The organism is Silvimonas sp. JCM 19000 (assembly GCF_054652575.1).
This window is the reverse complement of sequence record NZ_BAAIHC010000014.1, coordinates 1-110,970: the sequence shown is the minus strand read 5'-3', so window position 1 is coordinate 110,970 and position 110,970 is coordinate 1. Positions and strand designations below refer to the sequence as shown.

At 62.4% G+C, this 110,970-nt stretch carries 107 protein-coding genes and 1 pseudogene (1 of these 108 only partly in view); 64 read left to right on the top strand and 44 right to left on the bottom strand.

Annotation, left to right across the window (positions count from 1 at the left end; genetic code table 11):
• From ACYQ1A_RS13835 to ACYQ1A_RS13825, 3 genes are all read right to left on the bottom strand, one after another.
• Positions 1-852, bottom strand: the 5' portion of a protein-coding gene (locus ACYQ1A_RS13835) for a phosphoserine transaminase (protein ID WP_499362874.1). It extends 264 nt beyond the left edge of the window; only the first 852 of its 1,116 coding nucleotides appear in the window; it begins with the start codon at positions 850-852; its stop codon lies off the left edge, out of view.
• Positions 849-2,069 carry an ATP-grasp domain-containing protein gene (locus ACYQ1A_RS13830; protein ID WP_499362872.1) on the bottom strand — a complete coding sequence of 407 codons (1,221 nt, stop codon included), beginning with the start codon at positions 2,067-2,069 and terminating at the stop codon, positions 849-851. Before ACYQ1A_RS13830 ends, ACYQ1A_RS13835 begins: the two co-directional genes overlap by 4 nt.
• Positions 2,070-2,264: 195 nt before the next feature.
• Positions 2,265-4,277, bottom strand: a complete 2,013-nt coding sequence (locus ACYQ1A_RS13825) for a tannase/feruloyl esterase family alpha/beta hydrolase (protein WP_499362870.1) — start codon at positions 4,275-4,277, stop codon at positions 2,265-2,267.
• 254 nt (positions 4,278-4,531) lie between these two features.
• Between ACYQ1A_RS13825 and ACYQ1A_RS13820 the strand changes: the two genes are divergently transcribed.
• The 3 genes from ACYQ1A_RS13820 to ACYQ1A_RS13810 are packed head-to-tail and all read left to right on the top strand — an operon-like array spanning position 4,532 to position 5,572.
• Complete coding sequence (locus ACYQ1A_RS13820) at positions 4,532-4,858, top strand: ArsR/SmtB family transcription factor (RefSeq protein ID WP_062225185.1); 327 nt, start codon at positions 4,532-4,534, stop codon at positions 4,856-4,858.
• A 13-nt stretch (positions 4,859-4,871) separates the two neighbouring features.
• Positions 4,872-5,129, top strand: coding sequence for a hypothetical protein (locus ACYQ1A_RS13815; RefSeq protein ID WP_499362868.1), 258 nt, complete (start codon positions 4,872-4,874; stop codon positions 5,127-5,129).
• Positions 5,126-5,572: a hypothetical protein gene (locus ACYQ1A_RS13810; protein WP_499362866.1), complete on the top strand. Its 447-nt coding sequence runs from the start codon at positions 5,126-5,128 to the stop codon at positions 5,570-5,572. The genes ACYQ1A_RS13815 and ACYQ1A_RS13810 overlap by 4 nt, the downstream gene beginning before the upstream one ends.
• Positions 5,573-5,652: 80 nt before the next feature.
• Here the strand turns inward: ACYQ1A_RS13810 and ACYQ1A_RS13805 are convergent, their stop codons facing one another.
• A complete protein-coding gene (locus ACYQ1A_RS13805; RefSeq protein WP_062225184.1) occupies positions 5,653-6,714 on the bottom strand; it encodes an NAD(P)-dependent alcohol dehydrogenase in 1,062 nt (353 codons plus the stop codon).
• Between the two features lie 218 nt (positions 6,715-6,932).
• Between ACYQ1A_RS13805 and ACYQ1A_RS13800 the strand changes: the two genes are divergently transcribed.
• From ACYQ1A_RS13800 to ACYQ1A_RS13780, 5 genes are all read left to right on the top strand, one after another.
• Positions 6,933-7,910, top strand: coding sequence for a LysR family transcriptional regulator (locus ACYQ1A_RS13800; RefSeq protein ID WP_499362864.1), 978 nt, complete (start codon positions 6,933-6,935; stop codon positions 7,908-7,910).
• Between the two features lie 189 nt (positions 7,911-8,099).
• The gene (locus ACYQ1A_RS13795) at positions 8,100-8,606 is read left to right on the top strand and encodes a 2Fe-2S iron-sulfur cluster-binding protein (protein ID WP_499362862.1); all 507 of its coding nucleotides are present in this window, start codon (positions 8,100-8,102) and stop codon (positions 8,604-8,606) included.
• Positions 8,603-9,592 carry an FAD binding domain-containing protein gene (locus ACYQ1A_RS13790; protein WP_499362861.1) on the top strand — a complete coding sequence of 330 codons (990 nt, stop codon included), beginning with the start codon at positions 8,603-8,605 and terminating at the stop codon, positions 9,590-9,592. The genes ACYQ1A_RS13795 and ACYQ1A_RS13790 overlap by 4 nt, the downstream gene beginning before the upstream one ends.
• Positions 9,589-11,865: a xanthine dehydrogenase family protein molybdopterin-binding subunit gene (locus tag ACYQ1A_RS13785; protein WP_499362859.1), complete on the top strand. Its 2,277-nt coding sequence runs from the start codon at positions 9,589-9,591 to the stop codon at positions 11,863-11,865. The genes ACYQ1A_RS13790 and ACYQ1A_RS13785 overlap by 4 nt, the downstream gene beginning before the upstream one ends.
• Positions 11,866-11,966: 101 nt before the next feature.
• Entirely contained in the window at positions 11,967-13,784 is a 1,818-nt protein-coding gene (locus ACYQ1A_RS13780) for a DUF4153 domain-containing protein (RefSeq protein WP_499362857.1), read from the top strand.
• A 90-nt stretch (positions 13,785-13,874) separates the two neighbouring features.
• On the opposite strand, the gene ACYQ1A_RS13775 is transcribed toward ACYQ1A_RS13780, so the two are convergent.
• Entirely contained in the window at positions 13,875-14,654 is a 780-nt protein-coding gene (locus ACYQ1A_RS13775) for an NAD(P)H-dependent oxidoreductase (RefSeq protein WP_499362855.1), read from the bottom strand.
• An 86-nt stretch (positions 14,655-14,740) separates the two neighbouring features.
• Here ACYQ1A_RS13775 and ACYQ1A_RS13770 point away from each other — a divergent pair, with 86 nt between their 5' ends.
• The 3 genes from ACYQ1A_RS13770 to ACYQ1A_RS13760 all read left to right on the top strand — a co-directional run bounded on the left by ACYQ1A_RS13770 (position 14,741) and on the right by ACYQ1A_RS13760 (position 21,033).
• Positions 14,741-15,634 carry a LysR family transcriptional regulator gene (locus tag ACYQ1A_RS13770; RefSeq protein WP_499362853.1) on the top strand — a complete coding sequence of 298 codons (894 nt, stop codon included), beginning with the start codon at positions 14,741-14,743 and terminating at the stop codon, positions 15,632-15,634.
• Between the two features lie 250 nt (positions 15,635-15,884).
• Positions 15,885-18,074 (top strand): EAL domain-containing protein, encoded by a 2,190-nt coding sequence (locus tag ACYQ1A_RS13765; protein WP_499362851.1) that lies wholly within the window; start codon positions 15,885-15,887, stop codon positions 18,072-18,074.
• The gene (locus ACYQ1A_RS13760) at positions 18,064-21,033 is read left to right on the top strand and encodes a PAS domain S-box protein (RefSeq protein WP_499362849.1); all 2,970 of its coding nucleotides are present in this window, start codon (positions 18,064-18,066) and stop codon (positions 21,031-21,033) included. Before ACYQ1A_RS13765 ends, ACYQ1A_RS13760 begins: the two co-directional genes overlap by 11 nt.
• 26 nt (positions 21,034-21,059) lie before the next feature.
• Here the strand turns inward: ACYQ1A_RS13760 and ACYQ1A_RS13755 are convergent, their stop codons facing one another.
• Both ACYQ1A_RS13755 and ACYQ1A_RS13750 read right to left on the bottom strand, forming a co-directional pair.
• Positions 21,060-21,887 (bottom strand): universal stress protein, encoded by an 828-nt coding sequence (locus tag ACYQ1A_RS13755; RefSeq protein ID WP_499362847.1) that lies wholly within the window; start codon positions 21,885-21,887, stop codon positions 21,060-21,062.
• A 14-nt stretch (positions 21,888-21,901) separates the two neighbouring features.
• A complete protein-coding gene (locus tag ACYQ1A_RS13750; protein WP_499362845.1) occupies positions 21,902-22,729 on the bottom strand; it encodes a universal stress protein in 828 nt (275 codons plus the stop codon).
• Positions 22,730-23,088: 359 nt separating this feature from the next.
• Between ACYQ1A_RS13750 and ACYQ1A_RS13745 the strand changes: the two genes are divergently transcribed.
• From ACYQ1A_RS13745 to ACYQ1A_RS13715, 7 genes are all read left to right on the top strand, one after another.
• A complete protein-coding gene (locus tag ACYQ1A_RS13745; protein ID WP_499362843.1) occupies positions 23,089-24,645 on the top strand; it encodes a PTS transporter subunit EIIC in 1,557 nt (518 codons plus the stop codon).
• A gap of 69 nt (positions 24,646-24,714) precedes the next feature.
• Positions 24,715-24,999, top strand: coding sequence for a hypothetical protein (locus tag ACYQ1A_RS13740; RefSeq protein WP_499362842.1), 285 nt, complete (start codon positions 24,715-24,717; stop codon positions 24,997-24,999).
• Between the two features lie 238 nt (positions 25,000-25,237).
• A complete protein-coding gene (locus ACYQ1A_RS13735) occupies positions 25,238-26,305 on the top strand; it encodes a mannonate dehydratase (RefSeq protein WP_499362840.1) in 1,068 nt (355 codons plus the stop codon).
• A 20-nt stretch (positions 26,306-26,325) separates the two neighbouring features.
• The gene (locus tag ACYQ1A_RS13730) at positions 26,326-27,168 is read left to right on the top strand and encodes an SDR family oxidoreductase (protein WP_499362838.1); all 843 of its coding nucleotides are present in this window, start codon (positions 26,326-26,328) and stop codon (positions 27,166-27,168) included.
• 76 nt (positions 27,169-27,244) lie between these two features.
• The gene (locus ACYQ1A_RS13725; protein ID WP_062225139.1) at positions 27,245-27,568 is read left to right on the top strand and encodes an ArsR/SmtB family transcription factor; all 324 of its coding nucleotides are present in this window, start codon (positions 27,245-27,247) and stop codon (positions 27,566-27,568) included.
• Complete coding sequence (locus tag ACYQ1A_RS13720) at positions 27,561-28,013, top strand: SRPBCC family protein (protein WP_499362836.1); 453 nt, start codon at positions 27,561-27,563, stop codon at positions 28,011-28,013. Before ACYQ1A_RS13725 ends, ACYQ1A_RS13720 begins: the two co-directional genes overlap by 8 nt.
• Before the next feature lie 202 nt (positions 28,014-28,215).
• Positions 28,216-30,429, top strand: a complete 2,214-nt coding sequence (locus tag ACYQ1A_RS13715; RefSeq protein WP_499362834.1) for a TonB-dependent siderophore receptor — start codon at positions 28,216-28,218, stop codon at positions 30,427-30,429.
• 47 nt (positions 30,430-30,476) lie between these two features.
• On the opposite strand, the gene ACYQ1A_RS13710 is transcribed toward ACYQ1A_RS13715, so the two are convergent.
• Positions 30,477-33,506, bottom strand: coding sequence for a sensor histidine kinase (locus tag ACYQ1A_RS13710; protein ID WP_499362832.1), 3,030 nt, complete (start codon positions 33,504-33,506; stop codon positions 30,477-30,479).
• A 178-nt stretch (positions 33,507-33,684) separates the two neighbouring features.
• Complete coding sequence (locus tag ACYQ1A_RS13705; RefSeq protein WP_499362830.1) at positions 33,685-34,203, bottom strand: Dps family protein; 519 nt, start codon at positions 34,201-34,203, stop codon at positions 33,685-33,687.
• Between the two features lie 218 nt (positions 34,204-34,421).
• Between ACYQ1A_RS13705 and ACYQ1A_RS13700 the strand changes: the two genes are divergently transcribed.
• Both ACYQ1A_RS13700 and ACYQ1A_RS13695 read left to right on the top strand, forming a co-directional pair.
• The gene (locus tag ACYQ1A_RS13700) at positions 34,422-35,414 is read left to right on the top strand and encodes an MBL fold metallo-hydrolase (protein ID WP_499362829.1); all 993 of its coding nucleotides are present in this window, start codon (positions 34,422-34,424) and stop codon (positions 35,412-35,414) included.
• A gap of 131 nt (positions 35,415-35,545) precedes the next feature.
• Complete coding sequence (locus ACYQ1A_RS13695; protein WP_499362827.1) at positions 35,546-36,535, top strand: alpha/beta fold hydrolase; 990 nt, start codon at positions 35,546-35,548, stop codon at positions 36,533-36,535.
• 69 nt (positions 36,536-36,604) lie between these two features.
• Here ACYQ1A_RS13695 and ACYQ1A_RS13690 read toward each other — a convergent pair whose 3' ends face one another.
• Positions 36,605-37,411 (bottom strand): PEP-CTERM sorting domain-containing protein, encoded by an 807-nt coding sequence (locus ACYQ1A_RS13690; protein ID WP_499362825.1) that lies wholly within the window; start codon positions 37,409-37,411, stop codon positions 36,605-36,607.
• 301 nt (positions 37,412-37,712) lie between these two features.
• Between ACYQ1A_RS13690 and ACYQ1A_RS13685 the strand changes: the two genes are divergently transcribed.
• The 5 genes from ACYQ1A_RS13685 (at position 37,713) to ACYQ1A_RS13665 (ending at position 40,452) form a co-directional block, all read left to right on the top strand.
• Positions 37,713-38,141 (top strand): YybH family protein, encoded by a 429-nt coding sequence (locus ACYQ1A_RS13685; RefSeq protein ID WP_499362823.1) that lies wholly within the window; start codon positions 37,713-37,715, stop codon positions 38,139-38,141.
• A gap of 14 nt (positions 38,142-38,155) precedes the next feature.
• Positions 38,156-38,989 carry an EamA family transporter gene (locus ACYQ1A_RS13680; RefSeq protein ID WP_499362821.1) on the top strand — a complete coding sequence of 278 codons (834 nt, stop codon included), beginning with the start codon at positions 38,156-38,158 and terminating at the stop codon, positions 38,987-38,989.
• 228 nt (positions 38,990-39,217) lie between these two features.
• The gene (locus ACYQ1A_RS13675) at positions 39,218-39,424 is read left to right on the top strand and encodes a hypothetical protein (protein ID WP_499362819.1); all 207 of its coding nucleotides are present in this window, start codon (positions 39,218-39,220) and stop codon (positions 39,422-39,424) included.
• Positions 39,425-39,546: 122 nt separating this feature from the next.
• Positions 39,547-40,041 carry a YbhB/YbcL family Raf kinase inhibitor-like protein gene (locus ACYQ1A_RS13670; RefSeq protein ID WP_499362817.1) on the top strand — a complete coding sequence of 165 codons (495 nt, stop codon included), beginning with the start codon at positions 39,547-39,549 and terminating at the stop codon, positions 40,039-40,041.
• 75 nt (positions 40,042-40,116) lie between these two features.
• A complete protein-coding gene (locus ACYQ1A_RS13665; protein WP_499362815.1) occupies positions 40,117-40,452 on the top strand; it encodes a DMT family transporter in 336 nt (111 codons plus the stop codon).
• A gap of 69 nt (positions 40,453-40,521) precedes the next feature.
• On the opposite strand, the gene ACYQ1A_RS13660 is transcribed toward ACYQ1A_RS13665, so the two are convergent.
• The 4 genes from ACYQ1A_RS13660 to ACYQ1A_RS13645 all read right to left on the bottom strand — a co-directional run bounded on the left by ACYQ1A_RS13660 (position 40,522) and on the right by ACYQ1A_RS13645 (position 44,274).
• Entirely contained in the window at positions 40,522-40,908 is a 387-nt protein-coding gene (locus ACYQ1A_RS13660) for a lysozyme inhibitor LprI family protein (RefSeq protein ID WP_499362813.1), read from the bottom strand.
• A gap of 160 nt (positions 40,909-41,068) precedes the next feature.
• Entirely contained in the window at positions 41,069-41,833 is a 765-nt protein-coding gene (locus tag ACYQ1A_RS13655; protein ID WP_499362812.1) for a hypothetical protein, read from the bottom strand.
• 93 nt (positions 41,834-41,926) lie between these two features.
• Positions 41,927-43,819 carry an AI-2E family transporter gene (locus tag ACYQ1A_RS13650; protein ID WP_499362811.1) on the bottom strand — a complete coding sequence of 631 codons (1,893 nt, stop codon included), beginning with the start codon at positions 43,817-43,819 and terminating at the stop codon, positions 41,927-41,929.
• A 26-nt stretch (positions 43,820-43,845) separates the two neighbouring features.
• Positions 43,846-44,274 (bottom strand): hypothetical protein, encoded by a 429-nt coding sequence (locus tag ACYQ1A_RS13645; protein WP_499362810.1) that lies wholly within the window; start codon positions 44,272-44,274, stop codon positions 43,846-43,848.
• A 152-nt stretch (positions 44,275-44,426) separates the two neighbouring features.
• Between ACYQ1A_RS13645 and ACYQ1A_RS13640 the strand changes: the two genes are divergently transcribed.
• The 5 genes from ACYQ1A_RS13640 to ACYQ1A_RS13620 all read left to right on the top strand — a co-directional run bounded on the left by ACYQ1A_RS13640 (position 44,427) and on the right by ACYQ1A_RS13620 (position 49,535).
• A complete protein-coding gene (locus tag ACYQ1A_RS13640) occupies positions 44,427-46,364 on the top strand; it encodes a methyl-accepting chemotaxis protein (RefSeq protein WP_499362809.1) in 1,938 nt (645 codons plus the stop codon).
• A gap of 135 nt (positions 46,365-46,499) precedes the next feature.
• Positions 46,500-47,681, top strand: a complete 1,182-nt coding sequence (locus ACYQ1A_RS13635; RefSeq protein WP_499362808.1) for an MFS transporter — start codon at positions 46,500-46,502, stop codon at positions 47,679-47,681.
• Between the two features lie 12 nt (positions 47,682-47,693).
• A complete protein-coding gene (locus tag ACYQ1A_RS13630) occupies positions 47,694-48,707 on the top strand; it encodes a GlxA family transcriptional regulator (RefSeq protein WP_499362807.1) in 1,014 nt (337 codons plus the stop codon).
• Positions 48,708-48,750: 43 nt separating this feature from the next.
• A complete protein-coding gene (locus ACYQ1A_RS13625; RefSeq protein ID WP_062225419.1) occupies positions 48,751-49,098 on the top strand; it encodes an FKBP-type peptidyl-prolyl cis-trans isomerase in 348 nt (115 codons plus the stop codon).
• A 134-nt stretch (positions 49,099-49,232) separates the two neighbouring features.
• Positions 49,233-49,535: an STAS domain-containing protein gene (locus ACYQ1A_RS13620; RefSeq protein WP_499362806.1), complete on the top strand. Its 303-nt coding sequence runs from the start codon at positions 49,233-49,235 to the stop codon at positions 49,533-49,535.
• 37 nt (positions 49,536-49,572) lie between these two features.
• Here the strand turns inward: ACYQ1A_RS13620 and ACYQ1A_RS13615 are convergent, their stop codons facing one another.
• On the bottom strand, positions 49,573-51,324 hold the full coding sequence (locus ACYQ1A_RS13615) for a pyruvate kinase (protein WP_499362805.1): 1,752 nt from the start codon (positions 51,322-51,324) through the stop codon (positions 49,573-49,575).
• A gap of 180 nt (positions 51,325-51,504) precedes the next feature.
• Here ACYQ1A_RS13615 and ACYQ1A_RS13610 point away from each other — a divergent pair, with 180 nt between their 5' ends.
• The 3 genes from ACYQ1A_RS13610 to ACYQ1A_RS13600 all read left to right on the top strand — a co-directional run bounded on the left by ACYQ1A_RS13610 (position 51,505) and on the right by ACYQ1A_RS13600 (position 53,101).
• Positions 51,505-51,894: a DUF2946 family protein gene (locus ACYQ1A_RS13610; protein ID WP_499362803.1), complete on the top strand. Its 390-nt coding sequence runs from the start codon at positions 51,505-51,507 to the stop codon at positions 51,892-51,894.
• A gap of 93 nt (positions 51,895-51,987) precedes the next feature.
• Complete coding sequence (locus tag ACYQ1A_RS13605; protein WP_499362801.1) at positions 51,988-52,455, top strand: copper chaperone PCu(A)C; 468 nt, start codon at positions 51,988-51,990, stop codon at positions 52,453-52,455.
• A gap of 187 nt (positions 52,456-52,642) precedes the next feature.
• Positions 52,643-53,101 (top strand): hypothetical protein, encoded by a 459-nt coding sequence (locus tag ACYQ1A_RS13600; RefSeq protein ID WP_499362799.1) that lies wholly within the window; start codon positions 52,643-52,645, stop codon positions 53,099-53,101.
• Between the two features lie 80 nt (positions 53,102-53,181).
• Here the strand turns inward: ACYQ1A_RS13600 and modA are convergent, their stop codons facing one another.
• Positions 53,182-53,928, bottom strand: coding sequence for a molybdate ABC transporter substrate-binding protein (modA, locus tag ACYQ1A_RS13595; protein ID WP_499362797.1), 747 nt, complete (start codon positions 53,926-53,928; stop codon positions 53,182-53,184).
• A 211-nt stretch (positions 53,929-54,139) separates the two neighbouring features.
• Between modA and ACYQ1A_RS13590 the strand changes: the two genes are divergently transcribed.
• Positions 54,140-54,823 (top strand): YebB family permuted papain-like enzyme, encoded by a 684-nt coding sequence (locus ACYQ1A_RS13590; RefSeq protein ID WP_499362795.1) that lies wholly within the window; start codon positions 54,140-54,142, stop codon positions 54,821-54,823.
• 72 nt (positions 54,824-54,895) lie between these two features.
• Here the strand turns inward: ACYQ1A_RS13590 and ACYQ1A_RS13585 are convergent, their stop codons facing one another.
• Positions 54,896-55,108, bottom strand: coding sequence for a hypothetical protein (locus ACYQ1A_RS13585; RefSeq protein WP_499362793.1), 213 nt, complete (start codon positions 55,106-55,108; stop codon positions 54,896-54,898).
• Here ACYQ1A_RS13585 and ACYQ1A_RS13580 point away from each other — a divergent pair.
• The 10 genes and pseudogenes from ACYQ1A_RS13580 to ACYQ1A_RS13535 all read left to right on the top strand — a co-directional run bounded on the left by ACYQ1A_RS13580 (position 55,089) and on the right by ACYQ1A_RS13535 (position 65,807).
• Complete coding sequence (locus ACYQ1A_RS13580) at positions 55,089-55,535, top strand: hypothetical protein (protein ID WP_499362791.1); 447 nt, start codon at positions 55,089-55,091, stop codon at positions 55,533-55,535. The genes ACYQ1A_RS13585 and ACYQ1A_RS13580 overlap by 20 nt on opposite strands.
• A gap of 417 nt (positions 55,536-55,952) precedes the next feature.
• On the top strand, positions 55,953-58,316 hold the full coding sequence (locus ACYQ1A_RS13575; protein ID WP_499362788.1) for a HAMP domain-containing protein: 2,364 nt from the start codon (positions 55,953-55,955) through the stop codon (positions 58,314-58,316).
• A gap of 45 nt (positions 58,317-58,361) precedes the next feature.
• Positions 58,362-58,727, top strand: a complete 366-nt coding sequence (locus ACYQ1A_RS13570; RefSeq protein WP_499362786.1) for a response regulator — start codon at positions 58,362-58,364, stop codon at positions 58,725-58,727.
• A 535-nt stretch (positions 58,728-59,262) separates the two neighbouring features.
• A pseudogene (locus ACYQ1A_RS13565) lies at positions 59,263-59,535 on the top strand (methyl-accepting chemotaxis protein); the annotation flags it as partial.
• Between the two features lie 4 nt (positions 59,536-59,539).
• The gene (locus ACYQ1A_RS13560) at positions 59,540-60,103 is read left to right on the top strand and encodes a hypothetical protein (RefSeq protein ID WP_499362784.1); all 564 of its coding nucleotides are present in this window, start codon (positions 59,540-59,542) and stop codon (positions 60,101-60,103) included.
• Between the two features lie 75 nt (positions 60,104-60,178).
• Positions 60,179-61,090, top strand: a complete 912-nt coding sequence (locus ACYQ1A_RS13555; protein ID WP_499362782.1) for a LysR family transcriptional regulator — start codon at positions 60,179-60,181, stop codon at positions 61,088-61,090.
• A gap of 110 nt (positions 61,091-61,200) precedes the next feature.
• Entirely contained in the window at positions 61,201-62,796 is a 1,596-nt protein-coding gene (locus tag ACYQ1A_RS13550) for an MFS transporter (RefSeq protein ID WP_499362779.1), read from the top strand.
• Positions 62,797-62,808: 12 nt separating this feature from the next.
• Positions 62,809-63,876: an HlyD family secretion protein gene (locus tag ACYQ1A_RS13545; RefSeq protein ID WP_499362777.1), complete on the top strand. Its 1,068-nt coding sequence runs from the start codon at positions 62,809-62,811 to the stop codon at positions 63,874-63,876.
• The gene (locus tag ACYQ1A_RS13540; protein ID WP_499362775.1) at positions 63,873-65,363 is read left to right on the top strand and encodes an efflux transporter outer membrane subunit; all 1,491 of its coding nucleotides are present in this window, start codon (positions 63,873-63,875) and stop codon (positions 65,361-65,363) included. The genes ACYQ1A_RS13545 and ACYQ1A_RS13540 overlap by 4 nt, the downstream gene beginning before the upstream one ends.
• 39 nt (positions 65,364-65,402) lie before the next feature.
• Positions 65,403-65,807 carry a hypothetical protein gene (locus ACYQ1A_RS13535; protein ID WP_062225861.1) on the top strand — a complete coding sequence of 135 codons (405 nt, stop codon included), beginning with the start codon at positions 65,403-65,405 and terminating at the stop codon, positions 65,805-65,807.
• Between the two features lie 21 nt (positions 65,808-65,828).
• On the opposite strand, the gene ACYQ1A_RS13530 is transcribed toward ACYQ1A_RS13535, so the two are convergent.
• On the bottom strand, positions 65,829-67,565 hold the full coding sequence (locus tag ACYQ1A_RS13530) for a phospholipid carrier-dependent glycosyltransferase (RefSeq protein WP_499362773.1): 1,737 nt from the start codon (positions 67,563-67,565) through the stop codon (positions 65,829-65,831).
• 254 nt (positions 67,566-67,819) lie between these two features.
• On the opposite strand from ACYQ1A_RS13530, the gene ACYQ1A_RS13525 reads away from it, so the two are divergent.
• Positions 67,820-68,719: a sensor histidine kinase gene (locus ACYQ1A_RS13525; RefSeq protein ID WP_499362771.1), complete on the top strand. Its 900-nt coding sequence runs from the start codon at positions 67,820-67,822 to the stop codon at positions 68,717-68,719.
• Positions 68,720-68,738: 19 nt separating this feature from the next.
• Here ACYQ1A_RS13525 and ACYQ1A_RS13520 read toward each other — a convergent pair whose 3' ends face one another.
• Together ACYQ1A_RS13520 and ACYQ1A_RS13515 are read right to left on the bottom strand one after the other, a co-directional pair.
• Positions 68,739-69,047 (bottom strand): putative quinol monooxygenase, encoded by a 309-nt coding sequence (locus ACYQ1A_RS13520; protein ID WP_062223900.1) that lies wholly within the window; start codon positions 69,045-69,047, stop codon positions 68,739-68,741.
• Complete coding sequence (locus tag ACYQ1A_RS13515) at positions 69,044-69,640, bottom strand: NAD(P)H-dependent oxidoreductase (RefSeq protein ID WP_499362769.1); 597 nt, start codon at positions 69,638-69,640, stop codon at positions 69,044-69,046. Before ACYQ1A_RS13515 ends, ACYQ1A_RS13520 begins: the two co-directional genes overlap by 4 nt.
• Before the next feature lie 232 nt (positions 69,641-69,872).
• Here ACYQ1A_RS13515 and ACYQ1A_RS13510 point away from each other — a divergent pair, with 232 nt between their 5' ends.
• Positions 69,873-70,208 carry a hypothetical protein gene (locus ACYQ1A_RS13510; RefSeq protein WP_499362767.1) on the top strand — a complete coding sequence of 112 codons (336 nt, stop codon included), beginning with the start codon at positions 69,873-69,875 and terminating at the stop codon, positions 70,206-70,208.
• A gap of 194 nt (positions 70,209-70,402) precedes the next feature.
• Here ACYQ1A_RS13510 and ACYQ1A_RS13505 read toward each other — a convergent pair whose 3' ends face one another.
• The 3 genes from ACYQ1A_RS13505 to ACYQ1A_RS13495 form a co-directional block, all read right to left on the bottom strand.
• On the bottom strand, positions 70,403-70,714 hold the full coding sequence (locus ACYQ1A_RS13505) for a hypothetical protein (protein WP_499362765.1): 312 nt from the start codon (positions 70,712-70,714) through the stop codon (positions 70,403-70,405).
• A 135-nt stretch (positions 70,715-70,849) separates the two neighbouring features.
• On the bottom strand, positions 70,850-71,299 hold the full coding sequence (locus tag ACYQ1A_RS13500) for a hypothetical protein (protein ID WP_499362763.1): 450 nt from the start codon (positions 71,297-71,299) through the stop codon (positions 70,850-70,852).
• A 90-nt stretch (positions 71,300-71,389) separates the two neighbouring features.
• The gene (locus ACYQ1A_RS13495; protein WP_062223905.1) at positions 71,390-72,175 is read right to left on the bottom strand and encodes a COG4705 family protein; all 786 of its coding nucleotides are present in this window, start codon (positions 72,173-72,175) and stop codon (positions 71,390-71,392) included.
• Between the two features lie 191 nt (positions 72,176-72,366).
• Here ACYQ1A_RS13495 and ACYQ1A_RS13490 point away from each other — a divergent pair, with 191 nt between their 5' ends.
• From ACYQ1A_RS13490 to ACYQ1A_RS13475, 4 genes are all read left to right on the top strand, one after another.
• Positions 72,367-72,969, top strand: a complete 603-nt coding sequence (locus ACYQ1A_RS13490; RefSeq protein ID WP_499362761.1) for a phosphatase PAP2 family protein — start codon at positions 72,367-72,369, stop codon at positions 72,967-72,969.
• A gap of 171 nt (positions 72,970-73,140) precedes the next feature.
• Positions 73,141-73,917: a COG4705 family protein gene (locus tag ACYQ1A_RS13485; protein WP_499362759.1), complete on the top strand. Its 777-nt coding sequence runs from the start codon at positions 73,141-73,143 to the stop codon at positions 73,915-73,917.
• Positions 73,914-74,318, top strand: coding sequence for a hypothetical protein (locus tag ACYQ1A_RS13480; RefSeq protein ID WP_499362757.1), 405 nt, complete (start codon positions 73,914-73,916; stop codon positions 74,316-74,318). Before ACYQ1A_RS13485 ends, ACYQ1A_RS13480 begins: the two co-directional genes overlap by 4 nt.
• Positions 74,319-74,540: 222 nt before the next feature.
• The gene (locus ACYQ1A_RS13475) at positions 74,541-74,960 is read left to right on the top strand and encodes a VOC family protein (RefSeq protein WP_499362755.1); all 420 of its coding nucleotides are present in this window, start codon (positions 74,541-74,543) and stop codon (positions 74,958-74,960) included.
• 683 nt (positions 74,961-75,643) lie between these two features.
• Here ACYQ1A_RS13475 and ACYQ1A_RS13470 read toward each other — a convergent pair.
• From ACYQ1A_RS13470 to ACYQ1A_RS13460, 3 genes are read right to left on the bottom strand one after another with little or no spacing between them, the layout of a single operon-like run.
• The gene (locus ACYQ1A_RS13470) at positions 75,644-76,087 is read right to left on the bottom strand and encodes a PPC domain-containing DNA-binding protein (protein WP_053936974.1); all 444 of its coding nucleotides are present in this window, start codon (positions 76,085-76,087) and stop codon (positions 75,644-75,646) included.
• A gap of 17 nt (positions 76,088-76,104) precedes the next feature.
• Positions 76,105-78,471: an FdhF/YdeP family oxidoreductase gene (locus tag ACYQ1A_RS13465; RefSeq protein ID WP_499362753.1), complete on the bottom strand. Its 2,367-nt coding sequence runs from the start codon at positions 78,469-78,471 to the stop codon at positions 76,105-76,107.
• Positions 78,468-78,680, bottom strand: coding sequence for a hypothetical protein (locus tag ACYQ1A_RS13460; protein WP_499362751.1), 213 nt, complete (start codon positions 78,678-78,680; stop codon positions 78,468-78,470). The genes ACYQ1A_RS13465 and ACYQ1A_RS13460 overlap by 4 nt, the downstream gene beginning before the upstream one ends.
• 226 nt (positions 78,681-78,906) lie before the next feature.
• Here ACYQ1A_RS13460 and ACYQ1A_RS13455 point away from each other — a divergent pair, with 226 nt between their 5' ends.
• The 7 genes from ACYQ1A_RS13455 to ACYQ1A_RS13425 all read left to right on the top strand — a co-directional run bounded on the left by ACYQ1A_RS13455 (position 78,907) and on the right by ACYQ1A_RS13425 (position 87,473).
• Positions 78,907-79,452 (top strand): RNA polymerase sigma factor, encoded by a 546-nt coding sequence (locus ACYQ1A_RS13455; protein WP_499362750.1) that lies wholly within the window; start codon positions 78,907-78,909, stop codon positions 79,450-79,452.
• A complete protein-coding gene (locus tag ACYQ1A_RS13450) occupies positions 79,449-80,132 on the top strand; it encodes an anti-sigma factor (RefSeq protein WP_499362748.1) in 684 nt (227 codons plus the stop codon). Before ACYQ1A_RS13455 ends, ACYQ1A_RS13450 begins: the two co-directional genes overlap by 4 nt.
• A gap of 441 nt (positions 80,133-80,573) precedes the next feature.
• Positions 80,574-81,965 carry an adenosylmethionine--8-amino-7-oxononanoate transaminase gene (gene bioA / locus ACYQ1A_RS13445; protein ID WP_499362746.1) on the top strand — a complete coding sequence of 464 codons (1,392 nt, stop codon included), beginning with the start codon at positions 80,574-80,576 and terminating at the stop codon, positions 81,963-81,965.
• Positions 81,949-83,538: a cyclic-di-GMP receptor FimW-related protein gene (locus tag ACYQ1A_RS13440; RefSeq protein WP_499362745.1), complete on the top strand. Its 1,590-nt coding sequence runs from the start codon at positions 81,949-81,951 to the stop codon at positions 83,536-83,538. The genes bioA and ACYQ1A_RS13440 overlap by 17 nt, the downstream gene beginning before the upstream one ends.
• A gap of 200 nt (positions 83,539-83,738) precedes the next feature.
• A complete protein-coding gene (locus tag ACYQ1A_RS13435) occupies positions 83,739-84,740 on the top strand; it encodes a rhodanese-like domain-containing protein (RefSeq protein ID WP_499362743.1) in 1,002 nt (333 codons plus the stop codon).
• A gap of 94 nt (positions 84,741-84,834) precedes the next feature.
• Positions 84,835-85,419, top strand: a complete 585-nt coding sequence (locus tag ACYQ1A_RS13430; protein WP_499362741.1) for an NUDIX domain-containing protein — start codon at positions 84,835-84,837, stop codon at positions 85,417-85,419.
• Positions 85,420-85,577: 158 nt separating this feature from the next.
• Entirely contained in the window at positions 85,578-87,473 is a 1,896-nt protein-coding gene (locus tag ACYQ1A_RS13425; protein WP_499362739.1) for a methyl-accepting chemotaxis protein, read from the top strand.
• Between the two features lie 108 nt (positions 87,474-87,581).
• Here the strand turns inward: ACYQ1A_RS13425 and ACYQ1A_RS13420 are convergent, their stop codons facing one another.
• Positions 87,582-88,412: a ferritin-like domain-containing protein gene (locus tag ACYQ1A_RS13420; RefSeq protein WP_499362737.1), complete on the bottom strand. Its 831-nt coding sequence runs from the start codon at positions 88,410-88,412 to the stop codon at positions 87,582-87,584.
• A 224-nt stretch (positions 88,413-88,636) separates the two neighbouring features.
• Entirely contained in the window at positions 88,637-89,560 is a 924-nt protein-coding gene (locus tag ACYQ1A_RS13415) for a LysR family transcriptional regulator (RefSeq protein ID WP_499362735.1), read from the bottom strand.
• A gap of 313 nt (positions 89,561-89,873) precedes the next feature.
• On the opposite strand from ACYQ1A_RS13415, the gene ACYQ1A_RS13410 reads away from it, so the two are divergent.
• Positions 89,874-90,371, top strand: coding sequence for a GAF domain-containing protein (locus tag ACYQ1A_RS13410; RefSeq protein ID WP_499362733.1), 498 nt, complete (start codon positions 89,874-89,876; stop codon positions 90,369-90,371).
• Between the two features lie 41 nt (positions 90,372-90,412).
• Here ACYQ1A_RS13410 and ACYQ1A_RS13405 read toward each other — a convergent pair whose 3' ends face one another.
• Entirely contained in the window at positions 90,413-91,591 is a 1,179-nt protein-coding gene (locus ACYQ1A_RS13405; protein ID WP_499362731.1) for an FAD-dependent monooxygenase, read from the bottom strand.
• Positions 91,592-91,611: 20 nt separating this feature from the next.
• Entirely contained in the window at positions 91,612-92,907 is a 1,296-nt protein-coding gene (gene pepP / locus ACYQ1A_RS13400) for a Xaa-Pro aminopeptidase (RefSeq protein ID WP_499362729.1), read from the bottom strand.
• 190 nt (positions 92,908-93,097) lie between these two features.
• Between pepP and ACYQ1A_RS13395 the strand changes: the two genes are divergently transcribed.
• Positions 93,098-93,907 carry a hypothetical protein gene (locus ACYQ1A_RS13395; RefSeq protein ID WP_499362727.1) on the top strand — a complete coding sequence of 270 codons (810 nt, stop codon included), beginning with the start codon at positions 93,098-93,100 and terminating at the stop codon, positions 93,905-93,907.
• A 36-nt stretch (positions 93,908-93,943) separates the two neighbouring features.
• Here the strand turns inward: ACYQ1A_RS13395 and ACYQ1A_RS13390 are convergent, their stop codons facing one another.
• The 8 genes from ACYQ1A_RS13390 to ubiA form a co-directional block, all read right to left on the bottom strand.
• Positions 93,944-94,861 (bottom strand): M48 family metalloprotease, encoded by a 918-nt coding sequence (locus ACYQ1A_RS13390; RefSeq protein ID WP_499362725.1) that lies wholly within the window; start codon positions 94,859-94,861, stop codon positions 93,944-93,946.
• A gap of 1 nt (position 94,862) precedes the next feature.
• Positions 94,863-95,375, bottom strand: coding sequence for an SH3 domain-containing protein (locus ACYQ1A_RS13385; RefSeq protein ID WP_499362723.1), 513 nt, complete (start codon positions 95,373-95,375; stop codon positions 94,863-94,865).
• On the bottom strand, positions 95,372-97,231 hold the full coding sequence (locus tag ACYQ1A_RS13380) for a CHASE2 domain-containing protein (protein ID WP_499362721.1): 1,860 nt from the start codon (positions 97,229-97,231) through the stop codon (positions 95,372-95,374). Before ACYQ1A_RS13380 ends, ACYQ1A_RS13385 begins: the two co-directional genes overlap by 4 nt.
• Before the next feature lie 117 nt (positions 97,232-97,348).
• Positions 97,349-98,176 (bottom strand): helix-turn-helix transcriptional regulator, encoded by an 828-nt coding sequence (locus ACYQ1A_RS13375; RefSeq protein WP_499362719.1) that lies wholly within the window; start codon positions 98,174-98,176, stop codon positions 97,349-97,351.
• 3 nt (positions 98,177-98,179) lie between these two features.
• The gene (locus ACYQ1A_RS13370; RefSeq protein WP_499362717.1) at positions 98,180-98,719 is read right to left on the bottom strand and encodes a YbhB/YbcL family Raf kinase inhibitor-like protein; all 540 of its coding nucleotides are present in this window, start codon (positions 98,717-98,719) and stop codon (positions 98,180-98,182) included.
• Between the two features lie 118 nt (positions 98,720-98,837).
• The gene (locus ACYQ1A_RS13365) at positions 98,838-99,566 is read right to left on the bottom strand and encodes a YebC/PmpR family DNA-binding transcriptional regulator (protein ID WP_499362716.1); all 729 of its coding nucleotides are present in this window, start codon (positions 99,564-99,566) and stop codon (positions 98,838-98,840) included.
• Positions 99,567-99,630: 64 nt separating this feature from the next.
• Complete coding sequence (locus tag ACYQ1A_RS13360; protein ID WP_499362714.1) at positions 99,631-100,476, bottom strand: hypothetical protein; 846 nt, start codon at positions 100,474-100,476, stop codon at positions 99,631-99,633.
• A gap of 8 nt (positions 100,477-100,484) precedes the next feature.
• Complete coding sequence (gene ubiA, locus ACYQ1A_RS13355) at positions 100,485-101,363, bottom strand: 4-hydroxybenzoate octaprenyltransferase (protein WP_499362712.1); 879 nt, start codon at positions 101,361-101,363, stop codon at positions 100,485-100,487.
• 255 nt (positions 101,364-101,618) lie between these two features.
• Between ubiA and ACYQ1A_RS13350 the strand changes: the two genes are divergently transcribed.
• Entirely contained in the window at positions 101,619-102,830 is a 1,212-nt protein-coding gene (locus ACYQ1A_RS13350) for a WD40/YVTN/BNR-like repeat-containing protein (protein ID WP_499362710.1), read from the top strand.
• Positions 102,831-102,907: 77 nt separating this feature from the next.
• On the opposite strand, the gene ACYQ1A_RS13345 is transcribed toward ACYQ1A_RS13350, so the two are convergent.
• A complete protein-coding gene (locus ACYQ1A_RS13345) occupies positions 102,908-103,432 on the bottom strand; it encodes a chorismate--pyruvate lyase family protein (protein ID WP_499362706.1) in 525 nt (174 codons plus the stop codon).
• 109 nt (positions 103,433-103,541) lie between these two features.
• Between ACYQ1A_RS13345 and ACYQ1A_RS13340 the strand changes: the two genes are divergently transcribed.
• Genes ACYQ1A_RS13340 through bioH form a run of 4 tightly spaced genes read left to right on the top strand, consistent with a single transcriptional unit; the run spans position 103,542 to position 106,583 of the window.
• Complete coding sequence (locus ACYQ1A_RS13340) at positions 103,542-104,276, top strand: AzlC family ABC transporter permease (RefSeq protein ID WP_499362704.1); 735 nt, start codon at positions 103,542-103,544, stop codon at positions 104,274-104,276.
• Entirely contained in the window at positions 104,273-104,584 is a 312-nt protein-coding gene (locus ACYQ1A_RS13335; protein ID WP_499362702.1) for an AzlD domain-containing protein, read from the top strand. Before ACYQ1A_RS13340 ends, ACYQ1A_RS13335 begins: the two co-directional genes overlap by 4 nt.
• Before the next feature lie 26 nt (positions 104,585-104,610).
• A complete protein-coding gene (gene bioF, locus ACYQ1A_RS13330; protein ID WP_499362700.1) occupies positions 104,611-105,816 on the top strand; it encodes an 8-amino-7-oxononanoate synthase in 1,206 nt (401 codons plus the stop codon).
• Positions 105,813-106,583, top strand: coding sequence for a pimeloyl-ACP methyl ester esterase BioH (gene bioH, locus ACYQ1A_RS13325; RefSeq protein WP_499362698.1), 771 nt, complete (start codon positions 105,813-105,815; stop codon positions 106,581-106,583). Before bioF ends, bioH begins: the two co-directional genes overlap by 4 nt.
• A 50-nt stretch (positions 106,584-106,633) precedes the next feature.
• On the opposite strand, the gene ACYQ1A_RS13320 is transcribed toward bioH, so the two are convergent.
• The 5 genes from ACYQ1A_RS13320 to grxC form a co-directional block, all read right to left on the bottom strand.
• Positions 106,634-108,247: an inorganic phosphate transporter gene (locus ACYQ1A_RS13320; protein WP_499362696.1), complete on the bottom strand. Its 1,614-nt coding sequence runs from the start codon at positions 108,245-108,247 to the stop codon at positions 106,634-106,636.
• 172 nt (positions 108,248-108,419) lie between these two features.
• Positions 108,420-109,409 (bottom strand): NAD(P)H-dependent glycerol-3-phosphate dehydrogenase, encoded by a 990-nt coding sequence (locus ACYQ1A_RS13315; protein ID WP_499362694.1) that lies wholly within the window; start codon positions 109,407-109,409, stop codon positions 108,420-108,422.
• Positions 109,406-109,846, bottom strand: a complete 441-nt coding sequence (locus ACYQ1A_RS13310; RefSeq protein ID WP_499362692.1) for an SH3 domain-containing protein — start codon at positions 109,844-109,846, stop codon at positions 109,406-109,408. Before ACYQ1A_RS13310 ends, ACYQ1A_RS13315 begins: the two co-directional genes overlap by 4 nt.
• Entirely contained in the window at positions 109,830-110,303 is a 474-nt protein-coding gene (gene secB / locus ACYQ1A_RS13305) for a protein-export chaperone SecB (RefSeq protein ID WP_062224634.1), read from the bottom strand. Before secB ends, ACYQ1A_RS13310 begins: the two co-directional genes overlap by 17 nt.
• Before the next feature lie 163 nt (positions 110,304-110,466).
• On the bottom strand, positions 110,467-110,727 hold the full coding sequence (gene grxC / locus ACYQ1A_RS13300) for a glutaredoxin 3 (RefSeq protein WP_062224635.1): 261 nt from the start codon (positions 110,725-110,727) through the stop codon (positions 110,467-110,469).
• Between the last annotated feature and the right edge of the window lie 243 nt (positions 110,728-110,970).

The window sequence follows — 110,970 nt, the reverse complement described above, 5'->3', positions numbered from 1 at the left end:
GTCCAGTTGCGCATACACGCGCGCGGCCTTTTGCCGATTGAGCTGATCCATGGCGCTCAGACTGCCGATGTCCTGCTTTAGCCAGCGCGTCACCAGCAGCATGGTGTAGATGGCGAACACCGGCGGCGTGTTGAAGTTGGAACGCGCATGGGCCTGGGCGCGGTAATCGAGAAACCCGGGCAAATCCGCCGGCACGCGCTCGATGATTTCGTCGCGCAGCAAGACCACGGTCACCCCGGCCGGGCCGATGTTTTTCTGGGCGTGCGCGTAGATCAGCGCATAGCGCTCCGCGTCGCATGGGCGCGACAGAAAATCCGACGACATATCGCAAATACGCGGCACGCGATCAAGGCCCGGCACGTACTGAAACTGCATGCCCTCCACCGTCTCATTCGAGGCGTAATGCAGATAGGGGGCGTCGGCGTGGCAATCCAGTTCTTGCGCGGCGGGCAGGCGCTGGTATTGCTCGGGCTGGCCATTCCATAACACGCGCACCGGCCCTTCGCGCTGCGCTTCCGGTATGGCTTTCTGGCTCCAGTAACCGGTTTGCAGATATTCGGCCGGGCGGGTGGCGCCGCGCAGCAAGGTCATCGGAATCATGGAAAACTGCTGCGTGGCACCGCCTTGCAGAAACAGCACCTTGTAGCCACGGGCAATGCCAAGCAGGCCGAGGATATTGGCTTCCAGCTCATCCACCACGTCGGCAAACCATTTCGAGCGATGGCTGATGCCCAGCACTGACAAACCGGTCACCGGCTCGGTAATCAGCGCTTGCGCCAGTTGCTGCAGCACGGTCTCGGGCAAGGCGCCGGGGCCGCCAGAAAAATTAAGGGCGTTGCGTGGATTCATCATTGCGCCTTGCCGCTCAGTTGCAGCAAATAACGTCGTACCGCCTCTCGCGCCAGCGCGATGCAGTCTTGCTTGTGCGGGAACATGCTTTCGCTATCCATGGCGTGGATGACCATGGCGTGGTCGATCTCGAAAATCAGCAAATCGCCGTTGGGCATTTCGGCGCAATCGATGGCCAGATAATCAAGGCCAGCGCGTTGAAACAGTTCGGGCCAGACGCGGCTGTGGCGGGCGGCGAACGGGGCGAAATCACGCATCCATTGCGCTTCTTCGGCGCGTTTGGCCGCTTCTTCATACATGCCGGCGTTAACGTAATGAATCATCCAGTCGCTGGAAATTGCCATATGGCAAGCAAACGGCTCGCCGCGCAGCAATAGCACGCGATATTTGCGGAACTGCCCGTCGGCGCTGCGATAGTCCATAAACGGGGCGATATAGAACTCGGCTTGCGGCGCTTGCGCCAGATAAGCCGCCAGCCCGGCGTCATCCGTAATGCGCGCCAGGCCATGGCCACCGTGCGAATCCAGCGGTCGCACGATCAGCGGGTAATGCAGATCCGGGCAAACCGAATGCACGCCCGAGGCATACAGCTGCACATCGGTACGCGCCAGTTGCCAGCACGGCGGCATGACCAGACCGGGCAAATCCTGCAGCAGGGCGCTGGCGGTATCGCGCGCGATATTGGGGATGTTTTGCGGCGGATTGATCACCGGCCGCGGCCAGCCCGCCAGTTCGATCGACAAACGGGCCAGGGTATCGCGGGTTTCGACCGATTCACCAATCGCCACAAACACCACATCGTGATCAGGCACGCTGGTGGGCATAGGCGCATCCGGGCGCAAATAACAGAACAGCAATTCGACGTCGGTAAATTCCAGCAGGCAGTCGAGCGGCGTATTGACGCTGAGCGGGCCGGGTGCGGCAAAGATCAGCACGGTAACGCGGGCCGGCTGGATGGCGGCGGCGCGGCGGAACAGCGTTTGCGCAGCCAGGCCTTCGGACTGGATCGACAAGCCCAGGTCTTCGCGGCCAGCGGCCATCATGGCGGTGGACAGATTCAGCCAACGCTCGGCTTGCTCGGGCGCGCGGTGCACCGCCTGCAGCGCCACTTCGGCCAGCGCGTTCATATCTGCGCCAGCGATGCTGGCGCGCAAAAACGGCGCGAGCGCCACAAAGCCTTCTTCGCCGGTAAACGGCGTAATGGGCTCAAGGTGGGACATAGCCTGTTTCCCCTGTTGTTGGTCTTGTCGTTGCTGTGCGGAGCTGGGGCCGCCAAGCGTCATCTGCCTTGCAGTATAACGTTGCTGCCGCAGGCCCCGCCGACACAGCCAGTCGGACCAGTATCAGGAAAACAGGCGCAAGCGAGGTGATGCCCCAGCCGCTACTGCTTGTGGCAGTCGCGGCGGGGCGCAGCCTTATTGCGCGGTCGGCGCGTACGGCTTGAAGAAGTCGCTGCCCGCCCATGGCTGCAGCGCCGCTTTGATGACGGCCGGGTCGATGGCGGGGCCGCGTTGATAACTGCTGGCCTGGTCGACGTAGCCATTGCCTTTGTAGACGGTGGTGTACGGCCACGGATAGATCGGGCGCGCGCTCAGCACATGCTCGAATTTGCCACCGGCTTTGGCGTCGCCATCGGGCGGCCCACCTGCGCCATCTTGCGGCGGCTTACCGCCCATGGGCGGCTGCCCACCACCCATACCGCCGCCCATATCACCACCACCACCGCCCATGCCACCGCCCATGCCACCGCCCATGCCACCGCCCATGCCACCGCCCATGCCACCGCCCATGCCACCGCCGCCCGGAGGACCGCGATGGCCGCCTTTGCCGCCTTTGCCTTCACCGCCGGGGCTGCCGCCGCCCATGCCAAAGCCGTTTTGCTCGGTATGGCTGGCAATCACCGCATCGGGCGCGATGCCGGCTTCTACCCAGTTCAGCATCGGCGTCAGCAGATCGACCTGATTCGGGCCTTCGCCATTGCCGCAGTGATACATGCCGGGGAAAAGATAAAAACGCGAAAACTCGTCCGTGGTCGCCTTGCCCAGTTGCTGCTGCAGCGCCGTGTAATACGCAATGCTGTTCAGCGGCGAGATATGCGGATCGGCCCAGCCATGCCACAAGATCAAACGGCCGCCGGCTTTGACAAAGGCGGACAGATCGGGATTGGTGGCGTCATACAACGGATGGCGCGCGCGCAGGCGATCAAACGTTGCCTGGGTAAATTGCAGATCGGCCAGCTGCTTGAGCGGCTGATCGGTAAACGCCAGATGCTGCAGCACTTGCATCGACACCATTGCACTCATGGTGCCTTCATCCTGCGACTGCGGCACATACACGCCAGCCCAGGCCAGCTCCGAGCCGAAGGTGGGCTGGCCCGCCGTCAAACGCACGCCAGTTTTGGCATCACGCGGACCCGCGTAGAACTTGCGCACCACGCCGACTTCTGCGGCGGTTAGACACGCGCTTTTGTCGGTCGCGGCGACCGGGCACTGTATGGTGGCCGGGTCAAAGTGGCAGGCCAGCGGATTGCTGATCAGGCCATCGGCCTGGCCATCCAGCTTGTCGCAGGCCTTGAGTACGGCCTGATGCAGGATGGGCAAACGCGCAGCAATCAAAATGGATTTACCGTCAGCGTCGGTATTGGCGCGCGCCTGCCACGCGTGATAAATCGCGTTTTGCGTCAGAAAGTTGAGCGCGGGCGCACCGGCCAGAATGCCGTTGAAATCGTCGGGATAACGCTGCGCTTCCATCAAGGCTTCGCGGCCGCCATCAGAACAACCGTCAAAATAGGCATAGGCCTCTTGCTGGCCATAAAAGCGGCGCAACAGCGCCTTGCCGGTGAGCGCGGTCAAATGCTGCGCCCGATAGGCAAAGTCAGCGCGCTTTTGCGGGTCATCGCCAAAGCTGGCGTCGTTGCCGCTGTGGCCCATATCCGTGGATGCCGTAACAAAACCACCGGTCTGAAACGGCACGCAACCCTGCGCCACACTGGCCGGGCCGCCGATATTGCCGCACAAGCCGCCACAACCCAGTTGCAGATAACGCTGGGTCCAGCTTTGCGTGGGCAGATCAATCTCAAACTTGATCGAGGGCGCCAGGACGCCTTCGACCTTGCATACCTGCACGTTCTGGCGTGAGGTTTGCGTGCTGGCTGCGGTGATGCGACTACCGGCACCGCCGATGGTGGTCAGATCAAATGCGGCCAGATCGGAACAACTGCGCTGCGCTTTGACCGTGCGCAAAACCGGCGCAGCAGGCGCGGTGTTGGCCGGGCCGGGGCCATTGGGGCCAGCACCGTCTGCCGTGGGCGGCAAGGGCGGCGGGGCGGAAGGTTCAGCGTGCGCGCTGAATGCGCCGCACAAAGTAAGCGCCAGCGCCTGGCTGCACACAGCAAGCCAGCGCCGCAGGGTAGGCCGGTTAACGGTCATGACGGTTCTTCTTCGGGTATGGAGGACGTGATGCGTTCAGCATAGCGGGCGGCGGCAATGCCGGTCTTGCCGCAAGTGAAACGCCACGTAGCGGTATACCCCAGCGGCGACCGGGCTGATACACGGCGTGACAAGCGCGCGGAGCGAGCTCATCCCGGGGGCACGGCGTCAGTGGCCCGGCCTTGCCCCCGCACCTTGAAAAAAATCTGGCATATGAACTTGACTTCATGTCACGTGTAAAATATTGTTTACATATGACAAGCGAAACCCAAGCCCTTTCTGGCGATGCCTTGCTGGCCCAGGTGGCCGCGCTCGATAACCCGCATCGGCTGCGCATCGTGGCCATGCTGGCGAGCGGCGGCCGCAATTACGTCAGCCAGCTGGCCAGAGAACTCGGCATCAGCCGGCCCCTGCTGCATCTGCATTTGCAGAAGCTGGAGGCCGCCGGGCTTGTCAGCAGCCAGCTTGAGCTTTCGCAAGATGGCAAAGCGCTCAATTACTTTGCAGTGACTGATTTCAAGCTTGAGCTGAGCCCGGCGCTGATCGTCGCGGCAGTCCAGACGCTCTCAACCCCTGATTGACCTGAGGCCCCCGATGTCCGAGAACATGATCTTCGCCGCGTTTTTCTTTCCGGCCCTGGCGTTTGTACTGATTTTTGCGATGCGCTATCTCAGCGCCATCATCCAGACCCGCTTGCGCGCTCGGCATGACGAGGCCTACCGCGAGTTGGCCCATAGCGCCACCGCCGCCCAGGCCGAGGCCAGCCGCCAGATCGCCGCTTTGCACAGCACACTCAGCCGCATTGAAACGCGGCTGGGCTCGGTCGAAAAAATCCTGAAAGAGGTGGAATGATGAGCACGCTGACCCGCATTGAAGCAAGCGCTCTCGCTGGCCCGGCTGAGGTCTCGCTATTACGTCTGTACGCCCTGCGTGCTATGTATTTGTTTATTACGCTGGGCCTGGGCGCGGTGGTCTGGCCCGGCGTCTTGCGCGCTGGCCAACACTGGGAATTGATGGAAGGCACGGTGGCGTGCATGTTGGCGGCGTTTTCGCTGCTGTGCCTGCTGGGCTTGCGCTATCCGCTGCAAATGCTGCCGGTATTGCTGTGGGAAGTGCTCTGGAAAACCCTGTGGCTGGCACGCGTGCCCTTGCCGCAATGGCTGGCTGGCCAGCTTGATCCCGGCATCGTGGCATCGGTGTTTGCCTGCTCGATGGTGCTGCTGGTTTACCTGGCCGTGCCTTGGGGCTATGTCTATCAGGCCTTTGTGCGGACGCCGGGTGCACGCTGGCGCTAAGGCGAACGCGGCGCCCAAAAACAAAGCGGCGAGCTTTACCGGCTCGCCGCTTTGCTTTTTACCAGACCGGCTGCGTTTGATCAGGCGGCTTCTTTCAAAGACGCCATATCAATCACAAAACGGTATTTGACGTCGCTCTTGAGCATGCGCTCGTAGGCATCGTTAATGTCTTGCATCCGGATCATTTCGATATCCGAAGTAATGCCGTGTTCGCCGCAGAAATCGAGCATCTCTTGCGTGGCTTTGATGCCGCCAATCAAGGAACCCGCCAGCGCCTTGCGCCCCATCACCATCGGCATGGTATTGAGCGGCGGCTCCAGATCGCCAAGGAAACCGACCAGCGCAATGGTGCCGCCTGCGGCCAGCGTCGGCACATAGGGGTTCAGATCGTGGGCATAGGGCACGGTGTCGACGATCAACTCGAAGCTGCTGGCAACCGCGGCCATCTGTTTTTCGTCGGTCGAAACCACCACATGCGCCGCGCCCAGGCGTTGCGCATCGGCCTCTTTGCCGGGCGAACGGGTAAACAACGTCACTTCGGCGCCCATGGCTTTGGCCAGCTTGATCGCCATATGGCCCAGGCCGCCCAGGCCAACCACGGCCACTTTGCTACCGGCCTTGACGCCCCAGTTTTTCAGCGGCGACCAGGTGGTGATGCCCGCACACAGCAGCGGCGCAGCGCCTTTGAGGTCGAGGCCGTCCGGCATACGCAACACAAAGTGTTCTTTCACCACCACGTTGTCGGAGTACCCACCCTGGGTCATGCTGCCGTCGATGCGATCGGGGGCGCCATAAGTCATGGTGAACATCTCGGCGCAATGCTGTTCTTCGCCGCTGTTGCAAGACGCGCAATGGCCGCAGGAATCAACCATGCAACCGACGCCCACATGGTCGCCCACCTTGAAGTTTTTAACGTCCGAACCGACGGCGGTCACGCGGCCGACGATTTCGTGGCCCGGCACCACCGGATAGCTGCTCCAGCCCCAGTCATTGCGGGCGGTGTGCAAATCGGAATGGCAGACGCCGCAATACAGGATCTCGATCGAGACATCGTCATTGCGCGGCGTGCGGCGGTTAAAGCGGAAAGGGCCCAGCGGCGTGGTGGCCGAGGTGGCGGCGTAGGCGCGTGTGTTGGTGGTCATGATATTTGCTCCGGGTAAACCTGCTGAATGGAGAAAAGCACAGATAAAACGGGGATGCGGCGAACGACGCTTGTGGCTTTTGCTTTGCTGCGCGCCGCGGCATCCGGTGCTGACCCGCACTTTAGGCATATCGCTATCACGCGGCTAGCGCATTTGGCCTTGAATCAGTAGCAAGTATTTATTGATAATGGCCGCTTGCCCTTTATGCCGGAGCCAATATGGCGATCAACGAAATGCGCGCCATCGCCACCTTTGCCAAAGCGGTGGAACTGGGCAGCTTGCGTAAAGCCGCCGTGGCCCAAGGCATGACGCCGCAAGCCGCCAGCCAGGCGTTGGCGCAACTGGAACAGCATCTGGGCGTGCGCTTGCTCCACCGCACCACACGCCAGATCGCGCTCACGGACGAAGGCCAGCAATTTCTGGAAGCCGCGCAGCCGGCGCTGGCGGCGTTGGACCGGGCGCTGGAACGCGTGCGCGCCGCCAAGGGCGATATCGCCGGCCCCTTGCGCATCGTGGGTCCACGCTCGACTTTTGCGCCGATTTTGTGGCCGGTGCTGGACGAATTCTGCAATCGCCATCCCGACGTGCAACCCGATGTGCAACTGGACGACAGCATCGGCAACTGGGTCGAAGACCGTGTCGACGTCGGCTTCCGCATCGGCGGCCCGCCAGCAGACGGCTTGATTGCGCGCCGCCTGTTTCCGCTACAACTGGTCATCTGCGCCACGCCCGCTTATCTCGCCCGCCACGGCGCGCCGCAGACGCTGGAAGAATTGTCGATGCATCGCTGCAATGCGTTTCGTCATCCCGGCACGGGCCAACTGATGCCGTGGTATCTGCGCGTCGGCTCCGCCATCGTGCAGCGCAGTTTGCCGATGACGATGTCGACCAACGATGGCGAACTGGAAATGCACGCCGTGCTCTCAGGCCAGGTTCTGGCGCAACTCCCGGGCTGCGCCGTCGCCGAGCATTTGCGCAGCGGCCGCCTGGTGACCGTGCTGGGCGAGCACATGACCGACCACATGGGCGTGTATGTCTATTACGGCAGCCGCGCCGCCCAGCCCGCGCGCGTGCGCGCGTTTATCGATCTGGTGATCGAGCGGCTGGGGCCGGACAGCCCTTTTATGCTAAGCCCCAAGGAACTGGCCGCAGCCGATGCCGCTGGGCGCAAGGCCGCGCTGTATCGTCGTAGCTGAGTGCATGGCCGGAGCGGGCTGCGGCCGCCGCGCTGTGGTCACTCGGCACCTCGCAGTTTCCGCTCGGCAGGAACATTCCGGCCGCCCTCCCTGTCTGCATCAAGAATAAATCCAGGCACCTATAGTAAGAATTCTGCCTCGTTGGGCCAAAGCCGCCGCTGTTGCTGGCATCGCCATGGAGTATCCAACATGCAATTCACTATCAATGGGCACGCGGTTGAGGTTGTAGCCGATGTGCGCACGTCTTTGCTTGATTTGTTGCGCGAGCATCTGGGATTAAGCGGCACCAAAAAAGGCTGCGACCAGGGCGCATGTGGCGCCTGTACCGTGCTGGTGGACGGCGAGCGCATCAACGCCTGTCTGGCCCTGGCGGTGCAATATCAGGGCCGCGCCATTACCACCATCGAAGGGCTGGCCGATGAGCACGCCTTGCACCCGCTGCAGGCCGCGTTTGTCGAGCACGATGGCTTTCAGTGCGGCTACTGCACGCCGGGCCAGATTTGTTCGGCCATCGGCATGGCGCACGAGCTGGAACGCAATGTGCCCAGCGTGGTAACGGCCGATCTGACCGCGCAACGCATTGCGTTTGATCATGACGAAGTGCGCGAGCGTATGAGCGGCAATCTGTGCCGCTGCGGCGCCTACAACGGCATCGTCGACGCAATCAACGCCACCTTCGGGAGCGCCAACGCATGAATCCATTCAGCTATGAGCGCGCCACCGATGCGGCCAGCGCCATCCGCCTGGCCAACGCCACGGCCGCCACGCGTTACCTGGGCGGTGGCACCAATCTGGTTGATCTGATGCGCGAACACATCGAACAGCCCGAGGTGCTGGTGGATGTGACGCCGCTCGCGCAAAGCATCGAAGTGCGCGCCGACGGCAGCATGCTGATTGGCGCAGCGGTCAAGAACACCGCGCTCGCGTCCGATGCGCATGTGCGCCAGGCATTTCCGCTGCTGTCGCGCGCGATACTGGCCGGGGCCAGCGCGCAGATCCGCAATATGGCCACCGTGGCCGGCAATATTCTGCAACGCACACGCTGCACCTATTTTTATGACGAGGCCGCGCGCTGCAACAAGCGCAAGCCCGGCTGTGGCTGCGATGCGCTGCAGGGGTTTAATCGCTATCACGCCATCCTGGGCGCGTCGGATGACTGCGTGGCCACGCATCCGTCGGACGTGTGCGTGGCTCTGGCGGCGCTGGATGCCATCGTGCATCTGCAAGGCGCTGCGGGCAGCCGCAGCTTGCCGTTGACCGAACTGCATCGCTTGCCCGGCGCGCACCCCGAGCACGAAACCGAATTGCAGCCGCATGAGTTGATCACCGCCATCGAGATTCCAGCCCTGACGTTTGCCGCCCATTCGGCCTATCGCAAAGTGCGGGATCGTTCCAGCTATGCGTTTGCGCTGGTGTCGGTGGCGGCGGCGCTGGATGTGGACGCCCAAGGCCGGGTGCGCGATGTGCGGCTGGCGCTGGGCGGGGTGGCGCACAAGCCGTGGCGCGCCAGCAAGGCCGAGGCCGTGTTGCGCGGGCAGGTGGCCACAGAAGCGACATTTCTGGCGGCAGCCGATGCCGAACTGGCGGCAGCGCGTGGCCTGCGTGACAACGGCTTCAAGATCGAACTGGCGCGCCGCACGATCGTCGCGGTGCTGCAGCAACTGACGGAGGCACGCGCATGAACGCCGAACAGCAACCCGCACCATCGCCATGGCAACCGGGCGTAACGCCGGATGAGGTCATGCATCGGCACGGCATGATCGGCAAACCGGTGTCACGGCTGGATGGCCCGCTCAAGGTGGCGGGCAAGGCGCGCTTTGCCGCCGAAGTGCCGTATGAACATCTGGCCCATGCCGCGCTGGTGCACAGCTCGATTGCGCGTGGCCGCATCAGCGAGCTCAAAACCGAAGCCGCACGCGCTGCGCCGGGCGTGATTCTGGTGCTGACCTACCAGAACATGCCGCGCCTGCACAACCCACCGTTGTTTGGCACAGCGCCCAAAGCAGTAGGCGCCAGTACCTTGCCGGTGATGCAGAACGAACACATCAACTGGAACGGCCAGCCGGTGGCGCTGGTGCTGGCCGAAACGCACGAGCAAGCCGAATACGCCGCCAGCCTGATCGAAGTGCGCTACGACGTACTGCCGGCCAAAACCGATTTTGACGCGGCCAAGCGCCAGGCGCGCGCGCCCGACACCATCCTCGGCGAACCGCCTGCCATCGAAATCGGCGATGCCGAGGCCAATCTGAAAACCGCCGCATTCAAAGTCGATGCCACCTATCGCACGCCGCGCTACAACCACAACGCGATCGAACTGCACGCCGCCACCGTAGCGTGGCAAGGCGATGAACTGACCGTGCACGACGCCACGCAGATGCTCAACGGCACCGCGTGGACCATCGCGCAACTGTTCGGCATTGATGAGAAAAACGTGCGTGTGTTGTCGCCGTATGTGGGTGGCGGCTTTGGCGGCAAGGCGCTGTGGGATCATCAGATTCTGGCGATCGCGGCAGCCAGACTGGCGCAACGACCGGTGCGCATTGTGCTGAGCCGCGCCAGCGTGTTTCGCATTGTGGGCGGCCGCACCACCACCGAACAGCGCGTGGCGCTGGGTGCCACGCAAGACGGCCAGTTAACCGCGCTGATTCACACCGGCGTGGCCGCGATGACGCCGTATAACGCTTGCCCGGAGCAATTCAGCTTTCCCGCGCGCCATCTGTATGCCACGCAGGCGCTGAAGGTGGCGCAGCAAGTGGCCGACATGGACATGATGGTCAACACCTTTATGCGCGCCCCCGGCGAATCGATCGGCACCTTTGCGCTGGAGTCCGCCATCGACGAGCTGGCCGACCAGATGCAGCTGTGCCCGATTGAACTGCGCCGCCGCATTGAACCGAGCAAAGACCCGGTGTCAGGCCTGCCGTTTTCTTCGCGCCATTTGCTGGAAGCCTATCAACGCGGGGCCGAGCGCTTTGGTTGGGACCAGCGCAATCCAGTGCCACGCAGCCGTCGCGACGGTGAATGGTTGATTGGCATGGGCGTGGCCACCGCCACCTATCCCTACTACCGCATGCCCGGCGCGGCCGCGCGCATCAGGCTGACGGATGATGGTCATTTAACGGTGTCGATTGCCGCGCACGAAATGGGCATGGGCACGGCCACCGCGCAAAGCCAGCACATCGCCGAACGCTTTGGCTTGCCGCTGGAACAGGTGACGTTTGAACTGGGCGATACCACGCTGGCGGCGGGTTCGCTGGCGGGGGGCTCTTCGCAAACGGCGTCGATTGCCGCTGCGGTGATTGCGGCGGGCGAGCAATTGATCGACCAGCTATTGATGCTGGCCACCGGCGATTCGCCACTGGCGGGTTTCCAGCGCGATCAGGTGGAAGCCATTAACGGCGGCCTGGCCGTGCGCGGCGACGCCACGCGCGGCGCAAGCTATGCCGCCATCCTGCAGCACGCCGGACACACCGCCTTGCAATGCGAAGCGCCCGCGCCCGAACCGGCCGAACTGCAGCATTACTCGATGCATTCCTTTGGCGCGCAGTTTTGCGAGGTGAAGGTCAGCAGCATTACCGGCGAAGTGCGCGTGACGCGCTTTCTCGGCTCGTTTGATACCGGCCGTATTCTTAACCCCAAAACGGCGGCCAGCCAGTTTCGCGGTGGCATCGTGATGGGCATCGGGCTGGCGCTGACCGAGGCCACCGAGTTTGATCCGCGCAGTGGCCGCATCATGAATCCGTCGCTGGCCGAATACCACGTGCCAGTGCATCTGGACGTACCGGAAATCGACGTGATGTGGACCGATATCGCCGACCCGCACAGCCCGATCGGCGCGCGTGGCATAGGCGAAATCGGCATTACCGGCGTGGGCGCGGCGATTGCCAATGCGGTGTACAACGCCACCGGCAAACGCATCCGCGATCTGCCAATTACGCTGGACAAGCTGCTCTGAGCTGCGGCTGTGGCTGGCGGGAGACACGCTCCCGCTGGCCCGTTAGCCAACGTTGCGCGCATCCGTATACTTGCGGCCACGCCAACAAACGCAGCGCCGCGATGCTCAATACGGATGTGACTTTCGATGGCCCCTTGGCCGATGCCGGCACCAGCCGACGCAATGCCGTGATCCGCCTGCAGCTGGGCGGCCTGCAGGGCATTTTGCTGTATGTCTTGTTCCAGGCGTCCCCCGCGCAGGCCTGGCCCGCCACCGCGGAATATCTGTTTTCGCCGCTGTTGTTACTGGCGTTTTTCATTCCACTGCAACTGATCTCCAGCGTGGGCCATTTGCCGCGTCGGGTGCTGGCGCCGTGGGTAGGCATCACTGCGCTGATTCTGATCGGCGCGGGGTGTTACGCCGTGTGGCGCAGTCCGTGTGCGCTGGAAGTGACCATGGGCTGCAGCCTACACACGCATTACCCCACGCCGTGGTTGGTGGGCTTGCTGATCGGCGTGTTTTACGTGGGCCACAGCATGGTACTGGCGGGGGCGCGCGATCAGCGCTGGGTGGCGGCGTATCCCACTTATTTTGAGATGGCCTGGAAACTGGCCATCCAGATCCTGTTTTCCGCCGCGTTTACGTTGGTGCTCTGGGGCACGTTGTGGCTTGGGGCGGCGTTGTTTGCGCTGGTAGGCAGCACTTTGCTGCAGCAAGTGCTGAGCAAAGGCTGGGTGATTCTTCCGCTGACGGCGGCGGCGTTTGCCTGCGGTATGGAATTGACCGATGTGCGCCCCGGCATTATTCGCGGCATCCGCACGCTGGGGCTGAGCTTGCTGTCGTGGTTGCTGCCGGTGGCCACGGTGCTGATTGCCGCGTTTTTGCTCTGCCTGCCCGCGTTTGGCGTCGATGCGTTATGGTACACACGGCATGCCACGCAATTGTTAGTGGTGGCTGCGCTCTTGTTGATCGTCTTGCTCAATGCCGCATTCCAGAATGGGGTGGTCTACGCCGAGCTGCCGCGCATCGTACGCAACAGTGCGCGGCTGGCGGCGGGCTTGCTGGCACCAGTGATTGCACTGGCGCTTTACGCACTGAATTTGCGTGTTGACCAATACGGCTGGAGCGTCGATCGCGTGGGCGTGGCCGCTGCTTTGCTGGTGCTCAGTAGCTATGCCGCCGGCTATCTGTGGGCGACGGCGCAGCGTGGCCCATGGCAATCGCGACTGGCGCGCGTGAACATCGTGTGTGCGCTGCTCACCGTCGCCACCTTGCTGGCTTTGCTGTCGCCGCTGGTCGACCCGGCACGCATCGAGGTGGATAGCCAGATGGCGCGGCTGGCCGCAGGCCAGGTGCCGGCAGAAGTATTCGATGTAGACAGTCTGCGCCATGAGGGCGGCCGCTTTGGCGACGCCGCTTTGCGCCAGCTGGTTAGCACCGCCCCGGACCCCGATTTGCGTCGTCGTGCCAGCCTGGCGCTGCAACTGCATAGCCGCTCTGGCGATACCTCTGCCCCTGCCAACGACGCGGTGAACTGGCAGGCCAATGTAACGGTATGGCCGCGTGGGCAGCACCTGCCCGCCAGCTTCAGCACCATGGACTGGCGCAAAAGCAGCGGCGCGCTGCCCATGTGTCTGCGCCTGAAAGACCAACCCTGCGAAGTGTTCATGCTGGATATGGATGGCCAGGGCCATCCCGATATGCTGATTGGCGGCCGGTTTGAGTCCTTGTCTTTGCTGCGCGAAAACACCGCCGGCCTATGGACCGTGGTGGGGCGCTTGCCGTACCAGACAGTCGGCTGCGCCACGTGGCGGCAAGCACTCCGCGATGGTCAGTATCAGGTGGCCACCTTGCCGCAGCGCGTGTTGCGCATCGGCGCGGCGCAACTGCCGCTGCCAGACGACGCGCCCACGCCGGAATGCCCAGCCAATAAGAAGTGAAGAGCGGTGGCCTCGTTATTGGACGCGGCAGCCCGGCATGCGGGCGCAGCGTGGCAAACCGAGTGCGCGCGCCGGTTTGCTGTGTGGTGATCAGGCCGCGACGTGCGCGGCAAAGCCGCTGGTGTCCGGGGCGATTTCGGGTCGCAACGTCAGCGCCGGAATCACATAATCGCCCGCGTTCTGTTGGCGAAACGCAATCGGCGTGGTGCTGAACAACTGGTCCATGCGCTGGCCCAGTTGCGCTTCGATGCTGGCAAAACGATCGGCGTCCATGCGGCTGCTGCGGTACACCAGAAACGGCGGCAGCACGGCAAAGCCGGGGTAATGCAGCACGCCATGATGTATCGGGAACAGCAGATCATCGATCGGGCCGTTGATGCCGCGCGCGCCGTAGTGGCTTTCCCAACCGCCGGTGGTGACGATCAGCATGGCGCGTTTGCCCGCCATATTGCCTTCGCCATAACGGTCGCCCCAATGCCGATCCGAATGCTCGCCCACGCCATAGGCAAAGCCGTAGGCATACACGCGTTCCACCCAGCCTTTAAGGATGGCGGGCATGGAAAACCACCACAGCGGAAACTGCAGAATCACCGCATCGGCCCAGCGCAGTTTGTCTTGTTCGGCGGCGATATCGGCGCTTTGCTGGCCGTTGGCATAAGCCGTTTGTGAATCGGCCGATGCGTTAAACGGCTGGCTGGCGTCGCGCTGCGGTGCGTCGGCGGCGTCGATTTGCGCTTTCCAGTTCATGGCATATAAATCCGACACTTGCACCTGATGGCCTTGGGCTTGCAGCCGTTGCACCACAAAGTTTTTGATCGAACCATTGAGCGAGCGCGGTTCGGGATGGGCGTAGACCAACAAGACATTCATTGCGATAACTCCTGCGTTTTGATGAAGCAAGCCTAAGCGCGCCGCAGGTATAGTTGAAATGAATTTACAGAATTGCAGGTATAGCCATGCTTAATTTGCGCCAGCTGGATCTCAACTTGTTGCTCACGCTGGATGTGCTGCTGGCGGAGCACAATGTCACGCGCGCGGCCGAACGGCTGCATCTGTCGCAGCCCTCGGTCAGCGTGCATCTGGCGCGTCTGCGTGAGTACTTTGCCGACCCCTTGCTGCTGCCCGGCCCGCGCGGCATGCGGCCGACCGCGCGCGCCAATGCGTTGCGTGAGCCTTTACGTGCGGCGCTGCAGGCGCTGGGGCATGCGGTGGCGGCGGTGGATGAATTTGATCCCGCCCAGGCGCAACACGTATGGCGCGTGGCCGCCACCGATTACGGCGGCAGCACCATCGTCTTGCCCGCGCTGGCCGCGTTGCGCGCGCAGGCGCCGGGCACGCGGCTGGCGGTGGTGGAAATGGTGCCATCCCGCATTGCGCGTCAGGCGGAGCAGGGCGATATCGATCTGGCATTTCATACCCGCGACGGTGCGCCACCCGGTTTGCATGCGCGGGTTTTGTTTGATGAGCGCTATGTACTGGTCGGCCGCGCCGGGCATCCGGCCTTGCAGCAGCCGCCCACGCGCAAACAGTTTTGCGCGCTGGAACATGTGATGGTCTCGCCCGACGGCGCAGGCTTTTTTGGCATCACCGATGAGGCGCTGGCGCAACTGGGTCTGAGCCGCAAGGTGGTGCTGTCGGTGCCGCATTTTCTGATCGTCAAAGCGGTAGTGGCGCAGACCGATCTGGTGGCGATGCTGCCCGAGCGGCTGGTGCGCAACGCGCCCGAACTGACAGTCACCGAAGCGCCCGTCGAAGTGCCCGGCTATGCCATGACCATGTTGTGGCACGAGCGAGTACACCGCGACCCGGCGCAGCAATGGTTACGCGAGCAGATCGCCGCGGCGCTTTAAAGAGCGCGGGTTCTGGCGGGGGGCAGTTGCCCTTCTGGCGGATTGTTCAGCAGTTTGTCTATGGCTGCGCTGCCGCCGTTGCCGCTTGCCAGAATGTCGCTAGCGGAACGCTGCAGGCGCAACTATGTTGAGCAACAGTGCTGGCTAATACACTGCTTGTGCCAGCCTCCCCCAAGGACGCCTTAATCCGGCAGGAGCGTGAATGTCGGCGTTTATTCGTAAGCTTTCCGGGCCGTTACGGAGCCTGCTGGTGCGTCCGCCTTTGCAAACCGTTGCCCCCGGCCAACCGGAGCAGCCCTTGGTGTGGGCGGCCCAGCCGCCGACCGGCATCAGCGCGCCTGCACCGCCGCAATCCGACAGCGCTGCCACCCAGTTGCCGGCCTATCTCGATTTGTTTAACCGCAGCCGCGACGCCATGGTGATTGCCGATGAGCAGTGCAAAGTGCTGGAGGTCAATCCGGCCTGGCTCAGACTGACCGGCAGGAGCCGGGCGGAGACGCTGGGTACGCCGTTGCTCTGGCAGGCGCTCCCCCCGGTAACGGCACCGGCGGCGGATGACTGGCAACGCGTGCTGATGCGCGATGGCGTCTGGCAGGGCGAACTACTGGTACGGCATCAGCGCGGCGGGGCCGCACCCTGCCTGATTGATATCCGCGCGTTGCGATCCGCGGCGCCAGACCCGGCACGCTTTGTGGCGGTGTGCAGCGATGTTAGCGAGCTGCGCGAATCGCGCGCCATGCTCGAATACCAGAATGCGCATGATCTGCTGACCGGCTTGCCCAACCGTTCGCTGTTGCAAGAACGCATGGCGTGGTCTTTGAGCCGCTCCCAGCGCGAGGCGCGGCGCATGGCGGTCATTTACATCGATCTCGACCATTTCAAATTGCTGAACGACGGCCTGGGCCGGGCCGTGGGCGACGCGGTATTGCAGGAAAGCGGCCGCCGGATCGTCGATTGCGTGCGGCTGTGCGATACCACGGCGCGCGCGGGCGCGGATGAATTTGCGTTGCTGATCGAAGACGTGGTCAACGAAAACGATCTGTTGCGGCTGACCGAGCGCATCGTGGCGGCACTGGCCACGCCGGTCGAGGTGGACACGGAGACACATCGCATCACCGCGTCGCTGGGCATCAGTCTGTACCCGGAAGACGGCACCGAACCCGCACAACTGCTGCGCAACGCCGAGTTGGCCATGCGTCGCGCCAAAGAGGCGGGCAAGGGCTGTTATGAGTTCTACAAGCCCGAAATGCAGGCACGCGTGCGCCAGCGCGCCGACCTGGACCGGCAACTGCATTACGCGCTGGATCGCGGCGAATTTGTGTTGCACTACCAGCCGCAACTGGATTTGCGCACTGGCCAGATCGCCGGGTTTGAAGCGTTGATCCGCTGGCAGACGCCCGAGGGCCCGCTGCTGGGGCCGGGCCGCTTTATCCCGGTGGCCGAAGAAAGCAATCTGATCCACGCCATCGGGGAATGGGTCTTGCAGCAGGCCTGCCAGACGCTGCAGCGCTGGCAAGCGTGCGGCCTGCGCCGGGTGCCGATCGCGATTAACCTGGCCGCATCGCAATTCGCCCGCCAACGCATCGACGTATTGGTAGAACGGGTGCTGGCGCAGACCGGCGTGGCGCCGGAATGGCTGGAACTGGAATTGACCGAAAGCGTGTCGATGCAAGACCCGGTGGCGTCCATCGAGTTGATGCACAAGCTCAAAGCCATGGGCCTGAGCCTGTCGATCGATGATTTTGGCACCGGCTATTCCAATATGGCGTATCTGAGCCGCTTTCCGGTGGACAAGCTCAAGATCGACCAGTCGTTTGTGCGCGGTCTGGCCACAGGCGCGGAAGAAAAAGAAATTGCGGCTGCGGTGGTGCAACTGGCGCACGCGCTGGGCATGCAGGTGATTGCCGAAGGGGTGGAACAACGCAGCCAGTTGCAGGTGCTGGCGGCCATGGGCTGCGATGTGATGCAGGGTTTTTATTTCAGTGCGGCGGTGGAAGAAGCCCAGGCGGCCAGCATGCTGGCCGAAGAACGCATGCTGGATCTGCACGCACTCAGCCGCGCGCCGTATCGTCGCACGATTTTGCTGGTGGATGACAACACCGCACTGCGCGACGCGATGGCCGCCATGCTGGATGGAGAAGCGTTTGAACTGCTGCAGGCCGCTGACCCGCAGGCGGCGTATGAGCTGCTGGCAGGGCATGAGGTGGGCGTGGTCATTACCGATTATCAAATGCCGCAGGAAGACGGCATCACCTTTCTGGCCAAGGTCAAACAGATGTATCCACACACCTTGCGGGTGCTGCTGACCGGTTATGGCAGCACCGAGCTGATTGCGACGGCGGTGCAGCGCGGCGAGATCTTTCGCTATATCGCCAAGCCCTTGATGCGCCATGAGGTGATGGAGACCTTGCGCGCCGCGTTCCAGCGTTATGAACACTAGCCCCGCCTTGCCGCGCCCGCGCTTCTGGTCCGCCGGCATGCTGCTGGTGCTGCTGGCCAGCAGCGCGTGTGCCGCAGCGCTGTGGTCCACCCGCCCGTGGCGCGATTCCGGCCTGCACACGATGCTCGATAGCAGCATGTTTTTGCTGTCGCTGGTGTTGGCGCTGCTGTTTGGTGATCGCGGGCGCTACCTGGCCCGACCGTTCCTGCGCCGGATGGGATTGGCGTTTGGCATAACCGCCGCGTTTGAGGCCATCCACCTGCTGACGGCCTTGCCCTTGCCACTCCCCACGCAATGGGCAGGCCTGCTGACTGAGGCATGGCGTCCGGTCAGCTGGCCCGCCCCGGCTTATCTGCTGCCCGCCGCGCTACTGGTGGCCATTTACGAGTACGAAACGCCGGGCCGTACCCGTACCGTACTTTTTGCGCTGGGCGGGGTGCTGATCGGCGGCTTGCTCTCACTGGAGTTCAGCCTGTTGCCGCGTTATACCGCGCCGGGCTGGTTGGGCATCACGCGACCGGCGCTGAGCGGGGTCAGCGTGCTGTGGGCCGCCACGCTGGCGGTTTGCCTGCTATGGCAACAGCGTGACCGCATCATGCCCTTGCTGACGCTGGGGGCTTTGCTCCAGTTACTGGGCAGCATCGCCATGTTGTACTCCACCGCGCCGCACGATACCTGCGCCATGCTGGCCCACATTGCGCGCGTCACCGCGGAGCTGGTCTTGCTGATCGGGCTGATCCAGTTGTCGTCTTACGATGTGCTGATCCGGCGGCATGCCGAAGCCGAGCTGGCCGGCCTGAACCAGCAACTCGAAGCCCGCGTGCTGGAGCGCACGCGCGCGCTGCAGGACCACATAGACGAGCGCGCCAGGGTGCAGCAGACGCTGCAGCGCATGGTCAACATCATTGATTCATCCGACGACGCCATCATCGGCAAAACACTGGATGGGGTGATCACCTCGTGGAACCAGGGGGCACGCAAGATCTTTGGTTACACCGCCGAGGAGGCCATCGGCCAACCGATGCTGATGTTGATTCCGGACGACCGCAAGTTTGAAGAGGCCAATATCCTCGCCCGTATTGCCGCGGGTGAAAGCGTGGAGCATTTCGAAACCCTGCGGCAGTGCAAAAATGGTCGGCTGATCCATGTCTCCGCCACCATTTCGCCGATCCGGGATGCGCAGGGCGCGATCGTCGGCGCTTCCAAGATTGCGCGCGATATCAGCGAGCGCGTGCGCGTGCGGGCAGCGCTGCAAGAGCAATTGGGGCGCATCAACCTGCTGAACCAGGTCACGCGCGCCACCGATGAACGCCAGGATATGCAGAGCATTTTTCAGGTGGTGGTGCGCACGGTCGAAAAAGACTTGCCACTCGATTTTTGTGCCATCGGCCTGTATGACCCCGTCAACGGTCATTTGCGCATTGATCACGTCGGCATCCAGTCCGAGGCATTGGGACGTTGGTTAAGCACGCGTGAACGGCTGTTGCTGGATGACGCCACCCTGGACCGCTGCCGCATGGGACACCTGGTGCAGTTGTCCGGGCTGGCGCGGCATGGTCTGCCACTGACTGACAGGCTGGCGGAGGCCCAGCTCCAGGCCGCCATCCTGGTGCCGATGCGGGTGGAGCAGAGCTTGTTCGGGCTGATCCTGGCCGCGCGGCGCGAGCGGGATTTCAGCGTGGCTGATACCGAATTCCTGCGCCAGTTGAGCGAGCATGTGGCGATGGCGGCGCACCAGGCGCAACTGCATGCCGACTTGCAACAAGCCTATGACGAGCTCCGCCAGACGCAAGAAGCGGCACTGCAAAAAGAACGCCTGAGTGCGCTGGGGCAAATGGCCAGCGGCATCGCGCACGACATCAATAACGCGATTTCGCCGGTCTCGCTTTACACCGAGACCTTGTTGCTGCAGGAAACGACATTGAGCCCGCGTGGACGGGGTCAGCTGGAAATCATCCAGCGCGCCATCACCGACGTGGCGCAGACGGTGGCCCGCATGAAAGAGTTTTACCGGCCGCAAACCTTGCCCGCCGGCATGCAGGCGCTGGACCTTAACCAACTGGTGCCGCAGGTGCTGGAACTGACCCGCGCGCGCTGGACGGCGCTGGACCAGAGCCACGGCGGCACCATCAGCGAGCGCCGCTTGCTGGCAGCGGACTTGCCCGCCATCCTCGGCGTAGCCAGCGAAATCCGCGAGGCACTGACCAACCTGGTGCTGAATGCGGCGGATGCGATGCCGCACGGTGGCACCCTCACCGTGCAGACGCGCGCGGCGCTCCTTAACGCCGCCTCTGTCGTGATTCTGGAGGTGAGCGACACCGGCATGGGCATGGACGAAGACACCCGCAAACGCTGTCTGGAACCGTTTTTTACCACCAAGGGCGAACGTGGCACCGGCCTCGGTCTGGCCATGGTTTATGGAACCTGCCAGCGGCATGGCGCCGATGTGCAGATTCGCAGCGCACCGGGCGCGGGCACTACCGTGCAGCTGACCTTTGCCGCGTCGACGCAGCCCGCAAGCAGCGATGCGGCGGAGGTGCCCAGCGTGGTGCCGCCGCCCCGGCGCATTCTGGTGGTCGACGATGATCCGCAACTGCTGGGCGCGCTGCTGGAAACGCTGCGCGCCGACGGTCATACGGTGACGGCGGCGCATGGCGGGGAGGCCGGCATCCAGACCTACCGGCAGGCCCTGGTCGAGGGCACGCCCTTCGACGTGGTGATGACGGATTGGGGCATGCCCGACGTCGACGGCGGCATGGTCGCCAGTGCCGTCAAGGCCAGCCGGCAGGATGCCCCGATTATCCTGTTGACCGGCTGGGGTCAGCATTTGCGCTCCAGCGGCGATATTCCGCCCGACGTCGATCTGGTGCTGTCCAAGCCGCCCCGGCTGCGCGAATTGCGCGATGCGCTGCTGTATTTTCCGGGGCCGCCTGCGCCGGACCAGCGCGAGCAGGCCTGAGCGTGACGGCGGCCGGGCGCGGGCGCTTAGTGCGATAGCAAAACGCAGTACTCGCCGCTGAGCAAAAAGTCGCGACTGACACCGCCGGCAATCCATTGCTGCGCGCGGCTGTGGCCGTATAAACCGGCAACCACCAGGTCAGCCTGCAAAGCCTGCACGACGGCGCGCAAGGCGCCGGCACGCGGGGCGCTGCTGACGTCAATGCGGTAATCGGCCCGCACGCCATGGTCGCGCAGCCATTGCACCACGCCGCGTAGACGCCAGCGGCATTCTTCTTCTGCGCCTTCGTTGACCACCTCGACCACGGTGACTTTGTCGGACTGCAACAGGATAGGCATTGCGTCGGCCACGGCCCGCCGGGCTTCGGCGGTTTCGCTCCAGCACACCGCCACGTGTTCCAGCCAGATATGCTCGATGCCGCCGGGTACCACCAGCACCGGGCGGCCGGTGTGCATCACCAGTTCGCCCAGATGCACATCCGAGGCCCCTGACATAGCGGTGCGGGCACGTGCCGCGCACACCAGCAAATCGGCACCGCGGGTGCTGTTGCATAACCAGTTGAGCGTCGGCTCGCCGCCGCTGTTGCAGCGCCAGCCCTGGCGGTCGGCGCTGAGACCGGTAATGTCGTACATCTCGGCTTCCAGCCGGGCATAGGCTTCGCGCAGGGCCAGGCTATCCGGGCCGTAGTGGCCGGCGTCGACGCACCATTCGCCGCAGATCACCATCGGCGTGCTGCCGCTGGCCAGGCCGGTCAACCGCGCGGGAAAACGCTGGGTCAGGCTGTGCGCGGCGCGCAACAAGGCGGTGTTCGACTGGCCAGCGGTCAGGTGCACCATGATCGAGGTATAAGTCATGATCGTCTCCCGGCTCAGTGCGACAGCAGCGCGCAGTACTGGCCGCGTAGCAACATATCGTGGGTGAATCCGCCCAATATCCATTCGCGCATGCGGTGATGGCCATAGGCGCCGCCGACGATCAGGGTGGCGCCGATTTCGGCGGCCAGGCCCTCGAAGGCCCGCAGCGGCTGGTCCTCGGCGGCGACCAGGCGGTAGCGCGCCTGCACCCCATGCGGCCGCAACCAGGCTGCAACATCGATCACCCGGCTGCGCGCGGCGGGCACCTCGCGTTCGGGCACCACTTCGCACAGCGTGACGCGCTCGGCCAGGCGCAATAGCGGCAGCGCGTCGGCGATGGCCCGGCGGGTTTCGCGGGTGTCTTTCCAGCCGATCAGGATGTGTTCCAGCGACACCGGGGCGAGTTCCAGCGGCAGCACCAGCACCGGCCGCCCGGCCAGCATGACCACCGCGCCCAGGTCGACCTGGCTGCCATCTTCGATCCAGCTGGGGCTATTGGCTTGTACCACCAGCAAATCGGCGGTACTGGCGTGGTGGATTAAAAAATCCGCCATCGAGCGCACTTCCAGCGCGCAATGCCAGCGGCGGCGCGGCACCCGCGTTTCGAGCACCTGATGGAATTCGAGTTCGGCGTCGGTGGCCTCGCGTTCCAGCGCGTCTTTGTTCAGCACTGCGGGGTCGATATAGCCAAAGCCGTCGGCATACACCGTTTGGGTGACCTGGCTGCTGAGCACGCCGGTGACGCTGGCGCTGAGCGTCTCGGCCAGTGTGCCCACGATTTCAAGCAAGGCGCGGTTGGATTGTCCCGTGCGCAGCAGCACGGTGATGGCGTTGTAAGACATGACGATGGCCCTCCAGATCTGGCTGCCACGCCAGCCCTGGCGTGGCTCTGGCCTCGCTCATCCGCACGGGTGCCAGCCAGAAAAAACCAGGCGGTGCAGGGCGCATGATGCCGGGGTTGATCGTCAGCATACGCAGGCTATTTGTCTGCATTTACAAGAATTAAATGCATGTTTGATCTGGAGCAAATGTGTAGCAGATGCGGATGTCATTACAGAATTATCCGGGATTATGCTTCGTCCGTCGTGCAAACAAGGAGGAATGACAGGGCGCTCCAACAGGCGTCAGTTATTCCCCGAAGGCCCGCCGGGCCGCGTGCTGTCTGTGCATTTGCAGGCGTTCTGAAGAAGGAAAATCGATCATGTTCAGCCAGGCATTCGCCGTTCTGCAAAAGATCGGCAAGGCGTTGATGCTACCGGTGGCGGTGTTGCCGGTAGCAGGTTTACTACTTGGTATCGGCAGTTCTAACTTCGGCTTTATTCCAGCCGTGGTTAACCAGATCATGGCCGCCGGTGGGGGCGCTATTTTCGGTAATCTCCCCATTATTTTTGCGGTGGGCGTGGCGCTGGGCCTGGCCAATAACGATGGCGTCGCTGCCGTCGCTGCCGTGGTTGGTTTTGTGGTGATGGTGGCCACCATGGGTGTAATGGCCGGTGTGTTCGGCATTACCCCGGCCATGGTGCTGGGCATGAAATCAATGGAGACCGGCGTGTTTGGCGGCATCATCATTGGTGCCGTGGCCGCGTCGCTGTTCAACCGCTTTTACCGCATCGAATTGCCGCCCTACCTGGGTTTCTTTTCCGGCAAACGCTTTGTGCCTATCGTCACCGGTATCTCGGCCATTTTTGTGGGCGTGATTCTGTCGGTGATCTGGCCGCCGGTGCAGCACGGTATTGATGTGTTCTCGCATTGGGCCGCGGCCAGCGATCCGCGTACTGCTGCAACGGTTTATGGCTTTATCGAACGTCTGCTGATTCCGTTTGGCCTGCATCACATCTGGAACGTGCCGTTCTTCTTTGAAATCGGCTCCTTCCCGCACGATGGTCAACTGATCCATGGCGATATCAACCGCTTCTTTGCGGGCGATGCCACCGCCGGCATTTTGTCGGGTGCCTTCCTGTTCAAGATGTTTGGTCTGCCGGCTGCTGCCATCGCCATGTGGCATACCGCTGCGCCGGAAAAACGCGTGATGGTGGGCGGTATCATGATCTCCGCCGCGCTCACTTCCTTCCTGACCGGGATTACCGAGCCGATCGAATTCTCCTTCATCTTTGTGGCACCGGTGCTGTATGCCATCCACGCGGTGCTGGCGGCTTCGACCCAGTTTGTCGCCAACACGCTCGATATGCATATGGGCTTTACCTTCTCGCAAGGCGGCATCGACTTCTTGCTGTTCAACGCCTTTGGCAAGAACGCGCATAACTGGGCCTATACGCTCATCCTTGGCCCGATCTATGCCGTGGTTTATTACAGCGTGTTCCGCTTTGTCATCGTCAAGTTCAACCTCAAGACACCGGGTCGGGAAGACGACGAAGTGCCCGCAACGGTAGTGGCTGCACCGGCTCCGGTGACTGCGCCGGTGGTGGGTGGGGCTGCGCCGGTGATGGCTGCCACGGCTGCGCCGGTGGCCGAAGCTGCCGCGCCGGTTAATCCGCTGCTGAGTGACCCGCGCTTCCAACGTGCTTCCAGCCTGGTCAGTGCCTTCGGTGGCCCGGCCAATATCAAGGGTCTGGATGCGTGTATCACCCGTTTGCGGATTTCGGTGGCTGACCCGGCCCGGGTGGATCAGGGCCGTCTTAAAGCCCTGGGTGCATCCGGTGTACTGGTGCTGGGCAACGGGATACAAGCCGTGTTTGGCACACGCTCGGACAACTACAAAACCGATATGGATGAGTATTTGAAGCTGGGTGGGACTTGAGCGCCGCGTAGGCCTGCAAGTCTGGAAACACAAGGTTTTACCCCGGTTGTTGCGCTAAGGAGCATTGCCATGGGCAACATGAAAATCAAGGTGTACCGAGTACACAGTTATGAAGGTTGGGCTGATCAGGATGGCCCGTCCCCGACGTGGCGCACGCGCGAAGAAAGCCGTGCCCACGGGCTGGCCGTCGATGAAAGCCGATGGCTGCTGGTAAACGCCAGCGAAGTGCGCAGCGGCCGTTATGTCGAGCCCGCCACCACGCCGCTACGACGGACGTGGCGCCGCTGGCTGCAGGCGCTGCGGCACTGGACTGACAGCAGCATCGACCAGGGGGCAGTGCAACGGATGCGTTAAGGCGCAGCCGTCAGAAGAGAGAGAGCGATTGTGGCCGCATCCGGATCAAGGATGCGGCCATTTTTTTTGCACGGGTGCCGGAGGTGGAACACGGCTGTCGCCCGCGTCGCGCAACTTTGGCGGCGTTTGATCCAGCGCAATCTCTGCGGCGGTCTCCGGGGTAATAGTGAAGGCAATCAGATCAATCTTAATTTGCCTTGTACGCGGCGCCACGCCGCAAGCCCCAAGGAGTCGCGTAATGAAGATGACGTTTCCGTGGCAGGGCCAGGCCGATCCGGTCTCGCTCAGCCAGATCAGCCAGATTCCCGGCGTACAAGGCATTGCGGCCAGTTTGTCGCATATTGCGGTGGGCCAGGTATGGCCTACCGCCGACATCCTCGATCTGCAAGCACGGGCGGGCAGCCATGGCTTGTCCTTGCATGTGATCGAAAACCTGCCGGTGCACGAAGACATCAAGCTGGGCCGCTATAGCCGCCAGGGCCTGATCGACCAGTTCATCACCACGCTGACGCATCTGGCGCAATGCGGCATTGAAGTAGTGACCTACAACTTCACGCCGATGTCGGAATGGTCCACCAGCGTGCAACGCCGCCTGCAACCGCAACACGCCACCGAGGCCGCGTGCGAGGCCACCCGCGCCACCTGCCCCTTGACCGAACAAGGTGTGCCGGCGGGCTGCGTCGCCAGCCAGTTACCGGCGCAGATCGAGGCGCTGCAAAACGCCTGGTATGCAATCAGCCCGACCGGCTTGTGGCGCAATCTGCTGTTCTTTCTGCAGCGCGTGGTACCGGCCGCCGAGGCCTTGGGAATCAAGCTGGCGCTGCATGCTGACGCTGCCGAATACATCCGCCCCGCAGTGCCGCTGGCGCTGTCCAGCCCGGAAGAACTGCTGCGCGCCATCACTGCCGTCAACAGTCCGGCCAACGGCCTGGCATTGCGCTGCGGCGGACCCGCCGCACCGCGTGTACACGATTTGCTGGAACTGGTGCGTGAGTTTGGTCCGCGCCAGCGCATCCATTATCTGCATCTGGGCGCCCCCGCTGACGCGATGGCGGCGTGCGCCGATGCCCCCGAATCTGCCCGGTCTTTGCGCGCACGCTGGTCTGCGCTGGGCAAGGTATTACAAGCTTGCCGCGCAGTCGGTTATCAAGGGTTTGTCCGGCCAGGCTACGGCTTGGTCAGTCAGCAGGCGGTGGACGAATTCCGCCTGGGCATGAGCGAGCGCGCGCTTGGCGCCGCTTATTTTGAAGGCTTGTGGGATGGCATTTATCAACAGGCCGCAACCGACGGGAAATTGCATCCATGATCTATCCAGAACTCCCTTTCATGCCTACCGACCTTGATGGCAAAGTGGTTGTCATCACCGGCGGCGGAGGCACGCTCTGCGCCGAACTGGGCGGCGCGCTGGCCCGTTGCGGTGCCAAAGTGGCCTTGCTTGATCTTGATCTGCAAGCCGCCGAAACCGCTGCGGCCAATATCTGCGGCGAAAACTGCGACGTGATCGGCCTGTTTGCCGACGTACTCGACGAGAAATCGCTGACCGCTGCGGCCACCCGCATCAAGAACGAATTCGGCCCCTGCGATCTGTTGATCAATGGCGTGGGCGGTAACCATCCGCGCGGCACCACCACGCATGATTTTCTGGAAAAAGCCGATCTGGGCGATCCCGAAATCACCACCTTTTTTGATCTGGACACCGGCGGCATTGATTACGTGTTCAAGCTCAACTTCCTGGGCGTGTTGATGCCGACGCAGATTTTTGCGCGCCAGATGATGGGCCGCGAAGGTTGCTCGGTGATCAATATTTCGTCGATGAACGCCACCCGGCCGTATACGCGGATTCCGGCGTATAGCGCCGCCAAAGCCGCCGTGAGCAATCTGACGCAATGGCTGGCGGTGCATTTTTCGCGCACCGGTATTCGGGTGAATGCCTTGGCGCCGGGCTTTTTGCTGACTTCGCAAAACTTCAATCTGATGATCGACCAGGCTTCGGGCCACACCACCGAACGCGCGGCGCGCATTCTCACCCAGACGCCGATGCAGCGCTTTGGTGAACCCAAAGAACTGATCGGACCTTTGCTCTGGCTGGCCAGCGCCGCGGCATCGGGTTATGTGAATGGCGCGGTCATCCCGGTTGATGGGGGCTTCCAGGCCTACGCCGGCGTGTGAGGAGGAGGGTGACGGTTTAACAATGACGTGCTGAACGGCGGTTGACATGCAACCAAATGGTTGCATAATCCAAAGCATGGACGACGATGCCGTATTCAAAGCGCTGGCCGACCCACATCGCCGGCAATTACTGGACCGACTGTTTGACCGCAATGGTCAGACCCTCGGGGAGCTCTGCCACGGCCTGGAGATTTCGCGCCAGGCTGTGGCCAAGCATCTCGCCCTGCTGGAAGCAGCCAATCTGCTGTCGTGCCAATGGCAAGGCCGCGAAAAGCTGCACTACCTCAACCCGGTGCCCATCAATGAGATCGCTGAGCGCTGGATCGGCAAGTTTGACCAGCACCGGCTGCGCGCGCTGTCTGCGCTGAAGCAGGCGCTGGAAGGAGATCCACATGGCTAGTGCAAGCACGTTTGTTTATGTCACTTTTATCCGTACCACGCCGCAAAAACTGTGGCAGGCGCTCACCACGCCTGAATTCAGCCGCCAGTACTGGTTTGGCGTCAGCACGGTGTCGAGTTGGGAAACCGGCGCCCCGTGGGCGCTCAAGTTTGACGATGGCCGGGTGCCGGATAGCGGCATCGTCACCGAGAGCGATCCACCGCGGCGGCTGGAACTGACCTGGCGACATGAACTGGTGGCGGACGAAGGCTATACCCGGTGCGTGTTTGATCTGGTGCCGGAAGGCGACAGCGTCAAACTGACCATTACGCATACCTCGGAACTGGAGCAATCCAGAGTTATCCAGCACATCAGCAATGGCTGGCCCAAGATTATTTCTAATCTCAAATCATTGCTGGAGACCGGTACGGTGCTGTTTGCCGAACGCATCCAGAGCTGCAGTTGATACCGGCACGACCGTGATCAACCGCATGCAAGAGGGCGCTTCTGCGGCAGAGGCGCTCTTTTTTTGCCTGTGGCCAGGCAAACTGCGGCAGGCCTAAGTCAAGGCTAAGTGTGCTTGTGTATCGAAATGGTGTGGACGGATACATGACGTGGGCATTTTATGTTAAAAATGCGAACCATTCTCATTACGAAACACGTCAACCATGTCTCTGCATTCTGCCAAATCGGCGCGCCGCATCGCGCTGCATCCTGTCTCCGGCGCGCTGGCGTTGGCTTTTGCCACGCAACTGACCTTCGCCGCCGATGCCCCGGCCGCCAGCACCAACGCCCCGAGCGACGCCCCGCTGCTGCAAACCACCGTCGTCAAAGCGACGACCGATGCCGAAAGCCCCACCGGCCCCATCAACGGTTATCACGCCACGCGCAGCAGCTCTGCCACGCGGACGGATACCCCGTTGAATGAAGTGCCCCAGTCCATTACCGTCATCGGCGCCCAGCAAATCCGCGACCAGAACGCGCAAACCATGCAGGAAACCTTGCGCTACACCGCAGGCGTTAATGCCGATGCCTACGGTCTGGATAACCGTGGCGACTGGTTTGATCTGCGCGGCGGCAGCGAAGGCTCGGCCTTGCTCGATGGCATGCGTTTGATGCTGGCTGGCAACTATGGCGATGTGCGCAACGAGCCGTATTCGTTTGAACGCGTCGAGGTATTGCGCGGCCCGTCGTCGGTCATGAGTGGCCAGAACGGCCCCGGCGGCGTGGTGAATATGGTGTCCAAGCGCCCGCAGGCAGAGGCGCAGCATGAGATTTCGCTGCAGTACGGCAACAACGACCACAAGCAACTGGCCATCGACAGTACGGGGCCGCTGACGCAAGACGGCAGCGTGTTGTATCGCGTGGTCGGCCTGTTGCGCGATGCCGGTACCCAGGTGAATTACGCCAATGAGGAGCGCGAATTCATTGCGCCATCGCTTACCTTCAAGCCGAACGAACGCACCAGCTTTACCGCTTATGCCGAGTACCAGAACGACCGCAGCGGCAACACCAATGGTTTTTTCCCCATTGCCGGCACGCTCAACGAAGCACCCAACGGCCGCATCCCGGAAGACACTTTTGTGGGCGAACCCGCGTTTGACCAATACGGCGGCGCGCGTACGCGGCTGGGCTATGAGTTCAAATACGAGTTCAACGACAGCTGGAGCTTTAGCCAGAACACGCGGCATGACGCGGTCAACGGCAAGATGCGCAGCATGTATGCCAACTTCTGGGAAGTCGATCTGCAAGGCAATGGCTACGGTAGCGACGCCCTCGGCGCCAATCGCACCCTGGGCCGCACCTGGTATGCCGCCGATGACAATAGCGGCGTGACTACCGCCAACGCCGTGGCGGTAGGCAAGTTCAGCTGGGGCGCAACGCAACACACGCTGATGCTGGGCGCGGACGCCATGCGCTCCAACAACACTTCAACTTCATGGAGCGGCGACGCCACCGCGCTCGACGTTTACGCCCCGGTCTATGGCACGTTTGATCTGCCTGATCTCAGCAGCGTTGCCGGTTACACCGCCACCACGCACGTCAACGACTACGGCGTGTTTGCGCAAGACCAGATCAAGTTCCAGCAATGGGTGGCCACCGTCGGCGTCCGCCACGACAAGGCCACTACCACGGTGGATACCAGCAGCGGTGGCAATTCGGCCGATGGGGCGTGGACTAAAAGCGTGGGCGTGGTGTATCTGGCCCCGGCTGGCGTATCACCGTATCTGAGCTATTCCGAATCATTTGAGCCCGTCACCGGCACCGACGCGCAGGGCGCCGCCTTTGTGCCCAAGCGTGGCAAGCAGCTGGAAGCCGGCGTCAAATGGGTGGTCAGCCCGGCCTTTGGCGTATCGGCGGCGGTTTACAAAATGAAGGAAAAGAATCGCCTGACCACAGACCCCGACAATATCAATTACTCAATCCAGTCCGGCGAAATCACCACCTCGGGCGTCGAGCTCGAAGCAACGGGTGCCATCGGCCGGTGGGATCTGGTCGGCAGCTACACCTTTACCCGCGCCCGCACCACCGCCAGCAGCGATCCCACCGATGCCACCCTGGGCAAGCATGTGGCCAACGTGCCGGAAAACATGGTCAAGCTGTGGTCGACGTATCGCTTTACCGACTTCGGGCTGCCGCAATTGAGCGCGGGCGCTGGGGTGCGCTTTAACGGCGTCACTTACGACGGCACCGACACGCTCAAGATTCCGTCGTACACCTTGTTTGATGCGATGGCGGCGTTTACCGCGGGCAATTGGCGCTATGCCTTGAATGCGACCAATCTGTTTGATCGCAGCTGGATAGCCAGTTGCGGCACCCGTGGTGATTGCTGGTACGGCACTCGCCGCAAGGTGATCGGCACCGCAAGCTACAACTGGTAAATCGATGCCCGGTGCGCGGCGCTGCGTGGCGCCCGCACTACCGGGGGTCACGCATCCTGCCGCCAGCGCTGCCAGGGGCGCCACCACGGGCCGCGGCGCTGGGTGTAGGCCGTGCGCGCGGGCACGCTCAGTTCGATTTCAGTGCCTTCGCCGCTGCGCGACCATACCGTTAAATGCGCATCCAGTTGCCGCGCGCGTTCGCGCATGCCCGCCAGGCCAAAGTGACCCGGGCGGCCATGTTCAATCAGCGCTTCAGGCATGCCTATACCGTCGTCGCGCACGTGCAGCACAAACTGGCGATCGCCAAATATCAGTTCAATTTCCAGATGCTGCGCCTGTGCATGGTTCAGCGCATTGATGACGGCTTCCCGCGCGATGGCATAGGCTTCGGCGCGCAATGGCGCTTGCAGGGTGCGGCGGCTGCGGCCAGCCACGTGCAGGGCAAATTCAATCTCGTGGGTATGGCCCAGCGCGCTGCCCATGCGGCTGAGTGCCTGGATCAGATCGTCCGGGACGGGGGCAGCCTCGCGCAGGTTCATCACCTGATCGCGACCTTCGCTGACCGCCGCATCGGCCTGGTCGAGGGCCGCATCAAACTCGGCGCTCAGTTGCGGATCTACCCGCTTGCCGATGGCCTGAAAGCGCAGGATGGTGCCCTGCATGCTTTGCAGCAGGGTGTCGTGCAAATTGCGCGCGATACGCTGGCGCTCCGCGATGCGCACTTCGGTGCGTTCACGCACGCGTTCGGAAATCTGGCGCACGCGTAGCAAATACAGACCATACAGCGCAGCCAGGGCCAACAGCAGACACAGCACCCGAAAAACCCGCGTCTGCGTCAGCGTGGGCGGCACTTCAAACTGCAGCGCCGTGCCTTGTTTATTCCACAGCCCGTCTTCGTTGGCGGCAATCACCTGAAAGCGATAGTGCCCCGGTCCCAGATTGGTATAGAACGCCTCGCGCCGGCCCCCCGCGTCGACCCAGTTCTGGTCTACCCCATCCAGCCGGTATTTAAAGTGCATGCGTGCCGGAATACGTTGGCTTAGCGCGGTGTAACTGATCTGCAGATTGCGCGGATTGTGCGGCAGCGCCGGCAGATGCGTGCCGGGGCCGCTTTCCCAGTGCAGCTCGTCGGCGCGTAGCGCAGTGATTTCCAGCGGCGGCACCAGACCATTGCGCGGGATATGGGCGGGGTCGAGCCAGCCTACGGCCGAATCCGTGGCGTACCAGAGCTGCCCATTACTGGCTTCCAGCAAAGAGGGCCGCGCTTCCAGCACCGACGGCGTGCCTTCCATGCCTTGCTCGAAATCGAAGCGCTCATTGTCCACCCGGCCATTGCCCGCCAGCGCCCGCGCCAGGTCGGCTGCGGCTATGCGGGTAAGGCCATCGCGTTCCATCATCCACAGCTCGCCGTCGGCGCGCTGCACGATGCCGGTTACTTGCTGAAACGAGCGGCCGTCGCTGCCAAGCAAATGATGCAACCGACCGTTTTCAAAATACAGCAGGCCGCTTTCGCCGCCGATCCATAGCCGTTGCGGCGTGGCATAAAAACTCAGCGTCGCACCCAGATCCACGCCCTCGGCCGCGCCGAATTCACGGTAATGTTCGCCGTCGACCAGGCCCAGATGGTTGCCCGGATAACCGATCCACAGGCGTTGCCGGGTATCGAGCTGGATCGACAACGGCGTCGGCCCGACGATATCGCTGCGGCCGCCTTTTTTAAGCCACTGGCCATCCTTGAACAAATACAGCCCGCGCTGGATAAACGACATCCAGACCCCGCCGCCCGCCGCTGGCGTCATCACCAGGATATTGCGGCCGATGCACTCGGTGGGCACATCCCACGCTTCGCGCTGCGCACCGTGGATATGCCAGATTTTTTTGCGCCCGCCCAGCCACACGCTGCCATCGGCTGCGCGGGTGCCTGCGGTGGCATCGATGGCGGCCTCTTGCTGATACTGGCCGTCGGCACGAACCACAAAAGTATTCATATTCATGCTGGGCACCCAGCGGCGACCATCGTCGCCCAGCACCACGCCGTTGTGCTGCATCTGGCTGGGCATGGCCAGTTGGGTCAGCGTGTTGGCACGGATGCGCTCCACCCCGCTGCGCGCGCCGATCCAGATATTTTTTTCGCGGTCTTCAAACAGGCTGATGTCATCTTCAATGGCGCCGCCACGCTGGATGCTGATCGGCAGCGGCTGCCCGCCCTGCATATTGCTGTCGTACTGATGCATCACGCCGTCATACAACACCATCGGCCGGCCGTCGTTCACCAGCCAGACCCCATCCACATGATCGGGATCGCCGGTGCGGTTAAAGCTGATGATCTGCTGCTGCGCGCTGTCGTAGCGCGCGGCATAGCGGTGGTTGCGCAGCAGCCAGATATCACCGCGCGGATTGCTGCTGAGCGCGCTCAATGTGGGGTCGAGCGGGGCAAAATGCGCTTGGCCCGGATGGCGCACCGTGACGCCGCCATCGCTCTGGATCCACACGCCGCCTTCGCGATCGGTTTCGGCCACCAACGCGCGGGCGTCTTCGGCGCCGGGCTCGGGCCAGCGCTTGATCCAGCGTTCATTGATCAGCTCGTACAGCCCGAGCGTGGTGGCGGCATAGGTCTGGCCCTGCCGCGTCCGGATCACGTGTGATGCCGTGGCCACCGGCAAGCCATCTGCCTTGCCGTAATCGCGCGAGCCATGCGGGCTGAAGCGACTGATGCCGCCATACATATAACCCAGCCACAAGGTGTCGCCGATAACCTGAATGCCGTGGATGGCATCAGACGGCAGCGCGTGGCCGTACACCGCATTGACGCGCTCAAAATGCACGCCATCAAAGCGATACAGGCCGCTGCCGGCAAACCACATCCAGCCATCCGGCGTTTGCGCTATCGGCGGGCTGCCATTGGGCGCGCCGTCGCGCGTGCGCCAGACTGCGCTTTGCTGGGTGACCACATTAAAGCGGCCCACAGCAGGGAAATCAGCTTCATTGGCATGCGCCCATGGCGCACCGGCCAGCAAGGCGCTGGACAAGACAGCGCAAACCACGCGCAGGTAGAGGGCAGACGACAAAAACGACATGGGGGTCCGGGCAGCGCTTGCGCAGGTCAATTTATATTGTACGCAATGATCTTATCGGGAGCTGCGCCCAGGCTCATTCCCTCTTTTGGGGGATACCGCGGCGATACAAACGCCAACGGCCGTAGCGCAGTCCGCCAACAGCGCGGACCGGCTACGGCCGGGTCAGGGTGCGCGGCGCTTAGCTGCGGCGGCCCGATTCAAACAAGAACCACGTGCGGCGCTCGGCCTCGTCGATCCATTGTTCCAGCAGGCTGGCGGTGGCGACGTCGTTGTACTCATCGCACAGGGCGTGCGTGGCGCGCATATGGTTGGCAAAGGTCAGATTGTCTTCGCGCAGCTCGGCCAGCATGTCGTCGGGGGTGACGAATTCGGCGTCGTTATCCAGCAAGCGTTGCAGGCGCACGATATGCCCAGTGGAACGCAAGGTGGTGCCCCCCAGCTTGCGTACGCGTTCGGCCACCGGATCGGTCATGGCAAAAATCTGATCGGCTTGCTCATCCAGCAGCAAGTGGTAATCACGGAAATACGGGCCAGACATATGCCAGTGGTAGTTCTTGGTTTTGAGATAGAGCGCAAAGGTATCGGCCAGCAGCGCGTTCAGTTCGGCGCTGAGATTGGCGATGGCTTCTTTGCTGAGCGGGGACGGGGTTTTGAGTTGGGCGGCGCGGTGCGTGGCCAGTTTGGTGGCATCGGTCATAACGTACTCCTGAGAATGACGGGTCAACGAGCCACTGTAGCGGGCCATAGCGCAAGGGTATTCGGCCATCAGCGCAGTCTCATACTCAGCCGTTTGGCAGGGGCGCCGTGCATGGGCCACGCGGCGGGCGATTTGTTGCGCCTACCAAATCTGGCCGACGTCAGCGCCGGGTCAGCCCGGCATGATCGTCCGCATCGTGTCTGCCGGAACGCTGTGGAATGATTGCCCTGATCTTGAAACCGAGCGCGCGTTGCGGCGCGCTGGTGGCGCTATTGGCCTGCGCCAGCCTGCTGTTTGCGCCCGTCGCCCAAGCCGCCGCGCCGCAAGTGCATACGCAGGCGCCGGGCTACTACCGCATGATGCTCGGTGATTTTGAAATCACTGCCTTGTCCGACGGCACGCATGCGTTTCCGATCGATACAGTGCTGCAAAACACCAGTGCCAGTGAAGTCGCGCGCGATCTGGCTCAGGCCGAGCTGACGCAGCCGGTGCAAGGCTCGATCAACGCGTTTTTGATCAACACCGGCAGCAAACTGATCTTGATCGATACCGGCGCCGGCAGCCTGTACGGCCCGTGCTGCGGCCGCTTGCTCAGCAATCTGCGCGCCGCAGGCTATCAGCCGGAGCAGGTCGACGAAATCTTGCTGACCCATCTGCACAAAGACCATGTCGGCGGCGTGCTGGCGCAGGGCGTGGCGGCGTTTCCGCATGCCATCCTGCGCGTGTCTGTGCCTGAGGCCGATTACTGGCTGAACGCCAGCCACAAAACCAGTGCGCCGGATTTCTTGAGCAGCTTTTTTGACAGTGCCATCGCCGCCGTCGCGCCGTACAAGGCGGCCGGGCATTACCAGCCCATCAGCGGCAATGGGGTGCTGGAACCCGGTATCAGCGTCCTGCTCGAACCCGGCCACACGCCGGGCCACGCCACCTATCGCATCGAGAGCCGGGGCCAGGTGTTGCTGGTGTGGGGCGACGTCATACACGTGGCCGCCATCCAGTTGCAGAACCCGCAAATCTCGGTCGAATACGATAACGATGCCGTCGCCGCGCGCGCGGCACGCGTCAAGCTGTTACAGCAGACCGCCAGCCAGCACGTGCTGGTGGCGGCGGCACATATTGCGTTTCCCGGCCTCGGCCATGTGCAGGCCCTGCCCGACGGCACCTGGCGCTGGATTCCGGTCAATTACATGGGGGACCCGTTAGCCCACTGAGGTCACGCCCGGCTACCTCGGCCGGGTTAGCTGCAGCACGGTCGCATCGGCGATTTGCCAGCGCGCCGGGCTGCGTATCGTAGCGAGGTGACATTCAGCCCAAACCACTACGCATTCCACGGAGAACCCTCATGACTCAAGACCTGGCCCCCGAGCAAGGCATGGACCGCCGCACGTTGCTCAAGACTGGCGCAGGTGCTGCAGGCGCAGCGCTGGCTGCCGCCGCAATGGCCCCGGCCGCTGCGCTGGCCGCTGGCACTGCGGCTTCTTCCCACGCATCACACCACGGAAAACACAGCATGGACTTCGTAACAGTTAAAGACGGCACCAATATCTATTTCAAAGACTGGGGCACCGGCCAACCGGTGGTGTTCTCGCACGGCTGGCCGCTGAGCAGCGATGCGTGGGAACCGCAAATGCTGTTCCTGGTGCAGAAAGGCTATCGCGTGATTGCGCATGACCGGCGCGGCCACGGCCGGTCCAGCCAGTCGGCCCACGGCAACGATATGGATACCTACGCCGACGATCTGGCCGCAGTGATCGAAGCGCTGGATCTGAAAGGCGTGACCCTGATCGGCCATTCCACCGGTGGTGGCGAAGTTGCCCATTACATTGGCCGCCATGGCAACCAGCGCGTGGCCAAGGCCGTGCTGATCGGCGCCGTACCGCCGCTGATGCTGAAGACCCCCAACAACCCGGAAGGCACCGATATCTCGGTGTTCGACGGCATCCGTGCTGGCGTCATCGGCAACCGCTCGCAACTGTTCAAAGACCTGGCCGTGCCGTTCTTTGGTTTTAACCGCCCCAACGCCAAAGTGTCGCAAGGCACCATCGATGAATTCTGGCGCGAAGGCATGGCGGGCTCGGCGCTGGGCCACTATCTGTGCGTCAAACAATTCTCTGAAGTCGATTACACCGAAGATCTGAAGAAGATCGAAGTGCCGACCCTGGTGCTGCATGGCGACGATGACCAGATCGTACCGATCGACGCGGCCGGCAAAAAATCGGTGAAGCTGCTCAAGCACGGCACGCTCAAGATCATCGAAGGCGGCGCGCACGGTATGTGCGTGACCTCGGCCGACAAGATCAACGCCGAACTGCTGGCGTTTCTGCAGGCCTGATGCATATGCCTGAGTAAAACGGCCACGCAGATTGCGTGGCCGTTTTTGCTGGCAGGCTACGTTTCGCGATCAGGCCAGCGCGCCGCTGCGTTTACCGCGAAAACGCCAACCCATACTCATGACGCCTGCGCCCAATAACAGCCAGGTCTCGGGTTCGGGCACCGGCGTCAGGATATTGTCGGCCCAGGCGGTCGCCTCGAAGCTGAAGCGGGTGGTCTGGGTTTGGGCAAAATCCAGCGGTGAGAAATAAAGCCGCCACGTGAGCGTATCGCTAATGAACTGCTGGTCGCCAGCGCTCGAGGATTCCAGCTGCAGTGACTGCACCGACGGCAGCGTTTCCCCGAACAGATCGGTCGAGTGCGTCAGGCTCAAGCGGGTGTACGCATGGCTGGCCACGCCAGCGGCGGCATCCGCCAACTGGATACCCAGCGTATACGGCACCGTAATGGTCAGCACGCCGGGGCCAGGTACGGTCAACGAGTCACTGAACGAGGTTTGGGCCAGAAACGCGCCAGCGCTCGACTGCGCATTAATCACAAATGTTTCGGGCGAGCCCACGGTCGACAACACCAGCGCCGTGCCACTGTCATTCGGGCCCTGAATCACATCAAATGGCTGGGTATTGGGTGTGATGGGGATGTCGGCGGCTGCTGCCACCGCGGTGGGGCTGTAACCCAGTTGCGTGTTGAGTGACCACGCGCCGGGTGTCTGGATTACCGAAGCGGGGTCACCCCAGCTGAAAGGCGCAAAGCTGACATTGATCGACGCCCATTCCACATTGACGCTGGCGCTGGTTTGCGTGATCTGTGCCTGGGCTGCGCCGGTTAAGGCCATGAATGCAGCGGCCAGCGCAATCTTGATTGCAATTTTGCTCATGATTAAATCCTTGGCAGTTGGATTGACAACGTGATGAGCGGGCGATGCAGCGGGGTGTCCACCGTCTTTGCGGGGCACAAGGCTGTTCCGGCATGCGGATAAATAGGGCGCGATGGTGTAGCCATCACTGGGGCGAGTTTTGTTAATCTGGCTGGCGCATGGGCAGAAGTCATCCCCGCCTTGGGCGTGGGCATGATCAAAGGCGATTTGCCGCATTCCGGCCAGCCCGCTTTGCGCCAGCAAAGCGCCCAGCCACTCGCTAATCTGTACGATGCCCTGCGGCCACCTTTCGGAGAACGTCATGCCTGATCTTGATCCTGCCATCCAGCACGTTTTTGATAGCTACAGCAGCAGCGTCTACGCCAAAGACGAGGCGGCGTTTCTGGCTTTGTATGCGCCCGACGTGCATGTGTTTGACATGTGGGGCCAGTGGGAATACCGCGGCCTGGAGGCCTGGCGCGGCATGGTCAGCAACTGGTTTGGCGGCGTGGGTGAGGTCAGGGTGGTGGCGGAATTTGCTGAGATCGAGGTCAGCGTGCATGGCGATTTTGCGCTGGCACACGCCATTCTCACTTTTAAAGGCGTGGGCCCGGATGGCACCGAACTGCGGCAAATGAACAACCGAATGACATTGGCATTGCAACGCACGGACAGTGTCTGGAAAATTACGCATGAACACACATCGGCCCCGGCGGATTTTGAAACCGGCAAGCTGATCCTGAATCGCTGACCAGCCGGGGTTGCATGTCGCTTGCCGTTTTTTGCGTGGTCTTGTTTGCGGCGTTAATGCATGCCAGCTGGAATGCGGTGGTCAAAAGCGGCCCGGACAAAATGATGAGTGCGGTCTTGGTCACCGCCAGCGCGGGTGCCATTGCCGCGCTGGTCTTGCCCGTGCTGCCGCAGCCTGCCCGGGTGAGCCTGCCGTATATTGCGGCCTCAAGCATGGTGCAGGTGGCGTATATCTACCTGGTTGCGCGCGCCTACAGCCTGGCTGATATGAGCCAGGCCTATCCGGTCATGCGCGGCAGCGCGCCGTTGCTGGTGGCTGCGGTCAGTTATCTCTGGCTGGGCGAACGCCTGCATCCGGCGGCATGGCTGGGTATAGGCTTGATCAGCGCCGGAGTGTTGGCGATGGCGGCAGTGGGCCGGGCCGGGCGGCGTGACGGGATCGGGGTAGCGCTGTGCAATGCCGGTTTCATTGCGGCGTACACCTTGATTGATGGTCACGGGGTGCGCCTGTCAGGCGCTGCAGCGGCCTATACCTTGTGGATGTTTGTGCTGACCGGCAGCGTGTTGGCCGCTGCAATGTTGCTGACGCGGCCGACGGACACATGGCAGTATGCGCGGCGCCATTGGCGCTTCGGTTTGATTGGCGGCATCGGTACGCTGTGCTCTTATGGCCTGTCGCTGTGGGCCATGACCGTCGCGCCAGTGGCAGTTATCGCGGCCTTGCGGGAAACATCCATCCTGTTTGGCACGGCCATTTCGCTATGGGTACTCAAGGAACAGATCAGTCGCCGCCGTCTGCTGGCGATTGGAATCATCGCCCTGGGTGCGGTGACTTTGCGGCTGGCCTGAGCACGCAGGTTTTGGCCGACAGGCTTATCAGTTGCGCGCCCGTATGCAGGCTGGCGCGGCCAGGCGATAAGTAAGCAGCACGCGTCGAGTGCCTGGAACAGGGCCGACAGAGATTTGTATCAGCCCGGTTGAAGCGGATGAATTGTGCAAGAATATTGCATCGTCATAAGCCGTGACGTTTCGATACGTTGCGATTCAACCGATCCCCTATAACAACGGAGCCCGCAGATGAGCCCGATCGCACGAGGATTACTGACTGCCTACGCGCCCGCAGCGGCCCTGGGCGTCGCTACGCTGCCGGTTACGGTGGTTGCCGCGACAGCGGGTGCGGCGGCAACCGTGGTGGGCGGTGCGATTGCCGCGGTGGGCAGTGGCGTGTCCGCCATCGGTAACGGCATCAGCCATCTGGGCAGCACTATCAACACCTACGTGTGATGGCGGCGGGCCCGGTCAGGCAATCACTGCGTGGCGCAATGCCAGGCGGTCGGCGCGGGCGCTGTCCCGCGTGCTAAAACGAAAGCACCGCGCGCTGGCGCATTCCCCTCTAAGGCCCCGCAATGGCACTGCGTATCTGGAGCGATGAATTCCAGGAAGGCGGTTTTCTCTCCACCGCCCATGAAGCCGATTCGCATGGCGGCACCGGTCAGAACCAATCGCCCGCCTTGTTCTGGGACGGCATTCCGGCTGGCACAAAAAGCCTGGCGCTGACCGTCTATGACCCCGACGCGCCTACGGGCAGCGGCTTCTGGCATTGGGTGGTCATCAATCTGCCGCCCACGTTGATGTCATTGCCACACAACGCCGGCGCGGCGCAGGGCGGTGCATTGCCGCCGGGCGCCGTGCAAATGCATAACGATTACGGCCCGCAAGGCTTTGGCGGTACGGCCCCGCCCAAGGGCGACGATCCGCATCGCTATATTTTCAGCATCCACGCGTTGAGTACCGACGCCTTGCCGCTGCAGGCCTCGGCCACCAACGCCGTGGCACGCTTTATGGCGTTTGCGCATTTGATCGAATCCGCCTCGATCACGGGCTATTACCAGATCAAATAAGCCTTGCGCCAGGATGGCGGCGCGGGCGCGGCTCTGCCAGGATGGAGCGCTCCGCATCCGCAGCGAGCTGTATCCATGAACATCAGTTGGCTCTACCTGGCCGTTGCCATCGTGGCCGAAGTGACCGCCACCTCCGCGCTCAAGGCCTCGGCCGGTTTCAGCCGCTTGTTGCCTTCGCTGGTGGTGGTCATCGGTTATGCGCTGGCGATCTTTTTGCTGTCGCAAACGCTCAAGACCATCCCGGTGGGCATTGCCTATGCCATCTGGTGTGGCGTCGGCATCGTGCTGGTGGCGCTGGTGGGCGCGCTGGTTTACCAGCAGCGGCTGGACTGGCCGGCCCTGTTGGGCATGGCGCTGATTATTGCCGGCGTGCTGGTCATGCAATTGTTTTCGCGCAGCACCTTGCATTAGCGCTTCATCCCGGCGGCACAAAAAAAGCGCCATGACGGGGCATGGCGCTTCGGCGTGGGGGCGGGCGGCTTATTGCGCCAGCTTGCTGCTTTCGCAACCGGTGCTGCTGCATTCGCGTGAACGTTCTTTCAGAAAATCGACGCGTTCCTGCGTCATGGTTACAGCGCAGTCCAGGTTTACAAAATAGCCGCTGCTGTCCTCGCGGCTGCATTTGGCATCGCGGTCTTTAATCCACGCCAGTTGCGAGGTTTTGAGCGTGGCTTGTTGCTCGGCAGTCAGCTGTTTACGCAGATCGCCAAACGCCTGGTTGAGCGTCTTGTCGGTTTGCGAGAACAAGTTGCCCGCACAGTAAACCTGGTCGAAGGCATTACGCGGTTTGGCGCAGCCAGCGGCCTGGGCGCCCGCAGCCAGCGCGAAGGTAGCGACGGCCAGCGTCAGCAGAGTTTTTTTGATCATGAACGCACCTGAAATAAGTTGAACACTGTCGGCCTTCAAACAGTGGGCCACAGCTTAACCCGACCCGTGCGCCCCCACCGTTGGCGGCCGATCAGAGCGCGGCTTTTGATGCCAAATGCATACAGTGCCGGTGAGGGCCGCATCGGGGTCTTGACCCAGCCTATGCCGCCAGCTCGCGGATGGTTTGCGCCATCAGCGCATTGACCGCAAAGTGGCGTTCCAGCCATGCCAGCGTGGCCAGTGCGCTGGCGGGCGTGGCGTTGTAGCCTTGCATCAGCGGTGGCAGTTCGGCTTCGATGGCGGGGTAGCGCGCTTCAAAGCGGCGTTCATGCGCGTAGATATCGCGCAAGGCGGCGCTGGCGGTGTTGCGCCGCGCGGCCAGTTGCATGACGCGATTAACCGCATCCACCTGAACAAAGCGAAAGCCCGACATTTTTTCGCCGCGTCGATAGCGGCACAGCCCCACATACAGATTGCCCAGCGCCTCACTGACCAGCCAGGCGTCGTCGCGCGGCACTTCGGGCTCGGGCAAGCGGGTGGGGTTGACGATGGCCGGGTCGATCTCGGGCACAGCCCACACCATGCGGCCGGGCGAGTAATAAATCTGCGGCAGTTCTTCCAGTTCAAACACGGCAAATTCGCAAAAGATGCCGTCGTCGAACATCGCCTTATGCCCATCCACCGTGTTCTGAAACTGAAACGCCAAGGGGCGGATCTGGCTCAGCCAATCCAGATTGGCGATCAGCTCGGCTTTGCGGCCCGGTTGCGAAATCACAAAAAAATCCAGATCGGACCATTGATCGATGCGGCTGGTTTCCACGCCCACCGAGCCCAGCCCGAACAGCGCGCGCGCTTTAGCGCTGGCGGCCAGCGACTGGCCAATCTCTTCTAATCGTTGCAGGAGTTGTTCTGCTGTTTTACCCACTGTGTCGTCCCCTCGAAATCCATTCATCCAAAGCGGTTTGAATGGCGTGCTTGCTAGCATAGACGAGGTTGGTAAAAATGCAATTCGGGCGGTTTAAACCAAGCCGGTGACGTCACCTTTGCGCGTCAGTACCAGGGCTTTGGCGACGACGGATTCATAGGTGGTCAGCATTTGATCGGCGCCGATGGGGGCGGTCTGGGGTTGCGGTATGGATTCGAATGGATTGGGGATAAACACCGCCCACAGTTCGGCATCGGGCCATTGCCGCGCCGCATGGGCCATCAACGCTTCGAGCTTGTCGCGATGCAGTTCGGGCTGCATGGTCACAAAACATAGCAAGCCGACCTGGCCTGGTGCCAGCTCGTGCGCCAGATCCAGTTCATCCAGCGCCAGATGACGGCTGTCCATGTTCTGCATGCGCATGATGCGGACCAGGATTTCGGTGGCGATTTCGTCGACCACGCTGCCCAGGCCCACCGCCAGGATCAGTTTGTCGCCGGCCAGCAATTGCCCGCGCTGCGCCAGCTTGCGGCTTTCGCGCTCGCGTTGTTCGCGCAACTGGCGGCCGACGTTTACACCTTCGATCACCGAATAGCCCGCCACCTTGTGCCAGAATTTGGGCGTCTCGGTCAGTGCCTGTACCACCGCGCTCATGGCCGAGCCGACCTTGATCTGTTCGGTGCGGGTAATGGCGCGATCCGCAAAATCCATGCGCGCCAGATGCAGCGCCGGCAGCAACACCGCATCGCAATACGCAGCCGGCGACTTGCGTTTTACATAGCTGCGCGCGCCCTGGATGATTTCTTGCGAATCGCCCGAGAGCGAACGCTGATAGAAGTTCTCCGGCAAGGTCAGCGCCGGCACTTCACCGAGCAAGACCTCCAGGATATGCAGCGGCTGGATATAACGGCCCGCCACTACCAGGCACAAGGTGAGCGGGGTGGACAACACCAGACCAACCGGCCCCCAGATCCAGCCCCAGAAGATGGCGGCGATGACCACGGCCAGCGGCGACAGGCCGGTGGTATGGCCATACAGCTTGGGCTCAACCAGTTGCGACACCACCACTTCGATTGCGCCAAACAGGATCACGGTCATGATGGCCATGGTCCAGGTCGGGCTAATGGCGGCGGCCAGCAAGGTGGCAAACAGCGCGGCGATCCACAGCCCGACATAGGGCACAAAGCGCATGATCGCGGCCATCGATCCCCACAAAAATGCATGCGGCAAGCCGATCAAGGCCAGGCCCAGCCCGGCCAGTACGCCCACGCCGCCATTGACGGCAAACTGCGACAAAAAGAAACGCGACAAGCGCTCGCCCGCGTCATTGACCGCCAGCGTGGTGGCGCGTAAATCATTGCGCCCGATCACCGAGATCAGGCGGTCGCGCAGGGCTTCGTGTTCCAGCAGCACAAAGATCAGCACCACAAACACGATGCCCATGGTGCCGAGCGGCCCGCCTATGCCGCTGGCAAAGCGGCTCAGTATCTGGATCGGGCGGGCAGGCGGTTGATGCACTTCTACCTGCAAGCGGCCGTTGCCCGGTGTCACGATACTCGTGCTGGGTGAGGGCGCGCTGGACGGCTCATCGCTGAGCCAGCGGAACACCCGGTTGGCGGGCCCGGCCACACTGTCGAGCTTACCCACGGTTAACTGATCCAGCGCGGCCAGTTTGTCGCGCACCGTGGCTTCATATTGCGGCAGGCTGCTGCCCATCCTTACCACCTGGGCGCCGATCACCAGCCCGACCACGCCAACGCCCAGCATCAGCACCAGCACCGCCGCCACCACCGATGAGGTATGCCCAAAGCCGACGCGGCGGTTGGCGCGCACCAGCGGTGCAATCAGCAGGCTGAGCATGATGGCCAGCGTGATCGGAATCAGCACTTCGCGGCCAAAATACAGCAGCGCCAACATCGCGGCGGCGCCGGTCATATTGGACAGTTGCAGCGCGGTTTCGGGGGGAACAAGTCTGGATTTGAGCACGGCGGGTTCCGGTAGCGACGGGCGAGTCAGGGGGCGCGGGCCTCTAGCCCCAGCCCGCTGCGAGCCGTGGCCGAGACGCCGCGGGTACGTCGCCAGAAGGTGTCTTTACGAAAGCTGAGAGTATTCATGTCCGGGTTGTAGATCGCAATGCCGTTGGCGACGACATTGCCACCTTCCATGATGGCCAGTTGCAGCGTGTGCGACGCGGGGTCGTAGCCGGTGACCTCAAGGCGGATGCCATCAACGCGTTTGCCGTCCGCGCCCAGGGCAGCGCCGACGCCATCGCGATCCAGCACCAGCGCCCGCCCCGACGCCAGCGCTTCGCCGCGCAGGACAGAATCGCGCGTGGTCCAGATGCCGGTCAGTTCGACCGGTATTTCGATGGCCGCCTGCGCGCTATGCCAGCACAACAGCGCCAGCACGCCGACGGCGGCCCGAGCATACAGCGACTTCATGGCCTGATCCCGCTAATGACAACGTCCTCATCATAGTCGGCCCCCGTCGGCGCCAGAATACTGCGAACGCCCAGGAGGCCGCGCTGCGGCAGCAAGCTGGCGGCGCCCCCGCTAAGATTAGCCTTAACGCTCGCCAATAAGGACACACCGCCGTGCTGCATAACTGGTCCATCCGCAAAAAGCTGTTGGTCAGCGTCACGCTGATTCTGTTGGCCTCGCAACTGATTGCCGCGCTGGTGCTAGGCACGCTGTTTCGCAACGCCATGATCGAACGCGTGGAGAACGGCGAGCTCAAGCAGGGCGTGCTGGCCATCCGCAATGATCTGGATCGTTCTTTGTCGCTGCCGGTGCAGGTGGCGGCCGATATCAGCAGCAACGCCTATTTGCTGGATTGGCTGAGCGCCGGTGAACCGGAAGCGGGCATTGCCACCTGGCAACGCTATGCCAGCAAGGTCAAGGCCAGCACGGGCTACCCCATCATCTCGCTGGTGTCCGAATCCACGCGCAAGTATTACGACGACGAACACGGCCTGCTGCGCATGCTCGATCCGGCGCATGACGGCTGGTTTGATGACTTTATGAAAAGCGGGCAAAAGTTCGGCTTTAACCTGGGCGTGGAGCCGGGTAAGCCGATCATGATGTTTATCAACTACGTGGCCGACGACGGGCACGGCCATCGCGCCAATACCAGCGTGGGGCTGGATGTGACCGCAATGGCCAACCGCATCCGCAATTCGGCCATTGCCGGTTCGGGCCAGGTCTATGTGGTCGATGCCGCTGGCAAAATCCAGATTCACCGTGATCCCGCCATGGTCAAGGTGGACAACAAGGTGGATTTTCGCAGCTTGCCCGGCATGAGCGAGGTGGCCGACGGCCTGCTGCGCCAGGGCGAATTCAACCTGGTCCGTTTCCACGGCGCGCAAGGCGCGATGGTGGCGGTATCGAGTTATGTGCCGGTGGCAAAGTGGTTTGTGATTGTCGAAATGCCCGAGGCCGAAATCAGCGCCGTGGTCAATCGCACCATGTTGTGGCTGGTACTGGTGGACGGGCTGGCGCTAGCGCTGTCGATCATCCTGGTCATTGCCCTGGTCGGCAGCATTACCCGGCCGTTGGCGCGGTTGAGTGAGGCAATGCAAGCGCTGGCCAGCGGGCGCGGCGACCTGACGGTGCGGCTGGATGCGCGCAGCGGCGACGAGATTGGCCAGATTGCCAGCAGCTTCAATCTGTTTATGGGCCAGTTGCGCGACATGATGCTGCGCGTGCGCGACGGCACCAGCCAGCTGACACACAGCGTGGCCAGCATTAACAGCATGACGCAACGGCTGGCCAGCGATTCGCAACATAACGCCGAGATGGCCGGGGCGACCGCCGCCACCATCGAGCAGATTACCGTCTCGATCAGCGTCATTGCCGACAACACGCAAAACGCCACCGCCACGGTTGACCAGGCGGGGCGGATGTCGGCCAGCAGCGCGCAATCGATCGCTCACGTCGCCACCGAGATCAATGCGGTGTCTGATGCCATGCTGCGGCTGCGCGCGGTGATGGACAGCCTGGCCAGCAATAGCGAAAAAATTGCCGCAATCGCCACCGTGATCAAGGACATCGCGGGCCAGACCAATTTGCTGGCGCTCAACGCCGCCATCGAAGCCGCGCGCGCGGGCGAACAGGGCCGTGGCTTTGCCGTGGTGGCGGACGAGGTGCGCAAACTGGCCGAACGCACCGGTCAGGCCACCATCGAGATCGCCGGCATGGTGCAAAGCATGCAAAGCGAATCCAGCGGCGCGATCGCGCATACGCAAGAGACGCAAAGTGCGGTACGCAACGGCGTAGAACTGGTGCAAACCGCCCTCCGTGATATCGAAGCGATCGAGGGCCTGATGCAATCGGTGGTGCGTACCACCACCGACATCCGCGATGCCGCCGTCGAGCAATCGCGCGCCACCGAGCAAATGGCGCAAAGCGCAGAACGCCTGTCGAGCCGTGCACAAGAAGAAGACGAGGAAATCCGCAAAACCTCGGACGTCGCCGCCGCAATGGGGCAACTCTCCGCCGAACTCGCCGCGCTGGTGGCACGCTTCAAGCTTTGAAGTCGCTTCAAGCCAGGGGGTGGGACTAGGCGTCCCCAGCCAGAACCACCCCATGGCAGAATTTGAAGGTTGTATGGCATTTCTGCCAGAATGCCGCGTGCGACAGTGCAGTTTTCCTGCAGACGGGAGACTGCAATGTCCTTACGCAATGTGCGTATCCTGGCCGTGTGCCAGGCGCTGTACACCAGCGCGCTGGCGGCTGATTTAACCTTGACCGGCCTCGTTGGCTATCAGTTGGCACCCAGCAAAGCCATGGCCACGGTGCCGTTTTCCATCATCACGCTGGCCGCCGCGCTCACCACGATTTTTGCGTCCTTATGGATGCAACGCGTCGGGCGGCGGCGGGGCTTTATGCTGGGCGCGCTGGTGGGCGCAGCGGGCGGAGCGGTTTCGGTGTACGCCATTTTGCATGCTGATTTCTGGCTGTTCTGCGTCGGTACCGCCTCGGTCGGCATCTACCAGGCGTTTGCCCAGTATTACCGCCTGGCCGCCGCCGATGGTGTGGCGCAGCCCGATAAGGGGCGTGCCATCGCGACCGTGTTAACCGGCGGTGTGATTGCTGCGGTGTGCGGCCCAGCGCTGGCCAACTGGAGTAAAGGCTTGCTGCCCGGTTCGGCTTATGCGGGCGCCTACGCCGTGGTCGCGCTGCTCGGCCTGATCGCCACTGCGGTGCTGGGCCTCGGCTATCGCAACGAGGCTCCGCCCGGCGTCGCTCACCTCGCAGCGGAACCCGCCCGGCCATTGCGCGAGATCGTGCGCCAGCCGCGCTACCAGGCGGCGTTGGCCACCAATGTGATTGGCTACGCGGTGATGATGTTTTTGATGACGGCCACACCGTTGGCCATGATGTGCGCGCACCGCACGGTGGATGAAGGCGCGGGGGTGATCCAGTGGCATCTGGTCGGCATGTATGCACCGGCACTGGTATCGGGCTGGCTGATCCGCAAACTGGGCGTCACGCCGGTGGTTATGAGCGGAATCGCTTTGTCGGCCTGCACCGGTGTACTGGCGATTTATGGCGACGGTCTGGTCAGCTGGTATCTGGCGCTGCTCTGCCTGGGCGTCGGCTGGAACTTCATGTTTGTCGGTGGCAGTACCTGGCTGACGCAAAGTTATCGCCCGGCAGAACGCGGCCGGGCGCAGGCCTTGAGCGAATTCAGCACCTTTGCGGCCACCGCGCTGGCGTCCTTGCTGTCTGGCCAGTTGCTGGCGCACAGCAGCTGGATCACCCTCAATGTGCTGACCTGGCCGCTGCTGGGCGTGGCGCTGCTGTTCAATCTGAGGCTGTTGTCGCAGCGTGCGCTGCAGCCCGCGTAAAGAGAGGTATTGATGCAAGCGCGGCTGGTGGTTCTGGTGGTGTATCACAACGTCAACGTACTCGATGTGGCCGGGCCGCTGGAGGCGTTTTCGCAAAGCGTCCGTATGCGGCCCGATCTGCCGCCGTTCTATCGCCTGGTGGTGGCGTCGCCACAAGGCGGCGCGGTGCTGACCTCGGCCGGTCTGCCCTTGCACACCAGCGCGCTGGCCGAGCTGGACCCCGGCGCCATCGATACGGTGCTGTTACCCGGCGGCGCCATCGGTACGCACGTGCCGGATGACGCCGCCATCGTGGCCTGGGTGCGCCAGCATCACGCGCACTGGCGCCGCCTGTGCTCGGTGTGTACCGGCTGCTTTTTGCTTGCTGCCGCCGACGTGCTGGGCGGTGTCGCGGTCACCACGCATTGGGATCATCTGGCGCAACTGCGTGCCCTGTATCCGCACCTGGATGTGCGCGATGAGCCGATCTTTTTACGGCAAGGCCGCATCTGGACCTCGGCCGGAATCAGCGCCGGCATCGACCTGGCCTTGGCGTTGATAGAAGAAGATCGCGGCCACGCCATTGCCATGGAAGTGGCGCAGCGGCTGGTGGTGTTTCTCAAGCGCCCCGGCAACCAGGCGCAATTCAGCGCGCCCTTGTTGGCGCAACAACGCAGCCGCGCCGGTTTTGCCGAATTACACGGCTGGATCAGCGCCCATCTGACCGCTGATTTGCGGGTCGAACAACTGGCGGCGCGGGCGGGCATGAGCGTGCGCAGTTTCTGCCGTGCCTATCAGGAGCAACAAGGCACCACCCCCGCGCGCATGGTCGAAACCCTCAGGCTGGAAGCCGCTTGCCGCGCGCTGCAACAAGCGCGCGCTTCGATCAAACGCGTGGCTGCCGACTGCGGATTTGGCGACGAACAAAACTTGCGCCGCGCCTTTTTGCGCCGCCTCGGCGTACTGCCGCAGGATTATCGCGAGCGCTTCGCTCCGGTCGCGCCAGCCGGGCAGGGCGATGCCGCGCTTGCCAAGGCCGCCGTTTGATGCGACAACGCTGCCTTTTGTGAGCAAGCAAGGCGGCCCCAGCATGACTGAGCAATCCCAGGATCTGCAGATTGTTGATATCGAAACCGGCAGCGGCAAAGAAATCGCCAAAGGCGCGCTGATTACGGCGCACTACAACGGTTTTCTGGAAGACGGCACGGTGTTTGATTCGTCGTACACCCGCGGCAAACCGTTTCAGTGTGTCATTGGCACCGGCCGCGTGATCAAAGGGTGGGACCAGGGTTTGATGGGCATGCGCGAAGGCGGCAAACGCAAGTTGTGGGTGCCCGCGCATCTGGCCTATGGCGAGCGCCAGATTGGCGCGCATATCAAGCCGAACTCGAATCTGATCTTTGAAATCGAGCTGATCGAAGTGCTCACGCGCGATTAATCAGCGTCATTCGCGTCCCCAGGCCGCGCAAAAACGTGTCGGAACCCGGCGCAAACGCCCGTGCTGGCTTGCCTGCTGGCTTGGGGCGACTAGACTGGGTGAACAACCTCGATCACAACAGCCGGAGGAAGATCATGGCGATATCGTGGCGGCAACAAGGTGGCGTGGCGATCATTGCGATCGGCGGCCAGCTCAGTTTTGAGATGCATCGCGAGTTCAAGGAAGTGGCCTCCGCCGCAATCCAGAGCCCGCTGGTAGATGAACTGCATCTGGATTTCAGTGGCGTCACTTATCTGGACTCGGCCGCGCTGGGCATGCTGTTATTGCTGCGCCAGCGCGTCGAAGGCTATCGCATCGTATTGCTCAATTGCGGGCCGGGCGTGCGCTCCGTGCTGGACATCGCCAACTTCAACAAGATCTTTGAAATGCGCGACTGAAATCGCGACCGCCCCGCCGCACGCCAGCGAACCAGGCTCAGATGGCTTGCGTGGCGTGCACATTGCGCGCCAGCAAGTCGTCGAGAAACTGCAGCGTCTCCACGATATACGGGCCTTTGTTCAACATCACGCAATCGGCCTCCCCGGCCAGCACCACATCGCTGACTTCGGCCCGGGTGGGTACGCCTTTTTTCGCCATCGATTCCAGTACCTGCGTGGCCCAGATCACCGGCAAGTGCGCCACTTCGCACCATTGCAAAATGCTGTGCTGGGTGGCCGCCAGCGCGGCAAAGCCCATCTCGGCGGCCAGGTCGCCGCGCGCAATCATCACCGCCACATGCGGATGCCGCAGTGCCGCCAGCAACACTTGCGGCAACTGGCGTACCACGCTGGCGGTTTCCAGTTTCAGGATCAGGCCGACGTGGTTGGCCTGGTGCTGTGCCAGCAGTTCCACCACTTGCTCCACGTCGGCCGGGGTTTGTACAAACGAGATCGCCACCAGATCAGCATCGGGCAATACCTCGGCCAGCGCGACGCTGTCGGCCTCGGTCAAGGCCGTCAGCGGTAGCTGTGTATCCGGCAGATTGATGCCGCGTCCGCCCTTGAGCTTGACGCGCCCGCCTTCGGCCTGGGTGATGCGGATATCCAGCCGATGCGCATCAACCTGCTCGATCACGCCTTCAACCTTGCCATCATCAAAGCGGATGCGCTGGCCGCGTTGTACCTGCACGAATACATCGGCCAGCGCGCAGCTCAGGATGGCGGCCGCCATGCTGCCATCGGGGCGCCGCACCGCGGGCTGCCCACGCGTGGAACCATGCATCAGCACCAGCGTATCGCCCGGCGCCAGCGCCACATAGCCGGGCCGCTGCGGCAAATCGCCCACATGGCCGCGGCACACCACATGTGCGCCGCGCCGCAATTGCACGGGCGTGCCGGGCGAGACGTAGGCAGTGTCTTCGGCCTCGCAGAACAGCACGCGCTCACGCAAGGCGGCAATGTGCAAATCGCGCCGTTTGCCGCGCACATCCTTGACCCGCAAGGTGTCGCCGGGCTGGGCCTCACGCAGGATGGCCTCGTCGATGGGCACGGCGTAGGCGGCTTTGCCCGGCGCGGTTTCGCCGGTGACATAGAACTGCACTTGCACCGGGTTGAGAATCAAGCCGGCATCGTTGCGCTCGGGCTTCCACTTGACCACCGCAGCGCGCGGCGTGATTTCGCCGATGCGCAACTTGGGCCCGGCCAGCTCAAATGAACGCTTGCAGGGCTTGCCGGTACGTTCGCTGGCTTGTTGCACGGCCAGCGCGCTGTCGTGCCATTGCGCGGCATGGCCCTTGGCGCAGTTGATGCGCGCCACCGCCATATCCTGCAGTAACAAGGCATCGAGCAAATCGGCGTTGCGCGCGGCGTTATCGGGCAGCGTCACCATGGTGCGGGCGCAGCCGCGGCGAGTGCCAAACAGATGCTCTGCCCGGCGTAAACGCAAGCCCGCGTGGTCATCCAGCGGATCAGGATCAAACTGCGGAGTGCTCAGCCAGTCGATGGCGCGTGCCACGCTGGCGGCGATATTGCCCGGCACCACCCCGCGCAAGCCCAGCGTGTGCAGGACGGGCTGCAGATCGGCCGGTGCATGTTGTTGCAGCGCCAGAAAATGCAGCAGATTACGGCCGCTCACGCGGTTGGCTTCGGCCAGCGTGGATAACAGCGCCGGATCTTCGGCTTCGCGCAGGGCGCGTTGCAGGTAGGCAAGTTGCTCTAGCGCTTGATGGACAGCGTGATGGCGCGACATGGCGGTCCTCCAGGACAGGGATAGCGGCCAGTCTAGTCCCGCATTGTTGCAGTCCCTGGTCACCCGGCTGACTAGCCCGGCCTGATCGGTACGCCCTGATACGGCGGCACCCGCGCGCAAATCGCGCTTCGGACTAGTCCTGGTTGGGAGGCAGCCGCGCGGTGTGCTACCTTGCGCGCTATGACTCGACGGCACTTCCACCTTGCGACCCGCTTTGCGCTTTTGTTGGCGCTGCTGCAGTTCGCCTTGCCGTCGCTGCATATGGCCGCCGCCAGCGCCGCACAGCATGCGCTGGTGCTGTGCACGGGTAGCGGCGCGCAACTGGTCTTTGCCCCCGCCGTAAGCAGCCGTGACGCCGGGCCGCACGGCGCGCCGCACGATGGCGTCAGCCTGCAACCCTGCCCACTGTGTGCGCATCTGGCTGCCGCCTTGCCGCCCACGCCCACGCCCGCCAACGGCTGGCTGCTGCGCTATGTGCCGGTCGCGGCCGCGCAGCTGCCTGCTTTACCCGCACGGCGTTATGCCTTTGAATACCGGCGCGGCCAGGCGCCGCCGTTGACGCAGGTTTGACCAAACCTCCCGCGCTGCTGCGCTCCTGGCCGGTGTCCATTACCGCGCCGCCACGCAGCCCGCCATTCAATGTGCATTTGAAGGACCTTATTCATGACCCGTTACGCAATCGCCGCTGCCGTCCTGCTGCTGACTTCTACGCTGGCACTGGCGCACGAATACACGTTTAAAGATCTGTTTATCTTCCATCCCTACACCCGCGCCACGCCGCCCGGTGCGCAAACTGCGGGCGTGTATTTCAGCGTCAAGAACAACGGCAGCACGCCCGATGCCCTGGTCGGCGCAGACACGTCCGCCGCCGCCTCGGCCAGCGTTCATAGCATGAGCATGCAAGGCAATATGATGAAAATGCGCGAGGTGCCCGCGCTTGATATTCCCCCGCACGGCGAAGTCAAACTGGCCCCCGGTGCCTACCACATCATGCTGGAAGGGCTTAAGCAGCCGCTCAAGCCCAAGGACAGTTTCATGATGACGCTGCACTTCAAGCAGGCCGGTGATGTGCAGGTCAAAGTGGTGGTGCAGGACATGGCGGGCGACGACATGAAAGACATGAAGATGTGAACCGCGGCGTGAACCGCCAATAACGCCCGTGTCAGCCGATGCCGCAAGTCGGTGTCGGCTGCCACCGCGATACTGTGGCTGCGGCCACTTTTGATAAAGAGCGATACAAATTTCGCCAGATGACGTGGAACCGGTCTCCGTTGGTCAGCCCTAACCGGGGCAACCATAACAAACAGGAGAACCTGCCATGCGTTTGACCCAACTCTCTGCCGTTCTTGCCGGCGCCACCCTGGCGCTGGCCAGCCTTGCTGCCCACGCCGATGATCGCGACCATGATCACGGTGGCGACCGCGGCGGTGATCACGGCCAGCAACAAGGCCATCAAAACCCGCCCAACCATGCCAATCGCCCGCCGCAGCAAGACCATCGTGCGCCGCAAGCGCATCGCCCGGCACCGCAACGTTATCCCGCTGACTACCAATGGCGTAACCGCGATGAATGGCGCCGCGCCCATGCCCAGGCCCTGAACGGCCGCTATCTGGATGACTGGCATCGCGGCTATTACTACAAGCCGGGCCAGTACGTCTGGTACAACGGCCGCGCGTGGCAACCGGCACGGCCGCTGACGCAAGCCGAATTGTCGCTGAATCCGGGCCAGGCGCCGGGTTTGTGGCTGGATATTACGGCGTCGATTCCGCTGAATTGATCGCCTGGCGGTCTACGCGCCAACAAAAGCCCGGGTCGCTCACGCGTACCCGGGCTTTTGTTTGAGCGAGCTAGCGCCCCTTACAGCGTGTAGCCATACGATTTGATCACCTCGGCCGCCTTCGGGCCTTTGAGATACTCGACAAACGCTTTTGCCGCAGCGTTGTCTTTGCCCTTGTTCAAGATCACCGCGTCCTGGCGGATCGGCTGGTACAGCCCCGGCGGAACGATCCAGGCCGACCCGCTGCTGATCTTGCCGTCCTTGTAGATTTGCGACAGCGCCACAAAGCCGATCTCGGCATTGCCGGTGGCGACAAACTGGTAGGCCTGGGTGATGTTCTGGCCTTCCACAATCTTTGGCTGCAGCGTGCTGGTCAGGCCCAGCTTGTCCAGCGTTTGCGTGGCGGCCAGACCATAGGGCGCGGCCTTGGGGTTGGCGATGGACAGATGCTGGAAATCGCCTTTCTTCAGGGTATCGCGATCCACCGTATAGCCGGGCCGGGCCGACCACAGCGCCAGGCTGCCGATGGCATAAGTAAAGCGCGAGCCGGCAACGATCTCGTTTTCTTTTTCCAGTTTGAGCGGGGTTTCATCATCGGCCGCCAGAAAAACCTGGAACGGCGCGCCGTTTTTGATCTGGGTATAGAACTGGCCGGTGGCGCCAAACGACGCCACCACTTTATGCCCGGTGGCGGCCTCGAAATCTTTGGCAATGGCCTGCACCGGCGCGGTGAAATTGGCCGCCACGGCGACCTGGACTTCATCGGCCGAGGCAACAGTGGCCAACAGGGTTAACGAGACAGCGAGTGCAATCGAACGACGTTTCATGGGGTATCCGGAAAGTTGAACTGCGGTTTCAGGCGCGGGGTTGCCGCAGATTTAGCCCAGGCGCGCAGGGCCGCGTCAAGCCGCTCGACGCCACCCGGGGTCGGAAAGCGATACCGGAACGCCCGTTTGGCGAGCCCTGTAACGGCCGCCGCCGTAGTGCGTACGGCCTGCTGATAATGGCCGCCGTCATTACAAACAACGGAGCTCCGCTATGGTCTGGTTTGCCGAAAACGCACTGCTTGCCCACACTCGCCCGGCGCCGTGGGCATCGGGCGCGCTGCAGCATACAGCCAGCTCGCCCGACGCCGCGCTGACCCGCATCAGCGCGGCCTCGCTGACGGCCTGCCTGAATGTGGGGGATGTGGTGTTTATCCGCATTCCGATCAAGCCGTTTCTTCAGGTTGCAAGCGCCACGCGCAGCTGGACCAACCATGTCGGCATCGTGATGGATATTGATGGGGCCGAGCCGATGATTGCGGAGAGCGCGTTTCCGCTTACCCGCGTTACGCCGTTCTCCAGATTTTTGCGCCGCTCGGACCACGGCCGCGTCGCCATCAGCCGGCCTGCTATCCCCATCGGCCCGCTCGAACAGGCCCGCATTCGCCGCGCCGTGCGCCAACGTGCGCGGCTGCTGTACGACACCGGCTTTAATCTGCACTCGCGCCGCCAGTTTTGTTCGCGCTATGTGCGCGAAGTATTGCTGGATGCGACGGGGCTATGCGTGGGCAAGGAGCAGAGCTTTGCGGAGTTGTATGCGGAACAACCGGCGGCGGCATTGCGCTTCTGGAAGCTGTGGTACCTGGGACGGATTCCGTGGAGCCGCGTCACGGTCACGCCAGCCAGCTTGCTACGCTGTGGCAAGTTGGAACTGCTGTTTGATGGGCACGTCGGCTAGGCGGGCGCCGGTTTTGCCGCGCATGCAAAAAAGCCCGGCTGCAATGGCCGGGCTGTTTGCCGATGCACGCCTTTACTTGGCGGGGCGACCGGTTTTGACGCGTTCCACGCCGCCGAGGACCGCGCTCAATCTGGCGTCGCTGAGTTCGCTCAGCAGTTGCAGGCCAGCGCGCAGGATTTCGCTTTTCTTGGCCTCGGTGCCCTGGCTGAGCAGGCGCAGTTTAAGGCTGGCGATCTTGTCGTGATCTGCTTGCGGAAAGGTGAAGGTGTCGCGCACCAGTTTCACTTTTTTGGCCGTGCCGTTTTTCTTGCTGCTGGCCTTGGCCGCGCTGTCGATGCCCGGCTTGGCGGCGGCTTTGGGCGCAGCGGTTTTAGCGGACGCTTTGGCGGTGGATTTGCCAGCGCTGCTTTTGGCACTGGCCGGCTTGGCGGCAACGGCCTTGGTGGTGGCGGCCGTGGCAGCGGGTTTCGCGCTTGCTGGTTTCGTTGTCGCAGCAGCTTGGGCGGCGGGTTTGCGGGTGGCGGCGGGTTTGGTCACCGCAGCTTTGGTCGCCGCAGCTTTGGTCGCCGCAGCTTTGGCCGTCGCGGATTTGGTCACAGGGGTTTTGCTGGCCGGGGCTGGTGCAGCAGCGGCGGCGCTCACGCTGCTTTCATTCCTGGCGGGGATAGCGGTCTTCGGTTTTGCAGTCGTCGTAGCGGGTTTTTTGCTTTGAGCCATCATGCTTCCTTCGGGTTTTGCCACCCTTGGTTAAACGGTATGAACGGTTTACACCGATCCCGTGATGCTGTCTTGCGCGAAAAAATATTTCTTTTTTATTACGGATGCATAGAAGAGACAGCTACTGAAAGCAAGTTTGCTGGCGTAAACACACCGCCGCCGCGCAATGATTTGCGGCATAGCGTCCGCACGCCGCGCCAGATATCGCGATGCGGCCGGACGCCGGGTTCCCCCATGTGATAGCAGGGTAGTAAGCAAAAAGTCAGTATTTTGATTACGCGTCTTAAATAAAAACTTAATAAGTAATCCTTAATATGCAGCGCTTATCGGTGCCAGACGGCCGAGCCGCAGCGGCCATCCCCCGCTCGGGTCCCGAATTTTCCGTAAGCCTATGCAGAAGGATTACTCGATCATGACAATCCGCCAGCGCATTATCTTGCTGACGTTGCTCACCTTTGCCGCGATCGCCGCCATTGGGGGCTACGCCATGCTGCAAGCGCAGCGCAATGCGGCCGACGTGAAACGCGTTACAGAAGGCGTGGTGCCCAGCACCCTGGCTTCGGCCGATCTGGTGGCTGGCCTTAAGGACGTGCAACTGGCGACCATGGCGCTGGTGTTTGCGCCCGATGCCAACACCTTGACGCAGGCCGCCGACAAACTGGCGCTGCAGCAAAACCGGCTGCGCCAGGCGCTGAGCTTGCAGTTGCAACAGGCCAGCAACCCGACGCAAAAAGGGCTGGTGCAGCAAGCGCAACAAAGCGTGGCCAGCTACTTTGGCGCCATCGATGACACGGTCAAGTTCAAACGCGCGGCCCAGCAAGACATCGCCGAAGCCAATCTGTTTGCCAGTGTGGCGCAATACCAGGGCGAACTGGAGCAAGAAATAGAAACGCTGCGCGTAGAAAAAAACCGCAGCAAGGATGACGCCATCAATGCGCTCAATCACAGCCTGGCCAACACGGCCACCACCTTATCGGGCGTGACGGCGGTGGCGGTGCTGCTGCTGAGCGGCATTGGTTTGATGCTGTATCGCCAGATCGTGCGCCCGATCGGCCAGATGCAAACCATGATGAGCAATGTTGCCACCAGCCAGGACTTTACCCAGCGCCTGCCGGTGCTGCGCCAGGATGAAATTGGCCGCTCGATGCTGGCGTTCAACACCATGATCGAGCAGATCCAGCTCAGCTCGTCGCAGCTCAAGCAAAAGACCACCGACATCCAGTCGATGTTGCAGAACATGCCGCAGGGCATATTGACGGTGCAGGCAGGCAAGATCGTGCATCCGGAATATTCGGCCTGGCTGGCCACCATCCTGGAGACCGACGATATTGCCGGCCGCGACGTGATGGCGCTGTTGTTCAGCAACACCCAGCTGGGCGCCGATACGCTGGCGCAAATCGATGCGGTCTGGGGCGCGTGCATAGACGAAGACGCCATGAACTTTGAGTTCAACCAGCATTTGATGGTGGGCGAAATCGAAAAAACCATGCGCGATGGCCGCGTCAAAATTCTCGATCTGAACTGGTCGCCCATCCTCGACGACCATGGCAATACCTGCCGCGTGATGTTGTGCGTGCGCGATGTCACCGAATTACGCCAACTGGCGGCTGAAGCCAGCGAGCAACGGCAAGAGCTGGAAATCATTGGCGAAGTGCTGGCGGTCAGTCAGGACAAATTCCACGATTTCATCATCAGCGCGCTGCGCTTTATTGAAGACAACCAGGCACTGATCCGCTTGCACCCCAAGGGCGACAGCGAGGCGATTGCGCAGTTGTTCCGCAATATGCACACCATCAAGGGCAATGCCCGTACCTACGGCTTGCAGCATCTGACCCACATCGTGCATCAGGCGGAACACAGCTACGAAGCGCTGCGCCAGCCGCGCCCGGATCTGCCATGGGATCAACGCATGTTGCTGGATGAACTGGCGCAAGTCCGTGCGGGTGTGGAGCGCTATGCCCGCATCAATGAGGTCAGCCTCGGCCGCAAAGGCCCGGGGCGCGGCCAGGGCGAGCAATATCTGCTGGTCGATCGCGCCCAGGTGCATGACGCCTTGCATCGGCTGGAAACCGTCAATACCAACAATCTGATCGAACTGGTGGCCGCGCGCGATGCCGTGCGCAAGGCGCTGCGTTTGCTCGGCACTGAACCCTTGTCGCAAACGCTGGATAGCGTCATCGAATCGCTACCGCGGCTGGCCGCCGAGCTGGGCAAACTGGCGCCGCGTGTGGTGCTGGCTGATCACGGTTATGTGGTGCGGCATCAGGCCTCGGCGCTGCTCAAGAACGTGTTTATGCATCTGATGCGCAACGCGCTCGACCATGGCATTGAAGACGCCGATACCCGCATGGGCCACGGCAAGAGCATGGCGGGCACGCTCAAATTGCACGCCGCAGCGCATGGCGGCATGGTGCATCTGACCCTGCATGACGACGGCCGGGGTCTGGCCCTGCATCGCATCCGCGATATCGCACGGGCCAGACAATTGTTGCCGGCCGACGCGCAGCCAACCGATGAACAGATCGCGCGCCTGGTGTTTCTGCCTGGCTTCTCGACTGCCGCGGTGGTAACCGAGATTTCCGGGCGCGGCGTGGGCATGGATGCGGTGCAGGAGTTTGTCCGGCGCGAGCGTGGCGATATCGCTATCCGCTTTGAAGACCAACGCGTTGGCGCGGCCTTCCGCGCTTTCAGCACCGTGGTCAGCTTGCCGGAAGCGCTGTTTGAACATATCGAAACGCCGGTGATTCATGGCGTTTCGACTGCGGCGACGATCTAGTCGCGCGCACTAAATTTTGTAGCTAATCAAATAAGGAAGTAGGCAATGGCCCAGATTCTGGTGGTTGATGATTCCAGCACGGTACGCACCGAAGTCAGCGAGTTTCTCAAGAGCGCTGGCCTGAGCGTCACCGTGGCGGTGGATGGCAAGGATGGCCTCGACAAACTGCGCGCCGACAGCGGCATCAAGCTCGTGGTGAGCGACGTCAACATGCCCAATATGGACGGCCTGACCATGGCCGAAAAAATCCGCGGCGAGCTGCGCAACAGCGCCGTCAACATCGTGATGCTGACCACCGAGAACAGCCCGGCCATGAAAGAACGCGGCAAGGCGGCCGGTATCAAGGGCTGGATCGTCAAGCCGTTTAATGGCGATGCCGTGGTCGCTACGTTCAAGAAACTGGTTAACTGATCACGGGGTTTCGGTACTGATCATGATGAACACCCTGTGGAGTGCGCTGGCCGGTCTGAGCGCAGGCTTGTTGTTGGCCGTGGCCTGGGCGTGGCATGCGCACGGCCAGCGCCGTGTGTTGCAACAACGTTTGCGTGAGCGCGATCAACGTCTGGCCGGGCTGATGCAACATCTGGCGCCCGAAGACGTGGCCCGCCAGCTGCAACCGCTACAGGCTGAAGTGGCCGCGCTGCAACAGCATCTGAACGTGCAACAGCAGGCGCATCAGGCCGAACTGGGCGCGCAGCAAGAACGCGCGGCCAGCGAGCGCCAGCGCTGGCACGAGCAACAGGCCGCAGAACATCGCAACCAGTTGGGGCGCTTGCGCAGCGAGTTTGCCGCTGAACACGCCACGCTGAAACAGGACATCGAATCGTTGCTCGGCATCGTGCGCATCGTTGAGCGCTGGCACGATGAACTGCAGGGCATCCTGGCCAATAACCGCCATCTGAAGGCGCAAAACGAAGAGTTTGCCCGCATCGTAAAAAACGTGGTGATGCTGGCGCTGAACGCCGCCATCGAGGCCGCCCGCGCCGGTGAACATGGGCGTGGCTTTGCCGTGGTGGCCGATGGCGTGCGCGCGCTGGCGCTCAACTCGGCCGAAGTGGCGCGGCAATACCAGCAGAACCTGGACAAGAACGATCTGATCACCACCACCACCTTCCAGGACATGCAGGCCAGCGGCAATCTGATCCGCACCGCGGTCTTCGGCCTGCGCACCACCGCCGACAAGATCCAGGCCACCATGGCCCAGGCCGAGCAGGATTGATCGCATGTTCAGCCAGAGCGCGCTTGAGAATATCTACACGCTGTTCGAGCAATCCATCCACGACAACGCCATCGCCAGCGCCGACGACGTCTGCGTGGTCGAACGCACGGCCTGGCCCGACACCAGCGGGCGGCCCGGGCATGCGGTGGTGCTGAATATTTCTTCTTATCTGTTCCGCATCATCGCCTTGTTCGACTTTGAAGCCGACCGCGCCACCGGCACGCATCTGGCCTTGCGCGGCCGTTCTGCCAACGCGCTGGAAGGCCAGGCGCTGGTGGATGTGTTGGGTGAGCTGGTCAATATGATTTGCGGTTCGGTGAATCGCAGCCTGTGCGTGGCGTTCCGCCATGCCGCCATGTCGACACCGTTTGTGCTGGAACGCCATTGCGCGCGTTACATCAACGAAATCGCCCCGACCGCGCAGCAGACTTTTGCGATTACGCTGAATGACGCGGTGCGCTTTGGCTTGACGCTCAGCCTGTGCGCCGCGCCCGACAGCGACATCGATTTCCGCCTGGCGCCCGCGCCGGTGGAAGAAGCGGTGGCGGGCGAGCTGGAATTTTTTTAGCCGTGGTCGCTGCAGGCCCACCGCGCATACATGAGTGCGTGCGGCGGCAGCGTTGCGCTCCTATAATTGCGGCCCATGCAATCACCCGATCTTAATCTGCTCTTTGCGCTGGATGTGCTGCTGGAAGAAGGCTCCGTAGTCGGCGCCGCGCGGCGCATGAATCTGAGCGCGCCGGCCATGAGCCGCACCCTGGCGCGCATCCGCAACGCCATCGGCGATCCTGTGTTTGTAAAAGTCGGCCGCAAAATGGTGCCGACGCCCTACGCGCTGTCCTTGCGCGAGCGCGTGCACAGTTCGGTTGAAGGCGCGCGCCAGTTGTTGCAGCCCGAGCGCGCGGTCGATCTGGCCAGCCTGAAGCGGCATTTCAACCTGCATGCCAACGATGTATTCCTCAGCGCGTTTGGCCAGACCGTGCTGGGCCGGGTACGTAGCGAAGCGCCGCAGGTGGTGCTGCGTTTTGCGCCCGAGAGCGAATCTGAGGATTCAGTGTTACGCGACGGCAAGGTCGATCTGTATATCAGCGCCATGCGGCCCATGGGCCCGGACGTGCATATACAGACGCTGTTTACCACCCGGTTTGTCGGGCTGGCGCGCGCCGATCACCCCATCTTTGATGCGGAAATTACGCCGCAGCGCTTTGCCAGCTATGGCCAGATCAGCGTGTCGCGCCGGGGCCGCGCCAGCGGGCCGATCGACACGGCTTTGCAGGCGCTGGGTCTGGCGCGCCAGGTGTCGCTGGTGGTGCCGACGTTTCATTCCGGCGTGTTCATGCTGGAAGCCTCCGACCTGATCTTGCCCCTGAGCGAACATGTGGCCGCCGCCGTGCAGCGCATGGGTATCCGGGCACGCGCCTTTGCCTTGCCGCTGCCGCTGGAAACCGTGGTGATGGTGCAGGGTTGGCATCCGCGTTATCAGAACGACGGGGCGCATCAATGGCTGCGGCGGATTATCCGCGAGGTCTGCACGGCCGATGCCGCCGCGTTCTGACCGCATTGATGCGTGCGCCAGACGCACGCGAGTAATGCAAACGTTGCAGTTTTCGCGGTGATGCGCGCTCCCTAGACTTCCGTCATTCATTCTGAAGACGGAAGCCCGCCGTGAATTCTGTTGCATCTCCTGCGCACCTGCAGCCCGTGGCCGCTACGCCGCATCCGCCTCGCTTCGGCGGCCGCATCCTGACTGGCCTGGCGGGGGTTCTGCTGGCGGTGGTCATGGCGCAACTCAACGACCACGTCACCGAAGTAGCCATGCCCGACTTGCGCGGCGCGCTGGGCCTGAGCGCCGATGCGGGCAGCTGGATGCGCACGCTGTATCAGGTGACGCAGGTGGCGGCAATGATGTTTGCGCCGTGGTTTGCCGGCACCTTTACGCTACGGCGTTTCACCATTGCGGCTGTCTGCGTCTTTGCGCTGTTGGGGCTGGCTTTGCCGTTTGCACGCGCAGAAGGTTTGCTGTTGACGCTGCGCGCGTTACAAGGCCTGGCGGGCGGCTGCCTGCCGCCGATGTTGATGACGGTGGCGCTGCGTTTTCTACCTGCCGGCATCAAGCTGTACGGCCTGGCCGCCTATGCCCTCACCGCCACTTTTGCGCCCAACCTGGGCACGCCGCTGGCGGCGTTGTGGTCCGACTATGTGGGCTGGCGTTGGCTGTTCTGGCAAATCGTGCCGCTGGCCGCCTTGTCGGTGGCCATGATGGCGTGGGGGCTGCCGCAAGACCCGCTGCGGCTGGAACGTTTCCGTCAGTTTGATACGCGCGGCGTGCTGTTGGGTTTTCCCGCCATCGCCATGCTGGTGACGGCCTTTGAACAGGGCACGCGGCTGGGGTGGAGCGATTCACCGTTGATTTGCCTGTTGTTGATTGCGGGTTCGCTGCTCCTGCTGCTGTTTCTGCTTAACGAATGGTTCCACCCGCTGCCGTTTTTTAAACTCCAGTTGTTGGCCCGACGTAACCTCAGCCACGCGTTGATTACCCTCGGCGGCGTGTTGCTGGTGCTGGTTGCCGTGCCCGCCATCCCGGCGGGATATCTGAGCGAAGTGCAAGGCTATCGCCCGCTGCAACTGGCCCCCTTGGCTTTGTGGGTGGCGCTGCCGCAACTGCTGGCGCTGCCCGCCGTGGCTGCACTTTGCAATCTGCGGCAAGTGGATTGCCGCTGGGTGCTGGCCACCGGCCTTGCCTTGATCGGACTGTCTTGCCTGCTTGGCGGCAGCATGAGCTCGGCCTGGATACGCCCGCATTTTTATGCGGTGCAGCTGATCCAGATTGTGGCGCAACCGATGGCGGTGCTGCCGTTGCTGATGCTGGCCACCAACGGCATGACGCCGCAGGAGGGCCCGTTCGCTTCCGCCTGGTTTAACACCGTCAAAGGGTTCGCCGTGGTGGTGGGCACCGGCTTGACCGAAGGCGTGTCCACGCTGCGCGAACGCTTTCATTCCAATGTGCTGGTCGATCAGTTGGGCAACCGTCCCTATGTGCCGGGTCTGCTGCAAAACAAGCTGGCCAGCCTGCCAGGTCTGGATCATCCCTCGTTGCTGGCGCTGATGGATGCGCATATCCGGCAGCAGGCGTTGGTGCTGGCCTCCGCCGATGTATTGCGCCTGATGGCGCTGGTGGCTGTGGCGTTGCTGCTACTCATCCCCTTTCTGCCTACCCGTATCTATCCACCCGGTGCGCTGGTGCATCCTGTTTCCCCTTAAAGGTTGTTTCTTATGTCTGTATCTCCAAAGCAAAAAAAGCGCTATATCGCGGCCGCCCTTGGTGTGCTGCTGCTGGGCGCGGCGGCCGTGCTGGCGCTGGCCTGCCACGCATCCGGCGGGCAAAGCACCGACGACGCCTATGTCAGCGCTGATTTCACCCTGGTGTCCCCGCGCGTGGCGGGCCAGATCAGCACGTTGGCGGTCGAAGACAATCAGCCCGTGCGCAAAGGCCAACTGTTGGCGCGCATTGATGACCGCGACTATGTCAATGCCGTGACTTCCGCCGCGGCCAATGTCGCCATCGCGCGCGCTGCCACTGATCATGTGCTGGCCAGCCTCACGCAGCAGCAGTCCGTCATCGAGCAAGCGCGCGCAACGCTAGCGGCGGCCCAGGCGGCCTCTGCTTTTGCCCAAGCCGATTTCGAGCGCTATGCCGACCTGGCCCGGCAAGGTGCGGGCAGTCTGCAGAATGCGCAGCAAGCGCGTTCACGAATTGATAGCGCCCGGGCGGACGTGGCGCGCGCCAGCGCCAGTCTGCAAGCGGCCCGGCAGCAAGTGGCCGTGCTGCAAGCGCAACGCGCCAGTGCGGGCGCAACGCTGCTGCATGATCAGGCCCTGTTGGAAAGCGCCCGGCTCAGCCTGTCGTGGACGCGCATCGAAGCTCCCATTGACGGCATGGTGGGGCAACGCGCGGTGCGGGTTGGCGCTTATGTGACACCGGGCGCGCCCTTGCTGGCGCTGGTGCCGTTACGGCAGGTGTATGTGATCGCCAATTTTCAGGAGACCCAGTTGACCCGGGTGCGACCGGGCCAATCCGCCGAGATCCGCGTCGATGCCTGGCCCGACCAGGTGTTGCACGGCACGGTTGACAGTTTTGCCCCGGCCACGGGCGTGACCTTTGCCGCCATCGCGCCTGATAACGCCACCGGCAATTTCACCAAAGTGGTTCAGCGCATCCCGGTAAAGATTGCGTTGCAGCCAGGCCAGGCGCTGTTGGGCGATCTACGCGCCGGCATGTCGGTGCAAGCGACGGTGGATACGGCCAACGCCGCAGCAAGCAGCAAGGTGGCGGCGCGATGAGGTCGAAGCTTGCTCGATTTGGCCTGGTGATGGCTGGGCTGACGCTGGCCGGGTGCGCCACGGTGGGCCCGGATTTTCAACGCCCGACGGCCAGTTTGCCTGCCCGTTGGCAGACCGAGGCGCAACCCGCCGCGGATGCCGCGCTGGAGATAAGCCGCGATGTGCGCTGGTGGCAGACGTTCAACGATGCCGAGTTGTCCGCTTTGCTGGAGCGGGTGACGGCCGCCAACTTCGACGTGCGCCTGGCCAGCAGCCGCTGGCTGCAGGCGCGTGCGGCGCGGCGGATTCGTGGCGCAGACGCGCAGCCCGAGGTAACTGCCGCAGCCTCTTACCAGCGGGCGCGTTCCAGCCAGAATGGCTTGCTGGATAGCGCGGGGCTGGACGGCAAGCAGGCGTTCAACCTCTGGCAAACCGGCGTGGATGCAACGTGGGAGCTGGACTTATGGGGCCGCGTGCGGCGTGAAATCGAGTCGGCCGATGCCTCGGTCGAAGTCAGCGCGGACCTGCGGCGCGGCGTGTTGCTGGCGGTGTACGCAGAAACCGCCCGCGACTATCTGCAATTGCGTGGCGTGCAGGTGCAGCAAACCATCGTGCGGCAGAACCTGGATATCGCCCGCCAAAACCTGCAATTGACGCAGATCCGTCTGGCCGCCGGCGTTGCTACGCGGCTGGAAACTGCGGAGGCCAGCGCCCGGATCAGCGCCATCGAGGCCCGGTTGCCGGTGCTGGAAAACGAGCGCAGGCGGCTGGTTAACGCGCTCAGTTTTTTGCTGGGCGCGGCGCCGCACGCACTGGAGCCGGAGTTGCAGACCGGCCCGGCCACACTCGCCGCGCTGCCGCTGTCTGTGCCGCTGGGACTGCCGTCCGAACTGGCCGAGCGCCGACCGGATATACGCGCCGCCGAGGCCCGGCTGCATGCGGCGACCGCTGATATCGGCGTGGCAGTGGGTGATTTCTATCCCCGCATTACGCTGTCGGCCGACCTTGGCTTGCAGGCGCTGCGCTTTGCCGATCTGGATCAATGGGGGTCGCGCACTTTCGGGGTGGGTCCGGCGCTGAGCGTGCCGATCTTTGAAGGCGGACGTTTGAAAGGACAGGTGGCGTTACGCCAGGCGCAACAGCAAGCCGCGCTGATCGAGTTTCAGCGCACGGTGCTAACGGCATGGCATGAAGTGGATGACGCGCTGGGCGACTACGCGGCCCGTCAGCAAGCGCATGCGAGGCTGGCGGCCACGGTGCAGCAAGACCAGATTGCGCTGGATAACGCGCAGCGGCAGTACGTGGCGGGCGCGACCGACTTTCTGCAAGTGCTGACCGTGCAGCGCGATCTGCTGGCCGCGCAACTAGCGCTGGCCGACAGCGCGACCGCGGTGTCCATGGCGCTGGTGAGTTTGTACACGGCGCTAGGCGGTGGCTGGGAGACCACGTTTCCACTGGCGAGCGCCGGGCCGGTGGCCAGCGCGATTACCGGTCCGGCTGTCCCATGATTTTGTCTGGTGTTTATACCTACTCTGGAGTGAGTACTCATGCCTATCGAGCAACACGCATTCAGCATTCATGATGTCAGCGCGTTTCCGTACGTGCGGTTCAATCAAGACGCGGCACAGCCGGGTTACGCCACGCAGTGGCAGCAAGAGATGATTACGCTGATGCAGCACGGCCAGCCGTTTGTGGTGGTTTACGACGCCTTGCGGACCGAAGAAAGCCATGAAGACCGCAAGCAACGAGGCATCTGGCTTAAGCACAACAAGACTGATTTAGGCCACGTATGCAAAGCGCTGATCAGCATCGAGCCCGATGTCGAGCGGCGTGCGCAGCTGCAAGCAATGGCGCAGATAGCGGTCAAGGCATTCGGCATCATGCACTTGGTGGTGGCGACAGCCGATGCGGCGTGGGCCCAGACGCATCGTTTGCTGGCTGATGCGCCTTGAGCCTGCCACGCGTGGTGGTGATTACGGCCGCGCAATCACCATGCGCTTGCGGTCGCGGTACACCACCTGCATCGGCAGATTGTGCTTTTCCAGCAATTGCCAGGTATCCGGCTGTACCAGCGCCAGCGGGGCGGGGTCGCTGCGCCAGTGTTGCTCGAACTGCTCCAGCGCCATTTGTTTGTCGGGTTCGCTGGTCTGGCCCAGTTTGAATTCATCCACGTATTCGACCAGTTGCACGTTCTGCTTCAGATAAAACGGCAAGGTCTGATCCCATGTGCGCACGCTGTACAGGGTGCTGTCGGCGCGCAGATGCGGTCGCAGCACTTGCACCATGGCGCGGCTGGAGGTGTGGCCCGCATAGGCGTCATAGCCCAGCAGCGGCAGTTGTCCGCTGACCAGACCCGCCAACGCCAGGGTCGCCAGCATTGCGGTCGGCAGCTGGCGCCGCAGCAGCCATGCCGCCACCGCCGCGCTCAGCAAGGCCACGGCAGCGGTGGCGTACAGCCACCAGGCGTATTGCGCATCGCTGGTGACCGTTTGCGGATCGCTGGAATGCGCGGCGAGGATGGGCGCCCCAATCAACGCGATCAGCCCGACCAGCGCTTGCGTGATGACCAACGCCCAGCCGGTGCGACGGCCGATGCGGCTGAGCGTGGGCGCCATCAACATCACCACCGACGGAAACATCGGCAGGATGTAGGCGGGCAGTTTTGAACCCGAGATCGAAAAAAAAACAAAGACAAACGCGCTCCACACCAGCAAAAAGCGCGAGGTATTGAAGGCGGGTGTGCCATTGCTCAGGCGCGTGCTGTTGCTGAGACCTTCGCGCCAGGCTGCGGGCAGCAAGGCCGTCCACGGCAGCATGCCGCCCACCAGCACAGGGATAAAGAAAAACCACGGCTGCACCCGCGAGGCTTCATGCGTGGCATAGCGCTGCAGATGTTCATGCACAAAAAAGAACTGGGCGAATTCAGGGTTGCGTTGCGACACCAGCACAAACCACGGTGCGGCAATGGCGGTAAACAGGATCAGACCTTTGACCAGATGCAGGCGCTGCCACAAGTGCCAGTCGCGCATCACCACCGAATAAATAACGAGCGCGGCGCCCGGAATCAGCGGGCCGATCAGCCCCTTGGACAACATGGCCAGCGCCATTGCTATCCACGCAACCAGCATGCCGTTGCTGTTTTCCCGCGCGCTTGCATCATCTTGTTGCGCCCACAAAAAGCCGCACAGGGCCAGCGTCAGAAACGCGGTGACGCCCATATCCAGCGTCAGAAAGTGCCCGCTGCCCACCCACCAGGCACAGCTGGCCAATACAGCCGCGCCGGCCCAGGCTTGCGTTTCGCCATGGGGATCGTGCCGCAACAAGCGCCGCAGCGTGGCCCAGACCATAACGACGGCGGCAAAGCCGGTTAGCGCGGGCCAGAAACGTGCGGCGAATTCGTTTTCGCCAAAGATGCGAAAGCTGCCTGCCGTCATCCAGTACTGCAAGGGCGGCTTTTCGAAGTACTTGATGCCGTTCAGACGCGGGGTGATCCAGTCGCCACTATTAAGCATTTCACGCGCGATTTCGGCGTAGCGGCCTTCATCGGGCGAGATCAGTGTGCGGAAACCCGGCGTGCTGAACCAGCACACGGCAAAGGCATACAGCGCCAGCCAGCGCACACGCAGCGCGGCCAGCAAGGAGGGCCAGCCGGTGCTACTGGGGCGCGGCAGCGCGGCGGGTAAATGAGCGGTAAATGCGGATGGTTTCACGATGACGGACTGCTCTGAACTTATACCGGCCGCAGCTTGCGCGCGCTTTCTTAGCCAACACATAGCGATACGCAAGCGCAGGCGGCGGCCCAGGTCAGGCGCGGCAAAACGGGCTGGCCGGTCAGCCGGGGCAGACGGCGCCAGGTGCAGCCAACCCGGGCGGCGGGGGAGCGGCTACCCCGAAAGGGGGCTGGCAGCACGGGGCGGCAACCGTAGCATGGCGCCTATAAATCCAGTTCAAGGCGCCCGTTGTCATGTCCGTTTTGCCGTTACGCCGGCCCGTCTGGTTGCTGGCCTGCGCCGCCTTGCTGCTGCCCACGGCCGCGTGGCCCGCACTGGCCAGCGCACCGCTGGTGCTGGCCAGCCAGGCCGGGGCCAACCTGCCAAGCGCAATGCCGGGGGGCTGGGCCTTGCTGCCTTTGTTGTTGCTGTTATATCTGTTACACCGCTGGCGGGTGCGCCAGCTGATCCTGCGCACGGAGCAACAGCTGGCCGAACGCGAACGGCACGCCTGGGCGCTGCATGACACGTTGCGGCAAAGCATGCAGGGGCTGACCTTGCGCATGCAGGCGCTGGTGGATCAGATCAAGGACGATCCGGTCTTGACACAGCGTTTTCTTGGCACGCTGGACCAGGCCGATGTGGTGCTGGCCGATGGGCGCGAGCCCGATCTGGACTTGCCCTATCCCGGCCCCAGCGACGATGATCTGGGCGCGGCGCTGGAACATGTGGCCACGGCAATGCGCGCCATCCATGCGGTGCCGTTTACCTTGACCGTGGCCGGGCATCGCAGCCTGCAGTTACAGAGCGCGGCGCGCGACGAAGCGTTTGCCATCGCGCGGGAGGCCCTGCTCAATGCTTATCGCCACGCTTCGGCGCAGTGTGTGGAAATCGAGATCATTTATGGCGCCGATGCCTTCCGCCTGTTTGTGCGCGATGACGGCGATGGCCTGAGCGCCAACGCCACGCCGCCGCCGCCGTTGCGCCGTGATCCGCAAGGCGGCATCGAAACCATGCGCGCGCGGGCACAACGCATCGAGGCGGTGCTGCAGCTATGGAGTGGGGTGGGGCGCGGCACGGAAGTCTCGTTGAGCATTCCATGCCGCCGCGCCTATCGCCAGCCGTGGCGTCGCTGGCACGGCCGTACCGATTGAATCGGCGGGCCGTGGGCGCTTACAGCGCGGCATCCAGAATGCGGATTTTGACTTCCGCGATCAGATCTTGTGTCGCGGCTTTATGCGCGGCCATATGCGGCATCTGCATATGAGCTTCGAGCGCGGCCATGTCCTGCCATTGTTCCAGCATGAAAATGGTGTCCGGCTCCAGCGCCTGCCACGGCACCTGGCCGTCAATATCAATCAGCGGTTTATAGCCGCCGCATCCTGGCTCGGCCAGCACGCTGGGCAGCAGACGTTCAAACGCTTGCAGCACGGCGGCGCGTTGACCGGGATGGGCTTTGATTTCGGCAAATACGGTAATCATGCGGCAGTCGCCTCGGTAAAGACGTCTTCCAGATGCGCACGCAAGGCGGCGATATAGCTGGGGACGTCGGGGTCTTTGATCACGTCATTACACATGAAAGTCGGCAGCGCGGTCATGCCCAGAAACTGGTTGGCCTTGTGGAAAGGCAAATACACGCCGTCAACGCCCACGCCTTCAAAAAACTGTTTCGGGTCTTCAAACGCTTCGACCGGTGCGTTCCAGGTCACCGACAACATATATTGCTTGCCCTGGATCAAACCACCCGAACCGTATTTTTTGCTGGCGTCGCTGCGGCTGCGGCCATCGCTGGCGTACAGCTTGCCATGGCCAAAGGTGAAGACTTCGTCGATGTATTTTTTGAGGATCCACGGCGCGCCCATCCACCAGCCCGGCATTTGATAAATCACTACATCAGCCCACAGGTACTTTTCAATTTCGGCGTCGATGTCGTAACCGTCATCCACGGTAGTCATTTTGACGGCATGGCCGGCTGCACGCAGCACGGCTTCGGTCTCATGCGCCAGCGTGTCATTCAGCTGGCCGGCCGAGTGCCCGAAATGTTTTTTGGCATTGATGATCAGAATCTGGCTCATGGCAGCAGTCCGGTATGTGAAAGAAGGACCGCAGCTTACTGCCCGCAGGCTGATCGAAAAACCCGCTGCACTGCACAACACCCTTGCTTGTCAGTCAACAAAGCCCACGTCGCGCCGCTGGCGCGTGCAACAATGCCTGTAAGCGATGTTGCATCGATGCGGCGCGTACTTACGCGTCATCGGCAGGGCAGGGGCATGCCGGTATACTTGCCGACACATCCGGGGGCACGTAGTGAACAAGCAAGGCGCAGGCAATATGCAGGGCAAAAACAATAACGGTCATTCCACCGTACGCTTTAACGAACGTACCGCAGACAGCAACGACACCGAAGTCAGCTACAAACCCATTCCATCCGAACTGCGCCGCGTGATCAGCGGCAGCCTGCCCATCCTGCGCGCCAATGTGATGCTGGAAGGCGAAAAGGTGGAAGTGCTGGAAATCGTCGAGCGCTATCGCAGCTGGAAGCTGATCGGCATCGTCGGCGTGGTTGCCTCCATCCTGCTCGGCCTGGCCACCGTCGGTGCTTTGGGCTTGCTGATGCTGCTGGTGCTGCAACAGCAGGTCTGATCCGGGCCGGTTAATCCCATCCAGCAAAACTGCCGTAAAAGCGGTATTCCGGCGCATGCAGTTACACATCCGTCCGCTGCGGCCACTTCACGGGCGCGCAATACAAAAACACCGTCGTGCGCGCACAGACGGTGTTTATTGCACTGGCCGCAGGGCCGACGCGCAGTTGGCTAAGTTGCGCTGGCCCGAACCCCTTAGGTGGGCGACTTCATGCAGTAGGTGTTGTAGGCCTCATTCAAGCCTTTCTTGCCCGCCTTGATCTGGGAAGACAAATCCTTGCAGGCAGCCGGGTATTCGCTCTTCGGCAGCGTCGAGAACTTGTCCATGACTTCCTTGCTGTTGGCCTTGGCTTCTTTGCGGGCGGCGGCCTTGGCTTCGCTGGATTTGTGCTTGGAAGCCTTGGGCGCCGGGGTGGTGGCGTCGGCGGCGTCGTCGGCATAGGCCATGCCGCTGCCGATCAGCAGGCTGGCGGACAACAGACAAAGCAGAGAGGTAACTTTTTTCATTATGCGAACTCCATGGGCTGGGTATGGGCGGCGGACACAATGCCGCGGCTGGTTTTAGCCCGCTGCGCACTTGCCGCACGCGGGCATCGTATTTACGTTAGCAATAGCACATCGGGAATGCCAGTTTCGCAAACCCTACTGCAATCTGACACAGCTAGTCGGTGGGCGAGCTGCTCCGCCATCTGGACTAAGGCATGCGCTGTATGCCAGAAACGCCCGCTGGCCGCTGATGCGCAGAAATACGAGGGCACGCCAAAAAATGCCGCAGTGCAGCATGAAGCAAGGCCTGGCAGAAAGCGCTAATTTGCTGATCTGTAACGAATAGTACGGATCAGCACAGCACGCTGCAAAAACTGAGGCAGGCAGCTGCATGTGGAGTTTGAAATCGATGCCATCTAAGCAGTCCTTTCCCGCTGCGCACGCGGGCCGGCAGCGCAGGCGAATTGTCAGCCCGTAAGCCGCTTTTATGATCGCCAGTCCATTGGCATAGTGCGCGACCATACCACTGTCTAAATCCGCGAACGCTGTCGCGCCCTGCAGCGCCTGGCCGATTGGCCGCACTTTGCAATGCAGCCAGCGGGCCATTGCGACACCGGGCAAGCTGCACGCCCATCCCGCTTGCTCTCACTGCTGCCTGCCCCGGTGGCTAGTAACGCGCCTGCGGTGTCCGCCAGCTCATGCCCGCCGCCGCTGACGATATTCCATCGTGATGATCAGCACGATCATCACCGCCAGGATGGTGAGCGATGAGCCGATCCGGCTTAGCCCGATGCCGCCCTGGTCGGGTGCTTTGGTCAGCGTGTCGCCCACCGTGGCCCCCAACGGCCGGGTCAGGATATACGCGGCCCAGAACAGTGCCGCCGCCGGAATCCGCTTGAAGAGGTAATGCGCCAGCACTACCCCTGCAATCAGCGCGCCAAACAACACCGCGCCCCATTGAAAGCCCAGGTTGAGCCCGGTGTCGTCCGCAGCAAAGTCGCCCAGCGCGGTGCCCAGCGTGTTGGAGACCAGAATGGTGACCCAGTAAAACAACTCCTCGCGCCGCGATTCGATGCCCTCAAAGCGCACCTGGCCCACGCTGCGTTTCCACAGCCATAGCATCAACAACACCGCCATAAACAAGGCGATGGACGATTTCACATAACCCAGCTTGAGGCTGCGATCGAGAAAATCCGACATGGTGGTGCCGACGGTGGTGGTAGCCACCACCACGGCCCAATAGGCAAACGGGTGGTAGGCGCGGCTGCGAATCTGGATGGTGAGCGTGATTGCGAAGACGGCCATAAAAATCAGGCTGCTGACGGCGTAGCCAAGATTGAGTTGCATCGATAACGCGTCGCCACCGGTTTCTCCGACCGTTGTGGCAAGGATTTTGATGACCCAGAACAGCAGAATAACTTGCGGCACTTTGTCCACCACTGCGGCCGGGCGCAGCAGGACGACATTTTCAGAGCGTGACATGGTGTGTTCTCCGTGGGATGACCGCGGAAGAGGCTGCAAAGCGCCGCTTATTTGAGGCTTAGACGACAGCACAATGCGGCAGACACTGACACGGCCAGCATCCCGCCGCGCGGCAGCGCCCCTCTGCGGCTAAGGTCGAACTAAGTGCCACGTCGCAACCTGCGGGCCATCGCACCTTGCAGGACGACATCGTGAGCGCACTCGAACTTTTGAATCGCCAGTGGTTTATGGCCATCAATGCCCCGGCCGATACGCCGTTGTGGCTGATCCATTGCGCTGGCGCGCTCGCCGAAGATGTCATTTTTCTGGTGCCTGTCTTGCTGGCTGCATTGTGGCTATGGGGCGGCGTGACTCAACGCAGCATGGCGCTCAAGGCGGTGCTGGTGGTGTTTGTGGCGCTGGGCATCAATCAATTGATTGCGCTGGGCTGGCCACATCCGCGCCCGGATGCGGCGGGGCTAGGCAAAACATGGATTGCGCACGCCAACGACGCTTCATTTCCCAGTGATCACATGACGGTGTTGGCCGGACTGGGGCTGACCTTGTTGCTGGACGGTGGGCGTCGCTTTGGCGGACTTACCTTGCTGGCCGCTGCTCTGGTGGGGTGGGCGCGTATCTATCTGGGTGTGCATTTTCCGCTGGATATGCTGGGCGCCGTCGCAGTGGTGGCGCTGTGCTGGCTGGCGCTGACGCCATTGTGGTGGCTGGCCGGACGCGCGCTGACGCGGCGTATCGAGACGCTTTATCGCACGGTGTTTGCGTGGCCTATCTTGCGCGGTTGGGTGCATCGCTAGATCGCGAGGATGGAACCGGGAAAAGGCCGCTGCGTGCGGCCTTTTTTTACGCCCGGATCAGGTAAAACCTAAGTTAAATCAAAGTCTTCGATAAGGGCGCGCTAAGTGGCGGCCTGCACGCTGCGGTGCATATCAAGTTGTCGACACGCACCCACCGCAGGAGCAAAAACCATGGATTCATCCGCCACGCCTTGGCGCAACAAAGTACCTGAAGTCACCTTGACCTTCTGGATCATCAAGATCATGTCGACCACGGTCGGCGAGACCGGGGCTGATTACCTGGCAGTTAACGTCGGGCTGGGCGCGGCGGTGACCACCGGTTTCATGCTGGCGCTGCTGGCGGCGGCTTTGATCATGCAACTGCGCGCGCCGCGTTATGTGCCGTGGAAATACTGGCTGACCGTGGTGCTGGTGAGCGTGGTGGGCACGCAGATTACCGATGCGCTGACCGATGGCCTGGGTCTCAGCCTGTATATCAGCACTGCTGCGTTCTCCGTGGCGCTGGCAGCGGCATTCGGGCTCTGGTATCGCAGCGAACGCACCTTGTCGATCCACTCGATCGATACCTTTAAACGCGAGGCGTTTTACTGGCTGGTGATCCTGCTGACGTTTGCGCTGGGCACCGCCGCGGGTGACCTGGCCACCGAGGCGCTGGGCATGGGCTTTACCTTGGGCGCGCTGGCGTTTGGCGGGCTGATTGCCCTGATCTTCGTCGGCTTTTACCTGGGCATGAACGCCGTGCTGGCGTTCTGGGTGGCCTACATCCTGACCCGTCCACTGGGGGCATCGCTGGGCGATCTGATGTCGCAGTCCACCGAATACGGTGGCTGGGGCCTGGGTACCGTCACCACCAGCATTGGTTTTCTGGTGGTCATCACTTTTCTGGTGGCGTGGTTCACCGTGCAACAACGCCGCGCACTGACTCAACCGCAAGGAGAACTGCAATGAATAAAACCAACCGTACTCATCCGCGCGCACCCGCCTGGTGGCTGGCCGCGTTGCTCGGCATCAGCCCGCTGCTGACGCCCGCTTTGATGACCACGCCCGCCTACGCGGCCGAGGCCTCAAAGCTGGGTGACCTGAGCAAGTTCCGTACGATAGCCAGCGATACGCTGGCGTTGATCAACAAGAATAACCGCGCCGATGCCAAGGCCCGCATCAAGGATCTGGAGACCTCGTGGGATAACGCCGAAGCCGGTCTCAAGCCACGGGCGGCCAAAGATTGGCACCATGTCGACAAGGCTATTGACGGCGCATTGACGGCGGTGCGCAACGATAAATCCAGCCAGGCCGAATGCCAGAAAGCGCTGAATGATTTGCTGGTGGCCATGGACCATCCGGCCGCTTGACGCGCGCCCACCATCAACGCCCTGCGCGCATTCGAGGTAGCGCGGGGCGTTGTCTGCTGCGCTTGCCCCGCTGGCATGGCGCGGGGCCCTGCCACGCCGTATATCGCGCCGCCGGCGCAAGTCTCCACGACGTCGTGCGTTTGTCACCAGCTTGTTTGACAATGGCAAGCACTCGCCAGCATCCCCAGGCGTGATATGTCGCATTCCCCGAGGAGTTTCATCATGCAAGTACAGCCGTATTTGATGTTTGAAGGGCGCTGTGAAGAAGCCATCACGTTTTACACCCAGGCCATCGGTGCGCAATTGCAGTACCAGATGCGCTATAGCGATAACCCGGAGCCGATGCCGGAGGGGCAGCTCAAACCGGGCATGCAGGACAAGATCATGCATGCGGCCATCCAGATCGGCGATAGCGTGGTGTTGGCGTCGGATGGTCACTGTGCGGGCTCCACCACCTTTGGTGGGGTGCTGCTCACGCTGAATGTGGCAGACCAGCAAGAGGCTGAACAAAAATTCGCGGCACTAAGCGCGGGCGGGCAAGTGACCATGCCGCTGACGCAGACTTTCTTTTCGCCTGCCTTTGGCATGTTGACCGACCGGTTTGGCCTGGGCTGGATGGTGATCGTGCCGCAAGCCATGTAGTCGCTGCGCTTGCTGTCAGCCTGGCCGCACGTTCGTTTTGGTGCGGCCTTTTTGTTGCCCCAGACTGACGGCGGCCGTCCCGGCACGCGCAAATGCCGCTTGTGACGTCATGCATGGCGGCGGCGCATTGCGCTGTGGCCGCCCGGCGGCAGCGCGCCAGACAATAAAAAAGGCGCCGTGGAGAAAGCACGGCGCCTATTCACCCTTCCGACTTGCCAGTGAGAAGAAAGCGAACTGACGCAATGTACGCGTCTTTGTAATGCGGTTCAACTGGCTACTTACATACAAGACCATGCCGCTCAAACACGCAACCTGTCTTGCACCAAAGCGGAACTGCCGCAAAAAATGCCGCAATGCAGCATTCATGCGCTTTGCCAGTGATTGGTGCAGATTCTACCCGAGCCAAACTTAAAATCTGCTGAAACAGCCGCAGCTTGCAGCCTGTAAGCGAACAATTTCCTGCATTGTTGCGCTACGCCGAATTGTCGCGCCGCAGCAGGTGAGTGGATGACCCAGCCGAAGGGGGCGCGAACCAATCGATGAACGGTCGATCGGGGCAAAAAGCAGTGCGCGCCGGGTCATCAAAGCGAAATACTGACATCTGGCTTAATCGGCGTGGGCGCAGGGCAAGAAAAAGCCCGGCTCGCAATGCGTCAGCCGGGCTGCCTGGGCGCGTTATACGCTCAGTTTTCGATATCGATCAGTGCGATGCCCAGATTGGGGCGCGCGTGGCGTCGCAGATGCGCGGGCGTCTCGGTGATCTTTACTTCCAGCGTCGGTCGCACGATCGCGTTTTTGAGATGGCCGCCCTTGGCGCTGCCGTCACGGCGGCCGAGCATGGCATGCGCATGCAGGCTGGGGCGCTCATCGTCGCCCTTGGCGATATCGCCCATCAGCGACACCACTTCCACTTGTTCTTCCACCGCGATGGGCAGGTATTTCTTTTGTTCCCAATCAAAGTAAGCCAGCGTGGCGCGCTGGAAAGCGCCGAGCGCAATAAACGACGCCGCCAGCACGTTTTCGTGGTTGGCAAAGTACTGCAGGCCTTCCATGACCTCGTCGCCGGAATCAAAAATCAGCACCCAGACGCGAGAGCCCGGTGTGGTGTCGACCAGTTTGTAGCGCATGCATTACTCCTTGAGACTCAGTGGATCGGGGCATGGGCTGGCGTGCACGCCGCCAGCCGCACAGGGATGGATTTGGCCGCGGGCACTTTGCTGACTTCAGCGTGATGCCACAACGGAATCAAGGGATTGCATTCAGGATAGTAGCCAGCCACCGAGCCGCGCGGCACGTCAAAGGTTTTGATGCGCAGGCCGCTGACGCAACGGCGCTGACCGACGGTGACCACGGTGGTGGCGTCGACCAGATCACCGTCCTTGAAGCCCAGCCGCTCGATGTCGTCCGCATGCATCAAGAGCACGCGGCGCGTGTCGACCACATTCCGGAAGCGATCCTCGATGGTGTAGATGGTGGTATTGAACTGCCCGTCACTGCGCACGGTAAACAGCCGCAGGATATCGGGGCCGTAGGCGGGGGTATCCGGGTCCACGGTCAAGGATTTGGGGATCAGGAAATTGGCTTTGCCGCTGCGGGTTTTCCAGACCCGCTCCGCCACCGGCATGGGTCGGCGGAAGCCGCCCGGCTGCCACATGCGTTCGCTCAGATCATGAAAGATCTCGGGCAGCGATACGCTGATGGCGGCACGGATGTTTGAGTAATCCGCCACCCACGCATCCCAGTCGAGCTTGGGATTGCGCGGCAGCAGTGCTTTGGCGATACCCGCGATAATGGCGGGTTCAGAGCGTAGCGTGGGCGCGGCCGGGGCCACCTGGCCCCAGGAACCATGCATGCAACCGGTGCTGTCTTCCATGGCCACGCATTGCGGGCCGCTGGCTTGCACGTCTTTTTCGATACGGCCGATGCAGGGCAGGATATAGGCCACATCGCCGTGAATCAGATGCGCGCGATTGAGCTTGGTGGAAATCTGCACGGTCAGGCGAATCGAGGGCCACGCCGCTTCCATCAGATCGGTTTCGGGCACGGCGCGGATAAAGTTACCGCCGAGCGACACAAAGGCGCGCACCTCGCCTTTGAGCACGGCTTCGCAAACTTCAACCGTGTTCATGCCTTTGTCGCGCGGCGGCTCAAAGCCGAACTGGCTGGCCATCTGGTCCAGCGGAGCGAGTTCGGGTTTTTCGGTAATGCCGACGGTGCGCTGGCCCTGCACATTGGAATGCCCGCGCACCGGGCAGATGCCCGCGCCTGGCTTGCCCATATTGCCGCGCAGCAGCAGATTGCACAGCATCTGCACATTGTCCTGGCCGTGCCGATGCTGGGTCAGGCCCATGCCATACACGCCGATCACGGCTTTGGCTTGCATATACACGTCGGCGGCGTCTTGCAGCGCGGCGCGGGTCAGGCCGGATTCACGTTCGATGCTGTCCCAACTGGCCTGGCGCACGGTGGCCGCAAAATCAGCGTATCCATGGCAGTGCTCGGCAATAAAAGCATCGTCCAGCACGCCGGGGCTGCCCGCTTGTTTGGCGGCGTCGTCAGCATCGATCAGGCATTTGCACAGGCCCATCAGGGCCGCCACGTCGCCGCCTGGCATCACCTGGTGATATTGCGTGCTGATCCAGGTGGGGTTGTCGCCCAGCATTTCGCCCGGCGATTGCGGGTTCACAAAGTTGACCAGGCCGCGTTCGCGTAATGGATTAAAAGTAATGATAGGCACGCCGCGTTTGCGTGCTTCTTGCAGCGGATGCAGCATGCGCGGGCTGTTAACGCCGGGGTTCTGGCCAAAAAACAGGATGCAGTCGGCTTTATCAAAATCTTGCAGCAAGACAGTGCCGACCCCGACCCCCACGCTTTCCGGCAGCGCGGTCGAGGTGGTTTCGTGGCACATATTGGAGCTGTCGGGCAGGTTGTTGTGGCCATACATGCGGGCCAGCAACTGATACATATACGAGGTTTCCAGCGAAGCGCGGCCGGAGGCATAGAACACGGTCGATCTTGGCGCCATCAATTGGAGCTCGGCGCCGATTTCGGCAAATGCGTCTTCCCAGCTCACGGCTTGATAGGTATCGCTGTGTTTGTCCCAGCGCATCGGCTCAGTCAGGCGGCCGACTTCTTCCAACTGGTGGTCGCCCCAGGTTTTGAGTTCGGTGACGGTATGCTCGGCAAAAAAAGCAGGCGTGGCGCGGCGGCTGGTCAGCTCCCACGCCGTGGCCTTCACGCCGTTCTCGCACACTTCCAACGGATGCGGCTTGCCGGGTTTGGCCCACGAACAACTGACACAGGCAAAACCGCGCGGTTTGTTCTGCTGCAGCAACACACCAACGTGCCGCATGGCGCGTTCCTGAAACAAGATCGACCCCACCGCTTTGGCCGAGCCCCAGCCGCCGGATGGATGCTGGCGTTCGTCTTCCGAGGCCTCGGGCGGCGCTTCGGTGGCGTCCAGCGTGCGGTGGATTTCTTCCAGTTTGTCGGTGTGGGTGAAATCGTTCATGCGCGATGCTCCTGCGGCGTGGCGCTGGCGTGGCCGGGCCGGCTGGCGGGGTGGGATTTGTGCGAAAGCGGCGCGCTGGCCTTGGGGGCGCTCGCGCTTTGCGTACTATCCACCGCGCCGCTGCGCGACAGATGTTTGTTTGCCGCCATCACCGTCAGATGGGTGACCGTCAGCACGGCCAGCAGGGTGGAAACCAGAAAAATACGCATCACAACACTCCGGCCGGCATCTGCCTGGCCTGGTTAACTGCGGCAGGATGCCGACCATAACGCAGACGATAGCGCCGGGGCGGTTCAGGCAATGTCAGCCAGCAGGCTAATGTGCTGTCGGAATTACTGTGATCAAAAGCGCTGAGCCAGCTTGCGCATTACGCATAAACTTCCGATGCTTTACAGCACGCCCGCTGCACGGGCGTTCTTTTCCAGGGACCCCCCGATGGCCGAATCGGCAACGCTGCAGGATTTGCTGGCCCGTTGCGCCCAACGCGACGAAAAAGCACTCGAAACGCTGTATCGACTGACCTCGCCGCAACTGTTTGGCGTTGCGCTACGTATGTTGCGTAGGAAGGACTGGGCAGAAGAAGTCATGCAGGAATGCTATGTGCGGATCTGGCAAAACGCGGGCAATTACGCCGCGGCACAAAGCCAGCCGCTGACGTGGATGAGCCGCATCGTGCGCAATGCCTGTATCGACTGGTTGCGCAAGCCGCAGCTCGAAATCCCCGATAGCGACGACACCATCATCAATGAATGGGCCGACGAAGCGCCGGGGCCGATGGCACGGCTGGCGCAGTTTCAGGACAGCAAGCGCATAGCTGAATGCCTGAAGCGACTGGAAGCCATACAGCGGCAGGTGATCGCCATGGCGTTCTTTGATGACCTCAGTCATAGCGAAATCGCGGCGCGCTTGGCCGCGCCATTGGGCACCGTCAAAAGCTGGTGCCGCCGTGGTCTGGAACGACTGAAAGGGTGTCTGGCATGAATTACCGCAATCCATTATTACAAACGCAACTGGCCGGTCAGTATGTGATCGGCACCTTGCGGGGCCCGGCTCGCCGCCGTTTTGAAGGCTTGATGGCGGCCGACGCCGCCTTGCGCCGCACCGTGCGCGAAACCGAAGACCAATTGCTGCCGCTGGTACGTGCCGTACCGCCGGTGGAACCGCCCGCGCGGGTCTGGCGCCAGATTGCCCGGCGCGTGCGGGCGCTGCGCGAAGTCTCGCCGTGGAGCTGGGGTGGTATTTATTTATGGCGTTTGCTGGCCGGTGGTTTTGCCGTGGCGGCATTGGCGCTGACGGTCGTGCTGGTCCAGCCCAAGCCATCGACCACGCTGGCACCGGCGCAAATGGCGCTGCTGCAGGATAAGGCGCAACACGTGGCGCTGGTGGCGCGGGTGGCGGTGGATGGATCGGTGCGCGTTAGCCCGCTGGAAAACCTGAGCGCAACCGCCAGCAACAAGGCGCTGGAACTGTGGGCCATTCCGCCGGGTGGCGCGCCCAGGTCGCTGGGTCTGATTGCCAGCAACGGCGCAACGATCGTCAATCGGCCCCAGATCGTGGCGGGCGCCGAGGTGTTGGCGGTGTCGCTTGAACCGCCGGGCGGCTCGCCCACCGGCGCCCCAACCGGGCCGGTGTTGTGGGTGGGCAAGCTGGTCAATGTCTAGCGGCATTGCATGCGCGACTGAGGCAGAAAAGCGGCTGGCAACGGCCGCTTTTTTTGTCCGCAAAGTGACGAAACCAGGCGCAGCGTTGGGCCGGTCTTGCTGACTCGATTTTGTAAGCAAACGCAGGCTTATGCTGGATGCATGGTTTTGCCCCTGTATCGTGCTGTAGGTTCCGCGCTACACCTCGCGCCGTTGTAGCGCGCGCCAGCATTGGCATCTATGCCGCTCGACCGATTAGAACGTGCCTCGGCATGGCGTGCCCGGCGTGGGCACGACATAATGCCTAACACGCTTTTTTCGATGCTCCGTAGCTTACGTGTAAGCGTCGAATAATTAATTATGATCAAAACAGTGTGACGCTGTGGGGCAGGTCGCAAAGCCGAAAATGGGCGGGTGACGCGGGCGCGCAACTGTATAACAATCGGGACCCGAAACGTTTTGATGTTGGAGTTCAAACTGGATAGTCAGATCGATCACGGGCTGGCGCCCCTGGGCCAGAATGATTTGCTGGCGCGCAGTCGCGCCGCGGTCTGGCACCCGTGCACGCAGATGAAACGGCTGGAGCGCTTGCCGCTGGTGCCCATCGAGCGCGGCGAAGGCGCGTGGCTGATCGGGCCCGATGGCGAACGCTATCTGGACGCGGTATCCAGCTGGTGGGTCAACCTGTTTGGCCACGGCGAGCCGCGCATAAAAAACGCCATCAAACAGCAGCTCGACAAACTAGAACACGTGATGCTGGCCGGGTTTACCCATCGCCCGGTGGTGGAATTGTCCGAACGCCTGGGCGAACTCACTGGCCTGGGCCATGCCTTCTATGGCTCGGATGGCGCCTCTGCCACCGAAATCGCCCTGAAGATGTCCGCGCATTACTGGAAAAACCTGGGTCGCGAAAACAAGAACCGCTTTGTTTATCTGGCTGGTTCGTATCACGGCGAAACCATCGGCGCGCTTTCGGTCACCGACGTGCCGGTTTTCCGCGACGCATACGCGGGCCTGGTCCGTGGCAACTTTATTGCGCCGTCGCCCGATTGGCGCCTGGCGCACAGCAATGCCGATGCGCGCGATATGGCCGAAGAAGCCTCCGTCGGCCTGGCCGCCTTGCTGGCGGCGCATCACAGCGATATTGCCGCCGTCATCCTGGAACCGCTGGTGCAAGGCGCGGCAGGCATGGCCATGTACCACCCGCATTATCTGGAACGCGCGCGCGCCCTGTGCGATCGCTACCAGGTGCATCTGATTGCCGACGAGATTGCCGTGGGCTTCGGCCGTACCGGCAGCTTGTTTGCCTGCGAACAAGCCAAGATCAAACCCGATTTGCTGTGCTTGTCCAAAGGCATCACCGGCGGCTTTTTGCCGCTGGCCACCGTGCTCTCAACCGACGAAATCTACAGCGCCTTCTACGATGAAGAAGTCGGCCGCGGCTTTTTGCATTCGCATTCGTACACCGGCAACCCGCTGGCGTGCGCCGCAGCACTGGCGGTGCTGGATATTTTCCGCGATGACCAGGTGATTGCCGCCAATGCCGAACGCGCCGCCCGCTGGGGGGAACAGTTTGAGCAACTGGGCGAACATCCGCAGGTCAGGCATTTTCGTAATACCGGCATGATCTGGGCGTTTGATGTGGTGGATGCCTTGCCCGGCTTTGCGCAACGCATGTTCAGCGCGGCGCTGCAACAAGGCCTGCTGCTGCGTCCGATCGGCAACACCGTGTACTTTATGCCGCCTTATGTAATGACCGACGACGAGGCGGCCTTGCTGGCCCGCGGCGCTGGCGAAGCGCTGGAGCAAGCGCTGGCCGGCCCGGAGGAATGGGACGATGCCCCTGTCGCTTGAGCTGCCTGCACCCGATCCAAAGCTGGCCGCAATTGTAGAAACAGATGCCAAAGCATTACGGCAATGGCTGATCGCGATCTCCGGCAGCAATGTGGCCGAATCGGGCCGCCAGATTCATGACGCGCTGGCCTCGGTTAACCGCGTGCCGCTGGAGGCCGACGTTCGTCTCAAACTGCTGGATGAATACCGTTCGACGCTGGATGTAATGGCAGGCGAGTTTGCCGCGCGCAGTGCCAGCCAGGGCATGCCGATGCGGGACAAGGCGCGGCAGGCCTCATTGCTGCTCCGCGCCTTGCTGCTGGAGCTGGCCATCGGCTACAAGCTGGCGTTGGTCGACCGCATCGAACGCCGCTCGTTTTTCAGCAGCAATACCAAACAGGTGCCCTACTTGGTGCAGCAAATCCTGCTGCTGCATTACCGCATTTATCAGATCAGCTGCCATATGGCGATGCCCTTGCCCGCAGGCATGTGGCGCGAAACGCATACCTTGTTCCGCCACGTGGCCGAAGCGCGCCAGCTGGACGAACCGCATGGCGAAGACGCGGGGCCGCCGGTGGCGGTCATCTACAAACGCATCTTGCTGCTGGCGCTGGCTGACCCTTTGCGCTTCTCGGCGATGGAGCTGGATAAAGTTATCGAGATCATCGACAACTACGCGCCCGCCGCCCATTTTCAGCCGCTGTCGCATCTGGCCAGCAGCGGCGGGTTTTTTCTGGTGCAACTGGAAGCCGACTTGCCACCGCATTTTTTCGGCAACCGCACGCCCGAGGAAACCGAAGGCGCAACCATGCTGGTCGATACCATCGAGCTGGGCAAAAAGCTGCACAAGATGCTGCACAGCCTGGAAGCGAAAGCGCCGGTGGTGGCCGATCGCGCCAAGATCCAGTTCTGGATGGATGTGGTGCGACGCTTGCTCAAGCAGTGGAGCATTGCGCCGCGGCGGGTATTCCAGCGCATTCATAAAGAAAGCACGGTGGATGTGTGCACCGGTTTGCGCGCCGTTACCGCCTGCGCCACTCCGGCCGTGGCCGAAGTGAATGCAGATCTGCTCGATCAATCCGGCGTGGGTTTGCTTAGCGAAAGCAGCGGCCAGCAGTGGCGCGTGCTGAACGAAAGCCCCGGCGGCTATGCCCTGGCGCGCAAAGAAGCCGCGCCGGAGCGCTTGCGTGTGGGCGAGTTGGTGTCCGTGCGCGCGCACGGTGGCGAAAACTGGTTATACGGCGCGGTGCGCTGGTTGCAGCAGAGCGAAGACGGCGGTCTGGAAATGGGCGTGCAGATTCTGGCGCCGCGCGCCGAGTTGGTGTTGCTGCATCCGGCCGATGACTTGCCGGGCATGGCCCCGGTCGCTGCCTTGTTGCTGCCCGAGCTGATCATGCTGCGCCAACCGGCGCAGATTGTGGCGCCACGCGGCACCTGGAGCCAGGGCCGCACGCTGCATACCACGCTGGCCGAAGGCAGAACCGCGCTGACCATCAGCCGTCTGGTCGAACGCCAGGCCGGTTTTGAGCTGTTTGAATTCCGCCTCGATGCACGTCCGGCGGCGTCGGCGTCGCCGGTGCCGCAGCCGGATTGAGTTTGCCGGCGGCAGTTCCGTTGCCCCGATCGGCGGCGATTGTATCGGCGCCGTAGCCGCTCCATATTTAGAGCGATGCGCCCGCCACCCCGTTGCGGCATGGTCGGGCCAGTGGCGCAAGCCACGTCTGGTTAACCCCCGCAGTTTATTGATCTCGCCGCGCCCAGGCCACCAGCCCCGGCGCGCAAGGAGCATTGGGCATGGATCTGGTTCGCTTGGTAGTAGCCACGCAAGACTATGCGGTGCCGCTGTTGTTTGGCGTATCGCTGCTGTCGCGTGCCGGCGCGCCGCTGCCTGCTGCGCCTTTGCTGGTCTTGATGGGCGGGCTGGTTGCAGGCACCAGTGGCCGGGCACTGGCGCTGGTGCTGGCGTCGACCGTGGGCGGCGCCATGGGCGACATGATCTGGTACTGGGCCGGGCAACGCCTGGGGCGGCGCGTGCTCAGTGTGGTGTGCAAGGTGTCGCTGTCGGCCGATGTCTGCGTGCGCCAGAGCGAGACGCTGTTCGTGCGCTGGGGTGCCTTCTCTTTGTTTGCCGCCAAGTTTGTACCTGGCCTCGGCGCGGTGGCGCCACCGCTGGCGGGGGCTTTGGGCTGGCGCTGGGGCACGTTTGCCCGCTGGAACCTGGCGGCGTCGCTGGTATGGTCGGCGGCTTATCTGGTGCTGGGCATGATGTTCCAGAAGCAGGTCACGCACGTTATCGATGTGATGATCGATCTGGGCCATTACGCCGTGTGGCTGGTGGGGGCTTTCCTGGTGGCTTATGTGGCGCAGCGGTTTTATCGCCGCCATCAAGCCGCCGTGGCCGCGCGCATGCGCCGTATTACGGTGGATGAACTCAAAGCCGCCTTATCGAGTGCCCGCCCCCCCTTGCTGATTGATGTCCGTTCGCCGGAAGGCCGCATGCTGGATCCGCGGCAGATTCCGGGCGCGGTCAATATCAGTCTGAAGCAGATCAAGGAATACGCAACGCGGCTGGAGCAGGACCAGACGGTGGTGCTGTATTGCGCTTGCCCCAACGATGCGTCGGCGGTGGCGGCGGCTGCGGTGTTGCATGGCCATGGCCATCATGGCGCCGTGCCTTTGCTGGGCGGGCTGGAGGCGTGGTACGAGGCCGAGATGACCGTGGAAGCGTTGCTGGAAGACGCCGATGAGCGCCTGGCTAACCACACCCCGCCGACCATCATTCCACAAGCGCAATAATCGCGGCTCCATCTGAATGCAGGCTTTCACCTGCTGACATTTTGTGCGACGCTCAGGGCTTGATGCACTGCAACAAGACCCTGAGAGCGCCGCCATGCATGGCCATTCCGAACGCATACGTATCGTCAACGTCGAGACCCTGTCGGACGACTGGTACGTCCTGAAAAAAACCACCTTCGACTTTTTGCGCGCCAATGGCACATGGCAGCGTCAGAGCCGCGAAACCTATGATCGCGGCCACGGCTCCACCGTGCTGCTGTACAACCTGGCGCAGCGCACGGTGGTGCTGATCCGCCAGTTTCGCTTGCCGACTTATGTTGACGGCTACCCCGGCTGGCTGATCGAAACCCCGGCCGGTCTGCTGGAACAAGCCAGCCCGGAGGAGCGCATCCGGCTCGAGGTGGAAGAAGAAACCGGCTACCGCCTGCACGCCGTGCAGAAAATCTTTGAAGCCTATATGAGCCCGGGCTCGGTCACGGAGAAGCTGTATTTTTTTGTGGCCGAATATGAATCCCGGCACAAAGTCAGTAGCGGTGGCGGCCTGGAAGGAGAGGGCGAAGACATCGAAGTGCTGGAACTGCGCTTTGATGATGCGCTGGCCATGATTGCCGACGGTCGGATCGTCGATGGCAAGACCATCATCCTGCTGCAGTACGCAGCCCTGCACCTGTTTAGATAAGCGCGCTTGCGCTTGCCAAGTCAGGCAATCCCCTGACGGCGTCAATTGATCTGAAGCAAGCAGATATGCTCAATTGTGAGTATTTTGATAGCACGCGCTACAATCGCGCGCCTTATCAAAAACAACGCTCTGCGCGGCTCACCGGGAAGCAAAACAACATGGCCTTCGGCTTGCAAACTCTGCAACAAAAAGTGGTCGCCGCGGTCGCGGCGTTTGTTATCTTGACGGGCGTGGTTATCGCCGGCGCGGGTTACGCGCTGTCGGCCGCCCAGCAACAATCTGAATCGCGCCAGCAAATCAACGCCGTCGGCAGCGTGCTGGGCGTGCATATCGGCAACTGGATCAGCGCCAAAGCGCAGGTGCTCAACGCGTTCAAGCCGGTGCCACACGATGCCAATCTGATCCCCGCCATGGCGTTTACCCGTGATGCCGGTGGCTTTGCCAACGTCTTTCTGGCCTACCCCGACGGCACCCAGCAAAACGCCAATGGCGTGGTGCTGCCGCCGGATAATAACGATCCACGCAAATGGCACTGGTGGGGTCGCGCGCAAGAAGAAAAGACCAATACCTTTGTTGAAATGCCCTCAGTCGCCGCTGCCACCGGCGCGGCGGTGTCCAGCTTTGCGCATGCGGTGGTCGATAACGGCCAGGTGGTCGGCGTGGTGGGCGCGGATGTGGAAATTTCCAGCATCATGCAGGAGCTCAAGCGCACTGTGCTGCCGGGCGACGGCTTTGCCTTTATCGTCAATAAAGACGGCAAGATCTTTGCCCATGGCGATCCGCAACAGCTGAACAAAGACGCCACCGTGCTGGGCGATGGCCTGACTGCCGATACCATCAACAAAGCGCAAAGCAGCCATGACTTTGCCAATGTTGAAATGAACGGCCGCAACAAGCTGGTGGCGGCGTTTCCGGTGGTGGGCACCGAGTTCACCCTGGTGGCGGTCAGCGACGAGGCCACCTTGCTGGCCCCGCTGCGCCAGCAACTGATCAAGACCGCCATCGTGCTGGTGGTGATTCTGCTTATCGTGATTGCGCTGAGTTCGCTGTCGATGCGGGCGCAACTGCGCGGTTTGCTGCGTGTGCGTGATGCCATGCGCGAGATTTCGCGCGGCGAGGCCGATCTGACCCGCCGTATCAGCATCCAGAGCAAGGATGAAGTCGGCCAGACCGCCGAGGCCTTTAATCACTTTGTGGACCAACTGAACCGCACCTTTATCAGCGTGCGCGACAAGAGTCTGCAACTGGCGGGCGGGGTCGAGGATGTGCGCAATAGCGTGCAACAAGTGGCGCGCGATACCAACGGCATTGCCGATGTGGCCAGCGCCAATGCGGCGGCGATCGAAGAAGTGTCGGTCAGCGTGAGCGAGATTGCCTCATCGGCGCAAGAGACCGATGAAGTGGCCAACCGCACCGGTCAACAAAGCCGCGACAGCGCCAAAGATCTGAACCGCATCACCGATGAGATGGACGCCACTAGCGAAGCGGTGCGCTCCGTCGCCGCCATGCTGGATACGCTGGCGCAGCGCTCGCAACAAATCCGTTCGATTACCGGCGTGATCAGCGAAATTGCCAGCCAGACCAATCTGTTGGCGCTTAACGCAGCCATCGAGGCGGCGCGGGCCGGCGAGCAAGGGCGTGGCTTTGCCGTAGTGGCCGATGAAGTACGCAAACTGGCAGAGCGCACCGGCGGTGCCACGGTGGAAATCACCAGCATGCTGGAAGCCATCGGCCAGGAAACCGGCAATGCCGCTGGACGTATGCAAGGCACGCTGGATACGGTGACCGCCAGCTCCAGCTTGACCCGCAATGCGGGCGAGCGTTTGTTGAGCATGGCCGACAGCATGCAGAACGTGGTCGACAAGATCGGCGGCATTGCCCTCGCCACGCAAGAACAGCGCAACGCGGCGACCTCCATGGGCCAGACCACCGAGAGCATCAATAACCGCATTGCACAGGCTGACGCTGACCTGCAGCAAGCCACGCAACGCCTGCAGACCCTGGCGCAACTGGCTCAGGCCATCAACGCGGATTTCGGGCGCTTCAAGCTGTAAGCGATATCCACATAGGGTGGGTCATGACCCACCACGCAAAGCCATAGCCATACACCGCGGCGGTTGCGCACGGCTTTGTAGGGTGGGTCACGACCCACCCTATGATTGTTACAGCGGGACGCGCATAAAGATCTGGGTCAGGCCGGACAGCGGCCATTGCAGGCTTTTCTGCCAGCGCGGGCTTAGCTGCAAGGGCTTGAGCAACATCTTCACCGTCATCTCGATGGGCAGATTACGGCGAATCAGCGAAGTAACGCGCTTGTTGATATCGGCTTGTTCTGCCGCCGAGCCTTGCGGCTGGTGGTAGGCAAAGACATGGCGCAGCGCAATCTCGGCGTCGCTGTTGCGCAATTCAAGCAAGCGGCGGGCGAGCGTGCCGAAAGTGGCAAAGCGGCTGAGCTTTTGTTCTTGCCGGTAGCGCAAAAAGAAGTGATAGAAATTCTTGTAATGGCTGACCTCATCGCGGCGGATATGGTCGGCAATCTCACGCAATACCGGTTCGTCGGTGCAGGCATTGATGGCGCGATACAGGCTGGAGGTGCCGGTTTCCACCACGCAGCGTGCCGCTAGCTCTTGCGCCAGGGTTGGCTCCAGTTCTTCCGCCGTGCACAGCTTGCCGTATTCCTGCAAAAAGCTCTCGAACGCGTCTTCCCACGCAAAGTCTGGCCACACGTATTGCACATACATGCGCAAGGCGCGCCCATGCTGCAGTTCTTCGTGTTCCCAATGCTGGGCCAGCCAGGCCGAGACTTCGGGGTCGCTGGCAAAATAATCGACCAGGTTGCTGGTATACAAATCGGCCCCGCTTTCGATAAACGAGGAAGCGGTGAGCAAATAAAACAGGGTCTGGTTATCGCGGATGCGGTCCAGCTGGATGCGGCTGAGATCAATCTTTTCGATCTGCCACGGCAACGTACTGGGGTCGGCGGGGGGCGTCATAAGCCTTCTCCTGGAGCAATACGAGTGAGGTGCGTCGGGCAAAAGCCCACGGCTATTTAACGCCCATCACCACAAATAGACGACCCCAACATTATGGAAAAATTTCACAAAGCTTTAAGAGTGAGAAATCACCTTAAATAATGCAGGAGAAATCCTTCATGCTGCGCCGCAACGTGCGTCCACCTTGCTGGCGCACTCGTCATGCTCACAAGCCCATATCGCGCTCAATCCAGCAAAGAGATGCCGGGCAGGGCGGTCAGACTGACGTCGCGCACGATGCTCACAAATTCTCGCAAATAAGCCAGTTCAGCGCGCTCTGCCGGAATGGCGGCATACAGCTCGGTCGTCAGACCGGCGGCGGTGACCGGGCGGGCGGCGATATAGCCGCGGTCGAGGTAGTTCTGCACGCTCCAGCGCGGCAGCGCAGCAATGCCGCGTTTGCTGGCCACCAGTTGCAGCATGGCCACGGTCAGCTCGGTGGTGCGGCGCGGTGGATTAACGCCTGCCGGGCGCAAAACCTTGCGGATCAGATCCAGCATGTCGTCGGGCACGGGATAGGTAATCAGGGTTTCGCTGGCGAAATCGCTGGCATCCAGATACGGCTTGGCGGCCAGCGCATGATCACGCGCCACCAGCGCCACCATCTCGCTGACAAACAAGGGCTGGTGGCTCACCCGCGCATCGATCTCCAGCTCGGACACCACCGCCAGATCCGCGCGCCCTTCCAGCATCAGCCCGACCGGATCGGCATGAAAGCCCGACACGATATCCAGTTCCACCTCGGGCCAACGCTCGCGGAAGGTGTCCATGGCCGGCATCAGCCAGTCAAAACAGGTGTGGCATTCCACGGCGATGCGCAACTGGCCCGCCTCACCTTCGCGCAGCCGCGCCACATCGCGTTCCGCCGACGCCACCTGCGGCAAGACTGAGGTGGCCAGTGCCACCAGTTTTTCCCCCGCCGGCGTGAAGGCCAGCGTACTGCCTTTGCGCGTGAGCAGCGGCACGCCGTAGTGCTCTTCCAGCAAGCGCAGCTGATGCGACAACGCCGATTGGGTGAGATGCAAACGCTCGGCTGCGCGCGTAACGCTACCCGTGTCGTGGATGGCGGCGAGGGTTTTGAGGTGGCGCAGTTCGAGTAGCGATTGCATGATGGCGGCTCATGACTTCAAGAAAATTAAATGAACAGCGATCATACCGAGGCGCGGGCCGTGCAACAAGCCAGATTCATGGCTGGGTAGCTACACCATGACGTTGGCTCATGTTCCTCTTTGGCGTACTGCCCGGGATGCGCTGGTAGCTGATGGCCGCGCCTGCGGCCACTAGACCATCCCGCCTGCGGCTGCCAGCAGGGCGGCGCGGCTAGACATCAGTTTGTGGGCGCGGCCACCGGGCTGCTGTCGCCACTTTCCGCTCCATGCCTATAATCACCGCACAATACCAACATGATTGTGCAGGGCACCCATGCAACCCCCCAAGATTCCGGACAACGAAGCCGAGCGTATTGGCGCTCTGCGCGATTTGCTCATCCTCGATACGCAACCTGAAGAACGCTTCGATAACCTGACCCGTGCCGCCACCGGCTTTTTTAATGTGCCGATCGCGGTAGTGAGTCTGGTGGACTCCAACCGGCAATGGTTCAAATCAGTGCAGGGACTGGCTGCGACCGAGACCTCGCGCGACGTATCTTTCTGCGGCCACGCCATTCTTGATCCGCAACACGTGATGGTGGTGGAAGATGCAACGCTGGATGCGCGCTTTGCCGATAATCCGCTGGTTGCCGGTGAGCCCGACATCCGCTTCTACGCGGGTGCGCCGCTGGTGCTGCACAACGGCGCCACGGTGGGCACGCTGTGTTTGATCGACCGCAAACCGCGCCAGTTTGGCGAACCAGAACTGCAGATGCTGTCCGATATGGCCAAGGTGGTGGTGTCCGAGCTCGAGGCCAAGCCCAAGGCGTAGAGGGCGTTGCCCGGCGGGCAACGCACAGTACGCCCTATGCCTTAGCGCACGCCGTACACCATGCGCCGCGCAAACCCGCGCCGCAGCGGCGCAATCTGGTCCAGCGCCAGCAAGCCCAGGCTGCGTGCATGCTTCAATGCCGGGTTCGGCCGATCAAACAGCGTAATCAAGGTATCGGTAAAGTGCGTTACGACGCCCGCATCCTTGCGCCGTAAAGCGGCGTAGCGTTGCAGCATGTCGGCTTCGCCCAGCATGTGGTCGGGCGTGCCGGCCAGCACGTCGGCCAGCACCGCCGCGTCGCGCAGGCCCAGATTCAGACCTTGCCCCGCCACCGGATGCAGCGTTTGCGCCGCATTGCCGATCATCACCGTGCGTGGCGCATAAACGCGGTCGAGAGTCTTGAGCGCCAGCGGCCAGCTTTTGCGCGCACCCACGGCGCTGAAGCCATCCAGCCGCCCGGCAAAACGCTCGGCCACGGCCGCGATGAATGCCGCATCATCCAGCGCCAGACGGCTTTCCGCCTGCTCCGGGGTTTGCGTCCAGATCAACATGAAGTCTTCGCCAAACGGCAGCAGCGCAATCGGGCCATCGTCGGCAAAGCGTTCATAGGCGATGTGGCTGTGTGGCGTTTTGGGCGTCATGCGCGCCAGCACGGCGTGCTGGTTATACGGCCGTATGGTTTGCGTAACGCCATTAACCTGGTCGATCAGCTTGCCGCCATCGGCCAGTATGACCAGGCGTGCGGTCAATCCGGTTTCGCCGCTCGGGGTCTGCAGCGTCAATGCCGCGTAGCGTGACAAGGTCTGGATGCGGCTGACGCGGGTATTGGCAGCAATCTGCACACTGCCCGCGCACATTTGCTGCAGCGCATGTGCCGCCAGGGTTTCGTAGGGCACCACAAAGCCCAGCGCTGGCAGATTCAGTTCGTCCGCGTCCAGCTCGGTACGGCCAAGCGAGCCTTGCTGCGACACATGGACTTTATGGATGGCGGTGGGGGCCAGGCGGTCGCTCCACAAGCCCGATTCATCCAGCGCCTGGTAGCTGGCCCAGCTTAGCGCCAGCGCACGCGGATCAGCTGGGGGCGTGGCCGTGGCATCGCGTGCTTCGATCACCAGCGCCTGACGGCCCTGGCGCGCCAGCCGTTGCGCCACCAGCGCGCCCACCGGGCCGCCGCCAACGATGGCGATATCCACATGCAGCGGTAATTGTTTGACGATCATCTGCGGGTTCTCCGCGCGGCTCAAGCGCGCATCAAGGCTTCGATTTCGGCCACGGCTACCGGGCAATCCGCGGTCAGTACTTCATGGCCGTCGGCGGTAATCACGATATTGTCTTCGATGCGTACGCCAATTTGCTCAAACGCCTTGGGCACATTCGCCGCCGGGCGGATATACAAACCCGGTTCGATGGTAAACGCCATGCCCGGCTGCAGTTCGCGCCATGCGCCATCCTGGCGTTTGTAGGCCCCGGCATCGTGCACGTCCAGCCCCAGCCAGTGGCCGGTCTTGTGCATATAAAACTGGCGATAGGTGTTTTGTTCGATCGCGTCGGCAAACGGGCCTTTGATGAGGTCGAGGTCGATCAGACCTTGCGTCAGCACATTAACGGCGGCCTGGTGCATGGCGTCGTAGCTGCGGCCCGGCAGTGCTTCTTGCAACGCCGCGGCATGGGCGGCCAACACCAGTTCATACACGGCCTTTTGCTCGCCGGAGAACTTGCCATTGATAGGGAAGGTGCGGGTGATATCGCTGGCGTAGCCTTCGATTTCGCAACCGGCGTCGATCAGCAGCAATTCGCCGTCCTGCATGCGGCGGTTGTTTTCGCCGTAATGCAGCACGCAAGCATTGGGGCCGGACGCCACGATGGAGGTATAGGCTGGAAAGCGGCTGCCGCTGCGATAGTACTCATGCATCAGCTCGGCTTCGACTTCGTATTCAAACTGGCCAGGTCGGGCGCTGCGCATGGCGCGGCGGTGTGCGGCGGTGTTGATCAGCCCGGCGCGACGCATGATGGCGATCTCATGCGCGTCCTTGAACAAGCGCATTTCATCGATGCGTGCGCTGATGTCCACCAGCTCGGTCGGTGCGTGCACGCCGCTGCGGGCCTGGGCGCGGACGGCGTTGATCCAGCCCGCCAGCCGTAGATCCCACGCCGGATTGTGACCAAAAGCAAAGTACACGCGCGGCTGGTTGGAGAGCAGCTTGACCATCTCGGCATCAAGATCGTCGGTGGAATAGGCGGCATCAAAGCCGAATTTTTCCTGGGCCGCAGCCGGGCCGTAGCGATAGCCATCCCAGATTTCGTGAGTCTCGTCTTTGGGCCGACAGAACAGCACGGCTTGCGGCGCATCACCGATGACATGGGCGTACACGGCTTCCGGTTCTTCAAAGCCGGTCAGGTAATAAAAGCTGGAGTCGTAGCGAAACGGAAAGGTGGAATCGGCATTCCGGGTTTGTTCGGGCGCGGTGGGCAGAATCAGCACGCCAGCGGACAAATCAGCAATCAGGCGCTCACGGCGTTGGGAATACGGATGCATGCAGGCTCCAGACCGGCCCGGATCGCGCGCCGGATCAAAACAAGGGAAGGCCAGGCCGGGTGGCCGGGCGTAAACCGCGATTATAGCGAGGCCGCTGGCTTGCGTCTGGCGCGGCGCGAGTACGGTTGCGCTTGGCAGCGCGCGGCTCATGTTCCAGGGTTAAGCCATTGCCCTCAGCCGGAGCCGCACGGTGCTTGATTACTTTTTTCTGCCCGGGATAGGACTGGCGATTGGTTTGTGGGGTTTGTTCTTTGATGCACGCAAAAATCTGCGCAGCGTCGGCACCACCTTGCTGATCGTGATGATGGCGGCCTCGGCCATCTATACCGGCTGGTCGTCGTGGAACAAAAGCCTGGCCTCGGCCCATGCGGCACAAACCGCCGAAACGCGCGCCGCCAAGGTGCAGACCAATCTGGACAAGGCGCTGACGGCGCTGGCCAATCTGGATGTGCGCGCGGTGAATGTGGCCAGCCAGGTGGGCCGCGTTGATAGCGCGGTCACCAGCATCAGCGCGCAGGTCGAAAAACTCGGCCAGGCGCTGGGCATCCGGCCCGAGAACCAATCGCCGGAGAAGATTTCGCAAGGCCTCAAAGCGGCCCAGGCCACCGCCAGCATTGCCACGCCCGCAGTCAAGCAGGGCAACGCCGGCATCACCATCCAGTATTTTCCCAAGGATCTGGACCGCGATCTGATTCAGTCGGTACTGCTCAATAATCTGCAGAACGCCGGGTTTGCGCTCAAGTCGGGTAATGGCAACCCGACGCTTAAACACACGCCCACCAATAGCGTCTGGTATGGCGCGCAAGTACCCGCGGAAGCGGTGCGGCTGGTGGCGTTGTCGCTGTTGCAATCAGGCGTGCAGGTGCAATCGATTGCGCCGCTCAGCGACGCGAGCAATCCGGCCAAGGCCAGGTTGATCCAGATTGGCTCGCTGGCTGCCGCGCTGGATAAGCCGGTGTACACGGTGGAACAGATCAGCCAGTTCAATCCTGGTCATTAGGGCAACGGACCGGGCGAGGCGCAGGCGTAACGGCGCTCAGGGATTGCTGGTCAGGCCAACCTTGCCGTAGCGCTTGGCAAACGACTGGAAGCGCGCAGTGTTTTCGACGCCGTTGGCATAGGGCTCCAGTTGCGCGCCAACCACGGCATCAATCTTGTCCAGCCGGGCGCGCGGGCTGGGGTGGGTGGCGAACAGCAATTGCAGATTGCCGTCGGTGGGGTTCAGTGCGTCTAGCGCTTGCAAGACTGCGGCCAGCGCATACGGGTTGTAGCCAGCGCGTGCGCACAGCACCATGCCGCTGACGTCGGCCTCAAATTCATCGTCCTTGTCCAGCCCGCGCACATACACCTCAGAAAAGCCCGAAGCCAGATTGGCGCCTATCTGCTTGCCCGCATTGCTGCCCTTGTAGGCAATCGCGCCCTGCACCGCATTGCTCAAGGCATCGCGCCCGGCCGAGGACTGAATGGCCCGCAGATGATGATGGCGCAGCACGTGCGTGGTTTCGTGCCCTAACACACAGGCCAGTTGCGCTTCGCTTTGCATCTGACCGAGCAGACCGCGCGTAAGCAGCACGATGCCGCCGGGCATGGCAAAGCTGTTGATGGTGTCGGTGTCGATCACGCCAAAACGCCAGTTGAAACCGCTGGCTCCGCTCTGGCTGGCCACCCATGTGCCGACGTCGTTTACGTAGCGTTGCAGGGCAGCGTCATTCACCAGCGGCGCCGCGCCCAGCATATTCGAAGCCAGCCCGTCGCCGATGCTTTGTTCTTCTTGTGGCGAAATGCTGCGGTTGGCGTTGACCACGCCTTTGACGGTGCCGCTGAGCGCGTTCACCAGATCGGGATTGTTATTGAGCTTGTCCAGCACGCCATTCAGATCCAGCGCCTGGGCCGGTGCGGCCAGCACCAGCATCGGGCTGGCAAGGGCCAGCAAGGTGGAGAGGAGGTAACGCATTTTAATTGCTCCGGTTGCTGGCACGGGTGGCGATGTCGTCCACCTGGCGCGGCTTCAGTGGCACTTTGCGGGCAGCAGTGGCCGCCTGGCTGGTCGAGCTGGCGTAGTCATCCAGCTTCTGCAACTGCGCCGGATCCGGATGCGTGGCGGTGACTTCGCCGCTGGTAAGGCCTTTGACGCCGGTGGTGACGGTGGTGCCAGAGGAGCCCGTGGTCAGTACTTTGGCCAGCGTGCCCAGGCTATTGCCGCCGCTGCCCGCGCTGGCGCTGCCGGTGCGCACATTCAGCAATTTGATCCAGCCGCTCTGGCCATTGGCCTTGACCTGCATCCACGCGCCCTGGCGCGACACGATGCTGACGCTGTTGCCCGGGCTGACCTGGCCGGTGCTGCTGGCATCCAGAAACGGCTTTTGTTTGAGCTCGCTGGCGCGGATAACGGTGCCGGTTTCGGCGTGCGCCAGCAGGCTGCAGGCCAGTGCGGCCACGCCCAAGAGGTGGATCGATGTTGTTTTCATGGTGCGCTCCGGGTTGAGGTGGCGTGGTTGGCCGCCAGGGCATGCGGCTCATACAGGCGCACGCCCTGTTCACGCCCTTTGACCGTGTGGGTGCCGTGATCGGCAAAACCGAATGCATCGCCGCAAGCATCGCGAGTGGCTTGCGACACCAGGATGCGCGCCACGCCTTTGGTGGCGCCCTCGATGCGGCTGGCCAGATTGACGCTGTCGCCAATGGCGGTGTAATCCAGCCGCGCTGGCGAGCCGATCAGACCGACCACGGCCAGCCCGCTGTGCAGCCCGATGCCGATGTCAAAGTCGGCTTGCAGATCGGTTAGTTCGCGGCGGAAATCCTGCAGCACTTGCGCCATCTCCAGCGCGGCGCTGACGGCGTGTTGTGCATGCGCCGGATCATCCGTCGGCGCACCCCAGAAAGCCATGATGCAATCGCCGATAAACTTGTCCAGCGTGCCGCCGTGGCGGAATACCACGTCAACCTGGCGGCTGAAATAGCGGTTGAGCAGATCGACGATATATTCCGGCGGCCGTGTCTCCGACAGCGTGGTAAAGCCGCGGATATCCGAGAACAACACAGTGATTTCGCGGCTACGCGCCTGAGCGCTTTGATCCAGCTGGCCGGTTTCCAGCAATTGGCGCGCCACGCGGGGATCAACAAAGCGGCCGAACATGGCCAGCGCCTGCTCGCGCCGCTGTTTTTCTGCCAGCCACGCCTGTACTGCGCCTGCCAGATAAGCCAGCCATGCCCACACCAGCGGACCATACAGCGGCAGCACCCAGCGCTGGCCCAGCGCCAGCCATCCCGCCAGCACGCTCAGCACGGTTAGCCCTATCAAGGCCCAGCCCAGCCATAGCGCATCGATGCCCCAGGCAAATGCGCCCAGCAGCGCGGCGGTCAACAGCAGCGCCCATAGGCCCGCTTGCCAGCGCGGCGCCTGGCGCAACCAGTCGCCGTGCTGCAGGTTATCGATGGCGGTGGCCAGAATCTCAATGCCAGGATAGCTGCTGGACAACGGCGTCGGGCGCAAATCCTGCAGCCCCGGCGCGGCCGTGCCAATCAGCACGATCTTGTTGCGGAACTCATCGGCCGGGCGCTGCGGATGCTCGCGATTGAAATCGTAATAAAGATCGGCGTAACTCACGCGCTGATGCGGCCGGGTCCAGTTAAGGGTAAAGCGCCTGGCGTCAGGCAGGGGCCAGTGCTGGTCCTGGGCCAGCTGGGCCGGCAGGGAAGGCAGGCTCCAGCCCGCATATTCATGCCGCAACGCATAATGGCGGCCGATGCCATCGCGGTCGGCAACAAAGTTGATCAGGCCACCGCGCCAGGCGCTGGGGGCCACGGCTGTCGGCAATAACAGCGGCAGGCTGGCGTCGGGGTCGGCCCCGGCGCTGCGCCGCAGGCCGAGGCTGGGCGGCAGATCACGCAATTTGGGGCCGTTGCCATCGGCCAGCTGCACGCTGGGCAGATACAGCAAGGCGCGTTGCGCGTTGACGCTGTTTTGCCACAGCTGATCGCTGTCGGGGCGGAATGCGTCGGGCTCGTTAAACATCAGATCAAACACGATGGCGCGCGGATGTTGTTGGGCCAGGCCGTTGAGCATTTCGGCGTGGATGGCGCGCGGCCATGGCCAGCTGCCCGCGTCGTCCTGCATCGCGGTCAAACTGGCCTGATCGATATTGACGATGACCACATCCGCTGCCGCCGCACGCTGTTGGGCATGGCGCGCCAGCAGGCGGTCATTGCTCCAGTGATCGACCGCCGCAGTCAGCCGCAAACCGGCGTAATCAGCGGCAATCAGCGCCCAGATCAACGCGAGGAAGGTCAGCGGAAGGGGCAGCGCGACACGGCGTTGCGGCATGGTGTAACCCTGAAGATGGTCGCAGGGTTATAGCATGCCGCCTGGCTTTGCCCAATGCGTCGCCCCAGGTTTGTCGCTGATTTGTATCGGCTTTGAGAACAGTCGCGAAAACGGCAGTCAGGCCGCCGCGCGTTGGTGCCCGCGGATGCCGGTGGGGGCAAAGCCGTAGCGTTGCCGAAACCGGATGGCAAAGCGCGAAGCCGAGTCATAACCCACCGCCAGCGCAATCTGCGTGACCGGCTGCGAGGTGCATTGCAGCAAGGTCAGTGCGCTGGCCATGCGGACCTCGTTCAGCAGCGCACTCAGCGTCAATTGCTCTTGCGCCAGGCGGCGGCGCAACGTGGCCTCACTGGTGGCGCAATGGTGGGCGACTTCGGCCGCGCTCCACGGTCGCGCCGGATCGCTCAAAAACAGCTGACGCAAACGCTGGCCAAGGCTGTTGCGGGTATCGGGCGAAAACTGCACCCCTGCTTCGGCCAGCCACAACAGCATCTCGAGCATGCGTTGTTGCGCCACGCTGTGCGGAATATGCGGCTGGGCCAGCCCGGCTACTGCGTGCAGATAGCTGGCGTAGAAATCGGCCGAAATCGCCCCGAGCGGCTGCACGCTGTGTACGGTCTGCACCGGCCGTCGCGCCGCGCCGGGTGCCAGCCCTTGCGCCGCGGCCATGATCATCGCGTTATCCCACCCCAAAGACGTGGCCTGATACGCATGCTCGCCTGCGCGGCGGTTGGTCACGTCCAACACCAGCCCGGCCGCGATCACTACCGCCTGGCCAGCCTCGATGATCTGCTCGCGCTGTTGCCAGCGCAGCAGCTTGCTGCCTTCGCGCACCATCAGCAGCAAAGGCTGGTCGACGCTGACGCGCAGCATCTGCATTTCGCCGTATTGCTCGATTTGCGCGGCAAAACCCAGACCGGCGCGGCTGATGATCTGACGGCTCATGCGTTAGCGGCTCCAGGTGGCGGTGTAACTGGCTTTGGCCAGCGTTGCAAAGTGTGCCACGAAGCCTGCGGTGGCGGGCGTCACGCCGGGCGGCACGTCCAGCTTTGGCGTTTTGAGGGCGATGACGGTGATCAGATAGCGATGCGTTTCGCCCAGCGGCGGACAAGGGCCGAGGTAACCGGGCTGGCCGGTGTCATTGCTGATTTGCAGCGTACCGGAGGGCAATGTCGCGGGCTGGCTGGCGGCACCGCGCGGCAATTGCGTGGTGGTGGGCGGCAGATTGGCAATTACCCAGTGCCAGTAGCCCGAGCCGGTTGGCGCGTCCTGGTCATACATGGTCACCATAAAGCTTTGTGTGGCGGCGGGGGCGTTGCGCCAGACGATCTGCGGGGACTGGTTGCCGCCGCTGCAGCCAAAGCCATTGGCAATCAGCGCGGGGGAAAAACGATGGTCGGGCAGATCAGGGCTGCTCACTTCAAATTCAGCGGCGCCAGCGCAGGAGGCAAGCAATGCAGCAACAGGGATCAAATGGCGGGGGGACATACTGGCTCTCCGGAACAGTGAACGGTAGAGCCAGTATGCGTTGCAGCGGCAGCGGACTTGATCCGGCACCAATCAGATATGGTGCCGATCCGCTCAAACTGCGTGGATGGCGTCGGCTTTACTCTTCATCCATCACGGCGGTGGTGTACACCTCTTGCACGTCGTCCAGGCTTTCCAGTGCGTCGAGCAGTTTCTGCATTTTGGCCACGTCGTCGCCGGTGATTTCGGTTTCGGCCAGCGGCTTCATGGTGACTTCGCCCATTTCGGCCTTGAAGCCAGCGGCTTCGAGCGTGTCTTTGATGCCGACATATTCGTACGGCGGGGTGATCACTTCGATCGAACCGTCGTCGTTGGTCACCACGTCATCGGCACCGGCTTCCAGCGCGGCTTCCATCAGTGCGTCTTCGTTGGTGCCCGGCGCAAAAATCAGATAACCACAGTGTTTAAACTGGAACGACACGCAACCATCGGTACCCATATTGCCGCCGTACTTGGCAAAGGCATGGCGCACATCGGCCACGGTACGGACTTTGTTATCGGTGAGGCAATCCACCATGATGGCCGCGCCGTTCAGGCCGTAGCCTTCGTAGCGGGTCTCGGCGTAGTCCACGCCTTCCAGATTGCCGGTACCGCGGTCCACTGCGCGCTGGATATTGTCTTTGGGCATGTTGGCCGCCAGACCTTTATCGATTGCCAGACGCAGACGCGGGTTCATGTTGACGTCGCCGCCGCCCATTTTGGCAGCGACGGTAATTTCTTTGATCAGACGGGTAAACACCTGGCCGCGCTTGGCGTCCTGACGGCCTTTACGATGTTGAATATTCGCCCACTTGCTATGGCCGGCCATGATGAGACTTCCCTGCTAAAGCGGTTAGAAAAGATAGGCGCGGATTTTAGCACAGCCGGGCGGGTCAGCCACCGTGCCCCAGTCGGCCCAGCGCATAAGCCAACACCGCGCTGACCATCACCAGCACGGCGGCGCTGCGTCGTTGCCACAGCGCCAGCACTGCCGCGCTCCACAGCACGCACAACACCAGCGCCGGCCAACGCGGCAGCCAGATCCAGCTGATGCAGGCGGGCAGCGTAATCAGCAACCAGCCCAGCCAGGCGGCGCGCATGCGGGTGGTACGGTCGGGGGCGGTGGGGGCCAGGTCGGGCAACCAGGCGAGCAAATCGGGCAAAACCTGGTCGGCCTGTTCGGCCAGCGCGGCGACCAGACGTGCGGCGCTGGCGGGCGGGGCGCCGGCGCTGATCAACAAGGCTTGCAGGCCGACGATTTCTTCCGGACCGGGCAGCACCGCCGCATCCGCGTTGTCGGGGCTCAGGGCAACTGGCACCACGCTGCCGCGCGGCGTGCGCCCGGCGCGGACGCTTTGCCAGATCAAACCGCCCAGCAACAGCAGCCAGCACATAAAGGCAATCGTGGGCGTTAACAGATTCAGCCCCGCCAGCAACAACGGCAAGGTGGCAATCGCTAGCGCGGCATCCTGGGCGCTTTGATGCGCAATGCGGCTGACGCTGCGGGCATGCAGCGCATACAGGGCCGCGCCGGGTAAGCGGCTGGCGCGCAAGACCGGCCACGCCAGTAGCGGGCCAAACCGCCGCAGCAGCCACAAAGGCATGCGCGGCGGGTCAGCCAGCGGCGTCTGTAACGCGGCGATTTCCAGCCAGTACCATTGCCGCGGCGTGCCCGCCTCGGCGTCGGATAGCTGCAAGGCCAGCGCACGCGGCGCGGTAATCAGGGCCGTCCACGCCATCGGGCGGCTTAGCCGTGCAGCCAGTAATCCAGCAACAGCCCGGCAAAAATCACACCACCGATGCGGTTGTTGGTCAGAAAGGCTTTGAAGCAACGCTGCGGGTTGCGATCCTTGATCAGCGGATATTGCTGGAACAGCATCAGCGCCAGCGCCGCCGCCAGCCCGATGGCATACGGCAGGCCGCGGCCGCTATACCAACCGGCCCACGCCATTACGCCCAGAAACACAAAATGGCACAGCATGACGGCGGCCACATCAAAGCGGCCAAAGGTAATCGCCGAGGTCTTGATGCCGATCTTCAGATCGTCTTCGCGGTCGGTCATGGCGTAGGCGGTGTCGTAGGCGATGCTCCAGAACATATTGCCCAGCAACAAAATCCACGCAATCGGCGGCAAGGCGTTGGTCAGCGCCGCATACGCCATCGGAATGCCAAAGCCGAAGGCAATGCCCAGATAGGCTTGCGGGATGGCCAGAAAGCGTTTGGTAAAAGGATAACTGGCCGCCACCAGCACCGCCGGAATCGACATCCAGCGCGTGAGCGGATTAAGTGGCAGCACCAGCAAGAAAGCCAGCAAAGCCAGAATGGTGGCCAGCCACAACGCCTCTTTGCCGGACACCAGACCGGCCGCCATGGGGCGATGCTGGGTGCGTTCGACATGGCCATCAAAGTCGCGGTCGGCGTAATCGTTGATCACGCAGCCCGCCGAGCGCATCAGGATGGTGCCCAGCACAAAGATCAGCACAATGCGCCAGTCCGGCCGCCCGGCTCCGGCAAACCACAAGCCCCACAGCGTGGGCCAGAGCAGCAGCAGACTGCCGATGGGTTTATCCATGCGGGTGAGTTTGAGATAGAGCGTCAGGCGGGAAGGTTGGGCAGCAAGGGTCATGGCGAAAACACGCAAACTGGAGCAAGTGCGCAGTGTGCCGCAAAGGTTGTCTGGCTGGAAGCGGCCACGCGGGCGGGCCGCAGGGCGCCGCGCTGGGCATGCCGCCTGGCGTAATGTCTTGAAAGATGCATTTCGATACACGAAAGACGTCGTTTCAGTTGGCGCGGAATGCGTTAATCTTGTCGCCTTCCAGGCTTGCGCCTGGCATGACCGCCTGCCGGTCTCTTGATCAAAAATTAACGGAAGCCGCTCAACGTGAACATTTTTTCCAAACGGGCCGTCGCCCTCAGCCTCAGTCTCGCTCTGGTCGCTTGCGGCGGCTCGTCCGATTCAGATACCGCCGCGCCGACGGGCTTTACTGTGCTGCCCGCGGATGGTGCCGTGCTGGTCAGCTGGGACACGGTCTCGGGGCTGACTTATTGGCTGTTCAGCGCGCAAACCACCACGCTGACCCGCGACAACATCCTGAAGCAACCCAGCCCGCGCATTCTGGATGGCATTACCTCGCCGTATTCGCAGACGGGCCTGACCAACGGCCTGCCGTATTCGTTCTTGATGAATGCCGCAGTCGGCTCGGATAAAGCCGGTGCCACCACCGCCGCCCAGACCGTCACCCCGATGGCATCGGGCTACACCTGGACTGCGGGCCCGGTGATGGACGCCGGCACGCGCCGCGGTATCTCAGGTGGTGCAGGCGTGTATGTGGCGGTTGGCCTTGGCGGCAGCATCTATACCAGCACCCCGGCGGCGCAAACGTGGACAGCGCGCACTTCCAACACCACCAATGACCTGCGCGGCGTGACCTATACCACGGCGCTGGGCGATGTCTTTGTGGCGGTTGGCGCCAACGGCACCATCCTGACCAGCGTAGACGGTCTGACCTGGACCACGCAGACCTCGGGCACCACCACCAATCTGACCGGCGTGGCCGTTAGCGCCAGCTACTATGTGGCCGTTGGCGACAATGGCGCGGTGCTGCGTTCGAGCGATGGCGTGAGCTGGACTGCGCAAACCGCGTTTACCTCGTCCAATCTGCTCGGCATTTACTACAACTCGATCGACAGCAAGTTCTACGCCGTGGGCGTGGGCGGCATCATGTTTACCAGCTCGGATGGCGCCAGCTGGACCCAGATCACCACCAACACCAGCAGCGATCTGTACAGCGTGGCCGCCAGTGCCGACGACGTGCGCGTGGCCGTGGGCGCCAACGGTACGATTATTGAAAGCACCGATGGCACCACCTGGACTGTGCAGTCGTCGCCGACCACGCAAACCCTGTACGCCGCAGCATGGGGCTCGCAGTTTGAAGCGGTTGGCGCCGGGGGTGTGGTGTTGAATGGCACCACCACCGGTACGGTCTGGACCACGGCCAATTCTGGCGTGACCTCGGATCTGTATGCGCTGACCTTTGCCTATTACCGCTTGCTTGCCGTCGGCGCAGCGGGGGTCAACACCCTGTCGTACTAAGCGCGCGTTATAAAACAACGGCCCCGGCCGCGCAGGAACTGTCCTGGCGCGCCGGGGCCGTTTTGCGTTGGGGGTGGCTAGAAGGCGGGCGGCAGAAACACTTCAGTCACCAACAACCGATCCGGCCCGCTGATAAACAACGAGCGCCGCGCCCACAAGCGCGCGGGCAAAGGCCCGACCGCAGCGCGCGCTTGCTGCCATAGCGGATGACGGCGGTCGATCTGGCGCCACGCCAGCGGGCTGCGGCGGATGGTCGGGTCGGCAAACAGCATGGAACCGAGCGAGCGATTGCCGATGCCCTTCAGCCGCCGGAAACCGCCGCGCACCGCGCTGCGCGAAGCCACGCTATGCGCATACACCAGCGGCATCTCTGCGCTCAGTAACAACACATCGCGCGTTAGTACGCGCACGCGGCGCGGTAGTTGCAAGGTGGCCAGTTCGTCGGCGTGCGGCGCCTGCTCACGCTGGCGCAAGACGCGCACGCTGAACGCTGGATAGTGCGCCACCAGGCGGGCGGTCAGCGAGCCGCGTTCGCTCAGCCAGGGCTGCAAGGCGCGCGGAGCAAGGCATTGCGGATGGTGCCAGCGAAATCGGGTAGGCATGGGAGCGGGTCGTCTTGCTTTTTTGTCGGCGCAATTATGCACTGTTTGGCTGCGCCGCAGCAGGCACTGTGCCGAGGCGAAACAGCAGGTCTCCGCTAGAATGCGGGCCATGACTTCTCTCGCAACCCCCACGGCGCCGTCCGCGCCCCACCTGCATCCCGCTGGCTTCTGGCAAGGCGCGCGTGACACGCTGCCTATGCTGATCGGCGCCGCGCCCTTTGGCGTTATCTACGGCACGCTGGCCATTTCGCACGGATTACCGGTCTGGGCCACCTTCCTGATGTCGGCCCTGGTGTATGGCGGGGCCAGCCAGTTTATCGCCGTAACCCTGCTCGCCACCGGCACGGCCGCGCCCATCATCATCGCGACCACCTTTATTGTTAACTTGCGCCACGCCCTGTATAGCGCGGCCTTGCTGCCTGCCGTCAGCACTTTGCCGCGCAGTTGGCGCGCGGGCATGGCGTGGTTTCTCACCGATGAGACCTTTGCCATCGTGTTTCACAAGCTCGACAGCGGCGAGCCGGTGCATCTGGCGCGCTTTTATATGGGCTCGGCGCTGGCCATGTTCAGCAACTGGTTGTTCTGGACCGGTATGGGCATCGTGCTGGGCCATAGCCTGCCCGGCATTGCCGGTTGGGGCCTTGAATTTGCCATGGTGGCCACCTTTGTCGGCATCGTGGTGCCACTGCTCAAAGATCGTTCGCATGTGGCAGCGGCGCTGGCTGCTGCCGTCGTCGCGATTGCGGCGCGTGAATTACCCTACAAGCTGGGCCTGATGGTGGCCGCGCTGGTGGGAATTGGCGTTGGCGTGCTACTTGCTCCCAAAGCGGAGGACAAGCCATGAATACGCTGCTGTTATTGCTGGGCATGGCGGCCGTCACTTATCCGGTGCGCGCCGGTTTGTGGTTGCGCGGTGGGCAGATTCCGCCACGGCTGAAGCAAGCGCTTGATTACGTGCCGACTGCGGTGCTGACCGCCATCACCGTCCCCGCCGTGTTGCTGCACGACGACCAGCTCTGGCTAAGCTGGCATAACGCACAGCTGGCTGGCGCACTGGTCACCGGGGTGATCGTCTGGCGCACGCGCCATCTGCTGTGGGGCATCGGCGCCGGGCTGGTGGTATATGCGCTGTGGCGAGTGCTGCTGGCCTAGGCCGGGCTTGTCGTACAATCGCGGCCATGGCTCAAACCCCGCATCCTTCTTCGCCGTTTGCCACGCTGGCAGACGAACTGACCCAGCGCCGCGCTGATCATCTGTATCGCCAACGCCCCTTGCTGCAATCGCCGCAGGGGCCAGTGGTGACGGTGGCAGGGCAGTCGCTGAATAATTTTTGTAGCAATGATTATCTAGGCCTGGCCCATCATCCGCGTCTGATCGCCGCAGCGCAGGACGCAGCGGCGCAGTGGGGCGTGGGTAGTGGCGCATCGCATCTGGTGTGCGGCCACCAACAGCCGCATCAAGACGCCGAAGACGCGCTGGCCGCCTTTGTCGGTAAACCCGCCGCGCTGACTTTTGCCACCGGTTATCTGGGCAATCTGGCGGTCATCACCGGGCTGCTGGGGCGCGAGGACGCCGTGTTTGCCGACAAGCTCAACCATGCCTCGCTGAACGACGCCTGCATGTTGTCGCGCGCCAGTTTCAAGCGTTATGCCCACAATGATCTGGCGCAACTGGCGCATCTGCTGGCGCATACGCCCGCCCGGCGCAAGTTGATCGTGGCCGATGCTGTGTTCAGCATGGACGGCGATCAGGCGCCGCTGGCGGAGTTGCTGGCGCTGGCCGAGGCGCACGATGCCTGGCTGTTTATTGACGATGCCCACGGTTTTGGCGTGCTTGGCGACGGGCGCGGCGCCATGGCGGCGGCGCATATCGACTCGCCCCGGCTGATCTATCTGGCCACGCTGGGCAAGGCCGCCGGAGGCGCCGGCGCTTTTGTCGCAGCGGAGGCGGTGGTGATCGATTATCTGATCAACCATGCGCGGCCCTACATCTATACCACTGCCGCGCCAGCGCTGCTGGGGGCGGTGACGCTGGCCAGCCTGGCGGTAATCCAGTCCGAACCCGAACGGCGCGCCACGCTGCGTAGCCATATCGCCAATCTGCGCACGCGCTTGCTGGCAGCGCAGGTGGCGTTGATGCCTTCGTCCACCCCGATCCAGCCGGTGCTGATGCCAGATAGCGCTACCGCGCTGGCGGCCTCGCAGGCTTTACGCGAACGCGGGCATTGGGTGGCCGCCATCCGTCCGCCTACGGTACCGTCGCCACGCCTGCGCATCACTTTGTCGGCCGCGCATGACGCTGCCGCCGTGACGCAACTGGCCGATGATCTGATCGATATTCTGCGGCAACTTGCCGCGACGCCTCTGACAGGAAAAACGCGGTGAGCCTGTATTTTGAAAGCATCGGCCAAGGCGCCGACGTGGTGTTTCTGCACGGTTGGGCCATGAATGGCATGGTCTGGCGCCAGGTTACTGCGGCACTGGCGGACGAATTTTGCTGCCATCGCGTCGATCTGCCCGGCTGCGGGCGGAGTGACAGCATCACGCCGTATACGCTGGATCAACTGGTGAGCGCGGTGGACGCGGCGTTTCCGTTGCCGGTGCATGTGGTCGGCTGGTCGCTGGGCGGGGCAGTGGCCACGCAATGGGCTTTGCAGCAATCCGAAAAGGTGCGCTCGCTCACGCTGGTGGCCGCGTCGCCCAGTTTTGCCCAGCGCGCTGACTGGCCGTGCGCGACGCCGCTGCCGGTGTTGCAGCAGTTCACCGATCATCTCGGCGGCGACTGGCGCGGTACGCTCAAGCGCTTTGTCGCGCTGCAAACCATGGGTGGCGGCGAAGCACGCGAGCTGGCACGGCAGCTGATCGATGATTTATTTGGCCATGGTGAACCCGACGCGGCCGCGCTCAAGGCCGGTCTCGACATCTTGCGCGACACCGATTTGCGCGCAGAGGTGGGCAAGCTGGCGCTGCCCGTGCTGCTGCAATATGGCGATCGCGATGCCATGACGCCGCTGGCTGCGGGGCAGTGGCTGGCGGAACAGATCGCCGGCGCGCAGTTGGTAACGCACCGCGGCGCGGCGCATGTGCCGTTCTTGTCGCATCTGGCTGATTTTGTGGCGGCACAACGGCAGTTCTTGCGCGATGCCAGCTAACTGAAAACGGGCGCCACCGCGCCCGTTTTTTTGCCAAGCTGACGGCAGCATCAGCTACCCAACTGACTGAAAATCCAGTACAAGCCGCCGGCCAGCGCCATTGCGGCGGGCAGCGTCAGCACCCATGCCATCAGCAAATTGCGCACCGTGCTCATCTGCAGGCCCGAGTGATTGGCCGCCATGGTGCCGGCAATGCCCGACGACAACACATGGGTGGTGCTGACCGGCAGCCCATACATGTCGGCCGCGGCAATCGTGGTCATTGCCACCAACTCGGCGCTGGCGCCTTGCGCGTAGGTCAGGTGGCTCTTGCCTATCTTCTCTCCCACCGTGACCACGATGCGTTTCCAGCCCACCAGCGTGCCCAGGCCGAGCGCAATGGCGACGGCAATCTTGACCCAGGTCGGGATAAAGCGGGTGGCGTTATCCAGGGTCTTGCGATAGTTGGCGACCACCACCGCATCATCGCCGCTAAGCGGGCTATGCGCGTCTTTAAGCAATAAGCGCAGCGCTTCGGAGTTCAGGTACATGTCATTGCGTACGTTCTGCACCACGGTATTGGGCAAACGGTTCAACGTGTCGTATTGCGCCGTCTGATTGGCGATCGCGCCAGCGAGTGCCGTAACGGCGGGCAAGGTGTCCGGCGCAATGCTGCGGGTCTGGATAAAGCGTTGCACGGCCGCACGATAGTCCTGCGGTGCCGGGTCAGCGCTGTGTTGCTTTAACGTGGCCTGCACTTGCTGCGACACCGCCTGAAACGTGACCACCTCCTGCTGCGGCAGCGCGCGGTTCAGCGCGTAGGTGGTCGGCAAGATCCCGATCAGGATCAGCATGATCAGCCCCATGCCTTTCTGCCCGTCATTGGAACCATGAGCAAAGCTGACGCCAGTGCAGGTCAGCACCAGCAGGCCACGGATCCACCACGGCGGCGGGGCATTGGTTTTCGGCTCTTTGTACAAAGCCGGGGCGCGCACCAGCAATTTCATCAACAACAACAGCAGCGCGGCGCAAAAGAAGCCCACCAGCGGCGACAACAGCAGCGACTTGCCCACATTAAGCACTTGCGACCAATCCACGCCCGTGGTGTGCCCGTTGCCGCCTGACATCAACTGATTGGCCAGACCCACGCCGATAATCGAACCAATCAGCGTATGCGAGCTGGACGCGGGCAAGCCCAGCCACCACGTCCCCAGGTTCCAGATGATGGACGCGATCAACAGCGCAAACACCATGGCGAAACCGGCGTGGCTGCCCACATGCAGAATCAGCTCGACCGGCAGGAGCGAAATGATGCCAAACGCCACCGCGCCACTAGAAAACAGCACGCCCAGAAAATTAAAGAAACCGGACCAGACCACGGCAAAGGTGGCGGGCAGCGAATGCGTGTAGATGACAGTGGCGACGGCATTGGCGGTGTCATGAAAGCCGTTGACGAACTCAAAGCCGAGCGCAATCAGCAAGGCGACGCCCAGCAGGATATAGGGCAGCCAACTGCTGGTGGCGGTGGCTGCGGCGTCAATATCGTGCGCGAGGCTGAAAACCGTAAAAACAATGCCGCCGAGCAGCAACAAACCGAACAGGCCGATCGCCAGCGGGCCGTTCTGTTTTTCGAGCGAGGGGCGTGGGCCGCTGCGTGCGGCCTCGAACGTAGTAGCGTCGGACATGGCACATCTCCGTGGGTTTGTGCGCCCGACGCTACGCGTCGTTTGTTGCAGAATCATGATCGTTTGCTGACGTGCGATCAGTGGCGCAACTTATCTGCAGAAACAAAAACGCCCGGAAAAACCGGGCGTTAGAGAGGGGCGATCAAGCTTTCCGTCAGCGCGGTGGTCAGCCTTATTCGCCTTCGCGACGCGGTGCGCGCCCCATCAGGGTCTGTAATACATCGGCTACTGCGGCATCTTCAAACAACACGCGACAGACACCGGCAGTAATCGGCATATCGACGCCCAGCGCTTGCGCCTGGCGCCAGACTTCGCGTGCCGCCGGAACGCCTTCGGCAACGTGACCAAGGTTCTGCAGCACATCATCCAGCTTGAGCCCCTCTGCCAGCAGCAAACCCACGCGTCGGTTGCGCGACAGGTCACCGGTGGCTGTCAGCAGCAAATCGCCGATGCCGGCCAGGCCCATAAAGGTTTCCGGCCGGGCGCCTTGCGCCGCGCCAAAGCGCGCCATTTCTGCCAGACCACGCGTCAGCAAAGCGGCACGGGCATTCAAACCGTAATTCATCCCGTCGCAAATGCCGGCGGCGATGGCCAATACGTTTTTGACGGCAGCGCCGATTTCGACACCCACCAGATCGTCGCTGGCATACAAACGCAAGACCGACGTATTCAGCGCATTGGCCGTGCGCTGCGCAAATTCGCCGTCGCTGGCGGCAATCGTCACCGCAGATGGCAGACCGCGCGCCACTTCTTGCGCAAAGCTGGGACCCGACAGCATGCCGCGTGGCACATCAGCCGGCATTTCTTCTTCGGCCACCTGATGCGGAAATTTCATCGTGCCCGCTTCCAGCCCTTTACAGGCCCACAGCACAGGCGCGCGCGAACCGGCCGCCGTCAACGCCTTCAGTGTCGGGCGCAGGCCAGACAAGGGCGTGACCAGCAAGATCAGCTCCGCGCCAGCGATGGCGACGGCAAGATCGGCATGCACACTCAAACTATCGGGAAACGGCGAATCAGCCAGATAACGGATATTGGCGCGGGCGGCCTGCATATCGCTGGCCTGTTGCTGGTCGCGACACCAAAGCGCCACCTGGTGCTGACCAGCAAAACGGATCGCCAGCGCGGTACCCCAGGCGCCTGCGCCCAGAACTGCAAGTTTCATGCGCCCCAAACCTCTTCGATACGAACAAAACCCGTCGCGCCGTCGCGATGCTTGACCTTGAGCCAGCCCGCGCGGTTGTTATCGACGAGTTCGAACAACACATCCTTGTCGGCATGCAATACCACGGGCGAAGACAGATCCGCCTGCTGGCGCACATCCAGCGCTTTGGTGGCCACGACAATATGCTTATTGGATAGATCGGCCTTGTGCACCCAGGCCAGCGTGCCATCGCGATCGCGCACGCGTGCCCATGCGTCTGCTTCAGACAGCACCTCGAGCGGCGTGTTGCGGCTGATCACAAACAGCTTTTTTGCGGAATCTTGCGGCGCCTGGTACAGCACAACGCCGTGATGAGAGGCCGAGCGGATATCGAGTGCATGCACCGCGCCACTGCACAGCAGCAGCGCGGTGAGCAGCGACTTAGTGAGTCGTTGCATCGGCATTGGCGGCTTCAGCTTGCTGAGCGCGTTGCTGCAGATAGATGGCTTCAAAATTGATCGGTTGCAGCAGGAAAGGCATAAAGCCGGCGCGGGTGGTCAGATCAGACACGGCTTCGCGCAGATACGGGAACAGAATGCTCGGGCAACCGATACCCAGCAGCGGTTCCATTTCTTCTGCCGGAATGTTTTCGATCGAGAACAGACCCGCTTGCGTCGCTTCAACCAGGAACAGGGTGCGTTCGCCAACCTTGGCCTGAATGGTGGCGGTCAGCTGGGCTTCATAGAAGCCATTGTCAAAGCCGGTGGCCTGATTGCGGAACTGCACGCTGAACTCAGGGGTTTCTTGTTCCATAAAAGCGCCGGGGCTGTTCGGCGATTCCAGCGAAACGTCTTTGACATACACTTTCTGAATCGCGAAAACCGGTTGCTTCGCGTCTTGGTTCTGTTCGCTCATCGCGACATCCTTCCTTGTATTGCGGCGGGGCCGCGCGCTTCTTGATTTAAAAAAACCATCTCGTGTTTTACAGAATGCTGCTCGAACAGCATTCGGGTCATGGCTTGCAGTGGGCCATGACTGCGGCCGAAATCATCGCACGAAAGTCCGGGCGCTGCCAGCTTCAGTCATCCGCCAGTAAGGGCGCCAGACCACCGGCCCGATCCAGCGCCGACAGATCATCAAAACCACCCACATGCGTATCGCCGATATAGATCTGCGGCACGGTACGGCGGCCGGTGCGCTCCATCATTTCCTGCTTGCGACCGGGCTCCAGATCGACACGTATCTTGTCGATCTGCTCAACGCCGCGCTGAGCCAGCAAGCGTTCGGCCATGACACAGAACGGGCAAACCCCAGTGGTATACATCAAGACCTTGGCCATATTGTTGCTCCTTATCAATGCATTCTTTAATGCGGGCGATAGGGAGGGATGGTGGGGCCTGTCGGGGCTGGCATCAAGCGGCACGCCTTTGCACGCAGATATCTGGCTCGGATTACGCCACTTATATTAGATACCTGAAAAAATTCCGGGCGTGTTTTAAGCATGGATTAAACCAGATCGCTAAAAGCAGGCGTCTAGCCGCGTTAAAGAATCTTTAACAAAAGATTTGCTGGCGGATCAGAG

What these genes read in the sequence shown, in the direction of transcription:
- ACYQ1A_RS13830 (WP_499362872.1), bottom strand. Translation starts at nt 2,069, where the DNA reads ATGTCCCACCTTGAGCCCATTACGCCGTTTACCGGCGAAGAAGGCTTT.
- ACYQ1A_RS13825 (WP_499362870.1), bottom strand. Translation starts at nt 4,277, where the DNA reads ATGACCGTTAACCGGCCTACCCTGCGGCGCTGGCTTGCTGTGTGCAGC.
- ACYQ1A_RS13820 (WP_062225185.1), top strand. Translation starts at nt 4,532, where the DNA reads ATGACAAGCGAAACCCAAGCCCTTTCTGGCGATGCCTTGCTGGCCCAG.
- ACYQ1A_RS13815 (WP_499362868.1), top strand. Translation starts at nt 4,872, where the DNA reads ATGTCCGAGAACATGATCTTCGCCGCGTTTTTCTTTCCGGCCCTGGCG.
- ACYQ1A_RS13810 (WP_499362866.1), top strand. Translation starts at nt 5,126, where the DNA reads ATGATGAGCACGCTGACCCGCATTGAAGCAAGCGCTCTCGCTGGCCCG.
- ACYQ1A_RS13805 (WP_062225184.1), bottom strand. Translation starts at nt 6,714, where the DNA reads ATGACCACCAACACACGCGCCTACGCCGCCACCTCGGCCACCACGCCG.
- ACYQ1A_RS13800 (WP_499362864.1), top strand. Translation starts at nt 6,933, where the DNA reads ATGGCGATCAACGAAATGCGCGCCATCGCCACCTTTGCCAAAGCGGTG.
- ACYQ1A_RS13795 (WP_499362862.1), top strand. Translation starts at nt 8,100, where the DNA reads ATGCAATTCACTATCAATGGGCACGCGGTTGAGGTTGTAGCCGATGTG.
- ACYQ1A_RS13790 (WP_499362861.1), top strand. Translation starts at nt 8,603, where the DNA reads ATGAATCCATTCAGCTATGAGCGCGCCACCGATGCGGCCAGCGCCATC.
- ACYQ1A_RS13785 (WP_499362859.1), top strand. Translation starts at nt 9,589, where the DNA reads ATGAACGCCGAACAGCAACCCGCACCATCGCCATGGCAACCGGGCGTA.
- ACYQ1A_RS13780 (WP_499362857.1), top strand. Translation starts at nt 11,967, where the DNA reads ATGCTCAATACGGATGTGACTTTCGATGGCCCCTTGGCCGATGCCGGC.
- ACYQ1A_RS13775 (WP_499362855.1), bottom strand. Translation starts at nt 14,654, where the DNA reads ATGAATGTCTTGTTGGTCTACGCCCATCCCGAACCGCGCTCGCTCAAT.
- ACYQ1A_RS13770 (WP_499362853.1), top strand. Translation starts at nt 14,741, where the DNA reads ATGCTTAATTTGCGCCAGCTGGATCTCAACTTGTTGCTCACGCTGGAT.
- ACYQ1A_RS13760 (WP_499362849.1), top strand. Translation starts at nt 18,064, where the DNA reads ATGAACACTAGCCCCGCCTTGCCGCGCCCGCGCTTCTGGTCCGCCGGC.
- ACYQ1A_RS13755 (WP_499362847.1), bottom strand. Translation starts at nt 21,887, where the DNA reads ATGACTTATACCTCGATCATGGTGCACCTGACCGCTGGCCAGTCGAAC.
- ACYQ1A_RS13750 (WP_499362845.1), bottom strand. Translation starts at nt 22,729, where the DNA reads ATGTCTTACAACGCCATCACCGTGCTGCTGCGCACGGGACAATCCAAC.
- ACYQ1A_RS13745 (WP_499362843.1), top strand. Translation starts at nt 23,089, where the DNA reads ATGTTCAGCCAGGCATTCGCCGTTCTGCAAAAGATCGGCAAGGCGTTG.
- ACYQ1A_RS13740 (WP_499362842.1), top strand. Translation starts at nt 24,715, where the DNA reads ATGGGCAACATGAAAATCAAGGTGTACCGAGTACACAGTTATGAAGGT.
- ACYQ1A_RS13735 (WP_499362840.1), top strand. Translation starts at nt 25,238, where the DNA reads ATGAAGATGACGTTTCCGTGGCAGGGCCAGGCCGATCCGGTCTCGCTC.
- ACYQ1A_RS13730 (WP_499362838.1), top strand. Translation starts at nt 26,326, where the DNA reads ATGCCTACCGACCTTGATGGCAAAGTGGTTGTCATCACCGGCGGCGGA.
- ACYQ1A_RS13725 (WP_062225139.1), top strand. Translation starts at nt 27,245, where the DNA reads ATGGACGACGATGCCGTATTCAAAGCGCTGGCCGACCCACATCGCCGG.
- ACYQ1A_RS13720 (WP_499362836.1), top strand. Translation starts at nt 27,561, where the DNA reads ATGGCTAGTGCAAGCACGTTTGTTTATGTCACTTTTATCCGTACCACG.
- ACYQ1A_RS13715 (WP_499362834.1), top strand. Translation starts at nt 28,216, where the DNA reads ATGTCTCTGCATTCTGCCAAATCGGCGCGCCGCATCGCGCTGCATCCT.
- ACYQ1A_RS13710 (WP_499362832.1), bottom strand. Translation starts at nt 33,506, where the DNA reads ATGTCGTTTTTGTCGTCTGCCCTCTACCTGCGCGTGGTTTGCGCTGTC.
- ACYQ1A_RS13705 (WP_499362830.1), bottom strand. Translation starts at nt 34,203, where the DNA reads ATGACCGATGCCACCAAACTGGCCACGCACCGCGCCGCCCAACTCAAA.
- ACYQ1A_RS13700 (WP_499362829.1), top strand. Translation starts at nt 34,422, where the DNA reads ATGATTGCCCTGATCTTGAAACCGAGCGCGCGTTGCGGCGCGCTGGTG.
- ACYQ1A_RS13695 (WP_499362827.1), top strand. Translation starts at nt 35,546, where the DNA reads ATGACTCAAGACCTGGCCCCCGAGCAAGGCATGGACCGCCGCACGTTG.
- ACYQ1A_RS13690 (WP_499362825.1), bottom strand. Translation starts at nt 37,411, where the DNA reads ATGAGCAAAATTGCAATCAAGATTGCGCTGGCCGCTGCATTCATGGCC.
- ACYQ1A_RS13685 (WP_499362823.1), top strand. Translation starts at nt 37,713, where the DNA reads ATGCCTGATCTTGATCCTGCCATCCAGCACGTTTTTGATAGCTACAGC.
- ACYQ1A_RS13680 (WP_499362821.1), top strand. Translation starts at nt 38,156, where the DNA reads ATGTCGCTTGCCGTTTTTTGCGTGGTCTTGTTTGCGGCGTTAATGCAT.
- ACYQ1A_RS13675 (WP_499362819.1), top strand. Translation starts at nt 39,218, where the DNA reads ATGAGCCCGATCGCACGAGGATTACTGACTGCCTACGCGCCCGCAGCG.
- ACYQ1A_RS13670 (WP_499362817.1), top strand. Translation starts at nt 39,547, where the DNA reads ATGGCACTGCGTATCTGGAGCGATGAATTCCAGGAAGGCGGTTTTCTC.
- ACYQ1A_RS13665 (WP_499362815.1), top strand. Translation starts at nt 40,117, where the DNA reads ATGAACATCAGTTGGCTCTACCTGGCCGTTGCCATCGTGGCCGAAGTG.
- ACYQ1A_RS13660 (WP_499362813.1), bottom strand. Translation starts at nt 40,908, where the DNA reads ATGATCAAAAAAACTCTGCTGACGCTGGCCGTCGCTACCTTCGCGCTG.
- ACYQ1A_RS13645 (WP_499362810.1), bottom strand. Translation starts at nt 44,274, where the DNA reads ATGAAGTCGCTGTATGCTCGGGCCGCCGTCGGCGTGCTGGCGCTGTTG.
- ACYQ1A_RS13635 (WP_499362808.1), top strand. Translation starts at nt 46,500, where the DNA reads ATGTCCTTACGCAATGTGCGTATCCTGGCCGTGTGCCAGGCGCTGTAC.
- ACYQ1A_RS13630 (WP_499362807.1), top strand. Translation starts at nt 47,694, where the DNA reads ATGCAAGCGCGGCTGGTGGTTCTGGTGGTGTATCACAACGTCAACGTA.
- ACYQ1A_RS13625 (WP_062225419.1), top strand. Translation starts at nt 48,751, where the DNA reads ATGACTGAGCAATCCCAGGATCTGCAGATTGTTGATATCGAAACCGGC.
- ACYQ1A_RS13620 (WP_499362806.1), top strand. Translation starts at nt 49,233, where the DNA reads ATGGCGATATCGTGGCGGCAACAAGGTGGCGTGGCGATCATTGCGATC.
- ACYQ1A_RS13615 (WP_499362805.1), bottom strand. Translation starts at nt 51,324, where the DNA reads ATGTCGCGCCATCACGCTGTCCATCAAGCGCTAGAGCAACTTGCCTAC.
- ACYQ1A_RS13610 (WP_499362803.1), top strand. Translation starts at nt 51,505, where the DNA reads ATGACTCGACGGCACTTCCACCTTGCGACCCGCTTTGCGCTTTTGTTG.
- ACYQ1A_RS13605 (WP_499362801.1), top strand. Translation starts at nt 51,988, where the DNA reads ATGACCCGTTACGCAATCGCCGCTGCCGTCCTGCTGCTGACTTCTACG.
- ACYQ1A_RS13600 (WP_499362799.1), top strand. Translation starts at nt 52,643, where the DNA reads ATGCGTTTGACCCAACTCTCTGCCGTTCTTGCCGGCGCCACCCTGGCG.
- modA (WP_499362797.1), bottom strand. Translation starts at nt 53,928, where the DNA reads ATGAAACGTCGTTCGATTGCACTCGCTGTCTCGTTAACCCTGTTGGCC.
- ACYQ1A_RS13590 (WP_499362795.1), top strand. Translation starts at nt 54,140, where the DNA reads ATGGTCTGGTTTGCCGAAAACGCACTGCTTGCCCACACTCGCCCGGCG.
- ACYQ1A_RS13575 (WP_499362788.1), top strand. Translation starts at nt 55,953, where the DNA reads ATGACAATCCGCCAGCGCATTATCTTGCTGACGTTGCTCACCTTTGCC.
- ACYQ1A_RS13570 (WP_499362786.1), top strand. Translation starts at nt 58,362, where the DNA reads ATGGCCCAGATTCTGGTGGTTGATGATTCCAGCACGGTACGCACCGAA.
- ACYQ1A_RS13560 (WP_499362784.1), top strand. Translation starts at nt 59,540, where the DNA reads ATGTTCAGCCAGAGCGCGCTTGAGAATATCTACACGCTGTTCGAGCAA.
- ACYQ1A_RS13555 (WP_499362782.1), top strand. Translation starts at nt 60,179, where the DNA reads ATGCAATCACCCGATCTTAATCTGCTCTTTGCGCTGGATGTGCTGCTG.
- ACYQ1A_RS13545 (WP_499362777.1), top strand. Translation starts at nt 62,809, where the DNA reads ATGTCTGTATCTCCAAAGCAAAAAAAGCGCTATATCGCGGCCGCCCTT.
- ACYQ1A_RS13540 (WP_499362775.1), top strand. Translation starts at nt 63,873, where the DNA reads ATGAGGTCGAAGCTTGCTCGATTTGGCCTGGTGATGGCTGGGCTGACG.
- ACYQ1A_RS13535 (WP_062225861.1), top strand. Translation starts at nt 65,403, where the DNA reads ATGCCTATCGAGCAACACGCATTCAGCATTCATGATGTCAGCGCGTTT.
- ACYQ1A_RS13525 (WP_499362771.1), top strand. Translation starts at nt 67,820, where the DNA reads ATGTCCGTTTTGCCGTTACGCCGGCCCGTCTGGTTGCTGGCCTGCGCC.
- ACYQ1A_RS13520 (WP_062223900.1), bottom strand. Translation starts at nt 69,047, where the DNA reads ATGATTACCGTATTTGCCGAAATCAAAGCCCATCCCGGTCAACGCGCC.
- ACYQ1A_RS13515 (WP_499362769.1), bottom strand. Translation starts at nt 69,640, where the DNA reads ATGAGCCAGATTCTGATCATCAATGCCAAAAAACATTTCGGGCACTCG.
- ACYQ1A_RS13505 (WP_499362765.1), bottom strand. Translation starts at nt 70,714, where the DNA reads ATGAAAAAAGTTACCTCTCTGCTTTGTCTGTTGTCCGCCAGCCTGCTG.
- ACYQ1A_RS13500 (WP_499362763.1), bottom strand. Translation starts at nt 71,299, where the DNA reads ATGGCCCGCTGGCTGCATTGCAAAGTGCGGCCAATCGGCCAGGCGCTG.
- ACYQ1A_RS13495 (WP_062223905.1), bottom strand. Translation starts at nt 72,175, where the DNA reads ATGTCACGCTCTGAAAATGTCGTCCTGCTGCGCCCGGCCGCAGTGGTG.
- ACYQ1A_RS13485 (WP_499362759.1), top strand. Translation starts at nt 73,141, where the DNA reads ATGGATTCATCCGCCACGCCTTGGCGCAACAAAGTACCTGAAGTCACC.
- ACYQ1A_RS13480 (WP_499362757.1), top strand. Translation starts at nt 73,914, where the DNA reads ATGAATAAAACCAACCGTACTCATCCGCGCGCACCCGCCTGGTGGCTG.
- ACYQ1A_RS13475 (WP_499362755.1), top strand. Translation starts at nt 74,541, where the DNA reads ATGCAAGTACAGCCGTATTTGATGTTTGAAGGGCGCTGTGAAGAAGCC.
- ACYQ1A_RS13470 (WP_053936974.1), bottom strand. Translation starts at nt 76,087, where the DNA reads ATGCGCTACAAACTGGTCGACACCACACCGGGCTCTCGCGTCTGGGTG.
- ACYQ1A_RS13465 (WP_499362753.1), bottom strand. Translation starts at nt 78,471, where the DNA reads ATGAACGATTTCACCCACACCGACAAACTGGAAGAAATCCACCGCACG.
- ACYQ1A_RS13460 (WP_499362751.1), bottom strand. Translation starts at nt 78,680, where the DNA reads ATGCGTATTTTTCTGGTTTCCACCCTGCTGGCCGTGCTGACGGTCACC.
- ACYQ1A_RS13455 (WP_499362750.1), top strand. Translation starts at nt 78,907, where the DNA reads ATGGCCGAATCGGCAACGCTGCAGGATTTGCTGGCCCGTTGCGCCCAA.
- ACYQ1A_RS13450 (WP_499362748.1), top strand. Translation starts at nt 79,449, where the DNA reads ATGAATTACCGCAATCCATTATTACAAACGCAACTGGCCGGTCAGTAT.
- bioA (WP_499362746.1), top strand. Translation starts at nt 80,574, where the DNA reads ATGTTGGAGTTCAAACTGGATAGTCAGATCGATCACGGGCTGGCGCCC.
- ACYQ1A_RS13440 (WP_499362745.1), top strand. Translation starts at nt 81,949, where the DNA reads ATGCCCCTGTCGCTTGAGCTGCCTGCACCCGATCCAAAGCTGGCCGCA.
- ACYQ1A_RS13435 (WP_499362743.1), top strand. Translation starts at nt 83,739, where the DNA reads ATGGATCTGGTTCGCTTGGTAGTAGCCACGCAAGACTATGCGGTGCCG.
- ACYQ1A_RS13430 (WP_499362741.1), top strand. Translation starts at nt 84,835, where the DNA reads ATGCATGGCCATTCCGAACGCATACGTATCGTCAACGTCGAGACCCTG.
- ACYQ1A_RS13425 (WP_499362739.1), top strand. Translation starts at nt 85,578, where the DNA reads ATGGCCTTCGGCTTGCAAACTCTGCAACAAAAAGTGGTCGCCGCGGTC.
- ACYQ1A_RS13420 (WP_499362737.1), bottom strand. Translation starts at nt 88,412, where the DNA reads ATGACGCCCCCCGCCGACCCCAGTACGTTGCCGTGGCAGATCGAAAAG.
- ACYQ1A_RS13415 (WP_499362735.1), bottom strand. Translation starts at nt 89,560, where the DNA reads ATGCAATCGCTACTCGAACTGCGCCACCTCAAAACCCTCGCCGCCATC.
- ACYQ1A_RS13410 (WP_499362733.1), top strand. Translation starts at nt 89,874, where the DNA reads ATGCAACCCCCCAAGATTCCGGACAACGAAGCCGAGCGTATTGGCGCT.
- ACYQ1A_RS13405 (WP_499362731.1), bottom strand. Translation starts at nt 91,591, where the DNA reads ATGATCGTCAAACAATTACCGCTGCATGTGGATATCGCCATCGTTGGC.
- pepP (WP_499362729.1), bottom strand. Translation starts at nt 92,907, where the DNA reads ATGCATCCGTATTCCCAACGCCGTGAGCGCCTGATTGCTGATTTGTCC.
- ACYQ1A_RS13390 (WP_499362725.1), bottom strand. Translation starts at nt 94,861, where the DNA reads ATGCGTTACCTCCTCTCCACCTTGCTGGCCCTTGCCAGCCCGATGCTG.
- ACYQ1A_RS13385 (WP_499362723.1), bottom strand. Translation starts at nt 95,375, where the DNA reads ATGAAAACAACATCGATCCACCTCTTGGGCGTGGCCGCACTGGCCTGC.
- ACYQ1A_RS13380 (WP_499362721.1), bottom strand. Translation starts at nt 97,231, where the DNA reads ATGCCGCAACGCCGTGTCGCGCTGCCCCTTCCGCTGACCTTCCTCGCG.
- ACYQ1A_RS13375 (WP_499362719.1), bottom strand. Translation starts at nt 98,176, where the DNA reads ATGAGCCGTCAGATCATCAGCCGCGCCGGTCTGGGTTTTGCCGCGCAA.
- ACYQ1A_RS13370 (WP_499362717.1), bottom strand. Translation starts at nt 98,719, where the DNA reads ATGTCCCCCCGCCATTTGATCCCTGTTGCTGCATTGCTTGCCTCCTGC.
- ACYQ1A_RS13365 (WP_499362716.1), bottom strand. Translation starts at nt 99,566, where the DNA reads ATGGCCGGCCATAGCAAGTGGGCGAATATTCAACATCGTAAAGGCCGT.
- ACYQ1A_RS13360 (WP_499362714.1), bottom strand. Translation starts at nt 100,476, where the DNA reads ATGGCGTGGACGGCCCTGATTACCGCGCCGCGTGCGCTGGCCTTGCAG.
- ubiA (WP_499362712.1), bottom strand. Translation starts at nt 101,363, where the DNA reads ATGACCCTTGCTGCCCAACCTTCCCGCCTGACGCTCTATCTCAAACTC.
- ACYQ1A_RS13345 (WP_499362706.1), bottom strand. Translation starts at nt 103,432, where the DNA reads ATGCCTACCCGATTTCGCTGGCACCATCCGCAATGCCTTGCTCCGCGC.
- ACYQ1A_RS13340 (WP_499362704.1), top strand. Translation starts at nt 103,542, where the DNA reads ATGACTTCTCTCGCAACCCCCACGGCGCCGTCCGCGCCCCACCTGCAT.
- ACYQ1A_RS13335 (WP_499362702.1), top strand. Translation starts at nt 104,273, where the DNA reads ATGAATACGCTGCTGTTATTGCTGGGCATGGCGGCCGTCACTTATCCG.
- bioF (WP_499362700.1), top strand. Translation starts at nt 104,611, where the DNA reads ATGGCTCAAACCCCGCATCCTTCTTCGCCGTTTGCCACGCTGGCAGAC.
- ACYQ1A_RS13320 (WP_499362696.1), bottom strand. Translation starts at nt 108,247, where the DNA reads ATGTCCGACGCTACTACGTTCGAGGCCGCACGCAGCGGCCCACGCCCC.
- ACYQ1A_RS13315 (WP_499362694.1), bottom strand. Translation starts at nt 109,409, where the DNA reads ATGAAACTTGCAGTTCTGGGCGCAGGCGCCTGGGGTACCGCGCTGGCG.
- ACYQ1A_RS13310 (WP_499362692.1), bottom strand. Translation starts at nt 109,846, where the DNA reads ATGCAACGACTCACTAAGTCGCTGCTCACCGCGCTGCTGCTGTGCAGT.
- secB (WP_062224634.1), bottom strand. Translation starts at nt 110,303, where the DNA reads ATGAGCGAACAGAACCAAGACGCGAAGCAACCGGTTTTCGCGATTCAG.
- grxC (WP_062224635.1), bottom strand. Translation starts at nt 110,727, where the DNA reads ATGGCCAAGGTCTTGATGTATACCACTGGGGTTTGCCCGTTCTGTGTC.